This window comes from Roseibium sp. (assembly GCF_965233565.1).
Taxonomy (GTDB): Bacteria; Pseudomonadota; Alphaproteobacteria; order Rhizobiales; family Stappiaceae; genus Roseibium.
Map to the genome: position 1 here is coordinate 4663782 of NZ_OZ247494.1, position 112962 is coordinate 4776743.

General features: G+C 60.1%; 108 protein-coding genes and 1 riboswitch (2 of these 109 running past the window's edge). Of the genes, 61 read left to right on the top strand and 47 right to left on the bottom strand.

What is annotated here, in order from left to right; translation table 11 throughout:
• The 3 genes from ACO6TG_RS21285 to ACO6TG_RS21295 form a co-directional block, all read right to left on the bottom strand.
• Positions 1-716, bottom strand: partial view of a bifunctional riboflavin kinase/FAD synthetase gene (locus ACO6TG_RS21285; protein ID WP_422375037.1) — the 5' portion only. The gene continues 283 nt to the left of window position 1, outside the view; the window shows 716 of its 999 coding nt (coding positions 1-716); the start codon lies at positions 714-716; its stop codon lies beyond the left edge, outside the window.
• A gap of 208 nt (positions 717-924) precedes the next feature.
• Positions 925-2319: a hypothetical protein gene (locus ACO6TG_RS21290; RefSeq protein WP_422375038.1), complete on the bottom strand. Its 1395-nt coding sequence runs from the start codon at positions 2317-2319 to the stop codon at positions 925-927.
• Positions 2320-2522: 203 nt separating this feature from the next.
• The gene (locus ACO6TG_RS21295) at positions 2523-2969 is read right to left on the bottom strand and encodes a MaoC family dehydratase (protein WP_422375039.1); all 447 of its coding nucleotides are present in this window, start codon (positions 2967-2969) and stop codon (positions 2523-2525) included.
• Positions 2970-3221: 252 nt separating this feature from the next.
• Between ACO6TG_RS21295 and ACO6TG_RS21300 the strand changes: the two genes are divergently transcribed.
• Together ACO6TG_RS21300 and ACO6TG_RS21305 are read left to right on the top strand one after the other, a co-directional pair.
• Positions 3222-3605, top strand: coding sequence for a response regulator (locus ACO6TG_RS21300; protein WP_006935666.1), 384 nt, complete (start codon positions 3222-3224; stop codon positions 3603-3605).
• A 193-nt stretch (positions 3606-3798) separates the two neighbouring features.
• Complete coding sequence (locus tag ACO6TG_RS21305) at positions 3799-4464, top strand: chemotaxis protein (protein ID WP_422375040.1); 666 nt, start codon at positions 3799-3801, stop codon at positions 4462-4464.
• Positions 4465-4677: 213 nt separating this feature from the next.
• On the opposite strand, the gene ACO6TG_RS21310 is transcribed toward ACO6TG_RS21305, so the two are convergent.
• Both ACO6TG_RS21310 and ACO6TG_RS21315 read right to left on the bottom strand, forming a co-directional pair.
• Entirely contained in the window at positions 4678-7800 is a 3123-nt protein-coding gene (locus ACO6TG_RS21310; protein WP_422375041.1) for an efflux RND transporter permease subunit, read from the bottom strand.
• Complete coding sequence (locus tag ACO6TG_RS21315; RefSeq protein WP_422375042.1) at positions 7797-9170, bottom strand: efflux RND transporter periplasmic adaptor subunit; 1374 nt, start codon at positions 9168-9170, stop codon at positions 7797-7799. The genes ACO6TG_RS21310 and ACO6TG_RS21315 overlap by 4 nt, the downstream gene beginning before the upstream one ends.
• 223 nt (positions 9171-9393) lie before the next feature.
• Between ACO6TG_RS21315 and ACO6TG_RS21320 the strand changes: the two genes are divergently transcribed.
• On the top strand, positions 9394-9966 hold the full coding sequence (locus ACO6TG_RS21320) for a TetR/AcrR family transcriptional regulator (protein ID WP_422375043.1): 573 nt from the start codon (positions 9394-9396) through the stop codon (positions 9964-9966).
• Between the two features lie 13 nt (positions 9967-9979).
• On the opposite strand, the gene ACO6TG_RS21325 is transcribed toward ACO6TG_RS21320, so the two are convergent.
• The gene (locus tag ACO6TG_RS21325; protein WP_422375044.1) at positions 9980-10855 is read right to left on the bottom strand and encodes a TIGR01459 family HAD-type hydrolase; all 876 of its coding nucleotides are present in this window, start codon (positions 10853-10855) and stop codon (positions 9980-9982) included.
• A 164-nt stretch (positions 10856-11019) separates the two neighbouring features.
• On the opposite strand from ACO6TG_RS21325, the gene mutL reads away from it, so the two are divergent.
• Positions 11020-12903: a DNA mismatch repair endonuclease MutL gene (gene mutL / locus ACO6TG_RS21330; protein ID WP_422375045.1), complete on the top strand. Its 1884-nt coding sequence runs from the start codon at positions 11020-11022 to the stop codon at positions 12901-12903.
• A gap of 65 nt (positions 12904-12968) precedes the next feature.
• The gene (locus tag ACO6TG_RS21335) at positions 12969-13853 is read left to right on the top strand and encodes an alpha/beta hydrolase (RefSeq protein WP_422375046.1); all 885 of its coding nucleotides are present in this window, start codon (positions 12969-12971) and stop codon (positions 13851-13853) included.
• Positions 13854-13964: 111 nt separating this feature from the next.
• Here ACO6TG_RS21335 and ACO6TG_RS21340 read toward each other — a convergent pair whose 3' ends face one another.
• Positions 13965-15152 (bottom strand): porin, encoded by a 1188-nt coding sequence (locus tag ACO6TG_RS21340; RefSeq protein ID WP_422375047.1) that lies wholly within the window; start codon positions 15150-15152, stop codon positions 13965-13967.
• Positions 15153-15293: 141 nt separating this feature from the next.
• Positions 15294-15722, bottom strand: coding sequence for a nucleoside deaminase (locus ACO6TG_RS21345; RefSeq protein WP_422378927.1), 429 nt, complete (start codon positions 15720-15722; stop codon positions 15294-15296).
• A 209-nt stretch (positions 15723-15931) separates the two neighbouring features.
• Here ACO6TG_RS21345 and ACO6TG_RS21350 point away from each other — a divergent pair, with 209 nt between their 5' ends.
• Both ACO6TG_RS21350 and rsmD read left to right on the top strand, forming a co-directional pair.
• Positions 15932-17341 carry a pseudouridine synthase gene (locus tag ACO6TG_RS21350; RefSeq protein WP_422375048.1) on the top strand — a complete coding sequence of 470 codons (1410 nt, stop codon included), beginning with the start codon at positions 15932-15934 and terminating at the stop codon, positions 17339-17341.
• Complete coding sequence (gene rsmD / locus ACO6TG_RS21355; RefSeq protein WP_422375049.1) at positions 17338-17895, top strand: 16S rRNA (guanine(966)-N(2))-methyltransferase RsmD; 558 nt, start codon at positions 17338-17340, stop codon at positions 17893-17895. Before ACO6TG_RS21350 ends, rsmD begins: the two co-directional genes overlap by 4 nt.
• A gap of 7 nt (positions 17896-17902) precedes the next feature.
• Here the strand turns inward: rsmD and ACO6TG_RS21360 are convergent, their stop codons facing one another.
• From ACO6TG_RS21360 to ACO6TG_RS21390, 7 genes are all read right to left on the bottom strand, one after another.
• Complete coding sequence (locus ACO6TG_RS21360) at positions 17903-18760, bottom strand: MBL fold metallo-hydrolase (RefSeq protein WP_422375050.1); 858 nt, start codon at positions 18758-18760, stop codon at positions 17903-17905.
• A gap of 184 nt (positions 18761-18944) precedes the next feature.
• A complete protein-coding gene (locus tag ACO6TG_RS21365; RefSeq protein ID WP_208988371.1) occupies positions 18945-19229 on the bottom strand; it encodes a hypothetical protein in 285 nt (94 codons plus the stop codon).
• A gap of 169 nt (positions 19230-19398) precedes the next feature.
• The gene (locus ACO6TG_RS21370) at positions 19399-20250 is read right to left on the bottom strand and encodes a patatin-like phospholipase family protein (protein ID WP_422375051.1); all 852 of its coding nucleotides are present in this window, start codon (positions 20248-20250) and stop codon (positions 19399-19401) included.
• A 128-nt stretch (positions 20251-20378) separates the two neighbouring features.
• The gene (locus tag ACO6TG_RS21375) at positions 20379-23558 is read right to left on the bottom strand and encodes a putative bifunctional diguanylate cyclase/phosphodiesterase (protein WP_422375052.1); all 3180 of its coding nucleotides are present in this window, start codon (positions 23556-23558) and stop codon (positions 20379-20381) included.
• A gap of 268 nt (positions 23559-23826) precedes the next feature.
• The gene (locus ACO6TG_RS21380; RefSeq protein ID WP_422375053.1) at positions 23827-24732 is read right to left on the bottom strand and encodes an alpha/beta fold hydrolase; all 906 of its coding nucleotides are present in this window, start codon (positions 24730-24732) and stop codon (positions 23827-23829) included.
• Positions 24733-24819: 87 nt separating this feature from the next.
• On the bottom strand, positions 24820-26100 hold the full coding sequence (gene purD / locus ACO6TG_RS21385) for a phosphoribosylamine--glycine ligase (protein WP_422375054.1): 1281 nt from the start codon (positions 26098-26100) through the stop codon (positions 24820-24822).
• Positions 26101-26214: 114 nt separating this feature from the next.
• Complete coding sequence (locus tag ACO6TG_RS21390) at positions 26215-26823, bottom strand: PEBP family protein (protein ID WP_422375055.1); 609 nt, start codon at positions 26821-26823, stop codon at positions 26215-26217.
• 344 nt (positions 26824-27167) lie between these two features.
• On the opposite strand from ACO6TG_RS21390, the gene ubiA reads away from it, so the two are divergent.
• Complete coding sequence (ubiA, locus tag ACO6TG_RS21395; RefSeq protein ID WP_422375056.1) at positions 27168-28112, top strand: 4-hydroxybenzoate octaprenyltransferase; 945 nt, start codon at positions 27168-27170, stop codon at positions 28110-28112.
• A gap of 61 nt (positions 28113-28173) precedes the next feature.
• Here ubiA and ACO6TG_RS21400 read toward each other — a convergent pair whose 3' ends face one another.
• Positions 28174-28764 (bottom strand): DUF6101 family protein, encoded by a 591-nt coding sequence (locus tag ACO6TG_RS21400; protein WP_422375057.1) that lies wholly within the window; start codon positions 28762-28764, stop codon positions 28174-28176.
• 458 nt (positions 28765-29222) lie between these two features.
• Here ACO6TG_RS21400 and ACO6TG_RS21405 point away from each other — a divergent pair, with 458 nt between their 5' ends.
• The 6 genes from ACO6TG_RS21405 to lpxK are packed head-to-tail and all read left to right on the top strand — an operon-like array spanning position 29223 to position 34691.
• On the top strand, positions 29223-30566 hold the full coding sequence (locus ACO6TG_RS21405; protein ID WP_422375058.1) for a TldD/PmbA family protein: 1344 nt from the start codon (positions 29223-29225) through the stop codon (positions 30564-30566).
• Complete coding sequence (locus ACO6TG_RS21410) at positions 30553-31371, top strand: 3'(2'),5'-bisphosphate nucleotidase CysQ (protein WP_422375059.1); 819 nt, start codon at positions 30553-30555, stop codon at positions 31369-31371. The genes ACO6TG_RS21405 and ACO6TG_RS21410 overlap by 14 nt, the downstream gene beginning before the upstream one ends.
• A 35-nt stretch (positions 31372-31406) precedes the next feature.
• Positions 31407-31646: a DUF4170 domain-containing protein gene (locus ACO6TG_RS21415; RefSeq protein ID WP_094074109.1), complete on the top strand. Its 240-nt coding sequence runs from the start codon at positions 31407-31409 to the stop codon at positions 31644-31646.
• A gap of 28 nt (positions 31647-31674) precedes the next feature.
• Complete coding sequence (locus ACO6TG_RS21420) at positions 31675-32373, top strand: lysophospholipid acyltransferase family protein (protein WP_422375060.1); 699 nt, start codon at positions 31675-31677, stop codon at positions 32371-32373.
• A complete protein-coding gene (locus ACO6TG_RS21425; protein WP_422375061.1) occupies positions 32366-33685 on the top strand; it encodes a 3-deoxy-D-manno-octulosonic acid transferase in 1320 nt (439 codons plus the stop codon). The genes ACO6TG_RS21420 and ACO6TG_RS21425 overlap by 8 nt, the downstream gene beginning before the upstream one ends.
• Entirely contained in the window at positions 33669-34691 is a 1023-nt protein-coding gene (gene lpxK / locus ACO6TG_RS21430) for a tetraacyldisaccharide 4'-kinase (RefSeq protein WP_422375062.1), read from the top strand. Before ACO6TG_RS21425 ends, lpxK begins: the two co-directional genes overlap by 17 nt.
• Before the next feature lie 19 nt (positions 34692-34710).
• Here the strand turns inward: lpxK and ACO6TG_RS21435 are convergent, their stop codons facing one another.
• The gene (locus ACO6TG_RS21435; protein ID WP_094074112.1) at positions 34711-34926 is read right to left on the bottom strand and encodes a DUF2093 domain-containing protein; all 216 of its coding nucleotides are present in this window, start codon (positions 34924-34926) and stop codon (positions 34711-34713) included.
• A 108-nt stretch (positions 34927-35034) separates the two neighbouring features.
• A complete protein-coding gene (locus tag ACO6TG_RS21440; protein ID WP_422375063.1) occupies positions 35035-35262 on the bottom strand; it encodes a hypothetical protein in 228 nt (75 codons plus the stop codon).
• Between the two features lie 510 nt (positions 35263-35772).
• Between ACO6TG_RS21440 and tldD the strand changes: the two genes are divergently transcribed.
• From tldD to ACO6TG_RS21455, 3 genes are all read left to right on the top strand, one after another.
• Entirely contained in the window at positions 35773-37197 is a 1425-nt protein-coding gene (gene tldD, locus ACO6TG_RS21445) for a metalloprotease TldD (RefSeq protein ID WP_422375064.1), read from the top strand.
• Positions 37198-37221: 24 nt separating this feature from the next.
• Complete coding sequence (locus ACO6TG_RS21450) at positions 37222-37836, top strand: HAD family hydrolase (RefSeq protein WP_422375065.1); 615 nt, start codon at positions 37222-37224, stop codon at positions 37834-37836.
• Between the two features lie 232 nt (positions 37837-38068).
• Positions 38069-39859 (top strand): monovalent cation:proton antiporter-2 (CPA2) family protein, encoded by a 1791-nt coding sequence (locus ACO6TG_RS21455; protein ID WP_422375066.1) that lies wholly within the window; start codon positions 38069-38071, stop codon positions 39857-39859.
• Positions 39860-39927: 68 nt separating this feature from the next.
• On the opposite strand, the gene ACO6TG_RS21460 is transcribed toward ACO6TG_RS21455, so the two are convergent.
• On the bottom strand, positions 39928-40464 hold the full coding sequence (locus ACO6TG_RS21460) for an invasion associated locus B family protein (protein WP_422378928.1): 537 nt from the start codon (positions 40462-40464) through the stop codon (positions 39928-39930).
• A 561-nt stretch (positions 40465-41025) separates the two neighbouring features.
• On the opposite strand from ACO6TG_RS21460, the gene coxB reads away from it, so the two are divergent.
• From coxB to ACO6TG_RS21500, 8 genes are all read left to right on the top strand, one after another.
• A complete protein-coding gene (coxB, locus tag ACO6TG_RS21465) occupies positions 41026-41952 on the top strand; it encodes a cytochrome c oxidase subunit II (protein WP_422378929.1) in 927 nt (308 codons plus the stop codon).
• 78 nt (positions 41953-42030) lie between these two features.
• The gene (gene ctaD / locus ACO6TG_RS21470; RefSeq protein WP_422375067.1) at positions 42031-43626 is read left to right on the top strand and encodes a cytochrome c oxidase subunit I; all 1596 of its coding nucleotides are present in this window, start codon (positions 42031-42033) and stop codon (positions 43624-43626) included.
• Between the two features lie 143 nt (positions 43627-43769).
• Complete coding sequence (locus ACO6TG_RS21475; protein ID WP_422375068.1) at positions 43770-44711, top strand: heme o synthase; 942 nt, start codon at positions 43770-43772, stop codon at positions 44709-44711.
• Entirely contained in the window at positions 44708-44872 is a 165-nt protein-coding gene (locus tag ACO6TG_RS21480) for a hypothetical protein (RefSeq protein WP_157739107.1), read from the top strand. Before ACO6TG_RS21475 ends, ACO6TG_RS21480 begins: the two co-directional genes overlap by 4 nt.
• A gap of 20 nt (positions 44873-44892) precedes the next feature.
• A complete protein-coding gene (locus tag ACO6TG_RS21485) occupies positions 44893-45489 on the top strand; it encodes a cytochrome c oxidase assembly protein (RefSeq protein WP_422378930.1) in 597 nt (198 codons plus the stop codon).
• A 51-nt stretch (positions 45490-45540) separates the two neighbouring features.
• Complete coding sequence (locus ACO6TG_RS21490; protein WP_422375069.1) at positions 45541-46428, top strand: cytochrome c oxidase subunit 3; 888 nt, start codon at positions 45541-45543, stop codon at positions 46426-46428.
• 81 nt (positions 46429-46509) lie between these two features.
• Positions 46510-46896, top strand: coding sequence for a DUF983 domain-containing protein (locus ACO6TG_RS21495; protein WP_422375070.1), 387 nt, complete (start codon positions 46510-46512; stop codon positions 46894-46896).
• The gene (locus ACO6TG_RS21500; protein ID WP_422375071.1) at positions 46893-47663 is read left to right on the top strand and encodes an SURF1 family protein; all 771 of its coding nucleotides are present in this window, start codon (positions 46893-46895) and stop codon (positions 47661-47663) included. Before ACO6TG_RS21495 ends, ACO6TG_RS21500 begins: the two co-directional genes overlap by 4 nt.
• A 111-nt stretch (positions 47664-47774) precedes the next feature.
• On the opposite strand, the gene ACO6TG_RS21505 is transcribed toward ACO6TG_RS21500, so the two are convergent.
• Positions 47775-48263 carry a peroxiredoxin gene (locus ACO6TG_RS21505; protein ID WP_094074122.1) on the bottom strand — a complete coding sequence of 163 codons (489 nt, stop codon included), beginning with the start codon at positions 48261-48263 and terminating at the stop codon, positions 47775-47777.
• Positions 48264-48387: 124 nt separating this feature from the next.
• Entirely contained in the window at positions 48388-49215 is an 828-nt protein-coding gene (locus ACO6TG_RS21510) for a protein-disulfide reductase DsbD domain-containing protein (protein WP_422375072.1), read from the bottom strand.
• A gap of 182 nt (positions 49216-49397) precedes the next feature.
• On the opposite strand from ACO6TG_RS21510, the gene ACO6TG_RS21515 reads away from it, so the two are divergent.
• The 5 genes from ACO6TG_RS21515 to ACO6TG_RS21535 all read left to right on the top strand — a co-directional run bounded on the left by ACO6TG_RS21515 (position 49398) and on the right by ACO6TG_RS21535 (position 56532).
• Positions 49398-49994 (top strand): YqgE/AlgH family protein, encoded by a 597-nt coding sequence (locus ACO6TG_RS21515; protein ID WP_422375073.1) that lies wholly within the window; start codon positions 49398-49400, stop codon positions 49992-49994.
• 203 nt (positions 49995-50197) lie between these two features.
• The gene (thrC, locus tag ACO6TG_RS21520; RefSeq protein WP_422375074.1) at positions 50198-51604 is read left to right on the top strand and encodes a threonine synthase; all 1407 of its coding nucleotides are present in this window, start codon (positions 50198-50200) and stop codon (positions 51602-51604) included.
• Between the two features lie 4 nt (positions 51605-51608).
• Positions 51609-52898 carry a M16 family metallopeptidase gene (locus ACO6TG_RS21525; RefSeq protein WP_422375075.1) on the top strand — a complete coding sequence of 430 codons (1290 nt, stop codon included), beginning with the start codon at positions 51609-51611 and terminating at the stop codon, positions 52896-52898.
• A gap of 48 nt (positions 52899-52946) precedes the next feature.
• Positions 52947-53585 carry a GNAT family N-acetyltransferase gene (locus tag ACO6TG_RS21530; protein ID WP_094074127.1) on the top strand — a complete coding sequence of 213 codons (639 nt, stop codon included), beginning with the start codon at positions 52947-52949 and terminating at the stop codon, positions 53583-53585.
• 97 nt (positions 53586-53682) lie between these two features.
• Positions 53683-56532, top strand: coding sequence for an EAL domain-containing protein (locus ACO6TG_RS21535; RefSeq protein ID WP_422378931.1), 2850 nt, complete (start codon positions 53683-53685; stop codon positions 56530-56532).
• A 237-nt stretch (positions 56533-56769) separates the two neighbouring features.
• Here ACO6TG_RS21535 and ACO6TG_RS21540 read toward each other — a convergent pair whose 3' ends face one another.
• Genes ACO6TG_RS21540 through ispH form a run of 4 tightly spaced genes read right to left on the bottom strand, consistent with a single transcriptional unit; the run spans position 56770 to position 60144 of the window.
• Positions 56770-57693, bottom strand: coding sequence for a diacylglycerol/lipid kinase family protein (locus ACO6TG_RS21540; protein WP_422375076.1), 924 nt, complete (start codon positions 57691-57693; stop codon positions 56770-56772).
• A 33-nt stretch (positions 57694-57726) separates the two neighbouring features.
• The gene (rnhA, locus tag ACO6TG_RS21545) at positions 57727-58179 is read right to left on the bottom strand and encodes a ribonuclease HI (protein WP_422375077.1); all 453 of its coding nucleotides are present in this window, start codon (positions 58177-58179) and stop codon (positions 57727-57729) included.
• Complete coding sequence (gene thrB / locus ACO6TG_RS21550) at positions 58176-59141, bottom strand: homoserine kinase (protein WP_422375078.1); 966 nt, start codon at positions 59139-59141, stop codon at positions 58176-58178. Before thrB ends, rnhA begins: the two co-directional genes overlap by 4 nt.
• Positions 59142-59145: 4 nt before the next feature.
• A complete protein-coding gene (gene ispH, locus ACO6TG_RS21555; protein ID WP_422375079.1) occupies positions 59146-60144 on the bottom strand; it encodes a 4-hydroxy-3-methylbut-2-enyl diphosphate reductase in 999 nt (332 codons plus the stop codon).
• A gap of 191 nt (positions 60145-60335) precedes the next feature.
• Here ispH and ACO6TG_RS21560 point away from each other — a divergent pair, with 191 nt between their 5' ends.
• From ACO6TG_RS21560 to ACO6TG_RS21595, 8 genes are all read left to right on the top strand, one after another.
• Positions 60336-60917 carry a hypothetical protein gene (locus ACO6TG_RS21560; RefSeq protein ID WP_422375080.1) on the top strand — a complete coding sequence of 194 codons (582 nt, stop codon included), beginning with the start codon at positions 60336-60338 and terminating at the stop codon, positions 60915-60917.
• Between the two features lie 139 nt (positions 60918-61056).
• Positions 61057-61149, top strand: a riboswitch (glycine riboswitch).
• 182 nt (positions 61150-61331) lie between these two features.
• The gene (gene gcvT, locus ACO6TG_RS21565) at positions 61332-62483 is read left to right on the top strand and encodes a glycine cleavage system aminomethyltransferase GcvT (RefSeq protein WP_422375081.1); all 1152 of its coding nucleotides are present in this window, start codon (positions 61332-61334) and stop codon (positions 62481-62483) included.
• A gap of 28 nt (positions 62484-62511) precedes the next feature.
• Positions 62512-62883: a glycine cleavage system protein GcvH gene (gene gcvH, locus ACO6TG_RS21570; RefSeq protein WP_422375082.1), complete on the top strand. Its 372-nt coding sequence runs from the start codon at positions 62512-62514 to the stop codon at positions 62881-62883.
• A gap of 3 nt (positions 62884-62886) precedes the next feature.
• Positions 62887-63372 (top strand): OsmC family protein, encoded by a 486-nt coding sequence (locus ACO6TG_RS21575; RefSeq protein WP_422375083.1) that lies wholly within the window; start codon positions 62887-62889, stop codon positions 63370-63372.
• A 251-nt stretch (positions 63373-63623) separates the two neighbouring features.
• Positions 63624-64970 (top strand): aminomethyl-transferring glycine dehydrogenase subunit GcvPA, encoded by a 1347-nt coding sequence (gcvPA, locus tag ACO6TG_RS21580; protein ID WP_422375084.1) that lies wholly within the window; start codon positions 63624-63626, stop codon positions 64968-64970.
• The gene (gene gcvPB, locus ACO6TG_RS21585) at positions 64967-66559 is read left to right on the top strand and encodes an aminomethyl-transferring glycine dehydrogenase subunit GcvPB (protein WP_422375085.1); all 1593 of its coding nucleotides are present in this window, start codon (positions 64967-64969) and stop codon (positions 66557-66559) included. Before gcvPA ends, gcvPB begins: the two co-directional genes overlap by 4 nt.
• Positions 66560-66765: 206 nt before the next feature.
• Positions 66766-67233 carry a MarR family winged helix-turn-helix transcriptional regulator gene (locus tag ACO6TG_RS21590; protein ID WP_422375086.1) on the top strand — a complete coding sequence of 156 codons (468 nt, stop codon included), beginning with the start codon at positions 66766-66768 and terminating at the stop codon, positions 67231-67233.
• Between the two features lie 21 nt (positions 67234-67254).
• A complete protein-coding gene (locus tag ACO6TG_RS21595; protein WP_422375087.1) occupies positions 67255-67899 on the top strand; it encodes a cysteine hydrolase in 645 nt (214 codons plus the stop codon).
• A gap of 45 nt (positions 67900-67944) precedes the next feature.
• Here the strand turns inward: ACO6TG_RS21595 and ACO6TG_RS21600 are convergent, their stop codons facing one another.
• Positions 67945-68646, bottom strand: a complete 702-nt coding sequence (locus tag ACO6TG_RS21600) for a glutathione S-transferase family protein (protein WP_422375088.1) — start codon at positions 68644-68646, stop codon at positions 67945-67947.
• 96 nt (positions 68647-68742) lie between these two features.
• On the opposite strand from ACO6TG_RS21600, the gene ACO6TG_RS21605 reads away from it, so the two are divergent.
• The 3 genes from ACO6TG_RS21605 (at position 68743) to tyrS (ending at position 71541) form a co-directional block, all read left to right on the top strand.
• The gene (locus ACO6TG_RS21605) at positions 68743-69186 is read left to right on the top strand and encodes a MarR family winged helix-turn-helix transcriptional regulator (protein WP_422375089.1); all 444 of its coding nucleotides are present in this window, start codon (positions 68743-68745) and stop codon (positions 69184-69186) included.
• 95 nt (positions 69187-69281) lie between these two features.
• Positions 69282-69866 (top strand): hemerythrin domain-containing protein, encoded by a 585-nt coding sequence (locus ACO6TG_RS21610; protein ID WP_422375090.1) that lies wholly within the window; start codon positions 69282-69284, stop codon positions 69864-69866.
• A 397-nt stretch (positions 69867-70263) separates the two neighbouring features.
• The gene (tyrS, locus tag ACO6TG_RS21615) at positions 70264-71541 is read left to right on the top strand and encodes a tyrosine--tRNA ligase (RefSeq protein ID WP_422375091.1); all 1278 of its coding nucleotides are present in this window, start codon (positions 70264-70266) and stop codon (positions 71539-71541) included.
• A 225-nt stretch (positions 71542-71766) separates the two neighbouring features.
• On the opposite strand, the gene ACO6TG_RS21620 is transcribed toward tyrS, so the two are convergent.
• Genes ACO6TG_RS21620 through ACO6TG_RS21630 form a run of 3 tightly spaced genes read right to left on the bottom strand, consistent with a single transcriptional unit; the run spans position 71767 to position 72981 of the window.
• Positions 71767-71982 (bottom strand): tautomerase family protein, encoded by a 216-nt coding sequence (locus ACO6TG_RS21620; protein ID WP_094074144.1) that lies wholly within the window; start codon positions 71980-71982, stop codon positions 71767-71769.
• A gap of 1 nt (position 71983) precedes the next feature.
• Positions 71984-72370 carry a nuclear transport factor 2 family protein gene (locus ACO6TG_RS21625; protein ID WP_422375092.1) on the bottom strand — a complete coding sequence of 129 codons (387 nt, stop codon included), beginning with the start codon at positions 72368-72370 and terminating at the stop codon, positions 71984-71986.
• Positions 72367-72981, bottom strand: a complete 615-nt coding sequence (locus ACO6TG_RS21630) for a glutathione binding-like protein (RefSeq protein WP_422375093.1) — start codon at positions 72979-72981, stop codon at positions 72367-72369. The genes ACO6TG_RS21625 and ACO6TG_RS21630 overlap by 4 nt, the downstream gene beginning before the upstream one ends.
• Positions 72982-73460: 479 nt before the next feature.
• Between ACO6TG_RS21630 and ACO6TG_RS21635 the strand changes: the two genes are divergently transcribed.
• The gene (locus ACO6TG_RS21635; RefSeq protein WP_422375094.1) at positions 73461-73835 is read left to right on the top strand and encodes a winged helix-turn-helix transcriptional regulator; all 375 of its coding nucleotides are present in this window, start codon (positions 73461-73463) and stop codon (positions 73833-73835) included.
• Positions 73836-73858: 23 nt separating this feature from the next.
• On the top strand, positions 73859-74569 hold the full coding sequence (locus ACO6TG_RS21640) for an alpha/beta fold hydrolase (protein WP_422375095.1): 711 nt from the start codon (positions 73859-73861) through the stop codon (positions 74567-74569).
• Between the two features lie 237 nt (positions 74570-74806).
• Here the strand turns inward: ACO6TG_RS21640 and adh are convergent, their stop codons facing one another.
• From adh to ACO6TG_RS21670, 6 genes are all read right to left on the bottom strand, one after another.
• On the bottom strand, positions 74807-76327 hold the full coding sequence (adh, locus tag ACO6TG_RS21645; RefSeq protein WP_422375096.1) for an aldehyde dehydrogenase: 1521 nt from the start codon (positions 76325-76327) through the stop codon (positions 74807-74809).
• A gap of 105 nt (positions 76328-76432) precedes the next feature.
• Positions 76433-77404 (bottom strand): GAF domain-containing protein, encoded by a 972-nt coding sequence (locus ACO6TG_RS21650; RefSeq protein ID WP_422375097.1) that lies wholly within the window; start codon positions 77402-77404, stop codon positions 76433-76435.
• 278 nt (positions 77405-77682) lie between these two features.
• Complete coding sequence (locus tag ACO6TG_RS21655; protein ID WP_422375098.1) at positions 77683-78822, bottom strand: site-specific DNA-methyltransferase; 1140 nt, start codon at positions 78820-78822, stop codon at positions 77683-77685.
• A gap of 131 nt (positions 78823-78953) precedes the next feature.
• A complete protein-coding gene (locus ACO6TG_RS21660) occupies positions 78954-79640 on the bottom strand; it encodes a DNA-3-methyladenine glycosylase I (RefSeq protein WP_422375099.1) in 687 nt (228 codons plus the stop codon).
• Positions 79641-79802: 162 nt separating this feature from the next.
• A complete protein-coding gene (locus ACO6TG_RS21665) occupies positions 79803-80609 on the bottom strand; it encodes an amino acid ABC transporter permease (protein WP_422375100.1) in 807 nt (268 codons plus the stop codon).
• Positions 80610-80716: 107 nt separating this feature from the next.
• Positions 80717-81517: a transporter substrate-binding domain-containing protein gene (locus ACO6TG_RS21670; RefSeq protein ID WP_422375101.1), complete on the bottom strand. Its 801-nt coding sequence runs from the start codon at positions 81515-81517 to the stop codon at positions 80717-80719.
• A gap of 197 nt (positions 81518-81714) precedes the next feature.
• On the opposite strand from ACO6TG_RS21670, the gene ACO6TG_RS21675 reads away from it, so the two are divergent.
• Positions 81715-83223 (top strand): AMP nucleosidase, encoded by a 1509-nt coding sequence (locus ACO6TG_RS21675; RefSeq protein WP_094074154.1) that lies wholly within the window; start codon positions 81715-81717, stop codon positions 83221-83223.
• A gap of 57 nt (positions 83224-83280) precedes the next feature.
• Here ACO6TG_RS21675 and bfr read toward each other — a convergent pair whose 3' ends face one another.
• From bfr to ACO6TG_RS21690, 3 genes are all read right to left on the bottom strand, one after another.
• Complete coding sequence (gene bfr / locus ACO6TG_RS21680) at positions 83281-83766, bottom strand: bacterioferritin (protein ID WP_094074155.1); 486 nt, start codon at positions 83764-83766, stop codon at positions 83281-83283.
• Between the two features lie 277 nt (positions 83767-84043).
• Positions 84044-84526, bottom strand: coding sequence for a fasciclin domain-containing protein (locus tag ACO6TG_RS21685; protein ID WP_422375102.1), 483 nt, complete (start codon positions 84524-84526; stop codon positions 84044-84046).
• A 221-nt stretch (positions 84527-84747) separates the two neighbouring features.
• A complete protein-coding gene (locus tag ACO6TG_RS21690; protein ID WP_422375103.1) occupies positions 84748-85296 on the bottom strand; it encodes a 2OG-Fe(II) oxygenase in 549 nt (182 codons plus the stop codon).
• 216 nt (positions 85297-85512) lie between these two features.
• Here ACO6TG_RS21690 and ACO6TG_RS21695 point away from each other — a divergent pair, with 216 nt between their 5' ends.
• Positions 85513-86109, top strand: coding sequence for a DUF6869 domain-containing protein (locus ACO6TG_RS21695; protein ID WP_422375104.1), 597 nt, complete (start codon positions 85513-85515; stop codon positions 86107-86109).
• 146 nt (positions 86110-86255) lie between these two features.
• Here the strand turns inward: ACO6TG_RS21695 and mutY are convergent, their stop codons facing one another.
• The gene (mutY, locus tag ACO6TG_RS21700) at positions 86256-87335 is read right to left on the bottom strand and encodes an A/G-specific adenine glycosylase (protein ID WP_422375105.1); all 1080 of its coding nucleotides are present in this window, start codon (positions 87333-87335) and stop codon (positions 86256-86258) included.
• A gap of 224 nt (positions 87336-87559) precedes the next feature.
• On the opposite strand from mutY, the gene ACO6TG_RS21705 reads away from it, so the two are divergent.
• The 8 genes from ACO6TG_RS21705 to ACO6TG_RS21740 all read left to right on the top strand — a co-directional run bounded on the left by ACO6TG_RS21705 (position 87560) and on the right by ACO6TG_RS21740 (position 95316).
• Positions 87560-88057, top strand: a complete 498-nt coding sequence (locus ACO6TG_RS21705) for a DUF721 domain-containing protein (RefSeq protein ID WP_094074158.1) — start codon at positions 87560-87562, stop codon at positions 88055-88057.
• Positions 88058-88319: 262 nt separating this feature from the next.
• Complete coding sequence (locus ACO6TG_RS21710) at positions 88320-88955, top strand: thioredoxin domain-containing protein (protein WP_422375106.1); 636 nt, start codon at positions 88320-88322, stop codon at positions 88953-88955.
• An 87-nt stretch (positions 88956-89042) separates the two neighbouring features.
• The gene (gene smc, locus ACO6TG_RS21715) at positions 89043-92501 is read left to right on the top strand and encodes a chromosome segregation protein SMC (protein WP_422375107.1); all 3459 of its coding nucleotides are present in this window, start codon (positions 89043-89045) and stop codon (positions 92499-92501) included.
• A 222-nt stretch (positions 92502-92723) separates the two neighbouring features.
• Positions 92724-93107, top strand: coding sequence for an AtpZ/AtpI family protein (locus ACO6TG_RS21720; RefSeq protein ID WP_094075019.1), 384 nt, complete (start codon positions 92724-92726; stop codon positions 93105-93107).
• 54 nt (positions 93108-93161) lie between these two features.
• Positions 93162-93911: a F0F1 ATP synthase subunit A gene (locus ACO6TG_RS21725; RefSeq protein ID WP_094074160.1), complete on the top strand. Its 750-nt coding sequence runs from the start codon at positions 93162-93164 to the stop codon at positions 93909-93911.
• Positions 93912-93983: 72 nt separating this feature from the next.
• Positions 93984-94208, top strand: coding sequence for a F0F1 ATP synthase subunit C (locus ACO6TG_RS21730; protein ID WP_055111220.1), 225 nt, complete (start codon positions 93984-93986; stop codon positions 94206-94208).
• Between the two features lie 78 nt (positions 94209-94286).
• A complete protein-coding gene (locus tag ACO6TG_RS21735) occupies positions 94287-94826 on the top strand; it encodes a F0F1 ATP synthase subunit B (protein ID WP_094074161.1) in 540 nt (179 codons plus the stop codon).
• A gap of 10 nt (positions 94827-94836) precedes the next feature.
• Positions 94837-95316, top strand: coding sequence for a F0F1 ATP synthase subunit B (locus tag ACO6TG_RS21740; protein ID WP_422375108.1), 480 nt, complete (start codon positions 94837-94839; stop codon positions 95314-95316).
• Between the two features lie 588 nt (positions 95317-95904).
• On the opposite strand, the gene ACO6TG_RS21745 is transcribed toward ACO6TG_RS21740, so the two are convergent.
• From ACO6TG_RS21745 to ACO6TG_RS21760, 4 genes are all read right to left on the bottom strand, one after another.
• Positions 95905-96372, bottom strand: coding sequence for a GNAT family N-acetyltransferase (locus ACO6TG_RS21745; protein ID WP_422375109.1), 468 nt, complete (start codon positions 96370-96372; stop codon positions 95905-95907).
• A gap of 11 nt (positions 96373-96383) precedes the next feature.
• Entirely contained in the window at positions 96384-97037 is a 654-nt protein-coding gene (locus ACO6TG_RS21750; RefSeq protein ID WP_422375110.1) for a ribonuclease HII, read from the bottom strand.
• A gap of 43 nt (positions 97038-97080) precedes the next feature.
• Positions 97081-98175, bottom strand: coding sequence for a PA0069 family radical SAM protein (locus ACO6TG_RS21755; RefSeq protein ID WP_422378932.1), 1095 nt, complete (start codon positions 98173-98175; stop codon positions 97081-97083).
• Between the two features lie 162 nt (positions 98176-98337).
• A complete protein-coding gene (locus ACO6TG_RS21760) occupies positions 98338-99174 on the bottom strand; it encodes a substrate-binding periplasmic protein (RefSeq protein WP_422375111.1) in 837 nt (278 codons plus the stop codon).
• A gap of 359 nt (positions 99175-99533) precedes the next feature.
• On the opposite strand from ACO6TG_RS21760, the gene ACO6TG_RS21765 reads away from it, so the two are divergent.
• Entirely contained in the window at positions 99534-100226 is a 693-nt protein-coding gene (locus ACO6TG_RS21765; protein WP_422375112.1) for a glycosyltransferase, read from the top strand.
• Here the strand turns inward: ACO6TG_RS21765 and ACO6TG_RS21770 are convergent.
• Positions 100223-100723, bottom strand: coding sequence for a GNAT family N-acetyltransferase (locus ACO6TG_RS21770; RefSeq protein WP_422375113.1), 501 nt, complete (start codon positions 100721-100723; stop codon positions 100223-100225). The two genes, ACO6TG_RS21765 and ACO6TG_RS21770, sit on opposite strands and share 4 nt — an antisense overlap.
• 4 nt (positions 100724-100727) lie before the next feature.
• Positions 100728-101285: a molybdenum cofactor biosynthesis protein B gene (gene moaB, locus ACO6TG_RS21775; RefSeq protein WP_422375114.1), complete on the bottom strand. Its 558-nt coding sequence runs from the start codon at positions 101283-101285 to the stop codon at positions 100728-100730.
• 188 nt (positions 101286-101473) lie between these two features.
• Here moaB and ACO6TG_RS21780 point away from each other — a divergent pair, with 188 nt between their 5' ends.
• The 6 genes from ACO6TG_RS21780 to ACO6TG_RS21805 all read left to right on the top strand — a co-directional run bounded on the left by ACO6TG_RS21780 (position 101474) and on the right by ACO6TG_RS21805 (position 109020).
• A complete protein-coding gene (locus tag ACO6TG_RS21780; RefSeq protein WP_422375115.1) occupies positions 101474-102700 on the top strand; it encodes a PLP-dependent aminotransferase family protein in 1227 nt (408 codons plus the stop codon).
• Between the two features lie 55 nt (positions 102701-102755).
• Positions 102756-103382, top strand: a complete 627-nt coding sequence (locus ACO6TG_RS21785) for a ceramidase domain-containing protein (RefSeq protein ID WP_422375116.1) — start codon at positions 102756-102758, stop codon at positions 103380-103382.
• Between the two features lie 99 nt (positions 103383-103481).
• Positions 103482-105776, top strand: coding sequence for an NADP-dependent malic enzyme (locus tag ACO6TG_RS21790; RefSeq protein WP_422375117.1), 2295 nt, complete (start codon positions 103482-103484; stop codon positions 105774-105776).
• An 82-nt stretch (positions 105777-105858) separates the two neighbouring features.
• The gene (locus tag ACO6TG_RS21795; protein ID WP_422375118.1) at positions 105859-106197 is read left to right on the top strand and encodes a chorismate mutase; all 339 of its coding nucleotides are present in this window, start codon (positions 105859-105861) and stop codon (positions 106195-106197) included.
• Between the two features lie 71 nt (positions 106198-106268).
• Positions 106269-107387, top strand: a complete 1119-nt coding sequence (locus tag ACO6TG_RS21800) for a PQQ-dependent sugar dehydrogenase (protein ID WP_422375119.1) — start codon at positions 106269-106271, stop codon at positions 107385-107387.
• A 334-nt stretch (positions 107388-107721) separates the two neighbouring features.
• Positions 107722-109020, top strand: a complete 1299-nt coding sequence (locus tag ACO6TG_RS21805) for a DEAD/DEAH box helicase (protein ID WP_422375120.1) — start codon at positions 107722-107724, stop codon at positions 109018-109020.
• Positions 109021-110121: 1101 nt separating this feature from the next.
• Here ACO6TG_RS21805 and ACO6TG_RS21810 read toward each other — a convergent pair.
• Complete coding sequence (locus tag ACO6TG_RS21810; protein ID WP_422375121.1) at positions 110122-110391, bottom strand: hypothetical protein; 270 nt, start codon at positions 110389-110391, stop codon at positions 110122-110124.
• 220 nt (positions 110392-110611) lie between these two features.
• A complete protein-coding gene (locus tag ACO6TG_RS21815; RefSeq protein WP_422375122.1) occupies positions 110612-112288 on the bottom strand; it encodes an electron transfer flavoprotein-ubiquinone oxidoreductase in 1677 nt (558 codons plus the stop codon).
• Positions 112289-112693: 405 nt separating this feature from the next.
• Here ACO6TG_RS21815 and ACO6TG_RS21820 point away from each other — a divergent pair, with 405 nt between their 5' ends.
• Positions 112694-112962, top strand: partial view of a uracil-DNA glycosylase gene (locus ACO6TG_RS21820; RefSeq protein WP_422375123.1) — the 5' portion only. Its footprint extends 631 nt past the window's final position; the window shows 269 of its 900 coding nt (coding positions 1-269); it begins with the start codon at positions 112694-112696; the stop codon falls past the right edge of the window.

The following is a 112962-nucleotide window of genomic DNA, read 5'->3' on the forward strand; positions in this document are numbered from 1 at the left end:
ACCTTGACCTTGACCGCATATATGCCCTGTTTCAGCGGGCAGTCCTCGGAAAGCGAAAGATTGGCCGTCGGATAGCCGAGGTCCCGACCGCGCTTGTCACCGTGACGGACGTCCGCGTCAAAGAACCAGCGATAACCGAGCAGTCCGTTGGCCTGCGCTATGTCGCCTTCTGCAAGGCAGTCCCGTATCCGCGAGGACGAGATCACTTCCGCACCTTCATCCTCTTCGCGCTGGACGATCGTGACACCGAAGCCGTGATTGGCGCCGGCTGCGCGCAAGTAGTCCGGCGTGCCCTGACGGGCCTTGCCGAAGTGAAAGTCGTATCCTGTTACTGCATGTGAAATGCCGAGCGTGTCGATCAGGATGTCCTGAACGAAGGCATTGGCTTCCATACCGGCAAAGTCTTTGGTGAAAGGCAGGATCAAAGCGCCATTGAGGCCGCAGACCCGCAGCATGCCGATTTTCTGGTCCGGCGGCGTCAGGCGGAACACTGGTCTGGCCGGATTGAACACCGTGCGCGGATGCGGCTCGAAACTCATCGCGAAAACCGGATGATGCGTACCATGGCCAAGACCCATGGCGGCGTCCAGTACAGCGCGATGACCCCGGTGTACGCCGTCAAAGTTTCCGATCGCCACGATTCCCCCCCTCAGTTCCGCTGGAAAGCTGTCCAGGCTATCGGCAATCAGGAACCTGGAAGTGTCAGAGAGGCTCATGCAGCAAACCTTTGCGCCATGTATCGACCGGGACAGCATTCGTGGCCTGTCCGCCGGGAGGGGAAACCGAAGCGCGGCATCCTGCAGCCCCGCCAAAGCTGGCGAGGAACCTGCCGCCAAGACGGTCAAAGGTCAAGACCAGCTGAAATCTAAGTTATTTGTGATGGAACTCGGGGCCGGGCAGGACACGTGCCTCCTGACGGCATGATCAAGCGTCGTCTTTCGCTGTTGCCGGTGGAGGAATGTCCGTGAACAGCTTTCGGGAAGGTGTTTCGAGCCAGACGCTCAAGATGTCCTGAATCCTTGGCGGGACCGGCTTGTTCTCCGAGATCCAGCCTTCCACGGTTGAAAGGGGCACGCCACACGCCTCTGCAAATTGGGCGGTGTCGCGCTGTTTTTCAGCGATGGCCGTCGCCAGTCCGACACCCCAGCGATCGGCGTCCGGGTCCTGGTTCTTGAACCAGTTGTCAGCAGCCGTCTTGATGGACTGGATCGCCTGTTCGGAAAAGAGACCCGAAATGATGGCAATAAACGATATGAAAAAGGGGCTGAGCGTCGCACTGCCGGACTGGGAGGACGGATCGGTCAGAAACAGGACGCCCGCCTTGGCCAGCACATAGATGGACAAGGCCGTGATTGCACCGAACCAGGGGCGCGAAAAGAAAAAGGCCGCATTCAGGTGTTCGTCGTATTTTCCCTGGTATTTCTCTCGACGGAAATAGAGCTGGGTGATGAAGATCGTGCTGCCAAGGACACCCATGGCAAGGACCAGAAACAGGACAAGCACCTCAGCCGGCATGATGGCCAGGTTATATGGCAGTTTCCAGAGAATGTTTTTCAGGGAAGAGAATTCCGAGACCGCGTCCTGGAGCAATGATTTTTCGTTTTCGTCCAGGCCGTCATAAGGCGTTGTGGTGCTGATCGTGCCATAAACCCCGGCGCGTATCCTGTCGGAGATCGTCTTCAAGGCGATTTTGTATTCATTTACTTCGGCGCGTGTTTCGTCCTCGTTGCGTTTTGTTCCACCAAGATTTCGAAACACATCGTCGCCGCGTTTTTGACGCTGCTCCAGCTCCCTGAGCATCGTCTGATGGTCCTCGGACAGAGCGAGGCCCTCCAGTTGCCGGGCGACGTCCGTATAAAGGATCTTCACGCTGAGATGGTGTTTCGGCAGTGGCTTGAACGAAAAGCCCTCATAAGACGTTTCAATCAGCGACTTGAACGCCCTGATGTCCTTGTAGAATGGATCGAAGATCTTGGTGTATTCAATGTCGAGCTCAACGCGTCTTGCGGCAATGCCGTCCAGGCGCGTCTGCATTTGCTGCAATTCCTGAAGTCTGTTCTCCAGGATGTTCTTTTCAACGGAGTAGACGTTGGAGAGCTCGATCAGGCGCCAGATCGACAGACGTGTATCGCTGATGTTGACATATTGGATGCGCGACTGGATCTGATAACTGCTCAGCATCAGGATCGAGATCGAGATCGTTACCACATAGAGCAAAACGAGCCAGATCCCGATCACCAGGTTTGACGCTGTGTGCCCTCTCCGGGATTTTTTCTGGCCGTTTTCAGCCGCACCGTTTTCCGCAACAGCCTCGGACATTTCCCCCTCCAGAACACACGAGACAATTTTCGGTCACCGACACTTAACAATGGATCGGCGGCGCGAGCAACTTTCGCGGGATTCTGAAGGGATATATACTTATGGGTGCGGTACGGGTTGTAGAGCCCCGGAAGGTCTCAGTCGCAAGGCCCGATCGTCAGCACCCGTTGACCGGCGGATGATCCACGAAACGCGTCTGGCGGCTAGAGCCCGGAGCGGTCTTCGTCCCGGCTCGGCACCTTCACGAGGGCTTCGCCTTCCAGAACGACAGTGTCCTCGACCCGGCAGATGCAGGACAGGCGGGCCCGGTTGCCGCGTTCCATCAATTCTTCCACGGTCACGATCACCGTGACGTCGTCACCGATTCGCACCGGCGCCTTGAAGTTGAGCGTTTGGGACAGATAGATCGCACCTGGACCGGGCAGACGGGTGCCGAGCACAGCGGAAATCAGGCTGGCTGTATAAAGACCGTGGGCGATCCGGGTCTTGAATGGCGTTCTGGCGGCAAAGTGCTCGGAAAGATGGATGGGGTTCCGGTCGCCGGAAACTTCCGCAAAGCCGACCACATCTGAAGAACTGACATGTTTGACAAGTTCTTCGCTCATTCCGACCGAAAGATCCTCGAAACAGAGTTTTTGCAGCTCAAGCATTGCGATTTCCGTCCTGAATTTGGGTTTTTCAAGCAACGCGGACGCTAGGCGTACTAAGGATTTCTGGCAATTGTGCTTTGGGTGAAGAAAAAAAGCGCCTGTTATTAACGGTCTTTTCAGGGGCGGCGGGTAAATTGCGTTGAGTGTGGGGAGGTGAGGACACAAATAAATGTGTCGCTCTCCTTCGAGGTCATAACGCGTTCCAACGGCCCACGGCCAGGGGCCGCGCAAATTGACAGTATGGAGTAGACAATGGCCCTTGATCTTCAGATGCCGGTCCTCGTGGTCGATGACTACAAAACGATGATTCGCATCATCCGGAACCTGCTCAAGCAGCTTGGTTTCGAAGACATCGATGATGCTGCGGACGGCACCGAAGCATTGGAAAAAATGAAGCAGCGCCGTTACGGCCTGGTGATTTCCGACTGGAATATGGAGCCGATGACCGGTTACGAGCTGCTCAAGCAGGTGCGTGCCGACGGCAGCCTCAGCAAGACACCGTTCATCATGGTGACAGCTGAATCCAAGACAGAGAATGTTATCGCCGCCAAAAAGGCCGGCGTGAACAACTACATCGTGAAGCCCTTCAACGCTCAGACGCTGAAAGGCAAGATCGAGGCAGTCTTCTCCGACTAACATCTTGCACTTGGCGGAGCCCGCGTTGGGGCGCGCCTCCGCCGGTGCCAGACGGAAGTGAGTGATGGGCACGGTCTTGCTGGGCAGGCAGGCCGGGTCAGGTTCAACGCATCCGCGGAGTTATAGCGGTCCCCGAACAGAGGGCCGTTTTGGGAGGATGCCTCGTATGGAAAGGCTCGACCTGGTGGCAAATATGAAACAGGAAAACATTGCCCGCGTCATCGACTTTCTCGAAGAAAACAAGAACCGGCAAGGCGAGGTTTCCCTCACCGACGTGATGCATCTCGCTGAGGTCATGTCCGGTTCCATGCATGATTTTCTTTCGACCGTTCAGCCGGCCGTGACCGAAGAACTGACGATGATCGCAAAGGAAATCACGCGCATGAAGGTGGAAATCTCCCAATTGCGCGCGAACGACATGACCGGGAACAAGATCCCGGATGCCGGCCGTGAACTTGACGCCATCGTCGAGGCCACGGAAGACGCCACCAACACCATCATGGAAGCGGCCGAGGAAATCATGGGCGCTGACACCAGTGACCCTGAAGCCTACCAGGAACTGGTCAGCAACAAGATGATCGGCATCTTCGAGGCCTGCACGTTCCAGGACATCACCGGTCAGCGCATTTCCAAGGTCGTTGGTACTCTCCGCTATATCGACGAGCGCGTGAGTTCGTTCATCGAGCATCTGCGTATTCCGGAAGACCTTGAAGCGGAACTTGAAGAGACCGACGAGCAGCGCCGTCAGCGCGAACTGATCCTGCACGGCCCTCAGCATTCCGGCGAGGGTGTTTCCCAGGACGACATCGACGCCATGCTCGGCGACGCCCAGGCGGATATCGACAAGCTGTTCGACTGATCCCTTGCGGCAGACAAGACCAACGCTCAAAAGGCTCCCGGTTTGGGAGCCTTTTTTGTTTCTGGCAATGTCCCTTCAGTTGTCATCCCGGTTTGACGCGGCTGCCTCGAGACCCGGACCCAGTAAGCCCGGCAATTGCCGTATGAAAGACTTGGTGACAGCGATTACTGGATCCCGGTCTTGGCTGCGCCAAACCGGGATGACACCTTTGGTTCACGCCATCTCCGCCACGGCCTCCCGGTGTGCCCGCCGTTCAACCGCCAGGGAAGTCAGGCCGAAATCATCCAGGATGGTGTAGAAGGCCGGAACCACGAAAACGATCATCAAGGTCGTGCCGACCAGACCGAAGGAGATCGACGTCACCAGCGGGACCAGCACCTGGGCCTGCGGGCTGGTTTCGAACAACAGCGGCAGCATACCGGCAATGGTCGTTACCGAGGTCAGGAGGATCGCACGGAACCGGGCCTTGGCGCCGAGCGGCGCGATGTCGGCGACATTTTCCATATCCGGGGCGTGTTCATCCTTGATGAACTGCACCAACAGGATGGAATCGTTGACCACGATCCCGGCCAGCGAGATGAAGCCCAGCATGCTCGGCAACGCAAAGTCTATGCCCATCAGGAGGTGCCCCCAGACCGCGCCAATCAGCGCGAACGGGATCAGCACCATAACGACGACTGGCTCGGTATAGCTGCGAAACTGGAAGCTGAGCAGGATGAAGACGAAAATCAGGCCGGTTCCCAGCGCGGCAGCCATGGAGGCCTGGGTCTTGGCACCCTCTGCATTCTGGCCTTCCGTCGAGGCGGCCAGGCCGGGATAGCGGTAAAGCAACTCCGGCAAAAACCGGGTCTGTGTGTCGCTCACAACTTCGTTTGCATTGGCAATGCCGAGGAGCACGTCTCCGGTGATCGTCACGGTCGGAACGCGGTCAATTCGGTTGATTCGCGTGTAGCTTCGGTCAGACAGGACATTGGCAACGGTTCCGAGCGGGACACGATGGCCAGAAGGCGTCTCGATCGTGAACAGTTCCAGATCACCGAGGCTGTTGCGATCGAGGCCATCAAGGCGGACGTCGACCTCGAAACTTTCGGACCCGACCTGAACTTCGTCTGCAGTGATGCCGTTATAGGCCCCTTTCAGCTGGTCGGCGATTTCCTTGGCATCGAGACCGACCGCTCCCGCACCGTCCTTCAGGGAGAGGGCGAGTTCCGGCTTGCCGAGGCTGAGGTCGTCGGAAATGTTGTAAACACCCTCATAGCCGTTCAGCCACGTCTGCAGGTCGGCGGACGCCTTGTCCAGAACAGCCGGGTCGGAATGTGCCAGGCGCAACTCGATCGCACGGCCCGCAGGACCGATGCTGGATTCGGCGAGGATGACCCGGCGGACATCGAGGGTCGGTGACATTTGCTGCCGCCAGCCGCTAAGGATCTCCTGGTTGCCCGCATCGCGTCTTGCGCCTTCCAGCAGATCGACATTGATCGTTGCGAGATGGGCGCCATTCGTTCCGGCATCCGAGTTTTCATTGAAGCGAACCAGCACGTTGTTCAGCAGCGATACGCCTTCCGGATTGCGTGGCGACAGGGCCGCATCCATGCGCTCCAGAGCCGCGATCGCCTCGGCGACAACCAGACGCGTGTCTTCAAGCGTTGCGCTTGCCGGCAATTCGATCCGCGCTTCGATCTGATCGCCCTCCACATTCGGAAAGGCCTGAAACTTCACCAGGCCACCGGCAACCAGCGCCAGTGTCGACAGGAACAGCATGATGCAGATCCCGACCGTGAAATAACGGTTGCGCACCGACCAGGTGGCGCACGGGCCGACGACATGCTCCCGGAGCCAGGAGACACCGGCTTCGGCCTTGCGGGTCACAAGGTTCGGCTTGTCTTTCGCCGCATGTGACAGGTGGTTCGGCAGGATCAGGAAGGCCTCGATCAACGAGATGATCAGCACCAGCAGCATGACAATCGGAATGACCCTCAGGAGATCGCCCAGATCGCCGCTGATGAAGGCAAGTGCACCGAAGATGGCGGCGGTCGTCAGGAACGAGGAAAAGACGCCGGGCGCCACCTGCAGCGTGCCTTGAACGGCAGCCTCAAGAGCATTCAGGCCCTGATGACGTTTGGTGGCAATGTTTTCCGAAATCACGATGGCATCGTCCATCATGATGCCGACCACGATCAGGAGCGCGACCATTGACAACATGTTGATGGTCAGGCCGAGGAGGGACATGATCGCCAGGGCTCCTAAAAAGGAGACCGGCAGTCCCATGCCGATCCAGAAAGCCTGGCGGCCACCAAAGAAGATCCACATGGCGGCCACGACAAGTGCGAGGCCCTGACCGGAATTGCTGACCAGCATCCAGAGCCGGTCCTTCAACGCAATCGAGCCGTCATTGATGACGGTCAGCGTCACGCCGGGTGCTGCCCGGGCTTCTTCTTCCTCTGCAAAGGCCCTGACGCGGTCGACCACCTGAATGAGGTCGTCGCTGCGTGTCATGGAGATATCCAGCACGGCCGCCAGCCGGCCGTTCAGGCGGGTCTCGACTTCTTCATCTTCAAAGAGATCGGTGATGGTGGCGATATCGCCCAGCTTGATCTGCCCGCCCTGTGCGGAAGAGGCGACGATTACGGAGGCGTAGGCGTCGGCGGCAAGCCGCTCGTCTGCAAACCGCAGCAGGATGGAACCGCCGGACGTGGTGATTTCACCGGATGGCGCGTTGATGTTCTGCCGAGACAGGGTATCGGCAATTTCGGAGAGCGTCAGTCCGAGCTCGCGGGCCGCGGCATCGCGCACCTCGATCCGGAACTGACGGTCCGAGAAGCCGGACACCTCAACCTGCGGAATGCCGCCGAATTGCAGCATCCGCTCCTTGACGTCTTCGGCGTAGTTCTTCAGCTGAGGTTTGTCGTCGACCCCGGTGATGACAACGGAGACCGCGTCGCTCAGCCGGCCCTTCTTCTCAAGGACCGGGTCTTCGACCCCATCGGGAAAGTCAGAGATTGCGTTGATCTCCCGATCCACATCCAGCATCAGCTGGTCGATGTCCTTGCCTTCAACGATCCGGATAGTGGCGAGTGCCAGATTCTCCCGGCTGTCGCAGGTCAGTTCGTCAATATTTTCAATGCCATCCAGCGCATCTTCGATCCGCCGGCAGACAGTGCGCTCCACATCAGCCGACGTGGCGCCCGGATAGGCTACGTTGACCGTGATTTCCTTGATCGGGATCTGCGGAAAGGTTTCCATCAGGAGGTTCGGCACGTTCAACAGGCCGAGGATGATCAGGCCGGCCATCAGGAGATTGGCGGCCGTCGGGTGCTTTGCGAAGTAACGGATCATTGCTGCACCTCACCCGGTGAGGCTGCCAGGCCCGTGGCTGCTTCCAGCCGGGTCTGTACGCTCTTGTCCTCGACCGGCTCTAAAAGCATGCCGTCGATCACGGGCGAGACATCGCTGACGATCACACGGGTTCCGTCGGCAAGCGGCTGCTTGAGAAGCACGATGTCGTCAAACCGGTAGGCTATGTCGACATCTTTCAGTTCAAGCCGGTTGTCCTCCGTCACCGTCATGACCCTGCCATCCAGAACGGCACTGCGCGGCAGAATGGTTTTGTCCTCGACGGCCGGTGCGGACAGCACAACTTCCGTGAACATGCCCTTGACCAAAGGTGGCCTCACACCGGGCCGAAGCGTGTCGTAGGGTTTGTCGACGGTGACAATCAGGCCGACGGATCTGGTGTCGGGGTCAACCGTATCGCTGACCCGTTTGACCCGTGCCTGCCAGGTGGCAGCGTCGCCAACCGAACCGACCTTGACCTTTGCCGACAGCCGGTCCAGCGACTGGCGCGCGTGTCGGACACCTTCTTCCGTGTCCAGTTGCCCCGGAAAGGCAAGATTGGCGAAGCCGGACATGTTCGCCGGCGCGATCTGAACATCGATATCCGCAGCCTCGATGCCGTCCAGGGAGCCGATGGAGGTTCCCGCGCCGACATATTGGTCGATCTCGACAGAAACGTCGGAGACGCGGGCAGGAAAGGGCGCTTTGATCGTGGTTCGGGCCAGGTTCAGTTTCGCTGTTTCAAGGCGAACCTCATTCTTGCGTTTGGCCTGTTCCAGGGCCTTTTGCTTGACGGGATTGAGCGCGATTTCGTTCTCAAGATCCTGCACGTCGGAGCGCTGCTGAAGTACAACGGCTTCCTGGTTCTCAACCTGTTGTTCCGAGGTGACCTTACGCTCCAGAAGCGTTTTCAGCCGGGTGAGCTCGCGCTCCTCCAGGTCCAGAACGGCCCTGGAGATTTCCAGCGACTTCTTCTGGGTCTCCAGCGTGACCGCAAGTTCCTCAAGATCGACATCGGCGCTGGCGATATCGGTCTCCGCTTCGGCGATCTCGAGCTCATAGTCTTCCGGCGACAGTTTTATGAGGACATCACCCGCCGCCATGAAATCGCCGCGCTTGAAATTCGGGTTGATGTAAATGACCCTGCCGGAAACCTGGGCAATCGCCTCGAGTGTGCGCGCAGGTTCAACGGTGCCATAGCCGATCACGCGGGGCACGAAGGTCTGCGGGGTTACGGAGACCACGCGAACCACGGTCGCCGTTTCCCCGATATCCAGTCTTTTGGGGGCTTCCTTGCCGCTGACGGCCACATAGAGCGCCGCGGCCCCAAGGGCGATAGGCGGCAGGATCAAGGCTTTGCGCAACACGGACATCTTTTCTCTCCTGGCTGTCACGACAGCCTAACGCGGTCTTCATCCGATTTCCTGCAAGCCCCTGCCAAATTCGCGGCAACCTTAATGGTCGGACTAATGCAAGCCTGTACTTGCAAATAGGCGATCAATGACTTGATTGCAAGTGTTTGCTTGCAAACAGGCTCTAGTCCGGGTTAGCTCTAGGTCGCTTACCGGAATCGTTGCAGGTCAGGTGAGAGGGGCAGTGCCAAAAAGTGTAGACACAGCAGATATTTACGCTGCGGCGATCGCATTGTTCTGCGAGCGCGGCTTTGGCGGCACCACGACCCGGCAGATTGCCGATCGGGCCGGTATCAATGAAGTCACCCTGTTCCGGCGTTTCGGGTCAAAGGCGGCGCTGATGGAGGCTGCGATCATCGACGCGCTGGCGGAAGCCCCCTTCGGGCAGGTGACGCCGAGCGCGGATGTGACGTCGGATCTGTCGACGATCGTTGAAGCGTATCTTGCCACTTACCAGCGCCATGGCGGACTTGCGCTGACGCTGTTCTCGCAATTGCCGCATCACCCGGAACTGGCCGGCACCACACCGGCGCTGATGGAGAACCTGCAAAATGTTGCCGGCGTCCTGGCGCATCATCAGGCACAGGGCCGCATTCGGCCTGGCAACCCGATCCGCTTCGCGGTCGAATTGATCGCACCGCTGGCCATGGTCGGATTTCTGAATCAGTTGGGGATTGGTTCCGGTCATCCCGGGCTGGATCTCAACGACTATGTCGAAACCTATCTGCAGGGCCATCAGGGCCAGCAACCCGGCTGACGACGGTGGTCTTTTACCACCAGAGACGCGGCATCGCGGCGCGGGCGCGCAGACCTTCTTCGATGAGCCGGCGGCGGATGAGATGTTCATCGGGTGCGTCGCTCGGACCGAAATCGGAAGCGTGGATGCCGGCGGTAATGAAGAGCACATCGATGTCCTGGGAGACGGCGCCGCGGATGTCCGTTGGCAGGCCGTCTCCAATCGCCAGGACGTCTTCCTTTGCCACTGGCGCGCCCGCAAGCTTTGCCAGGCGCTCCATGGCGGCGTCGTAGATCGGTGCATGCGGCTTGCCCAGGATGACGACCTCGCCACCCAGATCTTCATAAAGACGCGCAAGAGCCCCGGCGCACCAGATCAACCGGTCGCCGCGTTCGACGACGATGTCCGGATTGGCGCAGATCATGGTCAGTTTCCGCTCGACCAGCTTCTGCAGGCGGTCCCGGTAATCGTCAGGCGTTTCGACTTCGTCATTTGTCAGCCCTGTGCAGCTGATCAGCTCGGCCTCGTCGTCGTTTTCCGTGAAGGTGGCGTTGAGGCCGTCGTAAAGCGGCTGATGCTGATTGTGCCCGATATGCAGAAGGGTCTTGTCGCTTTCCGCCGCCAGGATGACCCGTGTGACATCGCCGGAGGTGACGATGTCATCATAGGCGCCTTTTGAGACACCCATGTCGGAGAGCATTTCGCCGACTTCCTTGGCAGGGCGCGGGGCGTTGGTGATCAGGACCACCTTGCCGCCTGTTTCCTTTCGGTATTGCGCCAGGGCTTTGTGTGCGCCGTCAAAAGCCGATACACCATTGTGCAACACGCCCCAGACATCACACAGGATGCCCTTATAGGACGGCGCAAGGGCGTGGAGCCCGTCAACAAGAAGCGGTGCAGAAACAGTCATGGCGGGGCACTCGGATCACGGTGGGTCTGATAAGCTGCGCGCGAAGAATCGCAATGAACTCGGCGCGGACCATATAGGAACAAGTCCACGTGCGAAACCTGCGACACAAAGAAGATCAAATGCCAAAGTGCACCGGTAACGGCTCTTTGGCTTAAGGCAGTGACATGGCAGTCAGACAACTTGGCGAACAGATAATCAACCAGATCGCGGCCGGGGAAGTCATCGAGCGGCCGGCCAGTGTTATCAAGGAACTGGTCGAAAACGCCGTCGACGCCGGAGCGACCCAGGTCGAGATCGTGACGGCCGCCGGTGGCAAGACGCTGATGCGGGTATCAGACGACGGCAGCGGCATGCGGCGGGAAGACCTGCAGCTGGCGATCCGCCGGCATTGCACATCGAAAATCTCTGACGACGACCTGTTCGACATCCGTACACTCGGCTTTCGCGGAGAAGCTCTCCCCTCCATTGGCTCCGTGGCGCGTCTTGCCATCCAGACCCGGCACAAAGACGAGGACCATGCCTGGGCGATCGCCGTTGAAGGCGGCAAGGAACAAGCGCCGGTCCCGGCGGCCCGGACGAAGGGCACGCAGGTTGAGGTGCGGGATCTGTTCTTTGCGACACCCGCACGTCTGAAATTCCTGAAATCGGACCGGGCGGAAGCCGCGGCGATCACCGAAATCGTCAAGCGGATCGCACTTGCCTATCCGGAAATCGGCTTCTCGCTGTCGGGCGCGGATCGTCAGGCGCAGAGCTGGCCGGCCGCGCGTGGCAGCGACCCGCATCTGGCCCGCATCGCCCAGATCCTCGGCAAGGACTTTGTCGACAACGCGATGGAGATCGACGCCGAACGCGAAGGCGTGCGACTGTCGGGGTTTGCCGGACTGCCCACCCATCACCGCGGCAATGCCCAGCACCAGTTCTTTTTTGTCAATGGCCGTCCGGTGAAGGACAAGTTGCTCCTGTCCGGCCTGCGCGGCGCCTATGCGGATGTACTGGCCCGCGACCGGCATCCGGTCGTGGTCCTGTTCATCGATCTCGATCCGGCGCAGGTGGATGTCAACGTGCACCCGGCCAAGGCGGATGTGCGCTTCCGCGATGCCCAACTGGTACGCGGCCTCCTGGTCGGGGCGATCAAGCATGCGCTGGTCCAGTCCGGTCACCGGTCTTCCACGTCGAATGCAGCTGTCGCCCTCGACGCGATCCGGTCTCAGCCGGGTGGTGGTTCCTACGCGGGGGCTTCCGCCGGATATGCGCCGCAGGGTGGATTTGCAGGCCAGAGCCGGACGGCGGCCGAGCCGCGCTGGGCGCCGGATGTGTTCCGGCCGCTGGAAACGGTCGATGCACCTGTCGCCGGTTTTGCCGAAGCGGCGCGGAATGTTCCTTTGGACCAGGAGCGCTTTTCTGAATTCGCGGTGCCGTCCGCCGATGCACGTGCTCACGACGTTCCGGTCGAAGTCGAAACGACGGCGTTGCCGCTCGGTGCGGCGCGGGCCCAGGTTCACGAGACCTATATCATCGCCCAGACCGGCGACGGAGTGGTGATCGTCGACCAGCATGCGGCCCATGAACGGCTCGTATATGAACGATTGAAAGAGGCCCTGGCGAAAAAGGAAGTCGCCCGGCAGATCCTGCTGATCCCGGAAATCGTCGAACTGCCGGAAGAGGATGCTGCCCGGCTTGCCGAACGCGCGCCGGACCTTGAAAAGGTAGGGCTCTCGCTGGAGGCCTTTGGCCCCGGTGCGATTGCGGTTCGGGAAACGCCGGCCATTCTGGGCGACATGGACATTCAGGGCCTTGTGCAGAACCTGGCCGATGAACTCGCAGAATGGGACACGGCGGACGGGCTGAAGGAAAAGCTCGACCATGTTGCCGCCACGATGGCCTGTCATGGCTCGGTGCGGGCCGGTCGGCGCATGCGTCCGGAGGAAATGGACGCGCTGCTGCGTGACATGGAGGCAACGCCGTTGTCGGGCCAGTGCAATCATGGCCGGCCGACATGGGTGGAGCTGAAGCTGAGCGACATTGAAAAACTGTTCGGCCGCAAGTAATGCCGGCGTGATCTGCAGGCAAACGGTACAGGTATCGGACACAGTCTGACAGGGGAGTGACATTCATGGCCGAGGCTGGAACCGGACGGACCCAACCTGACCCGGACCTGGACAAAGGAACCAGCCTTTCCGGAAAGACGCTGCGTTTTCTGATCAAGATCGCCATCGTCGTCGCGATCGCCTATGTCATGGCGGCAGGCTACATGTACATCAATCAGCGCGGATTTGTGTTTGTCCCGACCGGAGACCTGTCGACGCCCCAGGAAAAGGGGCTGGAAGGCATATCGGTCGAGCAGGCCACGATGGCCGATGGCACCAAGGTCACGGTCTGGCGAGCGGCGCCGACAAAAGCAGGCGCGCCGACCGTTCTCTATCTGCACGGCAATTCAAGCAATCTGTCTGGCCGCTGGAAGCGATTCAAGCAGATCGTGGAGAGTGGTTATGGCCTTTATGCGCCAACCTATCGCGGATACGCCGGCGCCGAAGGCAGCCCGTCCGAAACCGCGTTGATTGCCGACGCCCTGGAGCATTTTGACCGGGCTGCGGAAACCGGCCAGCCGATCATCCTACATGGTGAAAGCCTGGGCACCGGTGTCGCGACCGCCGTAGCTGCTCAGCGGCCGGAGGCGGATCTTCTGGTGCTCGAGGCGCCCTATACCGCACTCGTCGACATGGCGTCCGAACAATATCCCTGGCTGCCCGTTGCCTTCCTGATGAAGGACCAGATGCCGACGCGTGAACGGATCGGCGCTATCGAGGCTCCCGTTTTGATCCTGCATGGTACTGAAGACCGGGTCATTCCGGTCGCGCACGGCAGAAGGCTGTTCGAATTTGCAGCGGATCCGAAGGAGCTGGTGATCGTGGAGGGCGGTGGTCATGGCGATCTTTGGACCAGAGGGCTCTGGGACAAGGTACGCTCGGTCTGGGAAGGCCTCGACAGGGGTACCTGACAGCACCGTTTAGATCCTGCTTGAACCGCCTGCGCCTGAAACGAGACAGCCCCGGATGGACAGTCCGGGGCCGATCCAATTCCGTCTTGTCAGATTGCGTGCAGCCGCACCTTAGAAGGTGCGTTGCAGGCGGAACGTGCCATAGAGCTCATAGGTGTCGTTCAGACCGGAGGCGCGGCTGAAATCGAGATTGCGGTACTGGACTTCCGGGCCCATGATAAAGCCCGAAACGGGTTCCCAGACCACGTTCGCGGATGCGTCCCACTGGGTAAAGTCGTAAGCGCTCGTGCCGCCATCCACATTGTGATAGCCGCCTTCCACGTTGACGTCGATCGTGTCGGTGACGCCGAGATTGATGCCACCGAAAATGTTCAGGGTCCTGGTGGTCTCGGTGCTGTTGCCGTCCCAGACCGCATCCGTGATCCGGCTGTTCCAGCCGGTCGATCCGTAGCCACTGGCGCCATCCGTATAAACGGCCTGCAGAGCCACGCTGCCACCATTGGCAAGACCGCCGAAATTGACTTCGACGCCGCCACCCACGGCCCAGCCGAGTTCATCTTCGCTGCCCCCGGTGACGCCGTTATAGGTGGCGTTCGGGTAGACCTGATGGATGGCCCCCATGACCTGTGCCGAGCCCCAGCCCTGCGCCAATCCGAAAGCTGCAACGAAGTCCGGCATGCGCGTGCCGCCGTAGCCGACCGTTCCGCCGTTCAGGCCGAGACTGGTTTCCCGGCCCGACCGGTCTTCAACGGCAAGTGTTGCATTGAAGCCGTTGCCAAATGCGAACGTATACGCGGCCTGGTTGGTCTTCCGGTCGCTGTAGCTCTCGATCTGGGCGTTGAAGGAATAACCGGTGAAGAAGTCGAAATTCGAACCGCTTCGCCCAGCAAGCAACCCGCCCCACTGAATATACGCCTTGTCCAGCGTGACCGCGGTGTTGTCGGAATTTGTTGCGGTTATGTACATCTCGATGAAGGAGCGCAACGTGCCGAATTCTGTTGCCGTGCGGGCATCGAGATAAAGATAGCCGCGGGACCGCATCTGAAAGCCGTCCGTGTCGCGGTCGCCCCAGGCATTTTCAGCCTCGCCGAAATTCCGGAACCTTGCGTCGAAGCGGACACGGCCGCCGACACGCAGGCAGGTTTCAGTGCCCGGGATGTAGTAGAAGCGGGCGCCGTAGGCATCGCAGATCCGGACATAATCGACCGGTTCCGGCGCAACCGGCAGATCGGCGGCCTGAGCCGGACTGGCAATGGCCACAAGGCCGGCAATCGCCCCAAGAACAGCAAAACGTTTCATGTGACACTCCGTGAGAAGCAGAATTTCCCTTGCGACAAGTATCGCGTCCGGAAGTGACAGAAACTTTTAACAGGATCCCTTTCCGGGCGCCCCGGAGTGATTTTGGTTGCAGGTGTTGCCTCAGTGCAACGCGCTAACTGCTTAACGACGCGACTGGAAAAAGGTCTTGAGCAATCTTGCTGCGCGATTTTCGCCGATGCCCGAATAGACGTCCGGTGCATGATGACACGTCGGCTGGCTGAAGAAACGCGTCCCGTTCTCGACAGCGCCGCCCTTTTCGTCTCCGGCTCCGAAATATAGCCGCCGGATGCGGGCGAAGGAGATCGCCGCGGCGCACATCGGGCAGGGTTCCAGGGTGACATAGAGGTCGCAGTCGGGAAGACGTTGAGACCCGAGCCTTGAACACGCGGCCCGGATGACCTGGATTTCCGCATGCGCGGTCGGGTCGTTGAGCTCAAGCGTTCGATTGCCGTCTCGCGCAAGAAGAACGCCATCCCGGACCAGAACCGCACCAACCGGCACTTCTCCGCGCTCTGCAGCCCTTTCGGCTTCTTCCAGAGCAAGGTCCATGTAGGAGGTCTTGAGATGATCAGGTGCAGATATGCTCATTGGCAAGAAGAAAGCCACGGTTTCAAGGAGTTGTGCCGTCTTCTTAGCCGGATTTCCGCCAATCGTCAGCCCCGGAAAACCACGAGGCATGCGGTCTCCGAAGAGGACCCATGCAAAAATGGTGAAAACAAGCGATTCCCGAACGGGCCAAGCTCTGCTATGACGCGCGCATGACGACAAGAAAATCTTCAGAACGCTCCGGCCGCGGCAACGGTCCGGGACGCGACAAGCGTGCTCCGGGCAAGCGCCGGCCCGCTTCAGGTGCCGCCTATAAGGCGGATGACAGGAAATCCGGTCCCAGGAAAACGGGTTTCAAGAAGCCGGGGCCGAAAACCTCCGGACCGAAACCTGCGGCTGTGCGGGCTCAGGAAGGCACTGACGATCGCGGTGAGCGTATTGCCAAGGTGATGGCGCGGGCGGGGCTCTGCTCCCGACGCGAAGCTGAGACCTGGATCGAGAACGGCCGCGTCCAGCTGAATGGCCAGCTTCTGACCACGCCGGCCGTGACCGTGACGGCTGAGGACAAGGTTCTGGTCGACGGCGAGCCGCTGCCGATGCGCGAGCGCACGCGCCTGTGGCTCTATCACAAGCCTCGCGGCCTGGTGACCACCAACAAGGATCCGGAAGGCCGTCCGACCGTGTTCGACCGGTTGCCGGACGACCTGCCGCGTGTGCTGACCGTCGGCCGGCTCGACATCAACACCGAAGGCCTGCTTCTTCTGACCAATGACGGTGGCCTCGCCCGCGTTCTGGAACTGCCTGCGACAGGCTGGCTGCGCCGCTACCGCGTGCGCGCCTTCGGCAAGGTGACCCAGGCGGATCTGGATGGTCTGAAGGATGGCGTTGCCATTGATGGTGTGCTCTACGGGGCTATCGAGGCCACCCTCGACAAGGAACAGGGCGACAATGTCTGGATGACGGTCGGCCTGCGCGAAGGCAAGAACCGCGAAGTCAAGCGGGTGCTGGAGCATCTGGGCCTCGCGGTGAACCGCCTGATCCGGCTCTCCTATGGGCCTTTTCAGTTGATGGACCTGCCGGAAAACGATGTCCGCGAGATCCGCGGCCGGGTGCTGCGTGACCAGTTGGGCGAAACCCTTGCCGAAGAGGCCGGAGCGGATTTCGATGCACCGATCTTTCATACGCCCAAGCAGGAGCCGGAGAAGAAATCCGGCGGCGCCAAGCGTGGTGGCCGGACCGGTGAGCGCCGCGAAGGGACGCAGGGCAAGTGGCTGACCGCACGGGAAGGCCAGAGCGAAACCGACCGGCGCAAGGCAGCAAAGGCCGAGCGCTCCGAACGCAAGCAGGACCGGAGCAAGGGACCTTCGCAAGGCCCTCGCAAGAACAGCGGTCCACGCCAGGAAAAGGTCTCGCCGCGCTCCCGTTTTCGTATGACGTCCGAGCCGCGGCCGCGCAAGGATTTTGGTGAGGAACAGCGGACACCGCCCCCGCGCCGGATCTGGAGTGAGGACGGGCTTGTCGATGACAAGCAGCAGGAGACACGCACCGGGCGCGACAAACGTGATCGGAACGGCCCACCCAAGGGTGGTCGCGGCCCGCGTGACGGTGGAGACCGTTCGTGAGGATCGTTGCCGGGCGCTTCAAGGGCACGGCGCTGGCAGCGCCAAGGTCCCAGGGCACCCGGCCAACCAGCGACCGTCTTCGCGAAACCATTTTCAACATCCTGGCGCACGGCCTTGAGACGGATCTGGACGGTGCCCGTGTTCTGGACCTCTTCGCCGGTACGGGCGCGCTCGGTTTTGAGGCGATCAGCCGTGGTGCGAACCATTGCACGTTCATCGAGGAAGGTGCGGAAGCACGCGGCGTGATCCGCCGCAACATGGAAACGCTCGGCCTGAACGGCGCGGCGAAGATTTTTCGCCGGGATGCCACCCGTCTCGGCGCAACAGGCACCATCGCACCCTTTGATGTTGTTTTTGCCGATCCGCCCTATGACAAGGGCTTCGGTGAAAAAGCGCTTGTCTCGGCCGCCGCGGGTGGCTGGCTCAAACCCGGAGCAGTTTGCGTTCTGGAAGAAAGGTCTTCTGCCGACATAGACCTGCCCGACGGTTTTGAACTCCTCGACCGGCGTCAGGCCGGTGACAGCCAGGTGCTGTTCCTCCGCTACACGGGCTGAACCGGGGTCAGGCGCCGCCAGGCATCATGATATAGACAGTTGTCTTGGCGGGCAGGGTCGAACGGCTGACGGTGACCGATGACGCCGGGGCTTGCACAATGTCGTATCCCGCTTCCTCGGACCGCTTCGTGAAGGCCGGCAGCGCACCTGCGAAATGGAAATGCATCGGGATGATCATGGCCGGACCGATATTGGCCAGCACATCCATCAGGCTGTCCAGCCGCAGGGTTGAGGAGTTGTCGATGGCTGCGAACACCACATCGATCTGGCCGAGCCGTGTGAGGTCTTCCTTTGTCAGCCGATGATGCAGGTGGCCGAGATGGGCCATGCACAAATCTGCAACTTCAAAGATAAAGATGGAATTTCCCAGGCGCCGGTTTTCGCCGTCCCAGCCACGAATGTTGGTCTGGATATTGCGGATCCGCACGTCACCGACCGTCAGGTCGTGATCCATGGGGCCGCCTTTCGGGTTCCAGCCATAAAGCAGATGTTCGATATTCGGATCCGGGTTCAGGGAATAGTGTGTGCTGTGCGCACCGTTCATGGTCGCAACGGTTGGCGGCAGGAACGGGCGATGGATGTCGTTGTAATCCGTTGCGATCCGCACGCCCCTGGGCGTCTCGAGTTCAAAGGTTGAATGTCCGATATACCGGATCTGGACGTTCCCCTCTGCGATGGAGGCTTTCCAGACGCGGGCTTCCCCGGCAGGCGCTTGAAGGTAGGGAGCCTTGGCAACCAGCTGGCAAATCGCATGGGCCGGGACCAGGGTCGCGGCAAGCAGCGAGAGCGCTGCCGAGCCGACGGCCGCACCGATACGAAGTCGGAGCCAAACCAGCCCAAGAAAAGCGGAAAACAACGAAGCCATCATGCGCCACCCGTGTCCGGAACCTTTGGAATAAGGGTAGGGGCCCGCGGGGCGCTGGCAAGCTCGAAGCCGAACATGCTTGTGAATTGCCAAAAGAAAAGGCAACCGGCTTGCGCAGATCCTGCGAAGGCGGTTGCCAGAGGTGGGGGCGGGTGGGAGGAAGGACCAGCCCCGGATTGGAGGTTCAAATGACGTGGAGGCTGACTGAAGCCTTGCTTCCTTTGTGACGAATATCCTTGTCCAGTTCGGACGGCAGGCCGTTGGCTGCCTGCCGGTGGATCAGGTCGCCGGCATGGCCGGCTTCCGTGATGAGCGCATGCCGGCTGCAGAGGCCCGCGAGCGCCAGGCCAAGGCGGCGGAAATGAGCGCGGCGGTAACAGTAGACCGCGAGCGCCGCCCGCTGGTGCTCCGGCAGCTGACTGCCGAGTTCGGCAACGGCATTGACCGTTGTGGACAGCAAACGCCTCAACAAATCATCCGAAACGGGGCATGTTTCCAAATCTGTTGAACCGGCAGGTCGCATCGCTTTTCTCCAAATAACTTAAGAAAATTATTTGGGAGTTTTCTTAATGTTTTATTAAAAGCGAAGTTCGGCCCAATAAATACGGTTTATCTGGTGAATTGTGCGGATGTTGCTTTCAAGTAACTTCCATTGACTCTTTTGTCAGTTTTGTCAGATGTTCCCGTGTTACTGCTCTCAAGGACTCCGCCCGCGCCAGAATGCTCTCCGCTTTCATGAAATCCAGCACCCGGATCGGGTCATGCGGCGGATGAATCAGAATATCCGGTTGTTCCATCTTGAGTTTTTGCTTGGTGATCGTCTGCATCAGGATCTGCGACGAGCCAAAAAGCGAGTCCAGAATAGCCACATCTTCCTTGTCGTCCCGGGGAACAGGTGCACCGACCACATCAACCGCGATCACGATGTCACAATCCGCGCGCAGGCCGTCAAAGGGCAGTGGATTGACGATCCCGCCATCGACCAGAAAGCGGCCCTGATGCTGCACGGGACGGAAAACCGCAGGCATTGCGATGGAAGCGGCGAGGGCTGGAAGAATCGGTCCGCTGTCAAAGACAACTTCCTCGCAGCCATAAAAGTCCGTGGCATGCATCCGCAGTGGAATGTCTATGTCTTCGAACCGTTCCGGCAGATAGTCGCCGATGAATACGTCCAGGACCCGCTGCGGGTCGAACTGGACCGGCGCGGACCGGAAGACATCACTGAAGCGCTTCGGTCGGAGTTGCCAGAGGCGGGAAAGAACGCTGTTTCGGTCGGCAAAGAGAGCTCTTGTTATGTCGCGGATTTCCTCACCGCTGCGGCCATTGCCATAGACCGCTCCCATGATGGCGCCGATGGATGTGCCGGCAATGCGCGCCGGTCTCAGGCCGAGATCGTCGAAGGCCTCCAGGACCGGGATATGGGCGAGCCCGCGGGCGCCGCCGCCGCCAAGGGCAAGACCGATGCGAGGGGAGGGAGAGGAGGTGAGCATCTTGCGCTTCCTTTAGTGAACGTTGTTCACTTTAGTTGGGTGGCCGCAGCGCGTTTTCCAAGGGTGGCTGGCAAAAAAACTTGAAAGAATGGGTTGGCGGGGCTCGCTGCCTCGCAAATGTCAGCCCGTCAGATCACGAAATAGAGATCGTCAGCGGATTCCGACATCCAGTCGGTTGCCTGGTCGAAGGGCATCGGCCGGGCGATCAGGTAACCCTGGATCGAGAAATCACCCATCATCCGCAGCCGGTCATATTGCGCTTCCGTCTCCACGCCTTCGCAAACCACGCCGATGTTGAGCGAGCGTGCCAGATGGATCAGCTGGTTGACCACGATTTCCTTCTTCGGATCGCTCAGCATCTGCTTGGTGAAGGACCGGTCGACCTTAAGACCGTTGATGGGCAGATCGGTCACATGGGAGAGCGACGCGTAGCCGGTCCCGAAATCATCCAGCTCGACATGGACACCAAGGTCGTAGAGGGTCTTCAGGATCGACAGGTGTCCCGATCTTGTGTCGTTCAGGAAGACCGATTCCAGGACTTCAGCAGTAATTTTCTCCGGCGCGATGTCATATTTCTCCATGCCCGCCCTGAAATGGTCCAGCAGCTTTCCGGAAGCCAGATGTGCCGGCGAGATGTTGATGGAGACCCGGCCGAAATTCAGCCCGCTGTCGAGCCAGGCACGGGCAGCGGTGAGGGCCTTGTTGATCACGATTTCACCCACGATCGGTGCAAGACCGCATTTCTCGACCACCAGCAGGAATTCACCTGGCGAAACGGTGCCACGTTCGGGGTGTTGCCAGCGTATCAGTGCCTCGACCCCGGTCACCGCCTGTGTCCGCAGATTGACCTGGGGCTGAAAGACCAGGAAGAACTCGTCATTCGTGACGGCATCTTTCAGCTCGCGCTCGATCTTGGCTTCCGCCTCGCTGTCGGCGCGCATGTCGGGCTTGAAGAACGTGTAACGGTCCTTGCCGTTGGCTTTCGATTGGTAGAGCGCCAGATCCGCGTTGACCAGAAGCGTGTCGAAATCCGCTCCGTCATCGGGACAAAGAGCGATCCCCATGCTGACCGTTGGCCAGAACCGGTTGCCGTTGTAGTCCATGGGCTGGCGCATCAGCCGTCTCGCGCGCTCGCACAATTCGTTTGGATCGGCAACTCCGTCCTCGGCAAGGATGACGAATTCATCGCCACCCCAGCGATAGGCGGTGCCCAGGCCCCGGCAGACTTCGCGAAGCCGCCGGCCGGTTTCTTCCAGGCAATGATCGCCGGCCTGGTGGCCAAGCGTGTCGTTGACGCGCTTGAAGCCATCCATGTCGACATGGACAAGAAACGCCGGTTTGTCTTCGCTTTCAAAGCGCATCTTGGCGTCGCGCTGGCAGCCAGCACGGTTGGACAGTTTGGTGAGCGGGTCAAAATAGGCAAGGCGTTCCGCACGGACCTTGGCTTCTCGGGTCTCGTTTTCACGCTGCACCCGTTCGGAAACGTCGTTGGCGATAGCCACGATCAAATCACGGTCCCGGTCCTTGATCATCTGGACCCTCAGGTCGACCGGATATTCGGTGCCGTCCTTGCGCCGGTGCATGCTTTCCACCGACAGGCTGACCTCGACGCCGTTCAGGAGCGGGGTCATATGGCTGCGCACCGTCTCCAGATCATAAATTGGATCGATGTCCCAGATGCGGTGGCTCTTCAGTTCTTCGAGCGTGTAACCCAGATTGCTGAGCGCACACTGGTTGGCGTGCTCGATGTGGAACGTGCTGGCATCCAGGATGTAGATCTCGTTGAGCGACGATTCCAGGATGCTTGCCAGCAGATGGTTACGCTGTTCGGCGTGACGGCGGTCAGTGATGTCATGCACGATGCCCACAACCTTGGACGCCCTTCCGTCCGCGCCGGCGGGAACGTAACCGCGCAGGTGCAGATACTTGTGGCTGCCGTCTTCCTGAATGAGCGTATGTTCGACCTCGAACTCACCACAGGCCTCGATCGCATTGCGAACGACTCCCATCGCGGCGTGGTGTTCATGGCTCGGGATGCGGGAGAAAATATGCTTCTGGATCTCGGCCGCGGGCAGATCGGGACGGATCCCCATGATGCGGAAGAATTCCTCCGAACCCCTGATCTGATTGGTCGACAGGTCGCGCACCCAGCTGCCGACATTGGCAATGTGCTGGGCCTCGGTCAGTTGCAAGGCGCTTTCTTCAAGTTTGCGGGTGTTGTCCAGAACCTCCGCTTCCAGGCGCAGACGCGTCCGATGGACGGAAGACTGAAGCCGCGACAAGAGTCGGAATACGACGGCCCAGGCGACAAGCGCCAGTCCTATTCCTGCCATGAGAGACAGGGCGGTTCCTTCCAGGAAGGTCCAGACGTTGGCGGTGATGTCCTTGACCAGGATGAGGTGGACATCATGCGTGTCGCTGACCACCGGGATCGGCAGATTGCGAACCATGTAGACGCTGCCGTCCTGCAAGAGGAAGCGGTTGAGTGTGGCGGCGTTTCCTGATCCCGACATGGCTGCGTCGAGGTCAAGGGCGCTTGAAGAAAGGTCTCCGAGAGCGCGGTAGACGATCTTAGGCTCACCGGACCCGTCCGCACTTGTGATTTTACACAGTTTTACGATCTGGGCATTGACCGCGGAACTGGCCAGGGCAAGCGATTGTTCGATATTGATGGCAAGTTTCAGGTACCCGATCAGCAATCCGTCTGCGATCCAGGGGCGGAGCACACTGACCACAAATTCGTTCTTGGGGCCCAGTTCGATCGTGTTCGACTGGTGGAGCGGGCCGGCGGCGAGATCGGCCGGAATGTCAGCCGGCTGCGGCGTTGTCTCCGAGTGTCCGCTTGCCTTGTAGACCAGTTCCTGGTCTGCCGCGTAAATGGCAAGCTCGGCGATGTTGAGATCGGCAGCCTTGCGCACAAACACCCGGTCGGCGACCTGCTTGATCTGGTTCCGGTCTTTTGTGCGGATGGCTGTCAGAAGGTCTTCATTGGCGCTTACGGCGGCAACGGCCTGGTCCAGAACTTCAGAACCAAGTTCGCGTTGATGCCATAACAACCGCTCGGCGGTCTGGAGTGCGGCATCCTGCGGTTCTTGCAGACTTCTGTATTCCGAAATTATGTTTTGCAGGGTGAGTACGGCAACGGTCAGGCCGAGAAACGCCAGAAAAACCGCACGCAGCGGTTTTTCAAACCGTGTTTCGTCACCACACCATTTGTCGAGCAACCGGTCGAGCGCCGCGTTGAAGTCGCGCGGCCTCTGTCTGCCTTCACGCCAGTCTTCCCGTTGCCTTGACCCTTGCTTTGCCACGCGTTGCACCCGTTCCCCCGGCCAGCAGTCGCTGACCTATCCGGCAGGAGCCGTCCGCTGGTTTATGAGCCACCGGGCCTTTGTGTTTTACGCAAACGAGTACCGCCAATTTTCTCAATAGTGTTGAATGGTTAAATTGTATTGAATGGCTTTCTTAAATCTTATTAAGAATAGAATTGTCTTTCGTGCCAAAATTTGTGCAGGACGCTTGGTAATCTCATCTTTGGGTGACGGAGCTGAGATGAGTAAAGAAGTATTATTCTGGTCGTTAATTTCCAAAAAAGCGAAAAAGCGCCTCGAATGTTTCTTCAGGAGCCTCTTCCGGAAGAAAATGGCCGGAGGGCAAGGCAAGGCCTTCTGCGTCCGGGCTCCACGCCCGCCAGACGTCGAGTGGGGATTCGACGCTGTTCGCAATGCCCTTGTCGCCCCAAAGCACCAATGTTGGCACCTCGATCTTGTGGCCAAGGTTCAGTGACATCCGATCATGTGCGTCATCGATATGGGCGCCGGCCCTGTAATCTTCGCAGGTGGCCGCAATCCGGTCGGGATCGCAGAACCAGACCCTGTTATGCGTCATGGCATCAGACGTGAAACACGTCAGGTCCTTCCCGGCGGTCCAGCTTCGCAACGTATGTTCCAGAAACGGTATCGGCGAGGCGGCAATCATCTTGTCGGGAAACGGGGCAGGCTGGGCCAGGAACATCCAGTGATAGATCTTCAGGCCAAACTGTCGGTCCATCCTGTCCCAATAGGCGCTGGTCGGCAGGATGTCGAGCACAGCGAGGCGCTGGACCAGGCCGGGATGATCCAGTGCCATCCGGTAGGCGACACGTCCGCCGCGATCATGTCCAGCCAGCAAAAAACGCTCGTGTCCGAGGATGCGCATCATTTCGGCCAGGGCGGTGGCCATGCTGCGTTTCGAATAGGCCGCGTGGTCGTCCGAAAGCGGTGGCACCGAGGATTGGCCGTAACCTGGAAGATCGGCCGCAACAACCGTGAAATGCTCTGAAAGGCGCGGCGCAATCTTGTGCCAGCAGATATGGGACTGGGGATAGCCGTGCAATAACAAAAGGGGTGGGCCGGACCCGCCGGTCCGGCAAAACAGCCATTCGTCCTCGACTTCGACGGTGAGACTGTCGAAGCCCGGGAACAGGTCCGGCAAGTTGTTCCTCAAATCTCTCTCCCCAACCCGTTGCGGAGAAAGACTAACTGCGGTTTTTGCCGTCTGCCAAGTGCATATTGTGAACTTAGCGCAGGAGCGTCAGGCTTCGTTTTCGCGTGCAATGGCGCGCCAGCCTATGTCCGAGCGGCAGAAGCCCTCGGGCCACGAGATGCTCTCAACCGCGCGATAGGCCTGGTCGCGCGCCTCACCGACGCTTGCTCCAAGGGCGGTCACGTTGAGGACACGGCCGCCATTTGCCAAAAGCCGATCTTGGTCGCGTTTGGTACCTGCATGAAACACTGCGACCTGTGCATCTCCGGACGGGGGCGTCACCCCTTTGATCTCCGTGCCCTTTTCATAGCTCCCCGGATAGCCGTTTGCTGCCAGCACAACAGTGAGAGCAACATCCTTTTTCCAGCTTGCATGCGTGCGATCGAGCGTGCCGTCGACGCTGGCCAGCACCAGATCCAGCAGATCGCTCTCAAGCCGCATCATCATCACCTGGCATTCCGGATCACCAAACCGGGTGTTGTATTCGATCAGCTTGGGACCGGACGCCGTGATCATCAAGCCTGCGTAAAGAACACCCTTGAATGGCGTTCCTCGTGCGGCAAGCGTGGCGATCGTCGGTTCGATGATGGTTTTCAGCACCTCAGAAACAAGTGCATCAGTCAGAACAGGCGCAGGTGAGTATGCCCCCATGCCACCGGTGTTCGGACCTTCATCTCCGTCATAAGCCCGCTTGTGGTCCTGCGCGGTTGCGAGCGGAAGGGCGTTGGTGCCATCGGAAAGCACAAAGAAACTGGCTTCCTCGCCGTCGAGGAATTCCTCGATGACAACTTCCGCTCCGGCAGCGCCAAAGGAGCCTTCGAAGCAGGCCTTCACCGCGTCCTCGGCCTCGCCCAGGGTCATGGCAACGACAACACCCTTGCCGGCGGCAAGTCCGTCCGCCTTGACCACAATCGGAGCGCCCTGTTTACGCACATAGGCGAGGGCGTCTTCTGCCGCGTCAAACCGGCCATAAGCTGCGGTCGGGATATTCGCTTCGTCGCAGACACCCTTGGTGAAGGCCTTGGAACCCTCCAGCTGAGCAGCTGCCCGTGTCGGACCGAACGCCCTGATGCCGGCAGCGTCAAGGTCGTCAACAAGTCCCGCCACAAGCGGCGCCTCGGGTCCGACGACAACCAGGTCAACCGTGTTGTCCCGGCAAAATCCGATCACGGCCTGATGGTCCGAAACGTCCAGATCGACAAGGTCCGCGACGTCCGCAATCCCGGCATTGCCCGGCGCGGCGTAGAGCTTGGTGAGTTTGGGAGATTTCGCCAGGGCCCAGGCCAGCGCATGTTCGCGGCCGCCGGATCCGATCAGGAGGAGTTTCATGAAGGAGCTGCCTCTTCGAGCAGGTTGACGCGGAAACGCGGGATCTGCACGCCGCAGTCCAGCTTTGGGCGCGGTCTAGCACGGGCGTCGGAATTTTCCAACGCCCGGATTGCTTCACCCGCCGACGGTCACCCGGCAAAAAAGGATGTTGTCCTTCTTCAGATCCGGCCCCCAGATCAGCTCTGCCGAGCGGTTCCAGTCAATCCGGTCGTAACCGTCCTTGGGACCAACGTCTCGGGCGCTGTGCACGGTTGCTTTCGGCCAGGAACTGTCGTCGAAATCCGGAGCCGTCCAGGCGTCCGGAACCGAGACACGGGTTTCGGCACAAACGGCCTGCGAGGCATCCGGATTGCGTTCTCTTGCACAAGCGGCATCAGCCGGAGCCTTCTGAACTGTCAGGCAACGCCAGTTGGAGTTCGTCACAGCCAGGACCTTGCCGCTTGCGGCCTCCTTGAACTGGGCGATCGCACCGCCATCCCCCATTTGCTGGCGCCGTGTGCCGATATATTCAAGGCCTGTGTCGTTCTCCATGAAATCGCGAAACTCGAAGGCAAGCGTCATCGGCAGATCGGCATTGAACTCGAACCGTTCGGCGTTGAAGGACCGCTCGGTTTTGTAAGGCGTGCTGTCTTCCAGGAGCGGTGCCCCGTTGACGTAAAGCTTGAACCAGTTGTCGACCCAGACCTCGCCGAGGATTTTTTGCAAGCCGGAAGAATCGATCACACTTTCGTTGACCTCCTTGCCGCCTCCGGGACGGGGTGGCCGATTGTCATCACCCGGACGTGGCGGTGGAGGGGGCTGCTGGGCGAAGGCGCCAGCGGGAACGGTGGAAAGGCATAGGATGAGCGTAAGGAAAAGATGTTTTGCGTGGTCTGCGCTGTAGTTCACAGTATTCTCCGGTTCCGAACAGAGCCAGGACATTTGCGCCCGGTCCCATCAACAAAGCGCCCTCGACAGCGGCACTATGACCTGTTGCGGGGTGAATTTCATCTGAATTATCGGTAGAACTGCAGGGGCAGGAACCGGCGAACGGTACGCCGTCCCGGCCAATCCAAATGGACAGAACTATGATCTTCACCACCAAGGACACCGGTCCGGTAGCTGATGCCGTCAAGCGGCACTGGGTTGACACCAGGCTGCCGCCGGCCTTTCGCCCCTATGCCCGGCTGGCACGCTGGGAGCGTCCGATCGGCTGGTGGCTGCTGTTGTGGCCCTGCTGGTGGTCGGCAGCGCTGGCTGCGATCGCTGCCGGAAATGGCTGGCCCAATCCCTGGCACCTGGTTTTGTTCTTTATAGGCGCCGTTGCCATGCGCGGGGCAGGGTGCACCTATAACGATCTCGTCGACGTCGACATTGATGCCAAGGTGGAGCGTACCCGTTCTCGGCCGATTCCGGCCGGTCAGGTCAGCAAGACCCAGGCGAAAGTGTTTCTGATCGCCCAGGCGCTTCTGGGCCTTCTGGTTCTCCTCCAGTTCAACAGCTTCTCGATCTGGCTCGGGATCGTTTCCCTGGTGCCGGTGGCGATCTATCCGTTCATGAAGCGCATCACCAACTGGCCCCAGCTGTTTCTTGGTTTTGCCTTCTCCTGGGGCGCGCTGATGGGTTGGTCGGCGACCTTCGGTTCGCTCGGCGTTGCACCCGTCTTGCTGTATCTCGGCGGTATCTGCTGGACCATTGGCTATGACACGATCTATGCGCACCAGGACAAGGAAGACGACGCCCTTGTCGGGGTGAAATCGACGGCGCGTCTTTTCGGTGGTCATACCAGACTGGCGCTGGTCCTGCTTTACAGCGCCGCGACAGTCCTGTTTGGACTGGCTGCCGTCTTTGCCGACGCCGGTCCCGCGGCCTTTGTCGGCATCCTGGCAGGCGTCGTTCATCTGGGGTGGCAGATCCTGGTCCTGGACATTGATGACGGCGACCAGTGCCTGAAGCTGTTCCGCTCCAACGGCACCTATGGCTGGATCCTCTTTGGCGGGTTCGTGGCCGATGCTCTGATTGGCTGGCTGTAAAGAAAAAAGGCTTCGCTGAGCGAAGCCTCCTGTCTGTGGAAGTACTCACAGGCGCCAAGTTTCACGAGCGCGCGATGATTTCCCGTTCGTTGGCATGGACGGCCGGTGCGCCGGAAAGGCGACCGGGCGCGCGCCGGTTCAAGAAGCGCGGGCGGCGGCCCGTCAGCAACCGCAACTTGCGGCGCGGTGCGGGCAGGGCTGCCGGAACGGCGCTAAAGGCTTCGATTGGTTTGACCTTGCCACCCAGGTCGCAAACCAGCATCGGCAGGTTGAAGGTCTGTGCCCACCGGCTCCAAAGCACGGCGAGGTCGTCGGAGTGCTCTGTCTCGGCAAGCGTAATCGACAGGGCGCTGTCGGGATGCTTCAGGATCAGGGCGGCGACGATTTCGCCCGGCGCGGTGCCGGGAACAATGCGGACCATGACGCCGTCAAACCCCTGGGCAGGCACGACGACGGTAACCGGGACGCCGGCGACCCGGCGCTTGATGACCGCCCGGTCGCGGTCAAGAAAGATTTCTGCGGGCAGGGAGGGGGTTCCGGGGCGTGATTCAAGCCGCTGCTCGAACCGTGCCGGAAGGCAACCGGGCTGAGGTGCTTCTGAAGCACTCGTCCCGATTGCCGCCGTTTCCTGCATTTCTGTTTGACGTCTCAAATGACTCTCCACCGGACCTTTTGGTCGGACCTTTCTGGTCTCTCGATGGGCTCTAACCTAGCGAAGAAATATCGTGATCCGCTTAAGAGACAGAGTTAAAAAAGTCTGATTTCTAAGAGGGTTACCGGATTGTAACGACAGCGGTAACGTCTCGTTCAGATCTTCGGCGGCATCTCGCAAATACAATCATTGCGTGTTCTTCTCAGTGAATGCATTGTTTCCTATCTCGCGGAAGTCGCTGCGAAATTTCCGGTCCGCATTGCAGCGTTGCAACCTCTTGCCGATTGTCCATTCCGGCCCCATGTCCCGGTGGATACGGGATTTCCGGTGTCCCTGACCGGGACGGACGGCACTTCACTGTTGGCAAATCCGCCCGGCGGTTGCGGCTCGGCCCGGCTGAGCGTAAACAACAGCCTGACCAAATTGACGCCAACCCAGCAGACGGATGAGCGAACACCATGTCGGATCTGATTGACCAGAGCGAATTGCAATCTCGCGCGGCGCGGCTTGTCGATGCGGCCAGAAAGGCCGGAGCGGACGCCTGCGACGCAATTGCGGTCACAGGCGTATCGCTCTCCGTCGATGTCCGGGAAGGCAAGATCGAGGAAACCGAGCGGGCCGAAGGTGACGACGTCACCCTGCGCGTTTTTGTCGGCAAGCGCACGGCTGCCGTTTCCGCCAACCGGCTCGATGATCCTGCAAGCCTGGCGGAACGGGCGGTGGCGATGGCGAAGGTCGCTCCGGAAGATCCCTATGCGGGGCTGGCCGATCCGGAATTGCTGGTCAGGGACTTTCCGGCCCTGGAACTGTTGGACAAGACCGAACTGGCCGCCGACCGCCTGGCGGAGATCGCATTGGCAACGGAAGAGGCCGGACTGGCCGTCGAAGGTGTCAGCAAGTCGGGCGGCGCCGGTGCGTCCTGGCGGCTTGCCGGTGTTGTGCTGGCAACCAGTCACGGCTTTGAAGGGTCCTACATGTCGTCGCGCTACGGCATGTCCATGACAGCTGTGGCCGGCGAGGGCACTTCCATGGAGCGGGATTACGATTTTGACAGCCGCACCTTCTTTGAAGACCTGGAAGCTCCGGCGGAGATCGGCCGCCGGGCCGGCGAACGGGCCGTTCGACGCCTGAACCCGCAAAAGCTGTCCACCCGCACCACCAACGTCATTTATGAATCCCGGGCAGCCCGCAGCCTGCTTGGTCACCTGACCGGTGCCATCAACGGTGCTGCAATCGCGCGCAAGACCAGCTTCCTGAAAGACAGGATGAATGAGGCCGTCTTTGCACCTGGCATTCAGATCATCGACGATCCGTTCAAGCGTCGCGGCGCCGCAACGCGGCCCTTCGATGGCGAGGGGACACGGGCAGACGTGCTCAATGTCATCGAGGATGGTGTCCTGAAACACTGGTTCCTGGATGGGGCTTCCGCTCGCGAACTTGGCCTGATCCCGAATGGCCGTGCCCATCGAAGCGGCAGCGGTACGTCTCCGGGACCGACCAACATCACATTGATGCCGGGCGCAAAGTCGCTGGAGGAGCTGATGGGCGATGCCGGTGAGGGGCTCCTGGTTACTGACCTGATCGGGCATGGTGTCAACGGCATCACCGGTGACTATTCCCGGGGGGCATCTGGCTTCTGGTTCGAAAACGGCAAGATCGTTGAACCGGTCAGCGAAATCACCATTGCAGGCAACCTGACGGACATGTTTGCCCGGCTGATCCCGGGCAGCGATCTGGACAACCGCTACTCTGCAGCGGCTCCGTCCGTGATGATCGAAGGAATGGCTCTTGCCGGAAGCTGACACGGGGCCGGACGGCGCCTCGGCGGAGGCGGATCTCCTCCTGCTGGAGACGGCCGCACGCCGGGCGGGTGAACTTGCCCTGACCTTTTTTGGCAAGAATCCGGCGACCTGGTTCAAGGGCAAGCCGGGCATGTCGCCCGTCTCGGAAGCCGATCTTGCCGTTGACAAGCTCCTCGCTGAAGACCTTCGGGGTGCGCGGCCCAGCTATGGATGGCTTTCGGAGGAAACGGCGGATGACCGGTCTCGGCTCGATCACACACGCGTTTTCATTGTCGATCCAATCGATGGCACCCGCGCGTTTCTGGCCGGTGGGGACGAATGGACGGTGTCCATCGCGGTGGTTGACAGTGGCAGGCCGGTTGCCGGAGCGGTCTATTGTCCGGTGCGCGATGAAATGTTTCTGGGCCGTGCAGGCGGCGGGGCGTTTCTCAACGGCACGCGGATGAGCGTGTCCAGCCGGCGCTCTGTGTCCGGTGCGACCCTGACGGGACCGCATTCCATTGTCGCGAACAGCGATGTCATTGCCGCCGGGTTTGTCGGAACGGATATTCTCAGATCGCTCGCCTATCGGCTGGTGACGGTTGCGGCCGGCCGCGTGGATATCGGAACTGCGCGTGGCGGGCCAAGTGATTGGGACCTTGCAGCGGCCGATCTTTTGGTGCAGGAAGCAGGCGGAAAACTGACGGATGTCAAAGGCCGGCTTCTGACTTATAACCGCCCCAAGACCGGACACCCCGGCCTGATCGCGGCACCGGACACGCTGATTGATGCCGCGCGCGCGGCGCTGCGCAGCGCGATTGGCTGACAGGCCTGTCAGAGTGACAATGTAAGAGGAAACTCATGAGCGAGACCGACACCCCGAAACAGCTGTTGCATCTGGTGTTTGGCGGCGAACTGGAATCGCCGGAAGGGCTGACTTTCCGCGATCTGGACGAGCTGGATATCGTCGGCATCTACCCCAATTATGCCGAAGCCTATGTCGCCTGGAAGGCTAAGGCCCAGGCCACGGTCGACAACGCTCACATGCGCTATTTCATCGTTCACATGCACCGCCTGCTCGACCCGGAAACGGCCGACTGAAGCACGCTAACCTCAGGCGACAAGAAAAATGATCAAACGCCTCGGCCGCCATCCCTGGGTTTTGTCGGGTGTGGGCTCGCTGCTCGCCGGCTATCTGAAACTTGTTTATCATACCAACCGGTTTGTTATTGAACCGGAAGGCGTCCATGCGCGCATGGAAGAGGATCTGCCGGTGATCGTTGCCATGTGGCACGGCCAGCATTTCATGGTGCCATTTGCCAAGCCGTCCCATTGGCCGGCCAAGGTGATGATCTCCAGATCCGCCGACGGTGAAGTGAACGCCATTGCCGCCAGCAAGTTCGGGCTTGGCCTGATCCGCGCCTCCGGTGGCCGCAACGCCCGCCAGATCAAGAAACGCGGTGGCATGAAAGGGTTCATAGAGGCGCTGAGAGCGCTCAAGGACGGCTATTCGATCGCGATGACAGCAGATGTCCCCAAGGGGCCTGCACGCCAGTCGGGTGTCGGCATCGTTCAGTTGGCAAAACACTCCGGCCGCCCCATTCTGCCGGTTGCTGTCGCGACCAGCCGGTCCAGGGAGCTGAACAGCTGGGACAAGGCAAGCGTCAATCTGCCCTTCGGGCGCGGCAGCATTGCCGTTGGCGACCTGATCTGGGTGCCCGGCGATACGGACGACGATGCGCTGGAGGCCTACCGCCTCAAGGTGGAAGACGGCCTCAACGCGACCACCAAGCGGGCCTATGAACTTGTCGGCAGGTCCGATGGCTGAGCGGCGCCCATTTCTGGTCAGCGCCTATCGGGGCCTCGCGCGCGGCCTCACCCCTTTCTTCAATCTGCTTTTCGCCCTGCGCAGCCGGTCCGGAAAGGAACTGCCGCAGCGCAAGGGTGAACGTTTCGGTTATGCAGCGCCTCAGCGCCCCGAGGGACAGCTTGCCTGGATCCATGCAGCCAGCGTGGGCGAGACCATGTCGGTACTGCCGCTGATCGACAGGCTTGCGGCTGCGGGCGTCAAGGTGTTGCTGACGACTGTCACGGTGACGGCCGCGGAACTGGCGGAGCAACGGCTACCGGACGGCGCTATTCACCAGTTCGTGCCTTACGATGCGCCCGGGCCGGTCAGCCGGTTCCTGAGCCATTGGTCTCCCGATGTGGTGATGGTGGTGGAAAGCGAAATCTGGCCGTGCCTGTTCGACGAGATGCGGCAACGAGAGACACCCTTTTTGCTGCTCAATGGACGCCTGTCGGACAAGTCCCAGAAAAGCTGGGCACGGCTGCCGGCGCTTTCCGGGTATCTTTTCTCCTGTCTCGACCTCGTGCTGGCGCAAAGCGATGCGGATGCGTTGCGGTTTCAGCGCCTCGGTTGCAGCCGGGTAGTGTCGCCGGGAAATCTGAAATTCGATGCGCCCGAGCCCGCTGCGGAGGCCGGCAGTCTTGCAGCCCTCACTGCCGAGATTGGTGGACGGCCGGTCTGGTTGGCGGCCCTGACCCATCCGGGGGAAGACGAAATTGCGTTGACCGCATTCGAGCAGCTGCGCCAGGAGTTCAAGGAGCTGTTGCTGGTGCTGGTGCCGCGTCACCCTGCACGGGCGGACGCCGTTTCGGATCTTGTGCGCGACCGGGGATTGTCGGTTACAAGGCGCTCGCTCGGCGAGGCAATCTCCTCCTCCACGGATGTCTATCTTGGTGATACACTCGGCGAGATGGGACTTTACTACAAGCTCGCACCTGTGACGTTTCTTGGTGGGTCTTTCAATGATGCCGGGGGACACAATCCTCTGGAGGCGGCTCTGTCCGGTTCGGCGTTGGTCACCGGACCACGCGTTGCCAATGCGAGAGCTGTCTACAAGGAATTCTGGATCGAAAATGCCGCGGTCAGGGTCGAGAATGCAGAAGACCTTGCCAGGCGTCTTCAGCTCCTTCTTCAGGATCCTGATGGAGCCCGTTCGCAGGCCGAACGGGCGCGGCATCTGGTTTCTGCGGGGCGGGGCGCGCTCGACAAGACGCTGACACATCTGGCGGCTTATCTGCCCTTGAACAGTGCCGGATCACCACCGGAGGCCGTTCGTGAAGACGGCGCCTGACTTCTGGTGGAAGACCGGGGTTTCACTCCCGGCTTTGTTGCTTTCCCCGATCGGCTGGATTTATGGCCTGGTCGCCGGCCGCCGCATTCTGAAGCGGCCCGCCTACAAAAGCCGCCTGCCGGTGATCTGTATCGGCAATTTTGTGGTCGGCGGCACCGGCAAGACACCCTTTGCGATCGAACTGGCCTACCGGCTTCAGGAAGACGGCCTCAATCCTGGCTTTCTGTTGCGCGGTTATGGTGGCAGCTCGAAAGGCCCGTTGTTGATCGACGCGGACCGGCACAATGCCGATGAGGTTGGCGACGAAGCCCTGCTGCTTGCCCGCTACGGTCCGACCGTGATTGCCGCAGACCGCCCGTCCGGTGCGAAGTTGGCGGAACAGCAGCCGATTGACGTGCTCATCATGGATGACGGGTTTCAGAACCCGGCACTGGCAAAGGATCTCGGCCTGGTGCTGGTCGATTGTTCGACCGGGTTCGGCAATGGCAGGTGCCTGCCTGCCGGGCCGATGCGCGCACCGGCCGATAAACAGATGCTCAAGGCTGACTGCCTGATCCTGGTTGGCGAGGGGGAGGCGGCGGAAGATGCCGTGCACCTGGCAGGGCGCAAGGGCCTGCCGATCCTGCATGCGCATCTGAAACCGCAGCCGAATGACAACCTGGTGGCACGCAGGCTGTTTGCCTTTGCAGGGATTGGACGGCCGCAGAAGTTTTTCGAAACACTGAAGGGGCTTGGACTTGAAGTCCGGAAATCCCGCACCTTTCCGGACCACCACTGCTATAGCCTGGCGGACGTCAAGTCGCTCTTGACCGAAGCAGAAGACGCAGGGCTGACCCTGGTGACCACGTCCAAGGACATGGCCCGGCTGGAAACGTCAGACGGCGAGCTGTTTCACTGGATTGCCTCCAGCACCGAAGTGCTGGACGTGCGCATGGAGATCGACAACGAGGACCGTCTCGCGGGCCTGATCAAGGAAAAGCTGCGCCTGAAGAAACTGTCCGGCTGAACAGCCTGCACGCGGCCGGTTATTTGCCTTCCAGATAGCGCGTCATCGATGCTTGCGCATCGACATAGGCTTCCTGGCGTTCGACCGACCAGTATTTTAGTTCGTCAAGCGGAATGGCGGTCCCTGTGACGGCACAGCGCACGAAGGTGCCCGGTGTCTCCACCTGATAGTCACCATCCAGATAGCGGACACGTGCTTCACTTGGAATGCGCGGGTTTTCGTAGCGGTTCATCATTGGCGGAACTGGGGCCTTGTCTGGTATTGTTCTGTCCCAGTCTTTTACGGCATGCGGCCGGTTCCGGGCAAGTCCCGGACTGTGGCGACCCGGTTCAAATCCCCTTTATCAGAACATCGGGGCCGACCGCTGGTCCCGTCCGATCAGGTAACGGCAGCGGGACATAACGACAATCCGTTCCGGCAGGGCCCGTTTTGCCTCCGCGATCCGGATTGCCTGATCTTGCTGGCAGGCCGCCATGTCTGGCCAGCGGCTGAGGGTAGAAGAAATGTCCTGACAGATCAGGAGGTCCGGTTCGCAGGCAACCAGATGCATTGCGACCAGCACGGATTTCATGTCTGCACGCTCCTGTTATTTCCAGTTTTTTTCGGCCTTCTGGAGAAATCCGGGTGCACGACATTGTCGAGATTTTGTTGCGTGGAGACCGGCGGTCCTGAAACAGATCCGGACTTGCCTAGCGCTTCAAGCAGAAGCGGATGCAAGCCGTCGCCGCGGCTCACGGCGATGTCATGGAAGCCCGAAAACGTGGTCGCGATCGGCTGCCGGGGCAAGCTTGACATGAGCATGTACTTTCTTGCGTCCACCCTTGATTGGTGGCGCGTGTTTTTGACTGGAAAGGGAAAGATGGCGGAGACCGGAGGTGGGTCAGGCTGTCAAACGGCAGCTGCTGCGTCCGTCCATTAATATGAGTTTTATATTCAACTTTAAAAAGTGGCAAGTGGATTTCAAAGGATTTGGGGTGAATTGTGCAGCAAATCACCTATGTTGTGGATCAAACGAACAGGTTGCTGCACGAACCGGCAAACGTTGCGAGGTCGGTGGCCCCAGAAGTATCAGGACAGGCTCATGACGCTTTCCACGAACGAACTCATCGAATCCTCGGGCCTTGGTCTGGAGGCCGCCAAACGGATCACAGGAGAGGCGCTCTCGGGAGCGGATGACGGCGAACTCTTTGTCGAGTACCGCCAGACAGAGGGCCTTGTTTTCGACAACGGGCGTCTGAAAGGCGCGAATTACGACACGGCACAGGGGTTTGGTCTGAGGGCGGTTGCAGGCGAAGCTGCCGGCTATGCCCATGCCGGTGACATTTCCGAAGGCGCCTTGAAACGGGCTGCCGACGCGGTGAGTGCAGTCAAGAAGGGCTATTCAGGCACCTATGCCGCACCGCCGGCGCGCACGAATGTGTCGCTCTACAGCGATGCCAATCCGCTTGGCGGACCAAGCTTTGAGGACAAGGTCAAGCTGCTTCAGGAGATCGATGCCTATGCCCGGGCGAAGGATCCGCGGGTTCGGCAGGTGTCTGCTTCGCTGGCCGGTTCCTGGCAGGTGGTCGAAATCCTTCGCGCAGACGGTCATCTTGTGCGGGATGTCCGGCCGATGGTGCGTCTGAGCATTTCCGTAGTCGCCGGATCTGGCGACCGCCAGGAAAGCGGGTCTTTCGGCTGTGGCGGCCGCGAGGGTTTTGAGCGGTTCATCACCACGGAGAACTGGCAGGGCGGTGTCGAGGAGGCGTTGCGACAGGCGCTGGTCAACCTGGACGCCGTGCCTGCACCAGCTGGCACATTCGATGTCGTGCTCGGACCGGGCTGGCCCGGCATTTTGCTGCACGAGGCCGTCGGTCACGGTCTGGAAGGAGATTTCAACCGCAAGAAAACCTCGGCGTTTGCCGGTCTGATGGGCGAGCGCGTGGCCGCTCCCGGGGTTACCATTGTCGATGACGGAACGATTCCGGATCGCCGCGGTTCTCTGAGCGTCGATGACGAAGGCACGCCGGCCAGCCGTACCGTGCTGATCGAGGATGGCATCCTGAAAGGTTACATGCAGGATCGGCAGAATGCCCGGCTGATGGGTATGGAGCCCACCGGTAACGGCCGGCGCCAGTCCTACGCTCATATCCCGATGCCACGCATGACGAATACGGTTATGATGGCAGGTGACAAGGACCCGGAGGAAATCCTGAGCTCGGTCAAGGACGGCATCTATGCGGTTTCTTTCGGTGGTGGTCAGGTGGATATCACCTCAGGCAAGTTCGTGTTCTCCTGTACCGAAGCCTACAAGGTTGAGAACGGCAAGGTCGGCGCCCCACTGAAGGGGGCGATGCTGATCGGCAATGGCCCCGATGCGCTGACGCGGGTCTCCATGATCGGCAATGACATGAAACTCGACCCGGGCATGGGAACCTGCGGCAAGCAGGGGCAGGGCGTTCCGGTTGGTGTCGGCCAGCCTTCCATGCGTATCAATGCAGTGACGGTTGGCGGCACGGCAGTCTGATTGGCAGGAGGCGGTTGCCCGGTCATGCCAGGGATCAGGTTCGTTATCTTCGACATGGATCAGGTGCTCTATGATTACGAGCACGCGGTTCGCTTGCGTCTTCTTGAAGAGCTGACGGGCCGGCCCGCGGCCGAGATCGACGCGGCTGTCTGGGGCGGTCCGCATGAAGAAGCCGCCGAGGCAGGTGATCCGGCGACGGCGGACGCCTACCTCGCCCAGTATGGGGACTTGCTCGGCTATCCGATCGATTTCGATACCTGGTGCGAAATCCGCCGCAAGATGATGCGGGCAAGACCGGAGGTTCTGGACCTTGTTCGGAACCTCAAGGCGACTGCGGATGTTGCTCTACTGACCAACAACGGCATGATGCTGAAAGCGGCGCTTCCGGTCTGTGCCCCTGAAACAATCGAGATTTTTGGCGACAAGGCCCACGTCTCGGCAGAATTCAAGCTGCGCAAACCGGATCCGGAGCTTTATCGGGTTGTGTGCGACACCTACGGCTATGCGCCAGAGGAGAGCGCCTTTGTCGACGACAAGCCGGAAAACGTTGTCGGTGCCGAGAAAGCCGGCCTGACAGGACACGTGTTTGAAGACATCAGCGGATTCAGCGCTTTTCTGAAGCTCCACGCTCTGATTTGATCCAGCGGTTTTCCCGGGTTGAGCCGGCCTTTTGAGGCGACGTGCACCGATTATTGAGCCGATTGGTTCAAGCTTGATCTTTCCGGTTCCTTTTGACTGAAAACAAAGCACTTTTGTGCCGGCTATGCTGGTATTCAGGCAAGGGTCGCGCGTATTCTTAAGATAGTCGGAAACCTGCGATTTATATGGCGTTCTGTGGGAGAATGCCGCGTCGGGCAGCACGGGAGTTGGAATGGCCGCAGAAGGAGCCCCTCCGTTTTTTGCAGAATCGATCGTGTTCCTGGCGGCGACGGTCGTTGCTGTGCCGATTGCCAAGCGTCTGGGGCTTGGGTCGGTGGTGGGCTATCTTGCGGCCGGCGCGGCAATTGGCCCGCATGGGCTGCAGCTGCTGGGGTCCGGTGAAGACGTCCTGCATGTCGCCGAGCTCGGGGTGGTCCTGCTTCTCTTTGTGATCGGGCTCGAACTGGACCCGCAGAAGCTCTGGCGCATGAAACGCGATATATTCGGCCTCGGCACCGCACAGGTCGTGCTCACGGGGGTCACGCTGTTCGGCATTGGCCGCCTGGCCGGATATCCGTTTACAACCTCGCTGATTGCCGGGTTTGGCCTGGCCTTGTCGTCAACGGCCTTTGCGCTCCAGATATTGCAGGAACGGGGTCAGCTGTCTTCAGCCTATGGACAAAGAGCCTTCGGCATTCTTTTGCTGCAGGACATTGCCATCGTGCCGCTGCTGGCGATGGTCGCAGTTCTGGCGCCGGGCGACGAGGTGTCCACGCTCTCGGCGGTGACGCGCGAGGTTCTCATCGTGTCTGCCGCGGTGGCGGCCGTTGTTCTGACAGGGCGCTATCTCATCTCACCGATATTTCTGCTGCTAGCAGCCAGCCGGGCGCGGGAGGTCATGTTGACGGCGGCCCTGCTGGTCGCACTGGGCAGCGCGGGGATCATGCACGCAGCCGGTCTTTCCATGGCACTCGGTGCTTTTCTTGCTGGTGTTCTCCTGGCCGAATCCAGTTTTCGCCATACGCTTGAAGCGGATATTGAGCCCTTCCGCTCACTTTTGATGGGCCTGTTCTTCGTGGCTGTCGGCATGTCGCTCAACGTCGCCCTTGTCATGGATCACTGGGGGCTTGTTGCCTCCGGCGTGGTGATCGTGATGGGCGTGAAGGGCATCTTCTTGTGGGGCCTGTCCCGCGGGACCGGGTCTGAAAACTCCGATGCAATGCGCATCGCGGTCACGCTGCCTCAGGGTGGAGAATTTGCCTTCGTGTTGTTCACGGCTGCCATCAGCAACAGTCTTTTGGACTACCAGTCCGCAAACCTCCTTAATGCCATTGTGATCCTGACCATGCTGTTGACGCCGCTTGCGTGCCTAGGGCTGGACAAATTGGCCGTGAGGGCGAAGGCGAGGGGCGTGGAGAACCCTTCCATCGAAACGTTCGAGGAGGCAACGCCCACCGTCCTGGTGATCGGCTTCGGCCGGTTCGGCATGGTGGTCGCCCAGATCCTGACATCGGAAGGGTTGGAAATCACGGCGATCGACAACCGACCGGACAGGATCGAATATGCCCGCAAACAGGGCTACAAGGTCTATTACGGCGATGCCACCCGCGCAGATGTTCTATCAGCCGCCGGAGCGGGCAAGGCGGCGCTCGTGGCCATGTGCATCGAGAATGACAAGGTCATGGGCAAGGCCATTGACCTGATCCGGGAGGGATTTCCCGAAGCTCTGATCTTCTGCCGGGCGACAGACCGTGCCCATGTTCTGGACCTCACCAAACGGGGTGTCGATTTCCAGATCCGCGAGACTTTTGAATCGAGCGTGGTGTTCGGCCGGGCGGCACTTGAGGCGCTTGGGACGCCGCTTGCCCGGATTGACCAGATTGAGGAAGACGTGCGCTATCGCGACGAGGAGCGCCTTGCCGAACAGCTTGGCCAGGGCATGTTGGCCGGCGCCGACAAACTTCACCGGGTCACCCCCCGTAAAGGCCCGCCAAAGGATGAGCATGGTGCGGCGGCTGAATAAGAACACCCTAACCGGCCATGAAAAAAGGCGCCAACGGCGCCTTTGGTCTTCTCGCTTGCCTGAAGGCCTCAAGGCAGGGCATTAAATCCGGCCGAAAATCCGTTCAGCGAAATCGGAATGCCGATGCCTTCTTCCGGCGTCTGGAAGATGATGAAGGTTGCTTGGGCGCCGGACTGTAGCTTGCTCAGAAGATCGTCTTCCAGAATGACCTCTGCGATACAGCCATTGGGCAGGCAGCGCACAAAGCCTGCGCGTCCGATGTCGGCATTGTCGACCCGAAGACCGAGTCCAGAGGGCAACAGCACTCCAAGGGGCGCCAGAACGCGCAGGATGCGGGCCTGCTGATCGGCAGTCTTCAGAATGATCACCGAGAGACCGACATTTTCACGGTCGGCGGCGGTCACGTTTTGAATGAGCGCGCATTGTTCTCCGGTTGCGCCGGGAGGCGTATCACAGCGCATCTGCCAGTCGCCATGCGCCGAGCGCACTTCGCCCTGCGCGAGGGCGGGCAGCTGTGCCTGTGCAAGTGTTCCGAGCGCGATCCCGGCGAGTGCAGCAACTTTGGTCAAGAAAGATCCTGAGCGTCCGGTCAGGCGGGCAGAAATGGACTGCAGCAATTGGGTTGACAAGAAATCCTCCAGTCAAACGATGTCCGGTCCGCCACGGCCGGCCCAAGGGCAAACGGCCTGTTCAGCGAATCATGAATGTGATCCGGGCAGACATTGCCGCATCATGGCGTGCGATTCCAGTCCGGCCCGGCGAAGATCGCCACGTTTAATTGCAATTCTTGTCGAAAATCGGCATGTCCTTGACCCTTGTCAAAAGCCAAAGGCCGGTAGGGGCCTGTGAAAAGTTGGAAATTCCGTTGCAGGGCGACGTTTCTTGTGGTTTTTGTGCGGCACGAAGGTGTCGGTGGGATGATGCGGCACATCGCCGCTCTGCCCGATGGTCCCCATCGCCCTTTATGTGAGTTTGTGGTTATAGTCCGGCATTCTCATGACCCGGCCAGAAGCCAGGACGCAGCAGATTGAGCTTGCGCAGTTGCGCCAAGCCCGCTACTGCCGCACCGGATTGGCCCGGATCTGAGTCCGGATTTGATGCATTTGCCGCCGAACAGGCGGCTGAGGGAAGGGAGCGCGGACGTGAAGGCAATCTTCAAGCGTCTCATGACTATGGCCGGTGTGGCTGCGACATTTGCAGGAGCGTCCACGGCGGCCCTGGCAGCAGAACCCGGTTTCACTGACTGGCAGCTAGGGTTTCAGGCCTCGACTACTGACGTGATGGACGACATCACCTGGTTCAACAGCTTCACGCTGATCATCATCACCGTCATCACGCTGTTTGTTCTGGCGCTGTTGCTGATCTGCATGACGCGCTTCAGCGCCAAGGCCAACCCGGTTCCGTCCCGGACATCGCACAATACGATGATCGAGATTGTCTGGACGGTCGTGCCGATCCTGATCCTGGTCGTGATTGCGATTCCGTCCTTCCGCCTGCTCTACAAGCAGCTCGACATCCCGGAATACGAGATGACCGTCAAGGCCATCGGCTATCAGTGGTACTGGGGCTACGAGTATACCGACGAAGGCATGGGCGATCTTTATTTCGACTCCATCATGGTTGGCAGCTCGACCGACCCCGAGGCTGATCTGGCAGACCGCCAGGCTGTCGCAGAAGCGCGCGGCGTCGGCATCAACGAAGTGCCTCGCCTCCTTGCCGTCGATTACGATCTGGTGATCCCGGTTGACACCACGGTCCGCCTGCAGGTGACCTCTGAAGACGTTATCCACGCCTTCGCGATGCCGACCTTCGGCGTCAAGATCGACGCGATCCCGGGCCGTCTCAACGAGACCTGGTTCCACGCTCGCGAGGAAGGCGTCTATTACGGACAGTGTTCCGAACTCTGCGGCAAGGATCACGCCTTCATGCCGATCGCGGTGCGCGTTGTCTCCAAGGAGCAGTTCCAGACCTGGGCCACGGCCGCACAGGACGATCTGGACACCGCCAACGAGCAACTCTATGCCGCTGTAGCTGCCTCGAAGAAGGTCGCTGCCACCGGTGCACTGGAGCAGATTTCCGTCGCCGCGAAATAACGCGGCGGCGAGCCTGATTGGCGATTGCGCGCGATGACACGCAGCGCCGCTGAAAAAGATTGAAAGAGGGAGCCCCAAATGGCTGCGACCGAAGCACATGCGGCACATGACCATCCCTATGGATGGCGCCGGTGGGTCTATTCGACCAACCACAAAGACATTGGTCTGTTGTATCTCTATTTCGCGATCTTCGCGGGAATCGTTGGCGGCGCGCTCAGCGTCGGCATGCGCATGGAACTTATGGAACCAGGCATGCAGTACTTCGCCAACGCACACATGTTCAACGTGTTCACCACGGCTCACGGTCTGATCATGATCTTCTTCATGGTCATGCCGGCCATGATCGGTGGCTTCGCCAACTACTTCGTGCCGATCATGATCGGTGCGCCGGATATGGCGTTCCCGCGCATGAACAACATCTCTTTCTGGCTGTTGCCGCCGGCATTCCTGCTGCTGATCCTGTCGCTGTTCGTTGAAGGTCCTCCGGGTGGCTATGGTGTTGGTGGTGGTTGGACGATCTACCCGCCGCTGTCGACCTCCGGTCAGCCGGGTCCGGCAATGGATCTGGCGATCCTGTCTCTGCACGTTGCCGGCGCGTCGTCCATCCTGGGTGCGATCAACTTCATCACGACCATCTTCAACATGCGTGCGCCGGGCATGACCCTGCACAAGATGCCGCTGTTCGCCTGGTCCGTGCTGATCACCGCCTTCCTGCTGCTGCTGTCTCTGCCGGTTCTGGCTGGTGCCATCACCATGCTGCTGACCGACCGTAACTTCGGCACGACTTTCTTCACGCCGTCCGGCGGCGGTGACCCGATCCTGTTCCAGCACCTGTTCTGGTTCTTCGGTCACCCTGAAGTGTATATCCTGATCCTGCCGGGCTTCGGCATCATCAGCCACATCATCTCGACCTTTGCCCGCAAGCCGATCTTCGGTTATCTCGGCATGGCCTACGCCATGGTTGCCATTGGCGTCGTCGGCTTCATCGTGTGGGCGCACCACATGTACACCGTCGGCATGTCTTCCGAGACCCAGGCCTACTTCGTGGCCGCCACCATGGTGATCGCGGTTCCGACCGGGGTGAAGATCTTCTCCTGGATCGCGACGATGTGGGGTGGTTCCATCGAGTTCAAGACCCCGATGGTCTGGGCGATCGGCTTCATCTTCCTGTTCACCGTCGGCGGTGTGACGGGTGTGCAGCTGGCCAACGCCGGTCTCGACCGCGCATTCCACGACACCTACTACGTTGTGGCTCACTTCCACTACGTGCTGTCGCTGGGCGCCGTGTTCGCGATCTTCGCGGCCTGGTACTACTGGTTCCCGAAAATGTTCGGTTACATGTACAACGAGACCATTGGTAAGGCCCATTTCTGGATCACTTTTATCGGCGTGAACCTCGTGTTCTTCCCGCAGCACTTCCTGGGCCTGAACGGCATGCCGCGTCGCTATGCCGACTACCCGGATGCGCTGGCCGGCTGGAACTACGTGTCCTCGATCGGATCCTACATCTCGGCCTTCGCGGTCCTGGTGTTCCTGTTCGGCATCGTTGAAGCCTTCTCCAAGAAGCGCGCGGTTGGCAACAACCCGTGGGGCGAAGGAGCGACGACCCTGGAGTGGACCCTGTCTTCTCCGCCGCCGTTCCACCAGTTCGAAACGCTGCCGCGCATCAAGTAATGCGTGGCGGGAGGAAACGCCTCCCTTGCTGATTTGCACCGCGCCAAAACCGGCGCGGTGCAGACTTTCAAGAAACTCTGCCGGGCTGTGCACCCGGATGCGGCTAGACCGCAGACAGAAACAAGAATTCGAAGGACGCGCCCATGTCGCTCGTTGAGCGCCAGGACAATTTGAGCCAGGACAGTGCCGTCTGGAACGGCGGAATGGGATCGGTGAGCGACTATGTGGCGCTCCTGAAACCGCGTGTGATGTCCCTGGTGATCTTCACCGCCTTTGTCGGTCTGATGCTGGCACCGGGCACCGTGCATCCCGTGCTGGGCGCGGTCGCGATCCTGTGTATTGCCATCGGTGCCGGTGCGTCCGGTGCACTAAATATGTGGTACGACGCCGACATTGATGAAATCATGTCGCGCACCCGCAAGCGGCCGATCCCGGCCGGCAAGATCACGCCTGACGAAGCGCTGGCCTTCGGCGTGACGCTGTCCATCGGCTCGGTTGTCACCCTGGGCCTTCTAGTCAACTGGTTTGCCGGCGCCTTCCTTGCCTTCACCATCTTCTTCTACGTCATCGTCTATACGATGTGGCTGAAGCGTTCGACGCCGCAGAACATCGTGATCGGCGGAGCAGCCGGCGCCTTTCCTCCGATGATTGGCTGGGCGTCCGTGACGGGCACCGTCAGCCTGGAAAGCTTTGTTCTGTTCCTGATCATCTTCATGTGGACGCCGCCGCATTTCTGGGCGCTCGCGCTCGTCAAGAATGGCGACTACACGGCTGCAAAGGTGCCGATGCTGCCGGTGGTGGCCGGTGAGACAAGCACCCGGCACCACATTCTTGCCTATTCTGTTCTGCTGGCGCCGGTTGGCGTTGCGCCCTACCTGCTGGGCTTTGCAAGCTCTTTTTATGGCGTTGCCTCGACGATCCTCGGCCTGATTTTCCTCGCACTTGCCGCGGACATCTGGCGCAAGCGTGAGGGCGACGTTGCCAAGGCAGCCTGCTGGCGCCTGTTCAAATTCTCGATCTTCTACCTGTTCATGCTGTTCGCATTGCTGCTCGGTGAAAGCCTGCTTGCCGGAGTGATTGCATGATGGCGGAAGACGACAAGGGCATCGCTCTGACCGAAGAGCAGAAGAAAAAGCGCAGGTCGCGCTCGGTTGCGATTGCACTGGCTCTCGCGGCACTCGTCATTCTTTTTTACGTGGTCACCATCATCAAGCTTGGGCCTGAAGTGATGGACCGGGCGCTTTGAGGAAGGATACCGTGACGGAGATGGATACCAGCAAGGATCTTGCCCGCCGCAACCGCAAGCTCGCGGTGACATGCGTCGGCATCTTTTCCCTGATGATCGGGGCCTCCTACGCCGCGGTCCCGCTCTATGATCTGTTCTGCCGTGTCACCGGATTCGGTGGGACGACCCAGGTGGCTGAAGCTGCCAGCGATGTCGTGATCGACCGCAAGATCACCGTGCGCTTTGACGGCAACGTCAACCACAGCCTGCCGTGGTCCTTCAAGCCGGAGCAGCGGTCCGTCACACTCAAGATGGGTGAAACCGCGCAGCTGGCCTATGTCGCGACCAATGTCAGCGACAACGTGACGGTCGGAACCTCGACGTTCAACGTGTCGCCGCCAACCGCCGGTGCCTACTTCAACAAGCTGGACTGCTTCTGCTTCACCGAGCAGGCGCTGGAAAGCGGTGAAACCGTCGAAATGCCGGTCGTCTTCTTCGTCGACCCGGAAATGGACAAGGATCCGGAGCTGAAATCAGTGAAGGAAATCACTTTGTCCTACACCTTCTTCCCGGTAGAACAACCGGAACGTCCTGTTGCAGCAAGGGCCGATGCGGCCGAAACTGAAACGAATTTGTAAGCGATTTGCACGGCAACGTGCATGAAATGACTGTCTTTGGGGAGCTTGCCGATGGCTGAGGCACATACCGCTAATCACGACTACCACCTGGTGGATCCAAGTCCGTGGCCGTTCATCGCATCCATTGGTGCATTCATCATGGCGCTTGGCGCCATCGGCTTCATGAAATACGCCAATGGCACGGACCTTACCTTTAACTTTGGCTTCCTCGGCAGTTACGACCTGACCGGCTGGGGCCTGTTTGCGGTCGGCCTGCTGATTGTCCTTTACGTGATGTTCGGCTGGTGGCGTGACACGGTTCGCGAATCGCTTGCCGGTCACCACACGCGCGTTGTCTCCCTGCATCTGCGCTATGGCATGCTGCTGTTCATCGCCTCCGAAGTGATGTTCTTCGTTGCCTGGTTCTGGGCCTATTTCGATGCAGCGCTCTATGCCGGCGAGGCAATCCAGTTCTCCCGCGTCGAGGCAACGGGCGGTCACTGGCCACCCGATGGCATTGCCACCTTCGATCCCTGGCACCTGCCGCTGCTCAACACCCTGATCCTGCTCTGCTCCGGCACCACTGTCACCTGGGCACACCACGCCTTGTTGCACAATGACCGCGAAGGCCTGAAATGGGGTCTGACGCTGACCGTTCTGCTCGGCATCCTGTTCTCATTCGTTCAGGCCTATGAGTATGGTCATGCTGCCTTCTCCTTCAGCGGCAACATCTACGGCGCGACTTTCTTCATGGCGACCGGGTTCCACGGCTTCCACGTGATTGTCGGCACGATCTTCCTGGTTGTGTGCCTGGTCCGTGCCATGATGGGCCAAATGACCGTCCAGAAGCATTTCGGCTTTGAAGCCGCTGCCTGGTACTGGCACTTCGTTGATGTTGTCTGGCTGTTCCTGTTCGTCTCGATCTACATCTGGGGCGCAGGCACACCGGCCGCTCACTAGGGACCTGCCCATTCGGCAGAACGACGCCCGGTCCGGTCAACGGACCGGGCGTTTTCACTTTTGAAGAAGGGATGTCGCAGGATGGAAGACAAGGCCCATTTCCCGCCGGTCAATCCGGTATCCGCGGGGCTGTCAGGCAAATGCCCGCGCTGCGGTCAGGGGAACCTGTTTGACGGCTTTCTGAGCGTGAAGAAGTCCTGCCTGTCCTGCGGTCTGGATTATTCCTTTGCCGATAGCGGCGACGGCCCGGCCGTCTTCGTGATCATGCTGGTTGGCTTTGTCATAGTTGGCCTCGTTCTTTTTGTGGAGCTCTCCTTCCAGCCGCCCATCTGGCTGCACATGCTGCTCTGGCTGCCGCTGACGGTTCTGCTGGCGGGCCTCGTCCTGCGTCCGCTCAAGGGCCTGATGATTGCGCTGCAGTTCCGCCACCAGGCGGAAGAGGGGCGTCTGGACGATGGTGCCGAATGACCCGTTCAGAAAACCAGGACAAGGCGCCCATGCGCAAACTTCTCTTTCCGACACTCGCGACTGCCGTGGCGCTTGCCATCCTGTTCAATCTGGGGTTCTGGCAGCTGGACCGGCTGGCCTGGAAGGAAAAGCTCATCGGCCAGGTAGAAGCCGGGGTGGCGGCGGCTCCTGTGGACGCCCCGGGGCCCTCGGCCTGGTCTGACCTGGCACTGGAAGACGACTACCGGCACGTGGCTTTGAGCGGCCGCTTTCTTGACGGGGCCGTCTATTATTATACGGCCCTCAACAAGCCGGCCGGAGCCATTGGTGGACCGGGACGACTGGTCTACGCGCCTTTCGAGATGGAGGAGGGCTGGGTTGTCCTGGTCAATCGCGGTTTCATACCACAGGATCTTGATCGGGCAGCGCGCCAACGGCTTGCAGAGCCACCAGACGGCACATTACGTCTCACGGGTTTGCTGCGCCTGAGCGAAAAACCAAACTGGACGACGCCGGCGCCGAGTGAGGGTCTCTGGTTTGCCCGCGATACGCAGGCCATGGGCGAGGCCCTGGATATCGCACCGGACAGACTTGCCCCCTATAGCATCGACCTTGATGTCGAATTCACGCCGGCGTCCGGTCTCCCGCAGGCCGGAGAGACCATTGTCCAGTTCAAGAACGACCATCTGGGTTACGCCCTGACCTGGTTCGGTCTGGCTGCAACGCTGATCGGCGTCTATCTGACCTACGCCGCCAGTGTTCTTTGGCCACGTCGGCGTGCGCAATAGACCGGGAAGGCCGGGCTCAACTGCGGATCGATACCGGGCGCTCTTGCTGTCATTTCCGACATGAAAAAGGGCCCCTGAGGGCCCTTCCTGCTAGATGCGGGCTGGAGCGGATCAGCCGAGTGCTTCCAGGATTGCCGCGGCGCCGGTCTTTGTAGCTTCGCCCGGGCTTTCTTCAACGGCGAGGAACGTGACTTCGCCGTCCTTGGCGATCAGGGCGAACCGCTGTGACCGCAGGTGACCGAAGATCGGTGCCGGCCCAAGGCCAAGCCCGGCCGCGTCGACGAAGCCAGCAGCTGTGTCGGACAGGAAAGTCACGCTGTCACCGGCATTCGAGGCTTTTTTCCAGGCGTCCATGACAAAGACGTCATTGACCGAGACCACGGCGATCTCGTCGACACCCTTGCCCTTGAGGGTTTCGGCATGTTCGACAAAGCCGGGCAGGTGGTTCATGTGGCAGGTCGGCGTGAACGCGCCCGGAACGCCGAATAGAACCACGGTCTTGCCGGCCGTCAGGTCGCCGGTTTTGAGTTCGCCGGGCCCGTCGCCGGTCATGATATTGAAAGTGGCCTCCGGAAGGCGGTCCCCAACCTTAAGTGTCATAGCAACAGTCCCTTGTCTGACCGGCTGCGCGAGAATGGCAGCCCGCAGCACAGATAGGGCGTTTGCCCGGGCGCGTCGAGAGAGTGCGAAGCAATTTCTGCGCGTGAAAGGAGAGCAAGACCGGTCAGCGAACCCAGTCCGGGTGGATGGGGACCAGATGTTCCACCGCTTGATCGCCGGCTGTCAGAACGAGCCTGAGGGTCTGATCCTCCCGTGTGGTGGCAAGCCCCTTGGTGGAGAGCGTCCAGACCGACGTGCCATTGGGGTCATCGGCGGGTTTCGGCAGACCGATAAAGGATCCTTCCGGCCCGGCCGCGAAGAGATCGGGTTCTGCAGCGCCGCCGGTTTCGGCCTCAATGCGAAGCGATCCGGACGGGTCCAGAGCCACCGAAGTTACCCGCAGCTGCTCGTGGCCAGCTGAGCCCTGAGGGGTGGGGACAGTGTCCAGATCCCGCTCGATCAGGCGTTCTGCCAGGGCGTCCCGCTCGCTTTGCGGACGGAGCTCCAGTGTCATGGTTGCATCGCCAGGAACACAGATATCGCTGCAAACACCGAAGAACAGATCCATGGACACGGAGACGGGCCGGGCCGCGTCCTCCGCTTCAATCCTAAGCGGCAGAACGATGCCGTCGTGATAGACGATCGATTCCGAAAAACCGTCGCTGTAGCGCTTCGGAGTCGGGTAGAGCACTTCCACGGCCTTCAGATTGGAACTGCCCTGAAAGGAAATTTGCGGCGGGATACCGGATTCGCCGGGGTGGCGCCAATAGGTGTGCCAGCCCGGTTCGAGCAGAAACTCCAGCCCGGCAAGATAATGGCCGCCCTCCGATGGACCGGCGGCAATCAGGCGGACGGCGCCCCCCTTCACTTCGGTCCAGTCGGTCATGGCAGCCAGAGCGGCGGCAGGCAGCAAGCTTACAAGCGCGACAAAGATGGCGGTCAGAATTTTCATGTCATCTTGCTACACGAGTTTCAGGCAAGCGTCATCGGCCAAGAAGGTTCTGGAGGGTCATAACCTTGTGACGGCGATGTGAAGACGAAAGACCGCTTGTCCCCAAAGAGCCGTTAACAAAGACTGGCAATGGGGTTATGCTTGAAGGCAGGCAGAGGGCGCCAACCAAGTACGAGGTACGCATGGCAGGAACCGAAGCAACAGACACCCTTGAGGGACAGTTTCTGATTGCAATGCCGAGCATGGCAGACAGCCGGTTCGAACATTCCGTGATTTACATGTGTTCGCATTCCGAGCAGGGCGCGATGGGCCTGGTGGTCAACCAGATCGCGCGACATCTCTCCCTGGAAGAACTGCTCATTCAACTGGATATCGTCAATGACGAGAGTGCCATTCGTCTTCCGCCGCAAATTCGTGACATGAATGTCCACAAGGGCGGGCCTGTCGAGGTCGAACGCGGCTTTGTGCTGCACAGCGACGACTTCATGCTCAACCAGTCCACGCTGAGTATCGACAACGGGATCTGCCTGACGGCAACCCTGGAAATCCTGCGCGCTCTGGCGCAAGGGGATGGCCCGACCCAGGCCATGCTTGCGCTTGGTTACGCCGGCTGGGGCCCCGGACAGCTCGAAACCGAGATCCAGTCCAATGGCTGGCTGACGGCACCCGCTGACCCGGACATTCTGTTCGACACCGATTCAGGCTCCAAATGGCACCGGGCGCTCGGATCGCTCGGCATCGATCCGGCCATGCTGTTCTCGGACGCGGGTCACGCCTAGGACTTTGCGCGGCGGCGCATTCCTGTTCCCCTACGGTCATCATTTTAGCCAAAAGCGACTTGCGCTTGAATGTTATGGCGCGTAAGTCGCATGAATGGCATGTATTGTTTCAAATCTGCCGGGTTTCAAGTAGTCTGAAGGTCTGGCCGACAGGCAGGGGGCGGCAAGCGTCCCGCAACGAACAAACAAAGGGAAGTTGCGCGGTGAAATACAGCAGCACGCGGGGAGAAGCCCCGGTTCTGGAATTTTCGGATGTCCTGCTACAGGGACTTGCGCGCGACGGTGGTCTCTATCTTCCTGAAACCTGGCCGCAATTCGATGCTGACACGATCGCTTCCTTTGCAGGCAAGTCCTACCAGGACGTTGCCCTGGAGGTCATCCGCCCGTTTGTCGGTGATGCGATTGCCGAAGATGTGCTGAATGGCATGATCGACGAAGCCTATGCCGGCTTCCGGCATCCGGCTGTGACGCCGTTGGTTCAGACCGGCGCGAATACATTCATCCTTGAACTGTTCCACGGCCCGACGCTGGCATTCAAGGACGTTGCCATGCAGCTGCTTGGCCGCATGATGGACCATGTCCTGAGCGAGCGCGGGCTGCGCGCGACCATTGTCGGCGCGACGTCCGGCGATACAGGTGGCGCCGCAATTGAAGCCTTCCGCGGCCGCGAGCGGACCGACATCTTCATCCTGTTTCCGGATGGGCGTGTCTCCAGTGTCCAGCGGCGCCAGATGACGACACCGACGGAAGATAATGTTCATGCGCTGGCCCTGACCGGCAACTTCGACGATTGCCAGGCGATCGTCAAAGGCATGTTCAACCATTTCTCTTTCCGTGACCGGGTGGCGCTCTCCGGGGTCAACTCGATCAACTGGGCGCGGATCCTGGCACAGATCGTTTATTACTTCGTGGCTGGTGCCGCGCTCGGCGCGCCGCATCGGAAAATCTCCTTCACGGTGCCGACCGGAAACTTCGGCGACATCTTTGCCGGCTATGCCGCCATGCAGATGGGGCTGCCGGTTGAAAAGCTCGTTGTTGCGACCAACGTCAATGACATCCTGGCGCGCACGCTGGAGACCGGACGCTACGAGAAGAAGGGTGTTACACCCACGATTTCCCCATCCATGGACATTCAGGTATCTTCCAATTTCGAACGGCTCTTGTCTGAAGTCTGTGGCCGTGACGGGGAGACGATCCGGCGTATGATGAACCAGCTGAACCAGTCGGGCAGCTTCGCCATCGATGCCGGGCCGCTTGAAGACATGCGGGCGGTCTTTGGGGCGGGCCGCTGCGACGAGGACGAAACAGCGGCAACCATTGCCGAGACCTGGCGCGAGGCAGGCTACCTTCTGGATCCGCATACGGCGATAGGGGTGCATGTCGCCAAGGCTCATGACGACGGATCGGCGCCGATGGTGGTGCTCGGAACGGCGCATCCGGCGAAATTCCCGGATGCCGTGGAAAAAGCCGCCGGGGTGCGGCCGGAACTGCCTGAAAACTTGAAAGACATGATGACTGCGGAGGAGCGTCAGCAGGTATTGGCTGCCGAGCAGGGTGTGGTGGAACATTTCATCGAAGAACACGCCCGGGCCGTCACCGCTGGGGTGTGACTATATGAATGTAAAAACAACGGTACTGGAAAACGGGATGACGGTCGTGACCGACCAGATGCCCTATCTGAAAACGGCGGCGCTTGGCGTCTGGGTGCGCACAGGCTCGCGCGCGGAGACCGTCGACCAGAATGGCATCACCCATCTTCTGGAACACATGGCTTTCAAGGGTACGAAGACCCGGACAGCGCGTGGCATTGCCGAAGAGATCGAAGCTGTCGGTGGGGAGCTCAACGCGTCCACCAGCATCGAACATACCAATTACTACGCTCGCATCCTGGCCGAAGACGCGCCGCTTGCCGTCGATATCCTGGCCGATATCCTGCAGAATTCGACCTTTGACGCGCAGGAACTGACCCGGGAACAGCACGTGATCCTTCAGGAGATCGGGGCTGCCAACGATTCCCCGGAAGATCAGGCTTTTGACCTCTTTCAGGAAACCGCTTGGCCGGATCAGGCCATCGGCCGGCCCATCCTGGGCACGCCGGACACGGTCCAGGGCTTCAACCGGGATGCGCTGAACACCTATCTTGGCGAACGGTACCGGGCGCCCGACATGGTTCTGGCAGCGGCAGGCGCAGTCGACCATGATGATCTCGTTGCGCTGGCGCGTGAAAAATTCGGCGGGTTCAGCGGTGAGAAGGCGGCGACGGAAGCGGCGGCCAACTATTGCGGCGGTGAGACGCTTCGGCCGAAGGAACTGATGGAAGCCCAGGTGCTGATCGGTTTCGAAGGCCGGCCTTACAAGTCTCAGGACTATTATGCGATCCAGATCCTTGCCTCCGTGCTGGGCGGTGGCATGTCTTCCAGGCTGTTCCAGGAAATCCGGGAAAAGCACGGTCTGTGTTACGCCATCTACAGCTTCCACTGGGCATTTTCCGACACTGGTCTTTTCGGTCTGCACGCGGCCACCAGCCAGGAAGACCTTGGCGCCCTGATGCCGATGATTGTCGGCGAACTGATTTCGGCGACGCAAACGATCACGGATGAAGAGGTCGCCCGTTCGCGCGCCCAGATCCGTGCAGGCCTGATGATGGCGCTCGAGAGCCCGGCCGCCCGGGCCGGTCAGATCGCCCGTCAGATCCTTGTTCATGGCCGGGTGCTTGATCCGGACGAGATTTCCAGCAAGATCGAAGCCGTGACCGCGGCGGATCTGCGTCGGGTCGCTCAGGAAACATTTGTGGGAACCGAGCCGACCCTGACTGCGATCGGCCCGGTTGAGGGTATCATGACCAGAAGCGAACTCGCGGACCGCCTGCAGCAAGGCCCTGTTCTGCGGGCAGCATCCATGTAAGATCCGTGCACGTCGCAACGGATCCTTGAAAAGGCGGAGAGCGGGGGCATGGCGCTGCTACGTCCGGGAGCATCACCAGATGCCGAATTGCTGATCGAGGCGGGCGGATACTATCTGCGCCCGCCGATCATGTATGACTTCAAGCCCTGGGCCGCTCTGCGCGAGGAAAGCCGGACGTTTCTCAAACCGTGGGAGCCGCTTTGGCCCTCCGACGATCTGACCAAGACCGGGTTTCGCCGGCGACTGCGCCGGTATGCCAGGGACCGGAAGGAAGGCCGGAGCCTGTCGTTTCTGCTGTTCCGGGCGAAGACGGATGAAATACTCGGCGGGCTGACCCTCAGCAACATCCGCCGCGGTGTCAGCCAGACTGCGACACTTGGCTACTGGATGGGCGAACGCCATTCGGGAAAAGGACACATGTCGGCAGCCGTCGCCATGATCCTGCCGTTTTGTTTCGACGTTCTGAACCTTCACCGCATCGAGGCGGCCTGTTTGCCGACAAACATGCCGTCCATCCGTCTCCTCGAAAATGCCGGGTTTCAGCGGGAAGGCTATGCGCGCAACTATCTGTTGATTAACGGGTCCTGGCAGGATCATCTGCTGTTTGCCTGTTTGGCGGAAGACCATGCGTCGCGGCCCGCAAAAGTCGCTCCGAGCGTCGAGGGAATCTTGAAAGAATTCTTGTGACATGCGCCACAACCCGGTAGTTCTTCGCCTCATGTCATTTCTGAGACCGGATACTGCCCGCAACGTGCTGGCCAAAGTCGTTATTGCCATGTCGCTTATGGTGGTGATGCTGGCTGCGGCACTGCCCGCCAGGGCACTTGAACCGATCCCCGTGCCGATCGATATCGAGGCGCTCGATATCACCAATTCCGTTGAGTTTCACCGGGATGCCGGCACGCGTCTCCAGGTCTCCACAGCCCCCGGTGCGGATGGCATCGTCCGCCGCATCGAGGTGCCCTCGCGCGATGGCGCCAATACCAACTGGGTGGTCTTTGCGCTGGCCAACACCAGCGACAACCAGATCGACCGCTTGATCGTTGCCCCCAATTACAAGCTGGTCGGCTCGGATCTGTTCTGGCCAGACCTCGGCTCTTCCCGCATTGCGGCGATCACGCCCAGCCAGGGCATCGCGCCGGAACGGCAAAAGAGCCTGGAAGCCGATGTCTTTCTGGTGACGCTCGATCCGGGATCGATTGTCACTTTCGTGGCCGAGCTGACGACACCCAATCTGCCGGAAATCCGGATCTGGGAACCGGACGTCTATGAGGAAACGGTCAACGCCTATACGCTTTACCGGGGCATTATCCTGGGCATTTCCGGCCTCCTGGCGCTATTTCTGACCATCTTGTTCGTGGTCAAGGGAACGGTGATGTTTCCCGCGACAGCAGCTCTTGCCTGGTCGGTCCTGGCCTATTTATGCATCGATTTCGGCTTCTGGGGCATGGTCTTCAATCTGGAAGGCGGCGGCAGTCAGCTGGCAAGGGCCTGCGCCGAAGTCATGCTGGCGGCCAGCTTGATCATCTTCCTCTATGCCTATCTCAACCTCAATCGCTGGAACATCCACTATTCCCATCTGGCACTGACCACCTTGATCCTGATCCTTGGTCTTCTCGGGGTCGCAGTCTGGGATCCGTCGGTTGCCTCCGGCATTGCCCGTTTGTCGCTAGCCGTCATCGGTCTGCTCGGTTTCGTCACCATCGCCGTCCTGGCCTTCCAGCACTATGACCGGGCAATCCTGCTGATCCCGACCTGGTGTCTCCTGATCGCCTGGCTGGTGGGCGCGGCGATGACGATTACCGGTTATCTCTCCAACGACATCGTCCAGCCGGCGCTTGGCGGCGGTCTCGTTTTGATCGTCCTGCTGATCGGCTTCACGGTGATGCAGCACGCCTTTGCCGGCGGCGCGATCGCCCAAGGCCTGATTTCCGACATCGAACGCAAGGCGCTGGCGCTGACGGGGGCAGGCGATATCATCTGGGACTGGGACATCGACCGCGACCGTATCTACACGGGCAACGAGGTCGAGGATCTGCTCAACCTGAAACGCGGCACGCTCGAAGGTCCCGCGAGGGACTGGCTCGACATCTTGCATCCGCAGGACAGGGACCGGTTCCGGGCGACGCTCGATGCTGTGATCGACCAGCGGCGCGGCAAGGTCATGCAGACGTTCCGGCTGCGCTCCGAAGACGGGCATTTCCGCTGGTTCCGCCTGCGCGCCCGGCCGATCATCGGGTCCGATGGCGAAGTGATCCGCTGCGTCGGTACGCTGCTTGACGTGACCGAGGAGCGCACCGCCGAAGAACGCCTGTTGCATGATGCCGTCCACGACAATCTGACCGGCCTGCCGAACCGGGAGCTGTTCGTCGACCGCCTGCGCACCAGCGTGGTGCGCGCCAAGGCGGAAGAGACGGCCAAGCCGACGATCCTGGTGCTCAATCTCGACCGGTTCAAACAGGTCAATGACAGCATCGGCCTGTCGGCTGGCGACAGTATTCTGCTCACCGTAGCCCGGCGTCTCGGCCGCCTGATCGGTCAGCAGGACACGCTTGGCCGCCTGTCGGGCGACCAATATGGCCTGGTGCTTCTGTCTGAACAGGAACCGGACCGGATCGTTGCGCTGGCAGATGCCCTGCGCAAGGCGGTCAGGGCGCCGATCACTTTCGGCGACCGAGAGATTTTCCTGACCTGCTCCGTCGGTATCGCCTTTTACGAAGGCGGCAAGCAGGGCGTGGAGGACATGCTCACCAATGCCGAGATCGCACTGAACCATGCCAAGCGCCTCGGCGGGGACCGCCAGGAAGTGTTCCGACCGATCCTGCGCCCGCTCGACAAGAACATTGTCGACCTGGAAGCCGACCTGCGCGAGGCGATCAAGAAGGAAACGCTTGGTGTTTTCTTCCAGCCGATCATACGTCTGGAGGACCAGGCGGTTGCCGGTTTCGAGGTTCTGGCCCGCTGGAGCCATCCGAAACGCGGCAAGATTTCTCCCTCGGAATTCATTCCCGTCGCGGAACAGTCCGGCCTGATCAACGAGCTTGGCATGTACATGCTCGACAAGGGCGCGCAGCAGCTTGCCTTCTGGCAGCGTGAATTCCCGTTGCCGCGGCCGCTTTTTGCCTCGGTCAACCTGTCGTCCCGCCAGCTTCTGAAACAGGACCTGATCAATGATGTGAAGGCAGTTCTGTCACGCACATCGGTGGTGCCGGGAACGCTGAAGCTGGAACTGACCGAGTCTCTGGTCATGTCCAATCCGGAATATTCCGCCAAGGTGTTGGAACGCCTGCGCGGCCTTGGGGCAGGCCTGTCGCTGGACGATTTCGGCACAGGTCATTCGTCGCTGTCCTATCTGCAGCGTTTCCCGTTCGACACGATCAAGATCGACCAGTCCTTCGTGAAGCCGAACAGTTCGTCCGCGCGGCCTGTCCTGCTGAGAACCATGGTGGCCATGGGGCACGATCTCGGCATGTCGGTGGTAGCGGAAGGCGCGGAGAGCGAAAACGACGCCCTGGAACTCTACCAGCTCGGCTGCGAATACGCACAGGGCTTCTTCTTCGGCGAGGCCATGTCCGCCAACGAAGCCACGAGGCTCCTGCGCAAGATGCCGGCAGAGACCGCGGAAACGGCTTGAGTTAGATTACGGTGCTCTAGTGGTCCAGAGAGCCAGCGTATTTGCCGACAACGACCACCTGTTATACGTCATCCCATGGCTTGACCATGGGAACCAATCCGTTTCCCTTCCAATCGCTTGGGCGTCGCTTGGCCGTCGCTGGGGCAAGGCAACGGCATGGATTGCAGGATAAAACCCTGCAATGGCGAGGAGAGCGGAGTCAGTCGAGATTACGAATTTCTTGCAACTGGCTGCCCCTCAGGGCACCAGGATCGGCACTGTCTTGTCCGTCTGCCGTATTTCCAGCGGCGTGGCGCCGAAGGGGTCGCCGTCGACCTGGGCGGCCACATGATCTTTTGCCGAAATGCGCGCGCGCTGGAACGGTGTGACGGACGCACCGCGCGCCTTGTGGATCCGTCCGAGCAAAAGGGCAATGCCGTAACAGAAGGACGACCACGGATCGTCTCTTTCCAGCACCAGCATGTGCAAACCGGGATCCGTGGCGCCGCCCGGACAGATGACAAATGGTCCGCCATAGTGGCGGGCATTGCTGGCAACAGCGAACTTCCCTGCCAGGCAGGCACCGTCCAGCTCGATCTTGAGCTCAGCGCTCTTGCGTCGGAGACCGGTCTTGAGCGCGGTGATGACATAGGCAAGCTTGCCGAAGCGCCGTTTCAAGGTCAGCGGTACGGCATGCACGACCTCGGCATCAAAGCCGGTTGACGCCATCAGCACGAAGGGACGCCCGTTGGCCAAGCCGAAATGAAGCGGCCGGGTCTTGCCCTGAAAGATCAACTCGGCGATCGCTCTTGGATTGCGCGGCAGGCCCAGTTCCAGAGCCAGCACATTGGCGGTCCCGAAGGGAATGACGGCGAGCTGCGGCGGGTCGGGATGATCCTGAAAACCGGTCAGTGCCTCGTTGATCGAGCCGTCACCGCCCGCGATGACAAGGGTCCGGACGCACAGGTCCGGATCTGAGCACAGTTCGCCGATTTCGCCCGCATGCCGTGTCAGCCGGATTTCCGTTTTGCAGCCAAGGTCTTCCAGACGTCTTCGGACGTCGTCCAGAAACTCGGCGTTGTAGCCGCCCGATGTCGGGTTGGCCATGATCAGCACCTTTCCCGCAAGATCGGGCATGATCATGCGCGGTGAAGCCGGACCGGAACGCCAGAAAAGTCTCACTCAGTTCCCTCTGCTTACAGACAGGATCCTTGGTTATCCGCCGCCCTTATAAGGGGCCATACCAGCGCGCGCCAGCTCATCTGCACGTTCATTGTCCGGATGGCCCGCATGGCCCTTGACCCAGTGCCAGGTGACGTCGTGGCGTTCCCTCGCTGCGTCAAGGGCTTGCCACAGGTCGGCGTTTTTCACAGGTTTGTTCTGCGAGGTGCGCCAGTTCTTCCGTTTCCAGCCCGCAAGCCACTCGCGAATGCCGCTGCGCACATAGGTGCTGTCCGTGTAGAGGTCGATCGCGCAGGGACGCTTGAGCGCTTTGAGCGCCTCGATCGCAGCGGTCAGTTCCATGCGGTTGTTCGTGGTTTCCGCTTCTCCGCCCTGGAGTTCCTTCTCGTGCGCACCGAAGCGCAGGATGACCCCCCAGCCACCGGGACCCGGATTGCCGGAACAGGCGCCGTCTGTATAGATCGTGACGCGGTTGTCGTCGCTCATCGGGCCAATCCGTAGGCTTCTGCCGACTGAACGCTCTGGTGAAAGCGCAGCTTCTTGACGTATTCCATGGGGTCTTTCGGGGTTACCAGTGCACCTTCCGGCACACTCAGCCAGTCGTAAAGCCGGGTCAGCAGGAAACGCAGAGCCGCCCCGCGGCACAGGGTCGGCAATGCATCATATTCAGCAGGTGTGAGCGGCCGCACGGCGCTGTAGCCCTTCAGAAGGGCCTTGGCCTTGGTGACATTGAAGGACAGGTCCTGTTCGAAACACCAGGCGTTCAGGCAGATCGCAACGTCATAGGCAAAGGCATCGTTGCAGGCGAAATAGAAATCGATCAGGCCGGACAGTTCGTTGCCTAGGAAAAAGACGTTGTCCGGAAAAAGGTCGGCGTGAATGACCCCGGAGGGAAGGTCGCCGGGCCAGACCTTCTCCAGATGATCGAGTTCCTGTCCGATCTCTGCGCCAAGGCCTTCCAGCACCGTGTCACTGCGCGCGCCACACTGGTCGAACAGCGGTCGCCAGCCACTGACATCAAGCGCATTCCTGCGGACCCCGTCATAGTCCGAGCCGTCAATATGGAGTTCGGCCATGGCCTTGCCGAGTTCGGCGCAATGGTCGGCGCGCGGACGTTTGACCCACATGCCTTCCAGAAAGGTTACGAGGGCGGCGGGACGGCCTGCCAGTGTGCCAAGCAGGTCGCCAGAGCGCGAGGCCACCGGTGTCGGGCACGACAGGCCCTTGCCGGCCAGATGTTGCAGGAGATTGAGAAAATAGGGCAGGTCGTCCGGATTTACGCGCTTTTCATAAAGCGTCAGGATGAACGAGGCCTTGTCCGTGTGAACGAGAAAGTTGCTGTTCTCGACGCCTTCGGCAATGCCCTTGAAAGACAACAGCCGGCCAACATCATAACCGCCGATGAAGTCGTTGAGTTCCTCATCGGTCACTTCGGTGTAAACAGCCATGGCGTTATCCGTTGGCCGCCCTGGTGGAAACGGTCACGTCTCGCAGCTCCCGCGGCAGGTTGAAGGCAATCGTCTCTTCGGCGGTGCGTACCGTCTCGACCGTGACGTCAAAACGTTCCGCAAACGCGCCGATGATTTCCTCTACCAGAGTCTCGGGCGCAGATGCACCTGCTGTCAGGCCGAGGGAGCTGATTCCTTCGAAATCCTGCCACGAAATGTCGCTTGCGCGCTGGATCAGAGCCGACGTTTTGCATCCGGCCCGTTCAGCGACTTCCCGCAATCGCTGGGAATTGGATGAATTCGGCGCGCCGACAACGATCATCGCATCGACTTCCGGGGCTACCGCCTTGACCGCTTCCTGGCGGTTTGTGGTGGCGTAGCAGATGTCTTCCTTGTGCGGCGCGACGATTTCCGGAAAGCGTTCCTGGAGCGCCGCGACGATACCGGCGGTGTCGTCCACCGAGAGGGTGGTCTGGGTAATATAAGCCAGTGGCCGGTCAGATTTGGGTGTGAACGATCTTGCGTCGTCCTCGGTTTCGATCAGGGTGACAGTGCCCTCAGGAAGCTGCCCCATCGTGCCGATGACTTCAGGATGCCCGGCATGGCCGATCAGCAGCACTTCTCGGTCGCGCCGAAAGTGGATCTCGGCCTCCTTGTGGACCTTTGAGACAAGCGGGCAGGTCGCATCCAGGAAAAACATGTTGCGGGCTTCCGCATCCGCAGGAACGGACTTCGGCACACCATGGGCCGAGAAGATCACCGGCCGGCTGGCATCTTCAGCCGGAATTTCTTCCAGCTCTTCGACGAAGATGGCACCTTTGGCTTTCAGGCCGTCGACCACGAACTTGTTGTGCACGATCTCGTGGCGCACATAGACGGGACGGCCGTATTTTTCCAGTGCAAGTTCAACGATCTGGATCGCCCGATCCACACCGGCGCAGAATCCGCGCGGAGCGCAGAGCCGGATGGTCAGGGTAGGATGCTCTTGTCTTGTCTCGGTCATGGATGCTTTCGACATTCGTTCTTGACGCTATAAGGGCAGGCAGGCTGCTTCTGTCAAGGGAGGCGCGGCGAACTGCGCACCAATTCAGCCACATTCGGCTGGTTCAAGGTTTGCATTGAACAAGTCTCGCCAAGCAATTCGGCAGCTGCTATGAAGCTCCGCCGTAATGTGTGCATGAATATGGATAGACGATGAGCAGTGCGATTCCCGCCGTCACCGGCAGAAACCTGAAGGCAATTGTGACCGTGGGCCTTTTGACGGCAGCACTGGCGGGATGCGGGAGCGCCGACGGCGTCGCCGGCAAGATCATCGCGGGCGGCCAGGAACCCATCGAGATTTCGCCGGACACGTTCGGACCTCCGGTCCCTTGTCCTCCCCTGCAGCTGAAGTCGAATACGTTCCTGATCACGAAGCATGTGCGCGGCAAGGACAATGATCCTCAAGGCCTGCTTTATCAGGCGACGATCGAGGACTGGGCCAATACCTGCACGCAGGAACCAGACGGGTCCAGACGGGTCAAGATCGGCCTTTCCGGGGATGTGACGACAGGTCCGGCCTGGAAGGGCGGTGAGGTCGTTCTGCCGATCCGGGTTGCAATCATGCCAGGTGGGAGTGACGCCAAACCCCTTTCCTCGGAGTTGCTCAAGGTGCCGGTCACGCTGGGGGCCGGGGCGCCGAGCGAAACGTGGACGCTGATCGAAAACAAGTTCGTCATTCCGGCGGGAGCCAGCGTGAAGATCGTGTTCGGTTTCGACGAAGGCCGCCGTCGTTGAGCGTGATGTTGTCCCGGACTTGAACAGGCCGTCTTGACAAAACGACTTGTCGGACATGTCGCATATTGACAAGAGCATGTCCGGCTCTCACAATCGCGTCCCAGTCGGGGTCGTCCCCCGATTGGCGTGGCAACATGCTTGCGCATGTGCGGGAGAGGCCGGGTGAAAGGATACCGGCGCCGAAGGAGCAACCGCCCCGGAAACTCTCAGGCAGAAGGACCGCACAGGCCAAAACGCTCTGGAAAGCAGTGCTCCGCACAGTCGTTTCGCGGACTGCTCACCGAAGGAGTAACCGGAAGGCGCGACGCGCCTGAAGGGAAATCTCTCAGGTACTCGGACAGAGGGGGTGCAGACAGACCTGGGTCTTTTGAAGGCCGGTCTGGGACTGCGCAACCCCGAACACGAGGACCGTTCATGGCGGAACCCGTTGCAGAGACAGATCTGAAACAAACGCCTCTTCACGACCTTCATGTCGAGCTTGGCGCCCGCATGGTGCCGTTCGCCGGTTATGCCATGCCGGTGCAGTACAAGGCCGGCATCATGGCCGAGCACCAGCAGACGCGCACCCGGGCGGGCCTGTTCGACGTGTCCCATATGGGACAGGCGATCCTGGTTGGGCCGGATCACGAGACCACCGCGCGTGCGCTTGAGGCAATGACCCCCTCAAACTTTGTGGAACTCGGCCTTGGACGGCAGCGCTACACCGTTTTGTTGAATTCCGAAGGCGGCATCATCGACGACCTGATGGTGACCCGTTCGGTCTCCGAAGAAGATGACGGCCGACTGATGCTGGTCGTCAATGCGTCGCGCAAGGATGTCGATTACGCCCACTTCCGGCAGAACCTTCCTGAAAACGTGCGCCTGGAAGTGGTTGAAGACCGCGCCCTGATCGCCGTCCAGGGGCCGGAAGCCGTGGCAGCGGTTGCCGCACATGCGCCGAAGGCGGCCGACCTGGCCTTCATGTCCGCGTCTTCCATGGAATTTGACGGCATCGACTGTCACATCGCCCGTGCCGGCTACACCGGTGAGGACGGCGTCGAAATGTCCGTTCCTGCCGGTGCTGCCGAGGCAATCGCCCGGGCACTGCTCGCTGATGAGCGTGTCGAGCCGATCGGCCTTGGTGCCCGTGACAGCCTGCGCCTTGAGGCGGGTCTTTGCCTTTATGGCCATGACATTGACGAGACGACGTCCCCGGTGGAAGGCGCGATCACGTTCTGCATGCAGAAACGCCGCCGCGAAGAAGGCGGATTTCCCGGAGCAGACCGGATCCAGCGCGAACTTGCAGACGGACCGGGCCGCGTTCGTGTGGGACTTCGTCTCGACGGCAAGGCGCCTGCCCGGGAAGGGGCTGAAATCGCTCTTCCCGATGGACCGGTGATCGGCACGGTAACGTCAGGCGGATTTGCACCGACCGTCGGAGCCCCGATCGCGATGGGATACGTGCCTGCAGAACATGCTGCAGCCGGTACCGCGCTGGAGCTGGTTGTGCGTGGCCGTCGTCTGCCGGCGACAGTTGCCGATATGCCTTTCGTGCCGAACCGCTACTACCGCAAACCAAAAGCTTGAGTCTTTCCAGAAAACGGACGTGAAACACATGACAACTTACTATTCCAAGGACCACGAGTGGATTTCCGTTGACGGCGATGTCGCGACCATCGGCATCACCGGCTATGCCCAGGAGCAGCTTGGCGACGTCGTTTACGTTGAACTGCCGGAAGCCGGCAAATCCCTGTCCCAGGGCGACGAAGCGGCTGTGGTTGAATCGGTCAAGGCTGCCAGTGAAGTCTATGCGCCGATCGACGGCGAAGTGGTTGAGGCAAATGACGCTCTGACGGACGAACCCGCCAAGGTCAACGAAGATCCGGAAGGGGCTGCCTGGTTCCTGAAGATGAAGGTTGGCAATTCGGGTCAGCTTTCCGACCTGTTGGACGAAGCCGCCTACAAGGCCTACGTGGAGACGCTTTAATCCATGGCGGGGCATTACTACACGGCACAGATCGAGTGGGCGGTTGACGGCGATTATGCCGGCAATGCCTATTCACGCGGCCATATCTGGCGTTTCGACGGCGGGCTGGAAGTTCCCGCCAGCTCGTCTCCCACCGTGGTGCCCCTGCCGCACTCCATTGAAGCCGCCGTCGATCCGGAAGAAGCTTTTGTGGCAGCGATTTCCTCCTGCCACATGATGTCTTTCCTGGATCTCGCCCGGCGGGCGAACTTCGTTGTCTCCAGTTACCGCGACAATGCCTATGGCGAGTTGAGCCGCGTCGCCCGCGGCAAGATGGCCATCACAAAGGTGGTGCTGAGACCCGAAGTCACGCTCGTTGCAAGCGAGGAACCGGACCCGACCTGGCTGACCGACCTGCACGAAAAGGCACATGAAGTCTGCTTCATCGCCAATTCGGTGAATTGCGAGATCAAGATGGAGCCCGAACCGCTCCGTCTGGTCGCGCCGTAACGAAACGGAGCAGTAGGACAGCGGAAATTTCCGTGTCACCCCGGACGAAGCGCAGCTGAGATCCGGGGCCTACTTGCCCATCAAGCGGCCGCAGCGATTTTCGCCCAGAACTGCGAAATGCTGTCCGGCCCGGATCAAATGAACCGCTCAGCGAACGAGTGGGTCCCGGCTCGGCTCTGCGCCTGGCCAGGAAGACACCGGTGACATCCGGTCTCGTTTGCAAAGCATCTCAAACCCATGGGAGCTGCCTGATGCGCTACCTGCCTTTGAATGATACCGACCGCAGCGACATGCTCGCGCGGATCGGCGTCAACTCGATCGATGACCTGTTTGCGGACATTCCGGAAAATGTCCGCATGAAGGAATTGCTGGACCTGCCGAAACGGGCCAGCGAAATGGAAGTGGAGCGCAAGCTCTCGGCCATGGCCGCGAAAAACACCTCGGCCGGCTCCGTGCCGTTCTTCGTCGGCGCCGGCGCCTACAAGCACCACGTGCCGGCGACCGTGGATCACCTGATCCAGCGGTCCGAGTTCCTGACGTCCTATACGCCGTACCAGCCGGAAATTACGCAGGGCACGCTTCAGTACCTGTTCGAGTTCCAGACCCAGGTCGCGCGCCTGACCGCCATGGATGTTGCCAACGCCTCCATGTATGACGGTTCTACCGGCACCGGCGAAGCCGTGCTGATGGCGCACAGGGTCACCAAGCGCAACAAGGCGGTGCTGTCCGGCGGACTGCATCCGCAGTACCGGGAAGTGGTGGAAGGCCTGTCCCACATGGCCGGCGACCGGGTTGTCAGCCTGCCGGCCGATCCGAACGGCACCGAGGACATCCTCTCCCAGATCGACGACGAGACCTCCTGTGTCGTGGTTCAGTCGCCGTCCTTCTACGGCCAGATGATCGATCTGAAGCCGATCGCCGAAAAGGCCCATCAGCACAAGGCACTGTTGATTGCCGTCTTTACCGAAGTGGTGTCCCTCGGCCTGATCGAGCCTCCGGGAACGCAGGGCGCGGACATCGTGGTCGGCGAAGGCCAGTCCATCGGCAACGGCCTCAATTTCGGCGGACCTTACGTCGGCCTCTTCGCCACCCGCCAGAAATATGTCCGCCAGATGCCGGGCCGTCTCTGCGGGGAGACCGTCGATGCCGAAGGCAAGCGCGGTTACGTGCTGACACTCTCGACCCGTGAGCAGCACATCCGCCGCGACAAGGCGACGTCCAACATCTGCACCAATTCCGGACTGTGTTGCCTGGCCTTCACCATCCATATGTCGCTGCTGGGGCAGGCGGGCCTGACGAAACTGGCGCGCATCAACCACGGCAATGCGGTCAAGCTGAAGAAGCTCTTGGCCGGCGTTCCGGGTGTCGATGTGCTGAACAAGGCCTATTTCAACGAGTTCACCATTTCCCTGCCGAAGGCGGCAGAAGGTGTCGTCGAACAGCTCGCCGAGCACGGTGTCCTGGCAGGTCTGCCGGTGTCGCGTCTGGAGCCGGGCAACAAGGATCTGGAAAACCTGCTGGTCGTTGCCTCGACCGAAGTCAACACGGATGAAGATCGCGCAGCCTTTGCTGGCGCGCTGAAGGAGGTGCTGGCATGAGCATGAACACGCAAGGCCGCCCGACCGCTGCGGGCGACGCGGGTGACAGCTTCCGCCCGAAGACGTTCACTGGCAATCGCGGTCTCGACATGGAAGAGCCGCTGATCTTTGAAGCCGGCTCGCTGGAAACCACCGGTGTGGATCTCGACGAGGACGAAGGTGCAGACTTCGAACTCGGCGGATTTGAACGCAAGGGCGAAATTGGCCTGCCGGGTCTCGCAGAGCCGGAAGCGATGCGCCATTACGTGCGCCTGTCGCGGAACAACTATGCAATCGACAGCGGGCTTTATCCGCTCGGTTCCTGCACGATGAAGCACAATCCGCGGCTCAACGAGAAGATGGCCCGCCTGCCCGGCTTCGGCGACATCCATCCGCTCCAGCCGGTTTCCTCCGTCCCGGGCGCGCTGGAACTGATCGACGAGCTGGCTCACTGGCTGATGGTCTCCACCCACATGGCCGCTGTGGCCATGAGCCCGAAGGCCGGTGCCCATGGTGAACTTTGCGGCATGATGGCCATCAAGGCAGCGCACACGGCCGCCGGCCGCAGCCCGGAGATCGTGCTGGTGCCTGAAAGCGCTCACGGCACCAACCCGGCAACGGCTGCACTGCTCGGCTACAAGGTGGTCAATATCGATGCCAAGGACGACGGCACAGTCGATCTTGAGGCGCTGAAAAGCACCATTGCGGCGCATGAAGGCAACATCGCCGGCATCATGCTGACCAACCCGAACACCTGCGGGCTGTTCGAACGCGAGGTCAAGCAGATCGCCGACCTGATCCATGCGGCGGACGCCTATTTCTACTGCGACGGTGCCAACTTCAACGCCATCGTCGGCAAGGCCCGCCCAGGCGATCTTGGCGTCGATGCCATGCATATCAACCTGCACAAGACCTTCTCGACGCCCCATGGCGGCGGCGGCCCGGGTTCCGGTCCAGTGGTCCTGTCCGAACGCCTGGCACCTTTCGCGCCGCTGCCGTTCATCCGCCGGACCAATGACGGCCTTGAACTGGTCGAGACCGAGGAAGCGACATCGGAGGGTGAGCAGCCCTTTGGCCGCATGACCGCGTTCCACGGCCAGATGGGCATGTATGTCCGGGCCCTGTCCTACATGATGAGCCACGGGTCCGATGGTCTGAAACAGGCCTCCGAGGACGCGGTGCTGAACGCCAACTATGTGCGTGTCGGCCTGCAGGACCTGATGAGCCTGCCCTTCGGCGAGCGCCCCTGCATGCATGAGGTTCTGTTTGATGACAGCTTCCTCAAGGACACCGGCGTGACCACGCTCGACTTCGCCAAGGCGATGATCGACGAGGGCTATCACCCGATGACCATGTATTTCCCGCTGGTGGTGCATGGCGCGATGCTGATCGAACCGACGGAGTCGGAAAGCCGGGCTGCGCTCGATCTTTTCGTCGCCACCATGCGCGATCTGGTCATGAGCGCCAAGCGGGGCGAAACCCAGCGCTTTTCCGGGGCACCTTATCTGGCCCCGCGCCGCCGTCTCGACGAAACCGGCGCCGCCCGCAAGCCGGTGCTCAGCTGGAGCGAACCGGAGCCGGCGGAAGTCACTCCGGCGGCCGCCGAATAAGCGGTTTCTGCGATTGATCACCAAGATTGAAAACCCCGGCTTTGGCCGGGGTTTTTGTTTGTTTATTCGATTTCCTGGTCCCTTCCATCGTCATCCCGGGTCACGCTTCGCTTGGCCGGGATGACGAACCGAAAGCAGGAAATTGGAAAGTCATATTGACAATATGATTGTCATTATGACATAAAAATTGTCGAAAGAGGTGCCCCTTGAACAAATCTGTCGAGCTTTACGAAATTATCCGCCTGATCCGGCCGGTGCATAGGCGCCTGGCGCGGGCGGTGGAAGCCAAACTGGAAGGAACCGGCGTCACTGTCGGCATGCGCGCCGTGATGGAGGTGCTGGAGGAGGCCGGGCCTATGTCCGTGCCCGATACCGGCCGCGCGTTGTTCCTGGCGCGTCAGCAGATCCAGCTGATGATGAATGCGCTGGAGGAGCAGGCGCTGGTGGAGCGCAAACCGAATCCGGCCCACAAACGCTCGCCGCTCTTTGCGTTGACGGAAAAAGGGCGGGGCGCGTTCGGGGAGATCCGGGCAAAGGAAAATGACGAGATCGACGCGGTCTGCGAACTCTTTTCCGAGACGGATCTGACCTCTGCCCAGAAAGTGCTTTGCGCGATGCTCGACCATTTTGCCGCGTTCGAGGATGACCCGGACCGGCCCAAATCCCTGGAATAGTGCTTTGACGGGAGACATGTCATGACCGGCTTTTGGATCGTAATCGGACTGTGTGTTGTGGCCCTGGTGGCCTATGTCATTCTCTCACTCAGAAAGCTGTCTGTGCCGACAACGGGGGCGCTGATCGACGGAGCGATGCGCCCGGAAACGGCGCTGGTGGTGATTGATGTCCAGGAGGATTTCACCCGCAACACCGGAAAGCGGGCGTTCGATCCTAAAAAACGCGATGCGGCGCTTGAGGCCATCTCCGAAGAGATCGCTCTGAGTCGGAAGGCGAGGCATCAGGTTGCCTTTGTCAGCAATGTCTTTCGCGACTGGCCGGTGATCCTGGCAATGAAACTGGTTGGCGATGGTGTCGGAACGCCAGGCCGCGAAGGCCTGAAGCTGGATCGCACGCTGGATGTTCGCGGCGCGCCGGAGTTTGAAAAGTCGATCGGCGACACTTTCAGCAATCCCGATTTCGAAGCATGGCTAGCTGAAAAACGTGTCGGCCGTTTGATCCTGGTCGGTCTGGACACCTGTTACTGCGTGCAGCTGACCGCCAGGGGCGCACTCGCCCGAGGCTATCAGGTTGAAATTCGCGAACCGGCCACCTTGACCGGGACACCGGACAAATGGCCACCGCTCAAGGCCGAACTCGGAGAGGCCGGCGTGGCATTCGCCTGACCTGGCGCGTGGCCAGGGGAACGTCGCCGACGGTCGCGTTATCCGTTAACAGGCCATCGCAGTGCTTTCGCGTCGGTCATGAAGGTCCAGCAGGTGCGACATCCAGCTGTTTTTCTTGCGCAAGAATCCCCGGAGCAGGTTCGGGTATTCGCTGGACACCGCGTTGCGCACGGACGGGCGCTGAGAAAGCTGATGACGCCAGGCCAAGACCTTGTCGAGCCCCTCAAGGATATCGAGGGAAAGGAAGGTCTCGAACACGTCGAAATAGCGGAATACCGGTGCAAATGCGGCATCCACGAGCGAGAAGGATGACCCGGCAAAGAACGGTCCGCCGGGCGCAATGACGTCCTCAAGGTGCCGGAACTTTTGTGCCAAGGCGGCTGAAGCTGCAGCAAAGCCGGTGTCGTCCTGCGCGCTGTAAAGAGCACCGATCTCGTTCAGCGTCTGGGAGGCGAATTCAACATAGGCCCGGTGCCGCGCCCGCTCGAGCGGGTCATCCGGATGCAGTTTCGGCGCGGTTGTCTCGTCCAGATACTCAACAATCGGAGCGGATTCAAACAGGTATCGGTCGCCAGTCTTGAGCAGGGGAACCTTGCTTAGCGGTGACGCGGTTCTGAACCAGTCCGGCTTGTTGGCAAGGTCAATCATGATGCGCTCGAACGGGATTTCCTTCTCGGCAAGAACGATGGCGGCGCGCTGAACATAGGGGCAGAGCGTGTGGCTGATCAGGGTGAGGGATGTCGTCATTGGGGATCTCCATTTTCATGCATTTGCATTCAAATAGATGCAGATGCATGAAAAATCAAGATTGATGCAATTGCATAAAGTTTATATGTCTCGGACATGATGACAAAAAGCGATCCATCGCCAGCCACGGTCGATGCCTGGGCGCGGCTTCACCGGGCCAGCGGCAAGGTGCTTGAGCGGGTGGAAGGCAGGCTGAAAGCCGAGGGTTTTCCGCCGCTCGGCTGGTATGACATTCTGCTGGAACTGCGCCGCGCCGAGGGGCAGGCCTTGCGTCCGGTGGACATCGAGAAACGGATCCTCCTGGCGCAGTACAATGTCTCCCGGCTGATCGATCGGCTGGTGACGGCAGGCTATGTCGAAAAGCGCAAGAGCCCAAAGGATGGCCGGGGTGTGATGATCTGTCTGCTGCCGGCGGGTGAAGCGCTGGTGGCCACGATGTGGCCGAAGTATCGCGACGCGGTCGAAGCGGAGTTCGCTGGTCTTCTCGACAAGGGCGATGCAGAGACCCTCTGGCAGATCCTGGGCAAGCTGTTGCCCTGAGCTCATGCCTGCAGAGCGTGAACACACTGTTTCCGGCAAGGCTGCGCAAGGCAGCCTATATATGCTCGGCAAGAGCAGCTTGGAGTGGGAACGATATGCAGGACAGGACCGATCTTGACCAAAGGAACGGATTGCCGGACGAGTGGCTGTTCCTGTTGAGAGACCATCCGCGCGCGGACTGGTCCGGTCACCGGCAGCTCGGTCCTCTCACCGAGTTCTGGCTGGCGCGCCACAACGGGTTCCGTCAATTGGGCCAATCGCTCGAACAGCTGCTGTCGGACTTTCGGGAAGACCGGATCGAAGCAGACCGGTTCGGCGCACTGTTCGCTCCGCGGCTGCAGCAGTTCCTGTCCGAACTGCATCACCATCACATGATCGAGGATCATCACTATTTCCCGGTCTTCATGGCGGCGGAAAAGCGGCTTGTGGCCGGCTTCGAATTGCTCGAGGGCGATCACGAGCTGATCCATCACCGCATCGAAACCGTGGTCAAAAGCGCCAACACTCTGTTCGGGCAGATGGGAACGCGCGACCGTGACGCCATCCGCCGTGCGGCAGACGGTTTTGCAGGTGTCAGCGACACCTTGATCAGCGGCCTGATGCGCCACCTCGACGACGAGGAAGACCTGATCGTGCCCCTGATCCTCGACCGCGGCGAGCGGGAGCTGGGTCTTTCTTAGGCCAGACGCTTGGTCAATGCATCCTACGATTGGGCACCTGTCGGGCCGTTCCCTCCGTGTCACCCCGGGTTTCGCTTCGCTCGCCCGGGGTGACACGGAGGTCTTTGAAAGCTCTGGATCCTCATTGGCTTTGCCATGAGGCATTCCTGTCACACCCGACGAGACGACGGTGATCCCCAAGACACAACAGGCTTGACTCTTTCCCGTTCGTCGCGCACATAAGCTGTCATGACCAAGATGAGCGCACCCTTCGTGTATTTTTATTACGTCACCGACATACCGGCGGCTGCGTAGGATCTTGTTCACCCGATAGAAACCTCAAAAGCCGCCGCGTCAGGCGGCTTTTTGGTTTCCGACCCCAAGCTTCCTGGCGGGGGAAAACCCAGGAAGCAGACCCATGACAAAACATATGATCGAAGCCGGCAAGCCGGCGACCAAACTCCGATCCGAAGCGCTTGCCGTGCTTCTGGAGCGTGGCCTTGTGCATCAGTGCACGGATATCGAAGCGCTCGACGAAACGCTTTCCAAAGGGCCTATCACCGCCTATGCCGGGTTCGATGCCACGGCCGCCAGCCTTCATGTCGGACACCTGATGCCGCTGATGACCATGCGCTGGCTGCAGAAGCTGGGCCACAAGCCGATCATCGTCCTGGGCGGCGGCACCAGCCAGATCGGCGACCCGAGTTTCCGCAACGATGCGCGCCCGCTTCTGGAAGAACGCCAGATCGCGGCCAATATCGCCACCATCCGCCGCTCGGTAGAGCGCCTGGTGGATATGGAAGGTGAGGACGGGGCACTTCTGGTCGACAACGCGGAGTGGCTGAATGAGTTCCGCTTCCTGGAATTCCTCCGCGACTATGGCTCCCAGTTCACCGTCAACCGCATGATGACCTTCGACAGCGTCAAGTCACGCCTCGAAGCGCAGATGCCCCTGACCGTGCTGGAGTTCTGCTACATGATGCTGCAGGCCGTCGATTTCCTGGAACTCGCCAAACGGCACAAGTGTTCCCTTCAGGTTGGCGGGTCCGACCAGTGGGGCAACATCGTCAATGGTGTGGAACTCGGCCGCCGCGACGGCCGCAAGCTGCATGGCCTCACTGTGCCGCTGCTGACCACAGCGAGCGGCGCCAAGATGGGCAAGACTGCCGCCGGTGCCGTCTGGCTGCATCCCGAACACCTGTCGCCCTTCGGCTTCTGGCAATTCTGGCGCAACACGGCCGATGCGGATGTCGCCAAATTCCTGCGTCTCTTCACCGAACTGCCGATGAGCGAGATCGACCGCCTGGCGGCACTGGAAGGGGCTGAACTGAATGAGGCCAAGAAGATCCTGGCAACCCAGGTGACCGCGATTGTCCATGGACCGGAGGAAGCCCGGGCGGCGCTGCAGCAGGGGGATGCGCTGTTCTCCGGCGAAGGCGACATTCTGGAACCGACGCATACCTTGCCGCTGACACGCCTTGCCGAGGGCCTGGGCCTTCTGGAACTTGTGGTGGCCGTCGGCTTTGCCGCGTCCAACGGCGAAGCGCGGCGTCTGGTGGAAGGTGGCGGTGTCCGTCTCAACAATGCCATCGTCGACGACCCGCGCCGCCGCATCGCCACGGGCGATCTTCAGGCCGATGACCGCCTGTCGGTATCGGTCGGGCGCCGCCGCAAGGCCTTGATCGGGTTTGAGTGAGGCGGACTAGTTGGTGTTGTCAGCAAGTGTGGCGAGGAGCCTCATCGTGCCTCGCCACACACTCGCATCCTGGTTTTCAACATCGTCATTGCAGGGCTTGACCCTGCAATCCATGCCGTGAGTTTTCAACGGAAAGCAAGCGGTATGGATCCCATGGTCGAGCCATGGGATGACGAAGTTGAGTGGAAACCGGGTGGCTTGCCCGGCTCCTGCCTCTCGATCCGCTCAGCCTGCCGTTTCTAGCAGCTGTCTGCGATACTCTTCCGCTGGCACGCCACCGATCCCCCAGTTGTCCAGGTCGACTTCGTCGATCACCACGAACGTGGTCGACGGGTTCTTGTCGAGTACCTCGACCAGAAGGTCGGTGGCACCCTTGATGAGCCTTTTTTTCTGCTCCGCGGTCACCCCTTCACGGGTCACCTGAATGTTCACGTATGGCATTTCAGGCTGCTCCTTCTTCTCTCGGTTTGATCTGGAAAATCTTGGCCATGATCTTCCAGCGCCCGTCCTCGCGCACGAAGGTCAGGAAGTCGGTGAAGTCATTGTTGCCGATCGAACAGCGGACACGGGCAAAAGCCGTGTTGTCACCGGCGAGCTGGATCTCGTCGATCACATCCCGGCGCGCTTCGCCCCTGGATGCCGGCGATTGCCGCTTGGCGACCACCGGCACGTATTCCGCCATGGTCCGGTGAAGGAGGGGCGTCTCATCGGCGGTCGCATAGACCGCCTTTGGATGAAATACCTTCTCCAGAAGCACCGTGTCGCAGTGGTAGAGGGCGTCGAAATAGTCGCCAATGACCGACTGTATATCCGTCAGTGCGTTGCTCATGCGGCCAGGCCTTCTTCTTCCAGCGTCTTGCGCGTAGCCGGGCGGTTCGCGATCCGCTCCAGATAGGCTTTGGTGCCCGGCCAGGCGTCCAGCGACACGCCGATGAAGTTGCTCCAGTTCAGGATCACGAAGGCATAGGCGTCCGCCACGGAAAACGTGTCGCCCAGCAGGTAGTCGCCACCCTTGTTCAGAAGCGCATCAAACTGGCCGAGCTTGGCGTCGAGCTTCTTCCGGTTCTCTCTTGCCCGGTCTTCTGAAAAGGTCTGGCCAGAGAAATAGGGGCTGAAACCCTTGTGCAATTCGGACGACAGGAAACTGAGCAGCTCCAGGGTCCGGAAGCGGTCAAGCGGCCTGCCGGTGCTGTCGGACGAGAGCTCCGGATGCTGTTCGCCGAGCCAGTGCAGGATGGCGACGTTTTCGGTCAGGACATCCCCGGAAGCGAACTCAAGCGCGGGCACATATCCGCGGGGATTGGTGTCGGCATAAGCCGCTCCGGTCTCGGTCAGGCCGGCCTCCGTGTCGACCTTTTCCAGGCTGTAGCTGGCGCTGGCCTCGTTCAGAAGCAGATGCGCGGCCATCGAACAGGCACCGGGTTTGTAAAAGAGTTTCATCGCTAGGCTCCATCGTTTGCGTCGATGGCCAGAAGGTGTTCCCTCAAGTCACCATTGACAAGTAGGTTTCTGATGGTAACTATGTTTTTCAAGTTACCCGGGAGAAACCTGATGACCGGAGCGAAATCGGGGAGGGGTGAGGAAGACTTGCGTTTGAGCGAGACAAGAGCTGTGGTCAGCTTGAAAAATGATTGATGCCTCATTTCGGGCTCGGGACAGCGCCACCAACCCCTGTGTCACCCCGGACGAGCGTAGCGAGATCCGGGGCCCACTCGTTTCCAGAGCGCTGACATAAGGCAACGCGACGAGACCTGGCACGACTTGTTTCAGCAAGAGGCCAGGCGAGTAGGCCCCGCATCTGCGCTGCGCTTGTCCGGGGTGACACCAAGAACAGGACGTGACAGCTTCAGTGAGAGGCGACAGATGCCAAGACGCCGAAAACCTGAGCTAATGCGAGACGTCGAAAAAGAGCCAGAGACATGCCACTGAAAATGCGCAAGAACCGAAGCCCGAAACCGCCGGCGCCCTGCCTTTTGACAGAGTGCATGCAGGTGATCGCCGGTGCCTGGGCGCCGAATGTCATCTGGAGCCTTCGGGCCGGGCCACGGCGCTTCAACGAGCTGAAAACCGATATCCCTCCTGTCTCCTCCAAGGTGCTGTCCGCGCGCCTGTCCGAACTGGAAGAACGCGGCGTTCTCATCCGCCATGTCCGGCCGACGTCGCCACCATCGGTCGAATATGAACTGACGGAACTGGGTGAGGAACTGATCCCGGCCCTTGAAGCGATTGTTGCCGTGGGCCACAAATTGAAACAGCGGCGCGGCTACAAGATGGATGTGGAGGCCGCCGAATAGGTCTGATCGCCGGGGAGAGCAAGGTGACAAAGACATTTGTTCTGGTGCATGGCGTCTGGCACGGGGGCTGGTGCTGGTCGCGGCTGGTCGATCAGCTGCGCGCACGTGGACACCGGGTCACGGCGCCGACCCAGACCGGTCTTGGCGAACGCGCGCATCTCCTGACCGCCGATATCACGATCGAAACCTTCGTGGAGGATATTGTCCGCCACCTGGACTGCGAAGACCTGAAGGACGTGACCCTGGTGGGGCACAGTTTCGGCGGCATCCCCATCACCGGCGTCGCGGACCGTGTGCCGGAACGGATTGGAAAGCTGGTCTATCTGGACGCCATCATGCTTTCGAGCGGGGAAACCTGGTTCGATCTGCTGCCGGAAGACATGGCGGCGGACCGTCGGGCGCTTGCGGAAAGTTCTAGTGGCGGTCTCAGTCTGCCGCCGGCACCGCCTGAAAGTTTCGGCGTGACCCGCCCTGAAGATGCCGCCTTCCTGGCGCCGCGCCTGACCCCACATCCATTCCGGACCTTCACCACCGCGCTGGATCTCAAGAACCCGGTCGGCAATGGCTTGCCTGCCCATTACATCCAGTGCACCGATCCGCCTTATCGGCCGGCCAGGGTCGCGCTGGAACGCGCCATCGGCTTCGGCTGGCCCGTTTCCCAGATTGCCACGGGGCACGACGCCATGGTGACGGAACCGGAGGCCCTGGCGGATTTGCTGGAAGAAGTTGGCTGACGATTTGACACCCAACCCTATCGTCGTCCTCCCGGCCAAGCACAGCGCGAGCCGGGATCGGGGAGGCACGTTGCCCACCGAACCCGGCCGAAGATATTCGAAGTCTTGGCTTCTCCGATCCCTCATCTTCGCTTCGCTGCGTCCGGGATGACGATCATGTGCGCAAGAGTGCGGGGCGGTCCCATTCGGAACCGCCCCGCTGACTGCCATAGCAAGATCGGGTAACGCTGGCAGCCTTTAGAAGAACCCGAGTTTGTTCGGGTTGTAGCTGACCAGCATGTTCTTGGTCTGCTGGTAATGGTCGAGCATCATCTTGTGGGTCTCGCGGCCGATGCCGGACTGCTTGTAGCCGCCAAAAGCTGCATGGGCCGGATAGGCGTGATAATTGTTGACCCACACGCGGCCTGCCTCGATGGCGCGGCCGAAGCGGTAACAGCGGTTGGCATCCCGCGACCAGACACCGGCACCGAGGCCGTACATGGTGTCATTGGCGATGGCGAGGGCTTCCTCTTCCGTCTTGAACGTGGTGACGGACACCACCGGACCGAAGATCTCCTCCTGGAACACCCGCATCTTGTTGTGGCCTTTCAGGATGGTCGGCTGGATGTAGAAGCCGCCATCAAGATCGCCGTCAAACTTGGCTTCGGCACCACCGCAGAGCACTTCGGCACCTTCCTCGACCCCGATGGTGAGGTAGGACAGGATCTTGTCCTGCTGTTCGCGGCTGGCCTGGGCGCCGACCATGGTGTCGAGAGCCCGCGGGTCGCCCTGCTTGATCGCTTTCACACGGGCAATCGCCCGCTCGATGAAAGCTTCATAGATATCTTCCTGGATGAGCGCACGGCTCGGGCAGGTGCAGACCTCCCCCTGGTTGAACGCGAACAGAACAAAGCCCTCGATGGCCTTGTCGAGAAAGGCATCGTCCTCGCGCATGACGTCGGAGAAGAAGATGTTCGGCGACTTGCCGCCGAGTTCCAGCGTCACCGGGATCAGGTTTTCCGTCGCGTACTGCATGATCATCTTGCCGGTCTGGGTCGAGCCGGTGAAGGCGATCTTGGCAATGCGCGAGGATTTTGCCAGTGGTGCACCGACCTCGGCGCCATAACCGTTGATGATGTTCAGGACGCCGGCGGGCAGGACATCTGCGATCAGTTCGGCCAGCACCATGATGGCGGCCGGGGTCTGTTCGGCCGGTTTCAGCACCACGCAGTTGCCGGCGGCAAGGGCGGGCGCCAGTTTCCAGGCGGCCATCAGGATCGAGAAGTTCCAGGGAATGATCTGGCCGACGACACCGAGCGGCTCGTGGAAGTGATAGGCAATGGTGTCCGCGTCGATTTCCGACATGGAACCTTCTTGGCTGCGCAGCACACCGGCAAAATAGCGGAAGTGGTCGGCTGACAGCGGAATATCCGCCGCCGTGGTTTCGCGGATCGGCTTGCCGTTGTCCCAGGTCTCGGCCTTGGCCAGCAGATCGAGGTTTGCTTCAATGACGTCAGCGATTTTCAGAAGGACATTGGCGCGTTCGGCTGCCGGCACGCGGCCCCAGCTTTCCTTGGCCGCATGAGCGGCGTCCAGCGCCAGCTCCACATCCGCAGCGTCCGAGCGTGCGACGTCGCAGACGGTCTGGCCGGAGATCGGCGTGATGTTGGAAAAGTAGCGGCCGTTGACCGGCGCGACGAATTTGCCGCCAATGAAATTGTCGTAGCGGTCCTTGAACGGCGACGTCGTGTCGACCGCGATCCTGGGCATCTGGTTCATGAGATTTCCTCCTCTTGGCCCGGTCCTCCACCGGGAACGGGGAGAAGGTGCAGAGGAGAAGGCGCGCTGTCAGCAGTCGGGAAAAGGTTGCGGCATTCAAGTGTCTCAGCCCTGAGACAGGTCCGGTCCGTTATCGCCGATGCCCAGCCGTTTCATGCGCCGGTAAAGGGTCGCCCGGCCGACGCCGAGCGCGCGGGCGGCTTCCGACACATTGCCCTTGGCCCGCGCCAGCGCCCTGACGACGGCTGTTCGTTCGGCCTTTTCGAACCCGGTCGGCCCGTCTTCGCGGCCAAGCAGATCGGAGGCGGGCAGGGGGGTGATCGGGCCGGAGACTCCAAGGCCGAAGGCCTTTCGGGCGCCCCGGGTCGCACCGACGATCAGATCGTCGGAATCGACCGCAAGCAGAATGGCGGCGTCGGTCGTGTCCTTGTCGGCAAAGACGATGCGGCTGTCCGAAAAGGCGGCGCGAAAGGTGTCGACCTCGATCTGGCGTGCTGTCTGCGCCACCATCGCCGCAATCAGCCGGTTGAAGGTTTCCGTCTGGTCGGCGCGCGCCGAGGAAACATCGAGAGCCCCGGCAATGTGGCCGTCTGGACCGTAGATCGGAGCGTCCATGCAGCTCATCGCGGCATTGCGCGCCAGGAAGTGCTCGTTCCGGTGAATGATGACGGTGCGTTCCTCGGCAATGCAGGTGCCGACGCCGTTGGTGCCGACCGAGGCTTCGCTCCAGTCCGTCCCCTGGGCCAGACCCCAGTGCTCGAACACATCCGCGTCAGCGGCCGTGCTGCGCTGGTCTAGAACGACGCCGTCCGCATCGGTCAGGAGAACGGTGCAGCCGGACTGACCGACCAGCCCGAACAGTTGGTCGAGCTTGGGCGCCGCGATCTGCAGGAAGGCGCCGGCCAGGTCGCGCCGTTCCCGAAGGGCGGGATCGGTCAGGCGCTCGGGCGCACGTTTCTCTCCGGGATGAAGGCCATGTTTGTCGATGGAGCGCCGCCAGGACGCAGCGATCCGCGACACGGCGGGAGCCGAACGGGACTCAACGGTTCGAAAGACGGTTTCGACGTGATCCTTCATGATTGCCAATGACCCCGGCTGTGCTTGTCTGAATGGACGCGTCCAGCCCTTGGCCCGTTCCTCCCAAAACGTCCAGATGACAGCGCAGGATGAACCGGGGGGCGGGGGATGGCAAGGTGGTCTGCACACGGAGTTTCGCGGGGGTGTCTCAATCCTGAGACAGGTTTGTAGAAAATCTTCGCGAGAAAGAGAAGAAAAACCCCGCCTCCTGTTCTGGGAGACGGGGTTGAAGTGAACTCGCGGGGAAAGCGAAGGTCGCCTCTCTTTGTAAAGCCTGCTTATGCCTGCAGGCGGGATCTGATTTCCTTGCGCAACTCGTCGATCGGCGAAGTCTTGGCACCGTCCTTGGTGTGCCAGAACGTCCAGCCGTTGCAGGCCTCCTGACCCTGGACCAGAGCGCCGACCTTGTGGATCGAGCCGGTATGGTCTCCGGATTTCAGAGAACCGTCCGCGCGCACCACGGCCAGATGTTTGCCCTTGGAACAGGTGAGCTCCGTGCCCGGTTCCAGCAGGCCGCTTTCCAGGAGCGTGCCAAAGGGAATGCGTTTCTGGGCGCGTTTGCCCTGCTGCATTTCCAGGGCTTCCGCATTGCCCGGCTCGATGGCGTCGATGCGCTGGGTCGCCGCGTCGATATAGTCCTGCTCGCGTTCGACACCGACAAAGTTCCGGCCAAGTTTCTTGGCAACGGCCCCGGTGGTGCCCGTGCCGAAGAACGGGTCCAGAACGACGTCGCCCGGTTTGGAAGAGGCCGTCAGCACCCGGTAAAGCAGGGCTTCCGGTTTCTGCGTCGGATGGACCTTCTGACCCTGCTTGTCCTTCAGCCGTTCGGCACCGGTGCACAGCGGCAGGTGCCAGTCGGACCGCATCTGCAGATCTTCGTTGAAGACCTTCAGGGCGTCGTAGTTGAAGGTCGGTTTGGCGTCCTTGGACTTGGTCGCCCAGATCATGGTCTCGTGGGCATTGGTGAACCGTTTGCCGCGGAAATTCGGCATCGGGTTCGACTTCAGCCAGACGATGTCGTTCATGATCCAGAAGCCGAGATCCTGCAGGATCGCGCCGACACGGAAGATGTTGTGATAGGAGCCGATCACATAGAGCGAGCCATCGGGCTTCATCACCCGCCGGACGGCCAGGAGCCAGGCCCGGGTAAAGGCATCATAGGCCTCGAAGCTCTCGAACTGGTCCCAGTGGTCGTCACAGGCATCCACCTTCGACTGATCTGGCCGATGCAGGTCGCCGCCCAGCTGGAGATTGTAGGGCGGATCCGCAAAGACCAGGTCAACCGACCGGGACGGCAGCTTCTCAAGGGCGGCCACGCAGTCGCCCTTCAGGATCGTGTTCAGCCAGGAAGCACCAGCTTCCTCGGATTTGATTGGACGGGGTGCCGCGAAGGACACCCCGGTACGCAGTACACTCATTGCGACGCAATACCTCACGCAATTTCGAGTGTCATGGTTACCGGGTTTGGTAAATCAGCGGTTAAGCGGTCAAAACAAAAATTCTCATTGAATCAAGGCTTTGTTTACAATCGTAAAAGCTGAATGAGAGGTTAATGGCCTGTCCCGACCGAAAACGCCAGAATTCTGCTGATTTCATTCATGGGACGACCGGAAGTTGTCTTCCAATCGTTAAAAGCGGCCTGAATCGCCGCCTGATTTTTTTTCGACATGCGATCGTTCTCAATGACATTTTCGCGGATCAGGGCGTTAACCACGTCGCCGGAGAGGATGAAACTCTCCTTGCCCATGAAGCGCAAGGCGATTTGCCCGGTGTTGCCGCCAAGACGGCTGCCCCGCTTCTTCAGAAGCTCCATCAGGCCCACCTGATCGTCGACCGGGTAAGTGGCGAAAAACCGAGACGCGCTGCCATGTTCTGCCGCCAGGTCCTTCAGGAAAATTGCATTGTGCTGGACCGATCTGATCTTGGCGCCGTTGCGCACGATGCGGGTGTCTTTCAGCAGCGCCTCGAAAGCCTCGTCGGGAAGAAAGGCGAGGCGGGCGACATCAAATCCTTCGAAGGCCTCTTCAAAACCGGGCCATTTCTGGTCGATCACCTTCCAGCTGAAGCCGGCCTGAAACACGCATTTGGTGAACATCGCGAGCCAGCGGTCATCACCCACTGTCTCCAGTTCGGCGACGGGCCTGGGGGCGTTGTGTTCGTCCAGCAGGGCTCGCAGGGCGTCAGGTCCGCCCTTCTTGTCGGCGGCGAGGGCCTCGATCTCTTCAAAGGAACGCATGGCTCAACTCTCCAAATGAGTTCGTCATCCCGGACGCAGCGAAGCGAAGATCCGGGATCGGGGCACCCGGAGGTCTGCAACATCCAAACTGGTCCGTCGGCCCTCCGGTCCCGGCACGCGCTTTGCCTGGCCAGGATGACGACGGACAAGTCGAGTGAAACCTTACCGTTCTCCGACGTCCTTTGCCCGTTCAAATTTGCGCAGCGCAAGCGAAAGCGTGATCGTCATCATCAGGTAGATTAGGGCAACCACGTTATAGGTCTCGAAATAGCGGAACGAGCCAGCCGCATAGACCTTGCCGAGCTGGGTAATGTCGGCGACCCCAAGAACTGACACCAGCGAACTGTCCTTGATCAGCGCGATGAAATCATTGCCGAGCGGCGGCAGGATGGTCTTCAGCGCCTGCGGAAAGACGATCAGGCGGAAGCGCAGCCAGCGGTTCATGCCAAGCGCCTCGGCCGCCTCGATCTGGCCGGTATCGACAGCCTGGATGCCGGCGCGGAAGACTTCGGCGATAAAGGCCGAATACCCGATCGTCAGGGCGAGGACGGCGCGCCAGAGCAGCGGGAAGTCACGGGTGCGCAAAGTGCCGATCCCGAGCGGCTCCAGGAGCGCGTTGAGCCCGGCCACCATCAGGGGTGTCGCGACGAAGGCGATATAAAGAAGCAGCACGATGATCGGCATGCCGCGCACGATCTCGATATAGAAACGCGCGCTTTGCCTGAGGATCAGCGAACCGGACAGCGACGCCAGCGCCAGGAGCAGCCCGATCAGGGAGGCCAGGAAGAAAGCCACGAGAGTGACAAAGATGGTCAGCCAGATGCCGCGCGAGACCGTCGCCATGACCTGGCTGTAGATCTCGTCCGTGGCGATCTGGAACAGCAGAAACACCGCAATGCCAACAGCAACCAGCAGCCAATAGGGAAAGTCCTGTTTCGGAGAGCCGGTCGGATTTTTGCTGGTGAACATGGGCGATCTTGTGGTTGGCGCGTCGGCGAAGAAAAGAAAATGGCCGCTATCCGGGCCAAACCCCGGATAGCGGCCACGCTGATGAAAGTCCAGCCGTGCTCAGGCGCTTACTGGCCGACCTTGTAGTCGAAGAACCATTTCTGGTTCAGCGCATCCAGCGTACCGTCGGCGCGCATGGAGGCAATGGCCGCATTGAACGGCGCCACAAGGTCGGAGCCTTTCGGGAAGATGAAGCCGAAATCTTCAGAGCCCATGGGGTCGCCGATCAGCTTGAACGTGTCCGGATTGGCTGCAACGTATCCCCGGCCACCGGTGCTGTCGGTGAGGACGAGGTCGACATCACCGGCTTTCAGGGCCTGCACGGCCGCACCGAAGGTTTCGAACAGCTTGATGCGCGGATTGGCTTCATCGCCGTCCAGAACTTCGTAGACGGTGACGTAGAAAGGCGTCGTGCCCGGCTGGGCACCGGCCAGGAAGTCCGTGTTGGCGGCAAAGCTCTTGGGATCTGCGAACCGGTCCTCGTCGGCGCGCACCAGCATGAACATCTCGGAACGCATATAGGGCTCGGAGAAATCAACCTTGTCGGCCCGGTCTTCGCGGATCGTGATGCCGTTCATGGCAAGGTCATATTCGCCCGCGGAAACGGCGGGGATCATCGCATCCCAGCTGACATTCTCGTAGGTGATCTTGGCGTTGAGGCGCTTCGCGATCTCGGCAATCGCCTCATATTCCCAGCCGACAGCATCGCCGGACTTCGGATCGACGAATTGCAGCGGCGGATAGGTGTTTTCCGAAGCAATCACGATTTCCTTGCCGCCGAGATCCGGAAGCGTTTCGGCGCCGGCCGCAGCGCTCAGGCCGATCACGCAGGAAAGGGCGGCCGCAAGGCCGAGAAGGGTCTTTTTCATGGGAGGCTCCTGGTCAAAATTCCCAAGGACCTTAACGGTTCCCTCTGCAATGGAAAAGACCGGCGTGAAGCCTGAGTGTTCGCCTGCTGCAGAAATTTTCTCTCTGCGAAAAAAAATTCAAAATCTGCTGATAGATCTATTGACCCGGAGGGAACTTGGCGGGACTGTGGGCGCATAACAACAATAAGGAGACATTTATGTCCAACAACACCAACCCGTTTCAACAGGCGGCGCGCCGTGTGCGTCTAGCGCCGTCACATCCGCTCGAAGTCTTTACCGATGCGGTGAAGGCGGTCGATCGGCTGATCGAGATCTTCGAAGCCAACACGGCGTTTCTGCGCGGCCATTTTCAGGACCTCCTGGAGGGCAAGGAACTGGAAGGCCGGTACCGCGCTTTTTACCCGCAGGTCCAGATCATCACCGACAGCCATGTGCGGCTCGACAGCCGACTGTCCTATGGCTTTGTATCCAAGCCCGGAACACATGCCTCGACGATCACGCGGCCGGACCTTTTTCGCAACTATCTGATCACGCAGCTGTCGCTGCTGATGAACAACCATGACGTTCCGCTTCTGATCGGCGACAGCGACATGCCGATCCCGCTGCATTTTGCATTCTATGACGGAACCCACGTGGAAGGCGGCGCCGCAGCGGCCAATCTCGACCGGCCGCTGGCGGACATGTTCGATCTGCCGGATCTGACCGTGATGGACGATTCCATTGCCAACGGCACCTATGAACCGGTGGACGGCGTGATGCCGCTGGCATCCTTCACGGCACCGCGTGTCGACTATTCCCTGCATCGGCTGCAGCACTATACGGCAACGCGCGCCGAGCATTTCCAGAACTACGTGCTCTTCACCAACTACCAGTTCTATATCGACGAATTCTGCCGCATGTCGCACGAGCTGCTGGCCGATCCGGACAGTGGCTATGAGGCATTCGTGTCGCCGGGCAATCTGGTGATCGAAGCCGGTCAGAGCGAACCTTGCAGCGGCGAGGAGCCGGCAAAGTTGCCGCAGATGCCGGCCTATCACCTGAAACGGGCCGATGGCAGCGGCATCACCATGGTCAATATCGGGGTTGGCCCGTCCAACGCGAAGACCATTACGGACCACATCGCCGTGCTGCGGCCGCATGTCTGGTTGATGCTCGGTCACTGCGCGGGTCTCAGGAACAGCCAGACGCTGGGTGACTACGTGCTTGCGCACGGATATGTGCGCGACGACAACGTTCTCAACCAGGACCTGCCGGTCTGGGTGCCGATCCCGCCGCTCGCTGAGGTTCAGGTCGCCCTGGAAGATGCGGTTTCGGAAATCACCGGCATTGACGGTTATGAACTGAAACGTCTCATGCGCACCGGGACCGTGGTGTCACTCGACAACCGCAACTGGGAACTCTGGGACCAGCCGGAGCTGGTCAAGCGCTTCTCCCAGTCCAGGGCGATCGCCCTCGACATGGAATCGGCGACGATCGCTGCCAACGGTTTCCGCTTCCGGGTCCCTTATGGCACGCTTCTGTGTATCTCCGACAAGCCGCTGCACGGTGAGCTGAAACTCCCCGGCATGGCAACGGATTTCTACAAGCGCCAGGTGGCCCAGCATCTCCAGATCGGCATCAGGGCCATGGAAAAGATGCGCGACATGACAGCGGAACGGCTGCATTCCCGCAAGCTGCGAAGCTTTGCGGAAACGGCGTTTCAGTAAGGCAGACAAAAAGCGCGGCCCGGGGCCGCGCTTTTTTACGTTTTGGAAGCGGAAATATTACTCGGCTTCGTCGGCCGGCGCGGCGTTCAGCATGCCGTAGCGCTCGACGCCGATCTTCTCCAGCAGCTCAAGCTGGGTTTCCAGGAAGTCGATGTGACCTTCCTCGTCCTTCAGCAGCTCTTCAAAGATCGCCATGGACACGTAGTCACCTTCTTCCCGGCAGACTTCACGGGACTTGGAGTAGGCCGTGCGGGCGTCATATTCGCCTGCAAGGTCCGATTCCAGCACTTCCTTGATGTTCTGACCAATGCGAAGAGGTGCAACCTTCTGCATGTTCGGGTGACCTTCAAGGAAGATGATGCGGTCGGTGAGCTTGTCCGCGTGTTGCATTTCCTCGATGGATTCCTCGCGCTCCTTCTTGGCAAGGCGCGCATAGCCCCAGTCCGCCAGGAGACGGTAGTGCAGCCAGTACTGGTTGATCGCGCCGAGCTCCAGAAACAGAGCTTCGTTCAGGCAATCGATGACTTTTTGACTTCCCTTCATGGCAACCCTCCTGAGAGCCTCTCATTGCTTTAGATTAGAATTATTCTAAGAAAGAGTTCTGAACTGATTTACGCCATATGTCCAGCCGTGGTTCAGACTTTTTCAGAAAATTGTGGCGCGTCAGAGCTGACCTTACTCCAAATAAGACACCCTGCAAGTCTTTCAGGACAAAGAGTTTTTGCGAATTGCTCGCAAAAACAAAGGCGCGGTCTCGGGAGAGACCGCGCCTGTTGCCAACACCCGGGTCGGGGGGCAGTATCAGGTGCCGGACAAACTGTTAGGACTGCGGCAGGATAACGGTGTCGATCACGTGAATGACGCCGTTGGAGGCCTCCACGTCTGCGGTCACGACGGTGGCGTTGTCCACCTTGACACCGTCGGTGGCGTCCACGGAAATTTCGCCGCCCTGTACGGAGGCAACTTCAGCCTTCTTGCCGGCGATGTCGGACGACATCACCTTGCCCGGCACGACGTGGTAGGTCAGGACCGCGATCAGCTGATCCTTGTTTTCCGGCTTCAGGAGGTTCTCAACCGTGCCTTCCGGCAGTTTTGCGAAGGCTTCGTCGGTCGGCGCGAAAACAGTGAACGGGCCGTCGCCTTTCAAGGTATCGACAAGGCCAGCGGCCTGAACGGCGGCAACCAGGGTATTGAAGGATCCTGCGCCGACAGCCGTGTCGACAATGTCCTTGCTGCCCGCCTTGGCGGCACTCAGCGGCAGAACGAGAAGAAGGGCAAATACCAGTTTCTGAATCAGTTTCATGTTCGACTCCCACTTGCTTCACACAGACAAAGGGACGAGGTGCCGGGAAATGGCATTTCCCGAGCACGATCAAGGATTTGATCAATAGCCTGTGTTGCTGGGAGTACGGCATCCTGCAGAGGATGGATGAGGAAAAACTGCTTTTCGATTTTCCCGGCTAAACGACTGATCCAATCAGGCTTGTTCTGCGTCGCGCGCCCACGAGCTGAATCATGCGCTGTCTATCGGAAGCGCGGCCCATGGCTCCAGCAGGTCAGAGAATAGCGTGTGCCGCGCTGCACGGGCACCACACGATGCAACATGAAACTGGCAAACAGCGTGGCGCTGCCCCGGTCACGTGCCGCCGTCATCACCTTGTGACCGAGATTGATCTCAAGTCCGCCACCCTCATAAGCATCCGGTGCCGACAGCTGCGTGACAATGGTCGCCTTGCGAAACTGCGCGATCGGGCCTTCGCCGATATCCGAATGCCAGTCGTAGTGGCCTTCTTCGCTTTCGTCATAGACCGCGACCTGGAGCTTCTCCCGGAAGTCCGTAATGTCGAAATCGAACACCTCGCGGTTTGCCTTGGCAACGGCGCCCATGATGCGTTGCATGACCCAGGCGGCCGGTCCCTCGTCATCTAGCCAGCTGATTTTCGCCCGGCGGATCTCGCGCTGTTGCTGCCCGCCGACAAGTCCGCCGCTGTCCTGCAGTTCGGTCTGGCTCAGTCGGACGATTTCAGCGCATTCTTCGGTGGAGAATAGGGCGTCTTGTGTATGCGTAAACATGGGATCTTTTGTTTGGAACGGTTGCGGGACAGGCCGCCCACACATAATGCCATCCGCAAGGCCCGTGAAGCCCCTGTTCCAGGCCTCAGCTCGGAGGACTGCCGTCAAGCTGTTGACATGCCGGGTCGCAATGATTAGCTCGACGGCGTTTCAACACATTGATACGTGGGTTTGCCACGTTGTTACGTGATCAATTCCAAAATTTCGCATGAGCAGTTGCTGGCCATCTACTGGCTGAACAACGATACTTTCCATGGCGCTTTTTCCGGTTTCCGTAACCGGCTGAGGGCATTCATCGCTTCACTCGGTTTGGATGTGCCAGAAAGCGACTTTGAAGAAGTCGCGACCAAACTGGAGGGGCGGTTCGTGAATGGTGACCCTGATGGCTGGGTCACACTGCAATGTTTCTATGGGCACCCCCACACCGTCTGGAACTTTATCATTGATGCCGTTGCCGTCGCGGAGAACGAAGATCAGCTGGCAAGGATTGCTGCCGGTCCCGCCGAGCATCTGCTGGCCTATTACGGCTCATTGATTCCGCTGTTTGAAAAACAGGCAAAACAGGACCAGAAATTCGCGCGCATGCTGACCGGCGTCTGGCGTCACAAGATGTGTGACGAGGTCTGGAACCGCCTCAGAAAGATCCAGACCGGGCAACAAGGGTTGGATGGCAAGCCTTTCAGGGTTCTTCCGGAAGACTGGATGTCGGACACATTGAGCGAAGAAGATCGCACCACCCGGGACAAGGGAGGTTTCCAGCGAACTGCCGAAGGTCAATGGGAAGTTCGGAAGGCTAAACCGGGCTTCAGCTGAAACCGGAAAGAACTGTCTTGCCCACCAGGCAGAGCTGACTGAAAAGCAGTTCGCCTGGATGGACCAGCCAGTTCAGGTATTCAGCGTCATTGCCCTTGACCGTATTTTGGCGACCTCCAAGCCAGTCTTGGCAAAGGCGGATAGCGTCAATCAAGCGCCGCTGACAACACCTTGCGCATCACGGTTGGCAGGGCTTCCTCGCCAAGCTCGTGAGGGGAAGACCACCAGCTGCCTGCAAGAACCGTGGTCTGCGCAGGCATGAGGTTGGCGCGAAACACGGACAGTTTCAGGTGAAAATGGGTGAATGTGTGCGTGACCTGTTTGACCTGCTTCTCCCAGGGCGCAGCAAAGGGAGCTGCATCAAGAGCCGTTTCTCCGATAAATCCCTCCGACCATTCGGTTCCAGGCACTTCCGTCATGCCGCCCAACAGCCCCTTTGGCGGACGCCGCCTCAGCAGCACGGCTCCGGTGTTGATATCCACGGCGACAAAGGCTGCTCCAAAACGGGTCGGTTTTTCTTTCTTGGGCGCCTTGCGCGGCAGGGTTTCCGCAATCGGGCTGGACTGCACCGTACAAATCTCGCGCCAGGGACACAGCCCGCAGGCCGGTTTTTTCGGGGTGCAGATGGTTGCGCCCAGATCCATGACCGCCTGGGCAAAATCTCCGGGACGTGCTTCGGGCGTCATTGTTGCCATCCTGGCCTTGATGTCCGGTTTGGCATCCGGCAGCGGCGTCTCGATCTGAAAAAGACGTGTCAGCACACGTTCGACATTGCCATCGACCACGGCGGCGTGCCGGTCAAAGGCAATGGTTGCGATGGCCGCAGCCGTATAGGGGCCGATGCCCGGCAGTTTCAAAAGCGCGGCTTCATCTGCGGGAAAGCGTCCGTCATGCTCCGCCGAAAGGGTTTCTGCGCATTTCTTCAGATTGCGAGCCCGCGAATAATAGCCAAGACCTGCCCAGGCTTTCATCACGTCTTCTTCCGGAGCCGCTGCGAGATCTTCCACGGTCGGCCAGAGCGAAACGAATTTTTCGAAATAGGATTTCACCGCAGCAACGGTCGTTTGCTGCAGCATGATTTCCGACAGCCAGACCCGGTAGGGATCCGGAACTTCGCCTTGTTTCCGGTTGTCCGGGCTGACGCGCCAGGGAAGCGTGCGGGCGTGCCGGTCATACCAGGCAAGCAGCAATTGGCTTGGAGAAGCAGTTGCCATGTGATCAATCATGTTTGTCGTGGTGAAAAGCGACCGGAAGCTCTGGATAGCCTGGGGACAACTTGGCGGCTTTCAATGCAGGCTCCAGCTTCGGACAAGTATTCGTCGTCATTTTGTCGTATTCTATTGCGAGAAATCACCTCGCTCCGCACCCGGGCCGGCAGCTTGCCGAACGGGGCGGCTTGAGGAGGAGGTAGGCCATCAAACCGGCAAAGGCAAACCCTGCGCGCAAGCCCATGGAGGCGAAACAGCTTTCCGACCTGGTCGGCAAGGCAATGACGCCCGTTTGCCGCAAGCGCGGATTTGCATCTGTCGACATCATTGCCTCCTGGGCCGATATTGTCGGCGAGCGGTATGGCACCCGTGTCCAGCCCGATCGCCTCAACTGGCCGCGCCAGCCGGATCGCAGCGATCCGGAAACACCGCCCGAGCCGGCAACGCTTGTCGTTCATACGGACGGCGCGACGGCGTTGATGCTGTCTCATGACAGTGCGCAGGTGATCGAGCGCATCAACACCTTCTATGGCTGGCGGGCCATCGGCCGGATCAAGATCCTGCAAAAGCCCGTACAGGTGAAGCGGCCGGCGCCGAAGAAAGCGTTGCGCGCCCTGACCCAGACCGAAGAAAAGCGGCTGGAGCAGAATCTGGAGGGCGTTGAAAATGACCGTCTGCGCCAGGCCCTCAAGAAGCTGGGCGCCCAGGTGATCGCGCGCAACACGGACAAGGCGGCCTGAAGCTGGGCGGTCTCGGTAACCTGTCAATAACATCACTGTGATGGCGGCTCTTGCACCGTCCTCTCTCCTGCCACATTTGATAAGCTTTGTTGACGCCGCATGCCTGAAAGGGCAGACAAAGCAGTCAGCTGGTTCATCCTGCATTCAGCCGAAGACAGGTTAAAAGAACCACATAGGAATTCGACAAGGCGGTCTTCCGAACAGATGACCGTCTTTCGTGCGCCACCTGGCGCAGTGTTTGACATTTGACAGGACGATCCTCGTGACCCAGACCCGCAGACAGTTTCTCAAGACCACGGCCCTGGCGACAGCCACGCTCAGCCTGGCCACAACCGGTTCGGCCTTTGCCCAGTCCGTCAACGAAGAGGAGCTCTTGAAGCCCGGTCCGCTTGGCGACAAGATCCTGGGCGAGGAAAACGCACCGGTCACGATCGTGGAATATGCCTCCATGACCTGTGGCCACTGTGCCAATTTCCACAAGACCACCTGGCCGGAGCTGAAAAAGCAATATATCGAGACCGGCAAGGTGCGCTTCATTTTCCGCGAATTCCCGCTGGATCCGGTTGCGGCGGCCGCCTTCATGCTGGCCCGTTGCGCCCCTCAGGACAAATATTTCGAGATTGTGGACATCATGTTCGACAGCCAGCGCAGCTGGGCCTTCACGGACAATCCGTACCAATCCCTGCTCGACTTTTCCAAGCAGATCGGATTTACACAGGAGTCCTTTGAGGAATGCTTGACAAACCAGGGTTTGCTTGACGCAGTGAATGCAGTGAAGGACCGTGGTGCGAACGAGTTTGGGGTGAACTCGACGCCGACATTCTTCATCAACGGCGAAAAGCACTCTGGGGCGCTGTCGATTGAGAACATGGGCAAGATCATCGAGGAAAACCTCTGAGCAGGCGATTGAAACGCCGGCTTTGAGTGTCCCGTGTGATCTCAAGCCTGATATTCCGGCGTCCGAGCCCGGGAGGCCCGGACGCCGATGAAGTTTTCGAAACTCCGCATTGTCGGTTTCAAATCCTTCGTTGAACCGATGGAGTTCATCATCGGCAACGGCCTGACCGGTGTGGTCGGGCCGAACGGCTGCGGCAAGTCCAACCTTGTCGAGGCCCTGCGCTGGGTGATGGGGGAGAATTCCTACAAGAACATGCGTGCGTCCGGCATGGACGACGTGATTTTTTCCGGCAGCCTCAACCGCCCGGCCCGTAACACGGCCGAAGTGACGCTGTTCCTGGAGAACCAGGACCGGACGGCTCCCGCCGCTTTCAACGATGCCGACGCGCTGGAAGTCAGCCGGCGGATCGAGCGCGAGCAGGGCTCCAACTACAAGATCAATGCCCGAGATGTGCGTGCGCGTGACGTGCAGCTGCTGTTTGCCGACGCCTCGACAGGGGCCCGGTCGCCGGCAATGGTCCGTCAGGGCCAGATCGGTGAGCTGATTGCCGCCAAGCCGACATCGCGGCGTCAGATCCTGGAAGAGGCAGCTGGCATTTCCGGTCTGCATTCGCGCCGGCACGAGGCCGAAATCAGGTTGCGTGCCGCCGAGCAGAACCTGGAGCGTCTGGAAGATGTTCTCGTACAGATCGATGGCCAGCTGGACAATCTGAAACGGCAGTCGCGTCAGGCAACCCGCTACCGGAATCTTTCCTCCGAGATCAGGGCGGCGGAAGCCTCGATCCTCTACATTCGCTGGACGGAAGCGCGCGACGCGCTTGGGACGGCAGAAGGTCAATTCGCAGAGGCCCAGAAACAGGTCAACGAGGCAACGGCGCTGCAGGCAGAAAGTGCCCGCGTGCAGGCAATTGCCGCACACAAGCTGCCGGAACTGCGTGACGACGCCGCCAAGGCCGGCGCTGCCCTGCAGAGACTGGTAATCGCCCGCAACGAACTTGATGCCGAAGAGCGAAGGGTCAAGGAGCGGTTGCAGGATCTTGAACGGCGGCTGGTACAGCTCGCCGAGGATGTGCGCCGCGAACAGAGCATGGTCTCGGAGAATGACGAGGTGCTGGAACGGCTCTCCGAAGAACGCGCCGAACTGCTTGAAGAAAACGAAATGGTGCAGGAGCGTACCGAGACCGCACGTGAAAAAGTCGCCGAGGCGGAGGAGACGGTGCGCGGACTGGAGACCCGTCTGTCGGATCTCACTGCGGCCGAGGCACGCGCAAACGCGGAGCGCAGGCAGCTGGAACGGGCCGTGGCCGAAAGCCGCCAGCGCGCCGACCGGCTGGTCGCCCAGGCCCAGGAGGCCCAGCAGGCCTTGAACGATCTTGCCGCCCAGATGGCGGATCAGGACGGTGTCTCGGAAAATCGTGAGGCGCTGGAACTGGCTGAGGAATCGCTGGCCGAGGCCGAAGCTGCGGCCGAAGAGGCGGAAACAGCAACCCTCGAAGCGCGCGAAAGCGAACAGGCCGCGCGCGGCCCCTTGAGCGATGCAAAGCAGGTCCTGCAAGGGTTGGAGACCGAGGCACGAACTCTGGAACAGGTTCTGAACGTTCATGCAGAGCAGGACCATACGCCGGTCGTGGAACAGGTGCAGGTCGAGCCCGGCTACGAAACGGCCCTCGGTGCCGCGCTTGGCGAGGACCTCGACGCGTCGCTTGAACAGGCTGCCGCGGTCAAGTGGGGCAGCAGCTTGCCACATGGGAGCGACCCGGCCCTGCCGGATAGCGTGCCCTCGCTGGCTGACCGTGTCGAAGCGCCGACGGAGCTTACACGCCGGCTGCGGCAGATCGGGTTGGTGTCGCAGGATGCGGGCCCGGGTCTGCGGGCGTCTCTGCAGCCCGGGCAGTGTCTTGTGTCCCGGGAAGGCGACCTTTGGCGATGGGACGGGTTCATCGTTGCCGCCAACGCGCCGACACCTGCGGCGCAACGGCTTGCCCAGAAGAACCGGCTGGCGGAACTTGCCGGGGAAATCGAGACGGCAAGGCAAAAGGTGTCAGATCTCGGGCAGGATCTGGAAGCTGCCGCGGCGGCTGTTCGCCAGGCGGTGGAGCACGAACAGATTGCACGCGGCAAGGTACGCGATGGCCAGCGGCGCACGTCGGCAGTGCGCGAAGCGCTCGCAGCTGCCGAGCGGGCGGCATCTCAGATCGCGGCCAGGAAGGAAGCGGCCCAGGAGCGGGCAGGGCGCCTTGGCGAGGAGGCGGAACTCGCGCGCGAACAGGTGCTGGAGGCAGAGGCTCTGCTGGAAGAGGCGCCCGATGCCACGAACTTTCGCGACCAGATCGACGCCTTGCAAGGGGATGTCGCGGCCGCGCGCAGCGCGTTGGCAGAAGCGCGCGCGGTCTCCGAAGGCCTGACACGCGAACAGCAGATGCGCGATCGACGTCTGGACGCGATCGCGCGCGAATATGACAGCTGGAAAACCCGGGCCGCCAACGCCGCGCAGCAGATTTCCATTTTGAAAGAGCGTCAGGAGGAAGCCGAGGAAGAGCGGGCCGAGCTGATCGAGGCGCCTGAAGATATCGAGCTCAAGCGCCGCGAGCTGTTTTCCGCAATTGCCAAGGCGGAAGAAACCAAGAAGGAAAAGGACGACCGCCTGTCCCAGGCCGAACTGGACCTTTCGGATGTTGACCGCGCGGCGAAGGCGGCGATGGAAGCCATGTCCGGCGCGCGGGAACAGAAGATCAGGGCGGAGGAACGGCTCGAAGCTGCCCGGGCGCGCAAGGGCGACCTGGAGCGGCGGATCGATGAAGACCTGGAAGTCTCGGTCGCTGCGCTCCCCGAGATTGCCGGCCTGAAAGAAGGGGCGCCTCTGCCCGACCCGGAAGCCATGGAACGCAAGCTGGAGCGGCTCAAGGCGGAACGGGAGCGTCTTGGCGGGGTCAACCTGCGCGCTGAGGAAGAGCTGCGGGAGATCGACGAGCAGAAAACCACGCTCACGTCGGAACGGGACGACCTGATCGAGGCGATTCGCAGACTGCGCACCGGCATTTCCAACCTCAACCGCGAGGCGCGCGAGCGCCTGCTGGCCTCCTTTGAAGTGGTCAATGGCCACTTCCAGAGACTGTTCACGCATCTTTTCGGTGGCGGCACTGCGGAGCTTCAGCTGGTCGACAGCGACGATCCCCTGGATGCCGGTCTCGAAATCATTGCCCGCCCGCCCGGCAAGAAGCCGCAGACCATGACGCTGCTGTCCGGCGGTGAGCAGGCGCTGACGGCCATGTCGTTGATCTTCGCGGTGTTTTTGACGAATCCGGCCCCGATCTGCGTGCTTGACGAGGTCGATGCACCGCTCGACGACGCCAATGTGGAGCGCTATTGCGACCTTCTGGACGAGATGGCCGCGAGCACGGAAACGCGGTTTGTGGTCATCACGCACAATCCGATCACCATGGCGCGCATGAACCGCCTGTTCGGTGTAACCATGGCCGAAAGGGGCGTTTCGCAGCTCGTTTCGGTGGATTTGGAGACGGCGGAACGATTCCGCGAAACCGGTTAGCCGGTGGCCCGGAACGCATCTGGTGCGGCACTGCGGCGAAAAGCTTATGCAACTTAGGTCTCGCCGAATCTGCGCAGACGGAAAAAGAGTAGCAAAATCAAAAACTTATTGTTTCCTTAAGGCTTCTTGACACGGCAGGGGGCGCCGACTATGGTGCGCGCGGCTTACGGGGCTCCCTGTTGTTGGATCTGACATGTCGGCGCGGGCTGAGGACGAATGAACATGTCTTCGCAAAACGGCGATGATGAAGATCGGGTTGGTGCCCCGGAAGCGGGTCTGTCGGAACGGCGGGCTCAATTGAACCGGAAGCTTGACGACTTCAAGGCGGTGGAAGAAAAAGCCGCGAAGAAATCGCAAAGCACTTCATCCGGATATGCGCAGGCCATGAAGCTCTCTTCGGAGTTCATTGCGGGCATTCTGGTGGGGGCCGGGATTGGTTGGGTTGCCGACCAGTGGCTGGGGACAGCGCCATTCGGGCTGATTGTCTTCTTGTTGCTGGGCTTTGCGGCCGGTGTCTTGAATGTTCTGCGCTCGGCCGGTGTCGTCGAGCAGCCGGATGCCAAGATCCTGAGCCAAAAAGACGATCTGGACGACAGACCGGACTAGAATTTGTCGCGCCCGAGGGCGCAGCGATTGTGAACGAGCGAAGAAGGCTGGCCGGTGGCGAACGATCCGATCCAACAGTTTCAAATCCAGACGATTTTTCCGATTGAAGTCGGAGGCGTGGATTTTTCTTTCACCAATGCTTCGCTGTTCATGGTTTTGACCGTGGCAGCGACGTCTGCATTTCTGATCTTCTCGACCAGCGGCCGCGGCCTTGTGCCGACCCGCGTGCAGTCGGTCTCGGAAATGATGTATGAGTTCATAGCAAGCACCTTACGAGATGCGACGGGGACGGACGGGATGAGGTTCTTCCCCCTCGTCTTCTCCCTGTTCATGTTTGTGCTTGTTGCCAACCTGTTCGGGATGTTCCCGTATTTCTTCACGGTTACCAGCCATATCATCGTGACGTTCGCGCTTGCGATGCTGGTGATCTCGACCGTAATCCTCTACGGCTTCTATCGTCATGGACTTAAGTTCCTGAAGCTGTTCGTGCCGCATGGCGTTCCCGCAGCGCTGATCCCGCTCGTGACCCTGATCGAGGTTATCTCGTTCCTGTCCCGTCCGATCAGCCTGTCCGTACGTCTCTTCGCCAACATGCTGGCCGGTCACATCACTCTCAAGGTCTTCTCCGGCTTTGTCGTCAGCCTCGGCGCCATGGGCGCGGTCGGCTTCGTCGGCGCGGCTCTGCCGCTGGCCATGACGGTCGCCCTGACGGCGCTGGAATTCCTTGTCGCGTTCCTGCAGGCCTACGTCTTTGCCGTTCTGACCTGCATGTATCTGAACGACGCCGTTCATCCTTCACACTAAGGATCTATCCAATCACGCGGCCATGAGCGCCGTATGTGAGAAATCTGCAAACACCATCTAGGAGCACGTGTCATGGAAGCAGAAGCAGCAAAATACATCGGTGCAGGTATCGCATGCCTCGGCATGGGCGGCGCCGGCATCGGCCTCGGCACCATCTTCGGTAACTACCTCGCTGGCGCTCTGCGCAACCCGTCCGCAGCTGATGGCCAGTTCGGCCGCCTGATCTTCGGCTTCGCCGTGACGGAAGCTCTGGGCATCTTCTCCCTTCTGATCGCCTTCCTCATCCTGTTCGCTTAATCGCTTTTCCGAAGCGACAATTGATGCGACTCCGGTGGCGGCGCCCAGCGCCGCCTAGCCGGATTTAGGAGACAGGAAATGGCAGGCACGACCACAGAAGGCATCGAAGTAGCGGCCGCAGAACACGGCGTCGGCTTTCCGCCGTTTGACGCCACAACGTTTGCGTCGCAGCTGTTCTGGCTCGTCATCACCTTCGCCGTGTTCTACTGGATCATGAAAAACGTGGCCATGCCGCGGATTGCAGGGATCCTGGAAGACCGTAAGGACCGCATTGCTGGTGACTTGTCCGAAGCCAACCGGCTGAAGGATGAGACCGATGCGGCGATCGCGGCCTACGAACAGGCTCTGGCCGAAGCTCGCAACAAGGCGCATGGCATTGCTCATGACACGCGGGCCAAGCTGAAGGCGGACCACGAGACCCGCCGCGAAAAGGCCGAAGCCGACCTTGGTGAAAAGCTGAAGGCAGCCGAAGCTCATATCGCCGGGATCAAGACCGAAGCTCTTTCTCAGATCGAGGAAATTGCCGGAGACACCACCTCAGCGCTCGTCGAGCAGCTGATGGGCAAGGCTCCGACCAAGACCGATCTGACCAAGGCGCTGAAGTCGGCGATGAACTGAGGAGACGATCATGGACGCAACATTTTGGGCCCTGGTCGGTCTCGTTCTCTTCTTCGCCCTGCTGATCTATCTCAAGGTACCGGGCAAGATCGGCGGTTCGCTGGACAACCGCGCCGACACGATCCGCAAGGAACTGGAAGACGCACGCAAGATGCGTGAAGAAGCCCAGGCTCTCTTGTCGGACTATCAGCGCAAGCGTCACGAGGCCGAAGGTGAGGCGGAAGCCATCATCGCTGAAGCCAACTCGGAAGCCGAGCGCCTGACGGTGGAAACCAACAAGGCTCTTGAAGAGATGATTGCACGCCGGACCAAGGCGGCAGAAGAAAAGATCGCCCAGGCGGAAACCCAGGCCATTGCCGAGGTTCGCGCCAAGGCCGCCGACATCGCGGTTGCTGCGGCTGAGCACATCCTCTCGGCCAAGGTCAAGGACAAGGTTGCAGACGACATTCTTGCCAAGAGCATTGCTCAGGTGAAGGATCGGCTGAACTGATCTTCGCTTCTTTGCTGAATATCTGAAAAAGCGGCCTTCCGGGCCGCTTTTTTTGTTTGTGTATGGCGATGTTTCACCGACCGGAATGGTCCTGAGGACAACCTGGTAGCAACCGCTGAAACGGATCACGCGTGTGCCTGCAATCATGCTGTGGGCGCGACATGAAGCAGCGATTGCATTGCAAGAGCTTTGGCAGCGGAAAGGGCAGCCTGGTGAACAAAGGCGTCAGAGAACGCGCGGGCGGCATTTCATTTGCAACGACACGACTGGCACTCCAGGGCAAATTGTGTGCTTGGCGTGGATCCGCTCTCGCGGGTGTCAGAAATAGGCGCTGGAGGCAAAGACGAGAACAACGGACAGGACAACACCTCCCAGGGCCAGCAGTGTCACGGCTTTCTCGTAATCCTGATTGAACATGGCGCGAATTCCCCCAGTGAATGTGGGCCGGTTTCTGTCGGTCCATGCAATGCTCAAAGGGGCGCCTTAACGAAATCTGAAAAAAACTAGTTAACTTGGCATTTAACGACAGGGTGCAATGCAGATGCCAAGGAAAAGAATTTCAACACCCTGTCGGATTTACCAGTTGCTTCAGATCAGCTTCTGTTTTTCCAGTACAGCCAATGTAATTTTATCATTGAGAAAACGCTCATGGGTCTGAATGTAGCCCAGCCTCTCATAGAGCTTGAGGTTCTTCGCACTCCTGTTGCCGGTAAACAGCTGAAAACGAGTTGAGGAAGAATAGACGGTTTCCGCGGCCAACAGCAATTGCCGGCCAATGCCTCTGCCTTGCATCTGCGGGGCGACAAACAATCTGCCGATCTGGCAAGTTGTGTCGATAAGCTCTGCACGGATGGAGCCCACAATACTCCCGTCAAGCCAGGCGGCCAGAATGTGCTGTTTCTGAAGCGCCTGCCTGAACTGGTCTTCTGTTTCGGTCAGTGGAGCAATCGTCCAGTCCTGATAGATTGCAGCTTCGCTCTGATAGGCTTCTCTTTGCAGGGACAGGAGCTCGGCCGCATGTGTCTCGTTTACCCGGGAAACCGTTGGTATCGCCATAGGTCCTGATCCTAAGCTTTGTCTGCCGACAGCCTGACCGGCCTGAAGCTCATCCTGTGATGCGCGGAAGGGCCGAGCAGTTCCAGGGCAGCCTGATGTTGCGGAACGCCGTAGCCCTTGTGCTGGGCGAAGCCATAGCCGGGCAGGTCCCTTTCCAGCTGCACCATCATCCGGTCCCGCGTCACCTTGGCAACGATGGAGGCAGCTGCAACGCACAGGCACCTGCCATCGCCCTTGATCAGCGCCTGGCCGGGCTGTTGCAGTCCAGGTGGCACGTCCCGCCCGTCAACAAGCACATAGTCCGGCACAGTCGCAAGATGGTGGACCGCCCGGACCATCGCGGAAAGGGTAGCTGTGCGAATGTTCAATCGATCGATGGTCGCGGGCGACGCGCTGGCGACCGATACCGCCGAGCTCGAAACGATTGCGTCAAACAGCTCTTCCCGGCGCGCCTCCGTCAATTTCTTGGAATCGTTCAGCCCCTCGGGAAGGTTCTCATAGTCGAGGATAACCGCAGCCGTGACGACCGGCCCGGCCCAGGGGCCGCGCCCGGCTTCGTCGACACCACAGAGCCGTCCGTTGAAAGCCTGGGCGTGTTTGCGCTCGATCTTCAGATCCGGACTGTCGGGAAAAGCGAGGTCGAAGAGGGACGGAGTAAAAGCCATGCCTGCAACCTGCCGCTCGCAATCAGGTTAGACAAGCGCTTTGTCAGAAGAGATCCAGTTGCACACCGCCTTTTTGAGGCGGTACGAAGTCTCCGGTGTTGAGTTTCCGGCGACGAAGATTGAGGCCGAAACGCTTGGCGGCGAGCGAAAACCGTTTGGCGATCTGGTCGGCGTAGGGACCGCGCCCACGCATCCGTTCGCCCCACTTGGCGTCATAATCCTTGCCGCCGCGCATCGAGCGGATCAGGTTCATCACATGGCGGTAGCGGTCCGGCCGTTCACGCAGGAGCCAGTCCCGGAAGAGTTCCGAAACTTCAAGCGGTAAACGCAGCAGGATAAAGGCGGCTTCGCTCGCACCGTGATCTGCGGCGGCTTCGAGAAGGGCCTCGATTTCACTATCGGTCAGGGCAGGGATCACCGGAGCCATCATGACAGAGGCCGGAATGCCCGCCTCGCTCAGGGTTCTGATCGCAGCCAGGCGTTTGTGCGGGGCAGAGGCGCGCGGTTCCATTGCCCGGCACAGTTTTCTGTCCAGTGTGGTCACGGAAAGCGCCACCTTGACAAGGTTGCGCTCCGCCATGCGCGACAGGATATCGATATCTCGTGTCACCAGCGCCGACTTGGTAACAATCGCCACGGGGTGGGAATAGGTGTCGAGCACCTCCAGGATCTCGCGCATCAGCTTGTAGCCCCGCTCCAGGGGCTGGTAGGGATCGGTATTGGTGCCGATGGCGATCACGCGCGGCGTATAGCCGGGCCGCGACAGCTCCCGCTCCAGAAGCTGGGCCGCATTGGGCTTGGCAAAGAGACGGGTTTCGAAGTCCAGTCCCGGGGACAGGCCCATGAAGGCATGGCTCGGCCGGGCAAAGCAATAGATGCAGCCGTGCTCGCAGCCTCGATAGGGATTGATTGACCGGTCGAAGGAAAGGTCAGGCGATTCGTTTCGCGTGATGATCGTGCGCGCACGCTCTTCCTGAACTTCCGTTTTGAGTGGCGGCAACGCGTCCAGGCTGTCCCAGCCGTCGTCAAAGGTTTCGCGTTCGAGCGGCTCGAAGCGGCCGCTCTTGTTGAGCGCGGCCGCGCGCCCCCGGCGGCGATCCTTGGCCACTGCGACGGCATCCGGAGTGCCCGGGCCAATATCGGCGGTATTCGCAGTCTCGTTGAAAGCAGGCCTGAACGTCACGTGGCGTATCCGGATTGTGATGAGAACATAAAGGGAACATTATCACGTTGGAAAGGCAATGCAAGTCGGTCTTCAATTGGAAATCACAGCTCCATAGACCACTTCAGGACGCAACTCTCATGTGCCGCCGCTGACTTTGTCCACGTGCCGTTCGCCGAGATATCTCACCAGAATGCTGTCCAGGGTTCCGTCGGCCTTCATGGCACGGATGGTTGCGTCATAGCGCTCGACCAGGCCCTCGATGTCCGGAAAGCTGGAGGCTTTGGCAAAGACGTTGTAATAGGGCTTGGTGATCAGCGGTCTGGCCAGATAGGACAGTTTTTCCAGCCGCCCGGCCTTTTTCTCTTCATAAAGGGTACTGATCGTGTTCATTGGAACGGCGTCAGTCCGTCCGGCAAGCAACATGCCGATCTGAAGCGTGTTGCGCGGCACCGTCTGAAAATTCAGCCCGGATCCAAGAAACGCGGGCGTATAGGAAAAATCCTGCGTGATGCCGATCTGCAGCCCGGCGAGATCCTGAAAATCGCGGAATTCGATTTTGCCCTCATCCTCGGCGCGGATGAAGAAGTTCCAGCTGATATCGATGTAGCTTTCTTCCGGATAGTGGAGGAACTCCATCCGTTCCGGCTTCCTGGAGAACAGGAGTAGCATGTCGGCACGGCCCGACATGGCTTCTTGCTGGATCCGCGTGCCGGACTCGATCAGTTCAAGGGAATAGGTCACACCTAGCCGCCGCATGACCTCATCGATGACATCGACATCAATGCCTTTGTAAATGCCGTTTTCGACAAATTTGTAAGGTTCTTCCGGCGTCGCCAGAATGATCAGATCACGCGCCAGGGCAGCATTTGCAAACAGGATCAGTGGCAGCATCCACCCGGCCGTCAATGCCGACAGCCGACGCTGACGCAAAATCATGCCGAGGCGGAACAGGGCACGGTTCACAATTGGCATTGCTGCTCCCACGTCTGGCGTTATTCATCCCGGACTTCAGCACGTCAATTCCAGTTCGACAAGCCATCAGTCCGGTTCTTTGGGGTCACGTTGTGCCCCGACCAATGCCACTTGGCTCTTTCAACCGGGCCCTTAAGGTGAGGTGCCACAGTTGAACCAGGTGATTTGCGTCATGTGATGTATTGGCAAGACCTTATCCCGTTTGCGGTATTCCAGGTATTGTAAGTTATGCCTCGCTGTCCGGAATTTGGAATGTTGGACGCCTGATTATTAGGCGTTTTTAAGAACGATTGACAAAATCGAACATCATTTACAGAGGTCTCTCGCGCTTTGGGAAATTTCATGTAAAACAGTGGCCCATGATTAGTGTGATCTTCGCGACTGAGAACTCGGAAATCGACCTCGTGCAGGCCCTGTCGGCACTGGTGCCCGCGGCCGCGGAGGGTATTGTGCGGGAAGTCATCGTCGTGGACGCGGGGTCGACCGACAATACCGACAAGATCGTCGATGCAGCCGGTGGCCGCTGGGTCGAAAGGCGCGGGGAAACCCGCAGCGCATGTCTGGCGCATGGGGCCGGTCTTGTAAACCGCGGCGACTGGCTCTTGTTCCTGCGCCCGGAAACGGTCCTGGAGCCCGGTTGGCATCACGAAGCCCAGGCCTTTGTCGAGCGCGCAGCCCGCGCGCCGAACGGTGCCGGGACAGCGGCCAGCTTCAGGCTTCGCTACGAAACATTCGGCCTCGGTGCGCGTTTGAGCGAAGCTTATGCGTCCTTGCGATCCCAGCTCCTGGGCATGCCTTACGGCAATCAGGGGCTCCTGATTTCCCGGCAGTTCTATCAGAAGCTCGGTGGCCACAGGCCCCTGCCGGAGTTGGAAGATCTCGACATCGCCAAGCGCATCGGCCGCGGCCGGATGGTGTTTCTGCGCTCAGCGGCGGTTGCTTCCGGGGCGTCGGAGCACAACGACGCGGTCGCGCGCCTGCGCCAGGCCTTTGCCCGCTTTTGCGTCGGTGCGCTGCGCATTCCCGCGAGCGTGGCGGTCAAGGTTCTTTAAAGCGCGCGGATCATCCTGAGCGAGGGGAAGGTGACCCCTCCGGGCAAGGCAACGTCAAAGGGTTCGATGGTCTTGAAACCGCAGGCGCTGTAGAAGGCTTCGCCATTCAGCGTCGAATAGCAATTGAGTTCCTGAAGGCCGGCCGCAATGGCTTCCTGAATGCACCGGTTCATCAGCGCCCGGCCGATGCCCTTGCGGGCTTCATCCGGGTCGGTCCCGAAATGACGGATGTTTCCGTTCGTCGCGGTTTCGTCCCGGCCTGTGGGCGAATGCTTGGTCCAGCCGCCGGCACCCGTGATCGCTCCGGTCGGCGCCACAGCGACATAATAGCTGCCGGAGGATAGAAGCTCCGGATTGGCGCGCGTGATCAGGGGCAGCGCCTTTTCCAGCGTCGCCGCGTCATAGGCGGGCTTGAGCAGAGCCGTATAGCTCTTGAGAAGTAGGTCGGAGACCGCCGCCTTGTCCGCCGGTTGTGCGACCCGAATGGAATACTGCATCGGATCAGGCTTCCTGCAACTTGCCACGCTTCAGATGTTCATCGAGCCGCGGCATGATCTCCACGAAATTGCAGGGCATGTGCCGGTAGTCCAGCTGCCATTTCAGAATGCCGTCCCAGGCATCCTTGCAGGCTCCGGGCGAGCCGGGAAGCACGAAGATATAGGTGGCACCGGCGACGCCGCCGGTTGCCCGGGACTGGATCGTCGAGGTGCCGATCTTGTCGTAGGAGATCCGGTGAAACACTTCCGAAAACCCGTCCATGCGCTTCTCGAACAGCGGCTCCATCGCCTCCGGCGTGACGTCGCGGCCGGTAAAGCCCGTGCCGCCGGTTGAGATGATCACATCGACGCCCCTGTCTGCGATCCAGGCCCTGGCAATCTCCTGAATGGCGGGCACGTCGTCCGTGGCGATCTTGCGATCGGCAAGCGTGTGCCCGGCTTTTTCAAGCCGGTCGGTCAGTGTGTTCCCGGATCGGTCATCTTCAAGTTTGCGGGTGTCTGACACAGTCAGAACGGCAATGTTCAGCGGAATGAACGGGCGGCTGTCATCAAGGCGGGACATGGGCAACTCCTTTGTCCTCAACAGATAAGCGATTGCGGCATGCGCTGCCAGAGCTCGTTCTGAGATCCCTCATGCGGCAAAGTGTTGCGCAATAAAATTACAAAAAATAACAAGATTGAGACACTTGCAAAACAGAAAGGTCAGTATTATTGACTTAATTATTCGAAATCAAAGCCGAAAAGTCGATCATGACCACCTGGGACAGTCTCTACGCCAAGCGCGCCGCGCGTATGCGCGCATCTGAAATCCGCGAGTTGCTGAAGCTTCTGGACCGGCCGGATGTGATTTCCTTTGCCGGCGGCATTCCGGACCAGACCCTGTTTCCGGCCGAAGAGTTCAAACAGGCTTATGAGGCGATCCTGGCGGGACCGGAGGCTGGCCGGGCCCTGCAGTATGGTGTCAGCGAGGGCAGCGAGAGACTGCGCTCCTGGATCGGCAGCCACATGCGGGGTCTCGGGATCGAATGTGGCCCGGAAAACATCCTGGTCACGTCCGGCTCGCAGCAGGGGCTCGACTATATCGGCAAGCTGTTTCTGAGCGAGGGCGACACGGCACTGGTCCAGTGGCCGACCTATCTCGGAGCCCTGCAGGCGTTCAACGCCTATGAACCGACATACGACCGTCTTGACCCCGGCACCAATCGGTCGGCAGCGGACTATGCCGCACGGGCAGAAGCGACAGGTGGCCAAATCAAGTTCGCCTACCTGTCTCCGGATTTTGCCAATCCGACCGGCCTGTCGGTGGATCTGGCCGAACGTCGGCGCCTGTTGTCGATGGCAAAGGAGCTGGGCTGCGCCGTCATCGAGGATTCGCCCTATGAAGCGCTGCGCTATGACGGCGATCCGATTGACCCGATCCTTGCGATCGACTGCCAGGCGTCAGGCGGTATTGAAAACACCCGTACGCTGTATTGTGGCAGCTTTTCCAAATCCCTGTCTCCCGGCCTGCGGCTCGGCTGGATCTGCGCCGCCTCGGCCGTCATCTCCAGGCTGGTCCTGATCAAGCAGGCCAGCGACCTGAACACGCCGGTTCTCAATCAGGAAGCCATGGCAAGGGTTGCCGAACTTTGTTTTGACAGCCACACGGCGCGCACCAATGCCATCTACAAGTCCAGGCGCGATGCCATGCTGGCGGCGCTTGAAAACCATATGCCGGATGGGGTTCGCTGGACCAGGCCGGAGGGAGGCATGTTCATCTGGGTGGAACTGCCTGCCGGCATCAACGCGGCGGAGCTGCTGCAGAGATCCATCGAAAGCGTAGGTGTCGCCTTCGTGCCGGGCGGAGCCTTCCATCCCGATGGCAGCGGCGGCAACACGATGCGGCTCAGCTTCTCCTGTGCGGACCTTCAGAAAATCGAAGAAGGTATTTCAAGGCTCGGTCGCTTGATTACCGAAACTGTCACGTCCACGGTGTAAGCACGGACTGGGAACCAATTCACAACGCGGCCGTACGATGTCTCTGAACGAGCAGATGGACAATTACTGTGAGCGGGTCGGGCCTGAATTCTGGTCCGAGCCGCTGAACGCGGTCACCAATGCGGCCTTTCTTGTGGCCGCGCTGGCCGCCTTTCTGCTCTGGCGCCGGAAGACGCCGGAGGACTGGCCGGCCCTGGCGCTTGTCGTGATTGTCTTTGCCACCGGTGTGGGTTCGTTCCTGTTTCACACCTTCGCCACGCGATGGGCGGTGATGGCGGATGTCATTCCGATCGTGATATTCATTCATGGCTATCTGTTTGTGGCCCTGGTGAGGTTCCTGGGTTTTCGGTGGTGGCTGTCCCTTGGCGTCGTCGCAGTGTTTTTCCTGGCAACGCCTTTCATCGGGCAACTCGTTTCGCCGTTTGTGGGATCTTCCGCCGGCTACGTGCCTGCTCTGGTGGCCATCTTTGTCGTCGGGGCTGTTTATTATCGCAGGAATGCCGTGTTCGGCGCACAGGTGCTGCTGACCGGCGTCGTCTTTGCCGTCTCGCTCACCTTCCGCACGATCGACGAACCGCTGTGCAGTCAGATTGCTATCGGCACCCATTTCCTGTGGCATATCCTGAACAGCGTCGTGCTGTTTTTGCTGTTGCGGGTTCTCATTTTGCAGCGCGCCGGGTAAAGCTCAGAGTGATTTCAGGAATTTGCGAACCATTTCGGGGCTCGGCCCATGGGTTCGGCGATATAACAATATGACCTTAGGGAAGAGGCAGGGACCGTCATGAGTGATAACAAGACCACCGAAAGCGATCTGACAGAAGCAGCCCTGTTTTATCACGAGCACCCGCGACCCGGGAAACTGGAGATCCAGGCGACCAAGCCGCTCGGCAACCAGCGAGACCTGGCACTTGCCTATTCCCCGGGTGTCGCCGCGCCCTGCCTTGAGATCGCGGACGATCCGGCAAAGGCCGCGAATTATACCTCACGCGGTAATCTGGTGGCGGTTATTTCCAACGGCACTGCCGTTTTGGGCCTTGGCAATATCGGGCCGCTTGCCTCCAAGCCGGTTATGGAAGGCAAGGCGGTTCTCTTCAAGAAATTCGCCGGCATAGACGTCTTCGACATCGAGGTGGCGGAAACCGATGTCGAGAAATTCGTCAACGCGGTCTCCGTGCTGGAACCGACCTTCGGCGGCATCAATCTTGAGGACATCAAGGCGCCGGAATGTTTCATGATCGAGGCGCAGCTGCGCGAGAAGATGAACATTCCTGTCTTTCACGATGACCAGCACGGCACGGCCATCATCGTGGGCGCCGCGGTCCGCAACGGCCTGCAGCTGGCCGGCAAGCAGATCAAGGACGCCAAGATCGTTGCCTCCGGCGCAGGCGCGGCCGCACTGGCCTGCCTCAACATGCTGATCTCGCTGGGCGCGAAACGCGAAAACATCTGGGTGACGGATATCGAAGGTGTCGTCTATGAGGGCCGCGAGGCGCTGATGGACGAATGGAAGGCCGCCTTTTCCCAGAAGACCGACAAACGCAGTCTCGATGAGGTCATCGAGGGGGCGGACGTGTTCCTGGGCCTTTCCGCCGGCGGCGTGCTGAAACCGCATATGGTGGAAAAGATGGGCCATGGCCCGCTGATCCTCGCGCTCGCCAATCCAAACCCGGAAATCATGCCGGAAGAAGCCAAGGCAGTGCGCGATGACGTGGTCATGTGCACCGGACGGTCTGATTATCCGAACCAGGTCAACAACGTCCTGTGCTTTCCCTATATCTTCCGCGGCGCGCTTGATGTCGGTGCCACCACGATCAACGAGGAAATGAAGCGGGCTGCCGTCGAGGCGATTGCCGGCCTTGCCCAGGAAGAACCCTCTGACGTTGCAGCGCGCGCCTATGGCGGCAAGACGGAAACCTTCGGTCCGAACTACCTGATCCCGTCGCCGTTCGACCAGCGCCTGATCCTGCGCATCGCCCCGGCGGTTGCCAGGGCGGCGATGGAGACGGGTGTTGCCACGCGCCCGATCGAGGATTTCGACGCCTATCTGGACCGGCTGAACCGCTTCGTCTTCCGTTCCGGCCTGATCATGAAGCCGATCATCCAGAACGCCACAAAGGATCCGCAGCGCATCATTTATGCCGAAGGCGAGGACGAACGCGTCCTGCGCGCCGCCCAGGTGCTGATCGAAGACAAGATCGCCAAACCGATCCTGGTCGGCCGTCCGGATGTCCTGCAGCAGCGCTGCGAGCGTTTTGGCCTCAAGATCCGTCCGGATGTGGATTTCGAGTTCATCAACCCGCAGGACGACCCGCGCTACCGGGAATATGCGGACGAGTATTTCGAATGCGTTGGCCGCAAGGGCATGCCCCCGGGAGCAGCGCGAACCGTCGTGCGCACAAACCAGACCGTGATCTCGGCACTGGCCGTGCGCCGGGGTGACGCCGATGCGGTGATCTGCGGTCTGGAAGGCCGTTTCATCCGGCATCTGCGCGACATCAAACAGGTCATCGGTGTGTGCGAAACGGCCAAGGATCTCTCGGCCATGTCGCTGTTGATCAACTCGCAAGGCGCACTCTTCCTGTCCGACACGTTTGTGACCGAAGATCCGTCTGCCGAAGAAATTTCCGAGATGGCCATTCTGGCGGCCGCGGAAATTCAACGCTTCGGCATTGAGCCGAAAATCGCACTTCTGTCGCTGTCGAATTTCGGCTCTCGGGATACGGCTTCTTCCCGCAAGATGCGTGAAGCCCTGGAGCTGATCTGGGAGCGCCATCCCGAACTGGAGGCCGACGGCGAAATGCATGGCGACTCAGCGCTTAGCGAGCATCTTCGCGAACGCGTCATGCCGGGCAGCAAACTGAAGGGAGAGGCCAATCTGCTGCTGTTCCCCAACCTCGATGCAGCCAACATCGCCCATAATCTTCTCAAGGTGGCGACCCAGGCACTCCATGTCGGCCCGATCCTGTTGGGGGCGGCCAAGCCGGCGCATATCCTGACCCCGTCGGTCACTTCCCGCGGCGTGGTCAACATGTCGGCCCTTGCCAGTGTCGAGGCGCAGACCCGCTTGGCGGACTGACCCGGCTGCTACAATTTGCGCCTGTCTCAAGAAAGGGCGGACCGGTACAACCGGTCCGCTTTTCAGTCTGGAACCCTGACCCATGACCCGTCCCAAATCTGCCGAAGACTGTCATTCGAAGGCGGACATCCGCACAGCCATCGATTCCCTGGACGAAGAGCTCTTGAGGCTCTTTGCACGTCGTCAGACCTATGTTCGCCGCATGGCGCAGCTGAAGCAAAGTCCGGACGAAGCGTTCGACCACGACAGGATCGAGACAATGGTGGCCGCCCTGAAGGTGAAGGCTGAGGCGCTCGGTCTTGAGGGAGATCAGGCGGAAGCCGTGTGGCGCACCCTGATCGACTGGAACGTGGCCTTCGAGCAACGGACGATTGCAGCGCGCCTTGCGTCCGAAGAACAAGGCGAACTGACCGAAAATTAATGCGCGACGGCTTTTCCGGGGGGCGAGGCTCCCTAGGTTAAGGGGGAACCTGTCCAGACGAGGATCCCGCAATGTTCCTGACGCCCGTTGTTGCCCGCCCGATTGCCGCACTTGCCCTGTCCACCATTGTCGCGACCGGATCTGCATTTGCACAGTCCGGCGTTCAGACTGAAACCGTTGCTTCGGGTCTTTCCTACCCATGGGCCGTCGCCTTCCTGCCGGATGGCGACTTTCTGGTGACGGAACGCGACGGGGTCCTGAAACATGTGACGGCAGAAGGGGATCAGAGCGTTGTTGCCGGCCTTCCGGAGGTCTTTGCGCAAGGGCAGGGCGGTTTGCTCGATATTGTGCTGAGCCCGGACTTTGAAACCGACCGCACCGTCTATCTCACCTTCTCGCAAGGCTCGCCGGAGGGCGCCGGAACCTCTCTCTACCGGGCCAGCCTGCAAGAGGGCGTTGCCGGTCCTGCTCTCGTGGACGGTGACACCATCTTCAAGGGGAACAACCGGGCCTATGGCGGGCGCCACTTCGGGTCCCGCCTGGCCTTTGCACCGGACGGCAATCTGTTCATGACGCTTGGCGACCGGGGCGACGGTCCCAGGGCACAGGAGACGGATGATCACACCGGCTCCGTGCTCAGACTGACACCGGACGGAGACCCTGCTCCGGGCAACCCGTTCCTGGGTCAGGACGGCTACCAGCCGGAGATCTGGTCGATTGGTCACCGCAATCCGCAATCTGCCGCGATCAATCCGGCAAGCGGCGCGCTCTGGACCGTGGAACACGGTGCGCGCGGCGGTGATGAGGTCAATATTCCCGAAGCCGGCAAGAATTACGGTTGGCCGGTCATTTCCTACGGGCGCCACTATTCCGGTGGCAAGATCGGGGAGGGAACCGAGAAGGCGGGCATGGAACAGCCCATCCACTATTGGGACCCGTCGATTGCACCATCCGGGATGGCCTTCGTGACCAGTGACAAGTACCCCGACTGGCAGGGGAACCTGCTGGTTGGAGCCCTGCGCGGCCAGCATCTGGCACGCCTGGAGCTTGATGGGGACAAGGTGGTGGCGGAAGAACAGCTTTTGACCGAACTGGGTGAACGTATCCGCGACGTCCGCCAGGGACCGGACGGTTTTCTCTATGTGCTGACCGACAGCGACGACGGCCGGCTGATCCGGCTGGTGCCCTGACCGTTTGCAAAAATGGTTATCCGTCAATTGCTTTTCGGAACTGTCGCTTGACTTTTTGCGTTGCAGCGACGATATAGCGCCCAGCAATCGCTGCCGCGTGAGCAGGCTGCGCGCCCGGAACGAGAGAACCTCGACCACCCGGGCCGACGCATGAAGGTTGCAACATGATGGGCCCAATGAGGGGCCCGACCAGCTCCCATGTCACGCGAGGGTCTGGCGGCAAAGAGACCGGGTGAACAACCGTCCGGCTGCCGCGCTCCAACTTCGAACCGCCGGACGCTCATCCAGCGGTTGCCCAAGCGTGTTGCTATGCGCTTGCATCAAGGAATTTATTTTGACCGACTTTCAAAGCCTGGGACTTTCCGACGGCTTGCTGTCCGCTGTTGCCGACAACGGCTATGACGCGCCGACACCGATCCAGCAAAAAGCCATTCCGCTGATTCTGGCCGGCCGGGACCTGATGGGCCTGGCTCAGACCGGAACCGGCAAAACGGCAGCCTTCGGCCTGCCGCTGATCGACCGCCTGCTCGCAGAAAACGAAAAGGCCGGTCCGAAGGGCACGCGAGCCCTGATCCTGGCGCCGACCCGCGAACTGGTGAACCAGATCGCCAAGAACCTGATTTCCTTCCTGAAACACACACCGCTGCGGGTCGCGTCCGTCGTTGGCGGCGTGTCCATCAACGGCCAGATCAAACGACTTGGCAAGGGGACCGATATCCTGGTGGCAACGCCGGGACGGCTTCTGGACCTGGTTGACCGGCAAGCGGTCGATCTTGGCAGCGCCTCCTACCTGGTGCTCGACGAGGCCGACCAGATGCTTGATCTCGGTTTTATCCATGCGCTGCGCCGTATCGCCGGCCTTGTGTCCGATGACCGCCAGACGTTGCTGTTCTCGGCAACCATGCCGAAACAGATCAGCGAGCTGGCCAGGTCCTACCTGACAGACCCGGAAAGGGTTGAGGTCTCGCCGGCCGGCAAGACCGCTGACAAGATCACCCAGTCTGTCCATTTTATGGACCGGACGAAAAAGAGCGACTTCCTGGTCGAGCAACTGCAAGCCAAGCCGGATGGGATTTCCCTGGTGTTCTGCCGCACCAAGCACGGCGCGGAGCGCTTGATGCGCAAGTTGAGCCAGTCGGGCATTGCCGCCGGCTCCATTCACGGTAACAAGAGCCAGAACCAGAGGGATCGGGCGATCCGGGACCTGCGCGAAGGCCGGATCAACGTGCTTGTGGCCACCGACGTCGCTGCCCGCGGCATCGATATTCCGGGCGTCAGCCACGTTTACAATTTTGAACTGCCGGAAGTGGCCGAAGCTTATGTGCACCGGATCGGCAGAACGGCCCGTGCCGGCGCAGAGGGCGATGCAATTGCCTTGTGTGCTCCCGAAGAAATCGGCCTGTTCAGGCAGATCGAGAAGCTTATCGGTATCGAGATCGATGTGGCCGGTGGTGAAATTCCGCCGATGTCTGCGGCGGCTGGTCGGGCAAAGCGCGGTGGTGGCAACCGCGGTGGCAAGCCGGGCGGAAAGAAGCCGTTCCACAAGCAGTCGTCCTCCGGAGACAACGACAACAAGTCCCAGGCGAGGCGGCCCCGCCGCCGGCGCCACGGCGGTCGCAGGGACGCAGCCTGAGGGTTGCAATTTCGACCGCTGAAAAGAAATGCACCGGGAAGTGGCCTTCCCGGTGCTGCACCTTGTGGTCGATGGGTTTCAGAAACGTCTGCGCCGCTCTGAATGAATATGTTGAAAGAACTGCAAGCACTTCACCGAAACCGCCGCTATCCGGCGAGAAGCCTGCATTCCTCCAGTCCACAAGGTATCCAACCGCCTGCGCGGCTCGATCTGATTGTCTCGTCGGGAAAGTCGCGGGAACTCCGCGAAGACCTTGTGAGGTCCACCAAGAACTTGGTGGGTCACTTCAAAACTGCCCCGTTAAAGTAAAACTAAATTAACTAACTTGAGTCTGCAATCACAACCGGTTTGCTGGCTGTGAGAGTGTGGATAAAGATTTTATTTTTTTAATTCAGTAACTTAGATGAGGTCCTTAACTCGCAGGCGTCTTGAGGGCAGCAATCCAGGATTGAATCAAGGTTGTGAGCCTTTCGAGAAGTCTATAAAATTCAAAGAATTGCATCTGTTATTTTCTTTATCTATTGTCGTATAGAAAAAATTTATGGATGCAAGGCTGTCCTACAATCACGCTATCTCATTGCATAAAAAGCGAAATTTGCATCCGTATTCACTACTGTAAAATTTGCGTATGATCTTCAGGCTTCAAAGCTGATCCCGGGTCCCGGAGGTCCGAAAGGTTTTTTTGATCGGCCGGAATAAAAATCCCTTTTGGAGCCATAACAAGTATTTATCTGCGGCACTAATCATTTGACCTTGCCGCCGCGTGAAGTTATCCCGGCGCCAATCGGCATGGTTAACGTGATTTTACAAACCAAGGCCCAAAACCCCAGACCCTGATCTGGAACAAGTGCACGTTGGCTCCATCAAGGACCTTCGACCCATTCATATTGCCTGCCATGCGGCAGGCACATTCTTGTGGCGCGGGCAATTGCGTCATCAGCGGGTGCGCGTCGTCGCCTGTCCGCCGGTGCGCATTTGACAACCGCAACGGACCGGTCCCCCACAAAGCCGGTTCGATACGACCCATCGGCCACAAGACTGCGGCACCGGAAGGACTTCTTTCCGGTGCCGTTTGTTTTTGGATGTCGGGCTGAGCACTGCTCAGGGTGTGACGATCACGTAGACATTGGCTCCCTGGTGAACCACTGGCTGGTAATAGACGGTGCCGCACTGAAAATAGGATACTCCGGCAACGAACACCTTCACGCAGCCTGCCGGCAGTGCGTTGTAGTAGCGCGCCTGGCGTCTGCTGACGCGCCGTGCCGTGCGCCTCGCTGTCCGCCGCGCCGCGCCGTTGTCGGCCTTGGCCGATCCGACCGCAATCTTATCGGCAAGACCTGCGGGTGGTATCAGCGGTGATCCAAGGGTCATTGTCGCCGCAATGGCGCAGGATAGTACGAGGGATTTGCTCAGGACAGCCTCCTATGAGTGTGCAGCGGGCCACGCTGCAGGCGGGGAGGCGGTTTCTGCGCCAGAGCGATGGACAATGTTGGGCCGTACTCTGGCAACAAATTGATTTTCTGATGAAAAAAGCGGCCACAGGGGTTAACGCCCGTGGCCGCTTTTGCTTATCCGTTAACGGAGCATCGCATCACATGTTCGGATAGTTCGGTCCACCGGCGCCTTCCGGCACGGTCCAGGTGATGTTGCCGTTCGGGTCCTTGATGTCGCAGGTCTTGCAGTGCACGCAGTTCTGAGAGTTGATCTGGAACTTCGGTGCGTCATCGCCTTCCTCGATCCACTCGTAAACGCCTGCCGGGCAATAACGGTTGGAGGGACCGGCAAACACATCGTGTTCTGAAGATTTCTGAAGAGCGTCATCCTTGACCTTGAGGTGGATCGGCTGATCCTCCTCGTGGTTGGTGTTGGACAGGAACACCGAAGACAGCTTGTCGAAGGAAACCACGCCGTCGGGCTTCGGATAGTCGATCTTGGGGCAGTCCTTGGCCGGTTTCAGGGTCTCTGAATCCCGTTTGCCGTGTTTCAGGGTGCCGAAGAAGGAGAAGCCGAACAGCTCGTTGGTCCACATGTCGAGCCCGCCCAGGCCGATACCGAGCCAGGTGCCGAATTTCGACCAGAGCGGCTTGGCATTGCGCACCTTCTTGAGATCCGTGCCAATCGGGCTGGCGCGCCAGGCGGTGTCGTAATCGGTCAGCTCGGTATGTGCCTCGCCGCGGCCGATAGCGGCCATGACTTCTTCTGCGGCCAGCATGCCGGAGAACATGGCGTTGTGGGAACCCTTGATGCGCGGCACGTTGACGAGGCCTGCGGAGCAGCCCATCAGCAGGCCGCCCGGGAAGGACAGCTTCGGCACGGACTGGTAGCCGCCCTCGGTGATGGCGCGCGCGCCGTAGGAAATGCGTTTTCCGCCTTCGAACGTGTCGCGGATCGCCGGGTGGGTCTTGAAGCGCTGGAATTCGTCGAACGGCGACAGCCACGGGTTTTCATAGTTCAGGTGAACAACGAAGCCGACGGCGACCTGGTTGTCTTCCAGGTGGTACAGGAAGGAACCGCCACCGGTCTTGCCGTCGAGCGGCCAGCCGAAGGAGTGCTGCACAAGGCCTGGGTGATGCTTGTCCGGATCAACCTGCCAGAGTTCCTTGATGCCAATGCCGAATTTCGGCACGTCGCTGTCCTTGTCGAGGGCGTATTTCTCGATCAGCTGCTTGGCAAGCGACCCGCGGGCGCCTTCACCGATCAACGTGTATTTCCCGCGCAGTTCCATGCCGCGGGTGAACATCGCGTTGGGTTTGCCGTCCCGGCCAATGCCCATGTCGCCGGTGGCGACACCGACAACATTGCCACTGTCGTCATAAAGCAGTTCGGCAGCGGCAAATCCCGGATAGATCTCGACGCCGAGCGCTTCGGCTTTTTCAGCCAGCCAGCGGCAGACATTGCCGAGAGAGACGATGTAGTTGCCATGGTTGTTCATCAGCTTCGGCATCAGAACATTCGGCAGGCGCATGGAGCCTGCCGGGCCAAGCACAAGGAAGTGGTCGGCGGTCACGGGTGTCTTCAGCGGAGTGTCTTCCTCGCGCCATTCCGGCAGCAGCTGGTCCAGTGCAATCGGATCGATCACGGCACCTGAGAGAATATGTGCACCGACTTCCGAGCCCTTTTCCAGGACGACGACGCTCAGTTCTTCGCCTTTCTCGTTGGCGATCTGCTTCAGCCGGATGGCCGCGGCAAGGCCCGCAGGGCCTGCGCCGACAATCACGACATCCACATCCATGCTTTCGCGTTCACCAAGCGCTTCTTGTTCGCTCATGTTTTCTCCCTCCACCCGCAGGTCCGGCTTTGCCCCTTTGAAGGGACTGCCGGCAGACCGGCATTCGCGATGTGCCGTCCCATCCTGCTGTCAGTACCGCTCCTGCAACCGCGCGGCCGCAGTTTGAATTAGCCCTAGCGCCTATTTGCCCCATTTTGCAGCGCAAAACACGACATTTTTCATGGTCGTATGCGAAATCAGGCGGTGTCAGCTTCAATTTCGCCCAGATAGATCAAAGCCGGGCAGGGGCGTCAAGTAGAAAGATTACGTTTACGTAAACGTAATTTAATTTCCGGTTTCCGCCTGTGCAAGGACACTGGATAACCCGCCGCGGTGGTCAATAGTGACGCCGGCATGCTTGTGCTTGTCACGTGTCTGGGTAAACTCGCCGCCGGAGGCGCTTCCTTGCAACAATCACCAGAAAACGACCGCCAGATCGAAGCTTTGCTGGAATTCTATTCCGGCGCAGGCGTGGACTGTTTCCTGGGTGAGGACCCTGTTGACTGGTTCGCGCTGACCCGTGAGCAGGCCGAACGACGTGCCCAGGCGCAGAACCTGGCCCAGCCCATGACAGCCATGGCACCGGCGGGCAGCCAGGCTCCTCATGCTGGTGGACCGCAAGCTCCAACTGCCATGCCATCGGCCGCTGCCGCACCGCAGGCGAGGAGACCCGA

Bases quoted from the DNA above. Each gene is read 5' to 3' on its own strand.
- ACO6TG_RS21290 (WP_422375038.1), bottom strand. From the start codon at position 2,319: ATGTCCGAGGCTGTTGCGGAAAACGGTGCGGCTGAAAACGGCCAGAAA.
- ACO6TG_RS21295 (WP_422375039.1), bottom strand. From the start codon at position 2,969: ATGCTTGAGCTGCAAAAACTCTGTTTCGAGGATCTTTCGGTCGGAATG.
- ACO6TG_RS21300 (WP_006935666.1), top strand. From the start codon at position 3,222: ATGGCCCTTGATCTTCAGATGCCGGTCCTCGTGGTCGATGACTACAAA.
- ACO6TG_RS21305 (WP_422375040.1), top strand. From the start codon at position 3,799: ATGAAACAGGAAAACATTGCCCGCGTCATCGACTTTCTCGAAGAAAAC.
- ACO6TG_RS21310 (WP_422375041.1), bottom strand. From the start codon at position 7,800: ATGATCCGTTACTTCGCAAAGCACCCGACGGCCGCCAATCTCCTGATG.
- ACO6TG_RS21315 (WP_422375042.1), bottom strand. From the start codon at position 9,170: ATGTCCGTGTTGCGCAAAGCCTTGATCCTGCCGCCTATCGCCCTTGGG.
- ACO6TG_RS21325 (WP_422375044.1), bottom strand. From the start codon at position 10,855: ATGACTGTTTCTGCACCGCTTCTTGTTGACGGGCTCCACGCCCTTGCG.
- mutL (WP_422375045.1), top strand. From the start codon at position 11,020: ATGGCAGTCAGACAACTTGGCGAACAGATAATCAACCAGATCGCGGCC.
- ACO6TG_RS21335 (WP_422375046.1), top strand. From the start codon at position 12,969: ATGGCCGAGGCTGGAACCGGACGGACCCAACCTGACCCGGACCTGGAC.
- ACO6TG_RS21340 (WP_422375047.1), bottom strand. From the start codon at position 15,152: ATGAAACGTTTTGCTGTTCTTGGGGCGATTGCCGGCCTTGTGGCCATT.
- ACO6TG_RS21345 (WP_422378927.1), bottom strand. From the start codon at position 15,722: ATGGACCTTGCTCTGGAAGAAGCCGAAAGGGCTGCAGAGCGCGGAGAA.
- ACO6TG_RS21350 (WP_422375048.1), top strand. From the start codon at position 15,932: ATGACGACAAGAAAATCTTCAGAACGCTCCGGCCGCGGCAACGGTCCG.
- ACO6TG_RS21360 (WP_422375050.1), bottom strand. From the start codon at position 18,760: ATGGCTTCGTTGTTTTCCGCTTTTCTTGGGCTGGTTTGGCTCCGACTT.
- ACO6TG_RS21370 (WP_422375051.1), bottom strand. From the start codon at position 20,250: ATGCTCACCTCCTCTCCCTCCCCTCGCATCGGTCTTGCCCTTGGCGGC.
- purD (WP_422375054.1), bottom strand. From the start codon at position 26,100: ATGAAACTCCTCCTGATCGGATCCGGCGGCCGCGAACATGCGCTGGCC.
- ubiA (WP_422375056.1), top strand. From the start codon at position 27,168: ATGATCTTCACCACCAAGGACACCGGTCCGGTAGCTGATGCCGTCAAG.
- ACO6TG_RS21405 (WP_422375058.1), top strand. From the start codon at position 29,223: ATGTCGGATCTGATTGACCAGAGCGAATTGCAATCTCGCGCGGCGCGG.
- ACO6TG_RS21415 (WP_094074109.1), top strand. From the start codon at position 31,407: ATGAGCGAGACCGACACCCCGAAACAGCTGTTGCATCTGGTGTTTGGC.
- ACO6TG_RS21420 (WP_422375060.1), top strand. From the start codon at position 31,675: ATGATCAAACGCCTCGGCCGCCATCCCTGGGTTTTGTCGGGTGTGGGC.
- ACO6TG_RS21425 (WP_422375061.1), top strand. From the start codon at position 32,366: ATGGCTGAGCGGCGCCCATTTCTGGTCAGCGCCTATCGGGGCCTCGCG.
- ACO6TG_RS21435 (WP_094074112.1), bottom strand. From the start codon at position 34,926: ATGATGAACCGCTACGAAAACCCGCGCATTCCAAGTGAAGCACGTGTC.
- ACO6TG_RS21440 (WP_422375063.1), bottom strand. From the start codon at position 35,262: ATGAAATCCGTGCTGGTCGCAATGCATCTGGTTGCCTGCGAACCGGAC.
- tldD (WP_422375064.1), top strand. From the start codon at position 35,773: ATGACGCTTTCCACGAACGAACTCATCGAATCCTCGGGCCTTGGTCTG.
- ACO6TG_RS21450 (WP_422375065.1), top strand. From the start codon at position 37,222: ATGCCAGGGATCAGGTTCGTTATCTTCGACATGGATCAGGTGCTCTAT.
- ACO6TG_RS21455 (WP_422375066.1), top strand. From the start codon at position 38,069: ATGGCCGCAGAAGGAGCCCCTCCGTTTTTTGCAGAATCGATCGTGTTC.
- coxB (WP_422378929.1), top strand. From the start codon at position 41,026: ATGACTATGGCCGGTGTGGCTGCGACATTTGCAGGAGCGTCCACGGCG.
- ctaD (WP_422375067.1), top strand. From the start codon at position 42,031: ATGGCTGCGACCGAAGCACATGCGGCACATGACCATCCCTATGGATGG.
- ACO6TG_RS21475 (WP_422375068.1), top strand. From the start codon at position 43,770: ATGTCGCTCGTTGAGCGCCAGGACAATTTGAGCCAGGACAGTGCCGTC.
- ACO6TG_RS21480 (WP_157739107.1), top strand. From the start codon at position 44,708: ATGATGGCGGAAGACGACAAGGGCATCGCTCTGACCGAAGAGCAGAAG.
- ACO6TG_RS21485 (WP_422378930.1), top strand. From the start codon at position 44,893: ATGGATACCAGCAAGGATCTTGCCCGCCGCAACCGCAAGCTCGCGGTG.
- ACO6TG_RS21490 (WP_422375069.1), top strand. From the start codon at position 45,541: ATGGCTGAGGCACATACCGCTAATCACGACTACCACCTGGTGGATCCA.
- ACO6TG_RS21495 (WP_422375070.1), top strand. From the start codon at position 46,510: ATGGAAGACAAGGCCCATTTCCCGCCGGTCAATCCGGTATCCGCGGGG.
- ACO6TG_RS21500 (WP_422375071.1), top strand. From the start codon at position 46,893: ATGACCCGTTCAGAAAACCAGGACAAGGCGCCCATGCGCAAACTTCTC.
- ACO6TG_RS21505 (WP_094074122.1), bottom strand. From the start codon at position 48,263: ATGACACTTAAGGTTGGGGACCGCCTTCCGGAGGCCACTTTCAATATC.
- ACO6TG_RS21510 (WP_422375072.1), bottom strand. From the start codon at position 49,215: ATGAAAATTCTGACCGCCATCTTTGTCGCGCTTGTAAGCTTGCTGCCT.
- ACO6TG_RS21515 (WP_422375073.1), top strand. From the start codon at position 49,398: ATGGCAGGAACCGAAGCAACAGACACCCTTGAGGGACAGTTTCTGATT.
- ACO6TG_RS21525 (WP_422375075.1), top strand. From the start codon at position 51,609: ATGAATGTAAAAACAACGGTACTGGAAAACGGGATGACGGTCGTGACC.
- ACO6TG_RS21530 (WP_094074127.1), top strand. From the start codon at position 52,947: ATGGCGCTGCTACGTCCGGGAGCATCACCAGATGCCGAATTGCTGATC.
- ACO6TG_RS21535 (WP_422378931.1), top strand. From the start codon at position 53,683: ATGGTGGTGATGCTGGCTGCGGCACTGCCCGCCAGGGCACTTGAACCG.
- rnhA (WP_422375077.1), bottom strand. From the start codon at position 58,179: ATGAGCGACGACAACCGCGTCACGATCTATACAGACGGCGCCTGTTCC.
- thrB (WP_422375078.1), bottom strand. From the start codon at position 59,141: ATGGCTGTTTACACCGAAGTGACCGATGAGGAACTCAACGACTTCATC.
- ispH (WP_422375079.1), bottom strand. From the start codon at position 60,144: ATGACCGAGACAAGACAAGAGCATCCTACCCTGACCATCCGGCTCTGC.
- ACO6TG_RS21560 (WP_422375080.1), top strand. From the start codon at position 60,336: ATGAGCAGTGCGATTCCCGCCGTCACCGGCAGAAACCTGAAGGCAATT.
- gcvT (WP_422375081.1), top strand. From the start codon at position 61,332: ATGGCGGAACCCGTTGCAGAGACAGATCTGAAACAAACGCCTCTTCAC.
- gcvH (WP_422375082.1), top strand. From the start codon at position 62,512: ATGACAACTTACTATTCCAAGGACCACGAGTGGATTTCCGTTGACGGC.
- ACO6TG_RS21575 (WP_422375083.1), top strand. From the start codon at position 62,887: ATGGCGGGGCATTACTACACGGCACAGATCGAGTGGGCGGTTGACGGC.
- gcvPA (WP_422375084.1), top strand. From the start codon at position 63,624: ATGCGCTACCTGCCTTTGAATGATACCGACCGCAGCGACATGCTCGCG.
- gcvPB (WP_422375085.1), top strand. From the start codon at position 64,967: ATGAGCATGAACACGCAAGGCCGCCCGACCGCTGCGGGCGACGCGGGT.
- ACO6TG_RS21595 (WP_422375087.1), top strand. From the start codon at position 67,255: ATGACCGGCTTTTGGATCGTAATCGGACTGTGTGTTGTGGCCCTGGTG.
- ACO6TG_RS21600 (WP_422375088.1), bottom strand. From the start codon at position 68,646: ATGACGACATCCCTCACCCTGATCAGCCACACGCTCTGCCCCTATGTT.
- ACO6TG_RS21605 (WP_422375089.1), top strand. From the start codon at position 68,743: ATGATGACAAAAAGCGATCCATCGCCAGCCACGGTCGATGCCTGGGCG.
- ACO6TG_RS21610 (WP_422375090.1), top strand. From the start codon at position 69,282: ATGCAGGACAGGACCGATCTTGACCAAAGGAACGGATTGCCGGACGAG.
- tyrS (WP_422375091.1), top strand. From the start codon at position 70,264: ATGACAAAACATATGATCGAAGCCGGCAAGCCGGCGACCAAACTCCGA.
- ACO6TG_RS21620 (WP_094074144.1), bottom strand. From the start codon at position 71,982: ATGCCATACGTGAACATTCAGGTGACCCGTGAAGGGGTGACCGCGGAG.
- ACO6TG_RS21625 (WP_422375092.1), bottom strand. From the start codon at position 72,370: ATGAGCAACGCACTGACGGATATACAGTCGGTCATTGGCGACTATTTC.
- ACO6TG_RS21630 (WP_422375093.1), bottom strand. From the start codon at position 72,981: ATGAAACTCTTTTACAAACCCGGTGCCTGTTCGATGGCCGCGCATCTG.
- ACO6TG_RS21635 (WP_422375094.1), top strand. From the start codon at position 73,461: ATGCCACTGAAAATGCGCAAGAACCGAAGCCCGAAACCGCCGGCGCCC.
- adh (WP_422375096.1), bottom strand. From the start codon at position 76,327: ATGAACCAGATGCCCAGGATCGCGGTCGACACGACGTCGCCGTTCAAG.
- ACO6TG_RS21650 (WP_422375097.1), bottom strand. From the start codon at position 77,404: ATGAAGGATCACGTCGAAACCGTCTTTCGAACCGTTGAGTCCCGTTCG.
- ACO6TG_RS21655 (WP_422375098.1), bottom strand. From the start codon at position 78,822: ATGAGTGTACTGCGTACCGGGGTGTCCTTCGCGGCACCCCGTCCAATC.
- ACO6TG_RS21660 (WP_422375099.1), bottom strand. From the start codon at position 79,640: ATGCGTTCCTTTGAAGAGATCGAGGCCCTCGCCGCCGACAAGAAGGGC.
- ACO6TG_RS21665 (WP_422375100.1), bottom strand. From the start codon at position 80,609: ATGTTCACCAGCAAAAATCCGACCGGCTCTCCGAAACAGGACTTTCCC.
- ACO6TG_RS21670 (WP_422375101.1), bottom strand. From the start codon at position 81,517: ATGAAAAAGACCCTTCTCGGCCTTGCGGCCGCCCTTTCCTGCGTGATC.
- ACO6TG_RS21675 (WP_094074154.1), top strand. From the start codon at position 81,715: ATGTCCAACAACACCAACCCGTTTCAACAGGCGGCGCGCCGTGTGCGT.
- bfr (WP_094074155.1), bottom strand. From the start codon at position 83,766: ATGAAGGGAAGTCAAAAAGTCATCGATTGCCTGAACGAAGCTCTGTTT.
- ACO6TG_RS21685 (WP_422375102.1), bottom strand. From the start codon at position 84,526: ATGAAACTGATTCAGAAACTGGTATTTGCCCTTCTTCTCGTTCTGCCG.
- ACO6TG_RS21690 (WP_422375103.1), bottom strand. From the start codon at position 85,296: ATGTTTACGCATACACAAGACGCCCTATTCTCCACCGAAGAATGCGCT.
- mutY (WP_422375105.1), bottom strand. From the start codon at position 87,335: ATGATTGATCACATGGCAACTGCTTCTCCAAGCCAATTGCTGCTTGCC.
- ACO6TG_RS21705 (WP_094074158.1), top strand. From the start codon at position 87,560: ATGGAGGCGAAACAGCTTTCCGACCTGGTCGGCAAGGCAATGACGCCC.
- smc (WP_422375107.1), top strand. From the start codon at position 89,043: ATGAAGTTTTCGAAACTCCGCATTGTCGGTTTCAAATCCTTCGTTGAA.
- ACO6TG_RS21720 (WP_094075019.1), top strand. From the start codon at position 92,724: ATGTCTTCGCAAAACGGCGATGATGAAGATCGGGTTGGTGCCCCGGAA.
- ACO6TG_RS21730 (WP_055111220.1), top strand. From the start codon at position 93,984: ATGGAAGCAGAAGCAGCAAAATACATCGGTGCAGGTATCGCATGCCTC.
- ACO6TG_RS21735 (WP_094074161.1), top strand. From the start codon at position 94,287: ATGGCAGGCACGACCACAGAAGGCATCGAAGTAGCGGCCGCAGAACAC.
- ACO6TG_RS21740 (WP_422375108.1), top strand. From the start codon at position 94,837: ATGGACGCAACATTTTGGGCCCTGGTCGGTCTCGTTCTCTTCTTCGCC.
- ACO6TG_RS21745 (WP_422375109.1), bottom strand. From the start codon at position 96,372: ATGGCGATACCAACGGTTTCCCGGGTAAACGAGACACATGCGGCCGAG.
- ACO6TG_RS21750 (WP_422375110.1), bottom strand. From the start codon at position 97,037: ATGGCTTTTACTCCGTCCCTCTTCGACCTCGCTTTTCCCGACAGTCCG.
- ACO6TG_RS21760 (WP_422375111.1), bottom strand. From the start codon at position 99,174: ATGCCAATTGTGAACCGTGCCCTGTTCCGCCTCGGCATGATTTTGCGT.
- ACO6TG_RS21765 (WP_422375112.1), top strand. From the start codon at position 99,534: ATGATTAGTGTGATCTTCGCGACTGAGAACTCGGAAATCGACCTCGTG.
- ACO6TG_RS21770 (WP_422375113.1), bottom strand. From the start codon at position 100,723: ATGCAGTATTCCATTCGGGTCGCACAACCGGCGGACAAGGCGGCGGTC.
- moaB (WP_422375114.1), bottom strand. From the start codon at position 101,285: ATGTCCCGCCTTGATGACAGCCGCCCGTTCATTCCGCTGAACATTGCC.
- ACO6TG_RS21780 (WP_422375115.1), top strand. From the start codon at position 101,474: ATGACCACCTGGGACAGTCTCTACGCCAAGCGCGCCGCGCGTATGCGC.
- ACO6TG_RS21785 (WP_422375116.1), top strand. From the start codon at position 102,756: ATGGACAATTACTGTGAGCGGGTCGGGCCTGAATTCTGGTCCGAGCCG.
- ACO6TG_RS21790 (WP_422375117.1), top strand. From the start codon at position 103,482: ATGAGTGATAACAAGACCACCGAAAGCGATCTGACAGAAGCAGCCCTG.
- ACO6TG_RS21795 (WP_422375118.1), top strand. From the start codon at position 105,859: ATGACCCGTCCCAAATCTGCCGAAGACTGTCATTCGAAGGCGGACATC.
- ACO6TG_RS21800 (WP_422375119.1), top strand. From the start codon at position 106,269: ATGTTCCTGACGCCCGTTGTTGCCCGCCCGATTGCCGCACTTGCCCTG.
- ACO6TG_RS21810 (WP_422375121.1), bottom strand. From the start codon at position 110,391: ATGACCCTTGGATCACCGCTGATACCACCCGCAGGTCTTGCCGATAAG.
- ACO6TG_RS21815 (WP_422375122.1), bottom strand. From the start codon at position 112,288: ATGAGCGAACAAGAAGCGCTTGGTGAACGCGAAAGCATGGATGTGGAT.